Genomic DNA, 115343 nt, shown 5'->3' with positions numbered 1-115343 from the left:
GCATGCTCATCTAATTATGTTACCAGTACCTCTACCTTATATTCTATAGGAAACGCACATGAGTTTGCAATAAAACACAATTTTGATGCTTGTTTATGTAAATCTTCTGCTTGTATTTTCTGAGATGCATGGTCTATCCAAACTTTAGGCTGTAAAACCATTTTTGTAAATGCACCACTTCCATCAGGATTTAAAGTTAAACTGCCTTCAACCTTATCTTCATATTTTAAAAGCGTAATACCTGCTTGTTGACAGACATACATATACGACATAAAATGACAAGACGAAAAGGCTGCCATTAATAATTCTTCCGGATTGTATTTTGTTGCATCACCTTTAAAAGGCTTAGCTGCCGAAACTTGAATCTCTTTTCCATGTTCTAAAAAGACTTGGTGCGTTTTTAAAGAACCGCCTGATTGCTTTTCAGTTTGAGCAGATTCTAAATCCCAATGGTTTTGTATTTTAAATTGAAAGGGTGTAGGCATAGTAATTTGGTTTTGTAACAGTGCAATGATGAAACTCACAGACGTGTTTTAGTGAGAAATTAATGGCATTTTTAATACTTGTTTTATCTCAGTACTTAAATGTGGGTCGTTTATTTCGGTTTATACGTTTCTCAAACCCATTTATGTATCCATCTTTTTCAATGAATTTATCGATTTTACAATTATAATGAATCATAGTGCCTTTTTGTAAGTTTATTCAATCATCGATCATAGGCATTTGAAATGTATCGTCATTGAAGCAATTTCTCAATAGCTCCATTGTGCTCCTAATCGTTGCATACTATTATTACTATGTTCTGTTCTCTTTCCTCTTCTTCCAATTTACTAGAACAGACAAAGCACTATCGACCAATTCTCCTTTATAACTTACTTAAAACAACTACTAATATAGCCATGCACCTAGCCGTGTATGGTTTCGCTTTTTCCGTAGCTTTTAATTAATTCGCCTTCAAAAGCGACTAATTCTTGCCAGCGTTTATCCACATCAATGCCTTCTCCGTATTGTCTAGCAAATGTGATAAATGTAGTGTAATGTCCAGCTTCACTAATCATTAAATCGTGGTAGAATTTAGATAATTCTTCGTCCTTAATGCGTTGAGATAGTAATTTAAAGCGTTCGCAGCTTCGGGCTTCTATCATTGCCGAAAACAATAAGCGGTCCACAAAACTTTGTTGCCTATTTCCGCCTTTATTCATAAACTTATAGAGTTGGTTTACATAATGATCTTTACGCTCGCTCCCTAAAGTATAGCCTCGTTTTTTAATGATATTGTGTACCATTTGAAAGTGCTCTAGCTCTTCTTTAGCTAATTCTAATAGTGCAGTAACTAGGTCTTCATGCTCACTATTATAAGTGATAATTGTAATGGCATTTGTGGCCGCTTTTTGCTCACACCAAGCATGATCTGTAAGTATTTCTTCAATATTACTTTCTACAATGGTAACCCAACGCGGATCGGTTTCTAGTTTTAGGTGAAGCATGCTCATGGATTACTGTTTTTTTTGTAAAGTTAATTATAATAGGTGTAATTGTAATTACAACAGCGTTATTAATCGTAGCATGGCGATGCGTGGTATACTGATACAACGCAATCTTAAAGCTGTGATTTTTATTTGGTTTCTTACCGTAGTACTTTGTTAGTGGTAGGCATTAATCCGATTTCTATCCATAAATCGATACGAATTCCATTTCCGCATTTTCAAATTGTTCTTTAAGTGCTTTTTCCGATTCAGGTTGTATTTCCGATTCGTTATTCAACGCATTGACTAAATTCCGTTTTCCACTTTTTAGCGATTGCGTAAATTCAGTCAGTATTTTATTCCGTAAAATTTTTCAACTCCGATTTATTAAGCAATTCAGCAACTTGTTAAATTTCGTATTCAGTTTAGTTTTTGATTATTTATTCTTTTCTTCACTTTCACGAACTATTACAAAATAGATAACATAAAGCCAACCCAAAATTCCGTGTAATATTGCATAAAGAATGGATTTATTTCTGTCCCAAGAAACTACAATAGCAATTGCGCTTCCAATTCCAATTCCATTTTTAACAGCAGTTCTTGTTATTCCGTTATTTCCGGTTTGTTGGCTAAAACATTCTAAAGAAAATAATAGTATAAAAATTAAAGTCAGTTTTATTTTATTCATTCGATTTTTGTTGCATTTTTGAGTGAGCCACAATGAATGGCAACTCCTTTATACCAAATAAACCTTGATTTATCCCAGCAAAGAAGCCTATTAAAGTTAATACCTCTAAAAATAGTACAATTCTTCCAAATTTAGGGTAATTGCTATCATGTGTTTAAAAGTAGACGAATGCACTTGCGCTTTGTTTTAGTTTCAAAAACACTTTTTATAAAGCTATGAATACACCTGTAAGTCCTTGTAAATTACCTAAAATTTAAGTGTATAAAAACAAAAACCGCCTTTACAGACGGTTTTTTAATTAAAGGTGAACTATTTATTTTGGGCTTGTGCAACGATTACCGGTGTTACCCACAGTTATTTTTCTATTATCCAATTAATAATCATATTGAGCGGTTCTTTATCCATATCGTAAAGTGATGAGCCAACTTTACCATTTCTATTGGTTAAATAATGATTCAGACTATCAAATTCTCTTATTTCAATATTAGGATTTCTAAAAGATTTTACTAAATCAACTTCTTGCTTGTGATTAATAATTTTATCCTTTGTTCCTGTAAGGTATAACGTTTTTATAGATAGATCCTTAACGGTATCTTCGAAATTAGTTCTAGCCATTTCTACTAAAAAAGTGTCATGTAACAATACTATAAATCTTTTATTAAATCCTTTTTCTCTGATATATTTCTTTATTTCCTTTTTACTAGAATTAGGTGTGCTTTTACTTATTAAGTCTACATATCCTTTCAAAAATGACGTAAGTTCTGTTTTAGTTTTTCCCTTGCGCATTACTTCTGGAAGACTATTTTCATAATTCCTATCAAATTGGTTAATTAGAAAAGCTCCATTTTTTATAATTGGTGTTTCAATTAAAACGACAAAATCTAAATCATTATTAATAACATTAAGAGTTGCAATTCCACCAAGACTGTGTCCTATTATCCCAAATTTTTTATTGAAAAATTGTTTTTTTAACTCCTTTAATGCGTAGCTTAAATCCGTTGACAAATCTCTCGCTAACTCAGAATAATCTCCTTCAGATTTTCCAATCCCACGCTCGTCAAATCTGTAAACAGCAATATTGTTTTTTAAAAATTCTTCTGCTAACACAAAATGAGAGTGTCTTGTGTCTCGTCCACTTCCAGGTACGATAATTACTATTTTTTCAAAAACAGTTTTTGGTGTTATTAAGGTTCCAGAAAGTTTTAAATTTTCATTTGTATTTTCAAAGTCAATTTCTTTAAAATCATAGTGTTCTTTATTGCTAATTTCTTTTTCATAATCATAAATATTCTGAGAACTAACGATAGCAAAGCAAAATAATGTAATAAGCAAAAAAGTTTTTTTCATAATTGTGGGTAACGGTCTCGCGCTAAAAGAAGTTACTGATGAAAGCGAACTGCGCATTTTCGTCTAGATAATTATCCTTCGTAAAAACATTCATTCAATTACCTGAAAATGAGCAATTTTTTTTTAGCGTGTGTTATAGACAGCTTAGTTATGATATTGGAATGTAAATATTAAATTCTGTGCCAGTATTTGGGCTACCTTTAACATTAATAATTCCATTATGATTTTCAACAATTTTTTTTACTATTGCTAATCCTATACCTGTTCCGCTAAAATCAGTCTTAGTGTGCAATCTTTGAAATAGTTCAAAAATCTTCTCACTATATTTTTGATTAAAACCAATTCCGTTATCAGTAAATTTTACATGACAATATTTACCATTTGGTAAATTCTTATTTTTATTTGAATCAATGATTTCTGAATTCACTTCAATTTTTGGGACACGTTGGCTACTTGAATATTTGAGAGAATTTCCTATTATATTATAAAAAAGCTGTCGAAGTTGGAATGGAATTGCCTTTGTTGAGCACATTTTATCTGCTACTATAATTGCAGATTTTTCCAATATTTCTTCTCGAAGGTCTTCAGTTACTTCTTTTAAAATAACATTTAAATCAACCATTTCAAACTTTCTATATTTTCGCGTTGATTGCGAATACGATAAGAGATCATTTATTAATAATTGCATACGCTCAGCAGATTGTCTGACTTTATCAAAATAGTATAAACCTGTTTCTGACAATAGCTTTGCTTCGGATTCTTGAATTCGGGAAACAAAGGTTTGTATTTTTCGTAATGGTTCCTGAAGATCATGACTTGAAATATGATTGAATTCCTGTAATTCTTTATTTGACTTTTCTAAGGCTTCGTTTTTATATTGTAATTCTAATGTTCGTTCCTTAATTTTCTTTTCAAGTTCGTCATTAAAACCGAGTTGTTTTATCAAACTATTTCTGCTTGAATCTAGTTGTTCAACAACTTCAAGGTGAAAAGATATTAAATCTACAAATAAATTAAACATTCCAATTATTTCTGGTGTATTTAGCTTATTAGGGCGAGGATCTATAGCGCATAATGTTCCAAAAAAGGTATTATCTTTTCTTAAGATTGGTACCGAAATATAGCTTTGGAAACCATATTGTGCTGGAGTATGATGACATTTAAAATTCTCATCTTCACTGACATGATTAATAATTACTGCGTCACCACTTTGTCGAATTTCATTGCAAATTGTAGTTTCAATGACAAGTTCACCACCTGGTTTTAGCCCAAAGCCAATGTCGTCTTTAACAGAACAAGCAATCCATTTATCTTCAGTTACCCTAGCAACAGCCGCAAATCCCATTCCCGTTATTTGACATACAACGTCTAATAAATTTGGAATAATTGAAATCTTTGCAATATTCTCTACGTCTTGTCTAAATATTTGATCTAATTGGTCCAACTTTATATACTTTAATTTTTAATAAATATAGATTTAATTTCTGAAAAATTGAAATGACTATTTTTTTTGATAAGTTGCCTACGTTGATGTATAAGAATTGTGCGGTTTTATATGCGAGGGTTTTCCGCATGAAAATCAGACGTAACAAAATTGCATTAACCTTTGATTAAGCACTAACTACCGCATTATTTTTATACGGTGTGCCTCTTGCAAAAGTTAAGAAAAAAGGGTTAATGCGATTGTATAAAAACAAAAACCGCCTTAACAGATAGTTTTTAGTTAAAGGTGTACTATTTATTTTGAGCTAGTACAACGGTTACAGGTGTTGTAACAAGTTTTATTCTATTAAACCGTTCTGTTCTGATTTAGTAACGATATAATTAATGAAGGAACTACACATAACTAACATCAAAATAGCGTCTTCTTGTTGTAAGTTATCCTTTTCTAGCATAGCGTGTCTAATACCATCACTATCACTTGTGTAGCCATATATTTTTAGAAACCCTTGCATCAGACCATTATGAATACTAATCTTTTCATTGATTTTAGTTAAAGAAGTTTTTAGACTATCTTTTTTATTTCCTGAAATTATTTTACATAAAGCTTCCAAAGCAGATATAGATTCTTTGATAGAATTTCTGTAATCGGGTTCTTTTTTATCTGATAACTTACTTATTGCTGTTTGAATATGAATTTTAACAGTATTTAATTCACTTTTCTCACTTTCAATAATTTTATTGATTTCAGTTAATTCATTTTCATTAGTAATTCGTACTATGTTTTTACTAATTATTCTGTAACCTGATAACTCTTTTTTTAGACTATGATTGAAACTATCTATTAATAGTTCAGGATAAGCTGGGTCTGGGTTTTGAATAATAAACTCTATAAAATCATAAACCTCATACCATTCACAGTCAAAAAAATGTTTTTTGATTTTAGTTAATAAATCACGTTTGTAGTAAGGAATATTATCAATAGTAAGATTGTAAAATTCAATCCATAAGGTTTTAAAAAAATAATAATTACTTGAAGACTTAGTGTGTACTGTATTTTCTTTGTTAATTATTTGTTCAAAATAATTAACAAAGAAAATACAGTACACAAACGGTTTCTTAAATCTTTATTTATAGTTTCAACCTGAATAATTTCATTAATATTTGTTTTCCCAATTCTTTGAGAGAATTTCATTAGCAATTATTTTAATTTTTTCTTGAATTTGTTACAACTCCTCAGATACAAACAAAAGTTACCCATTTTAGGTTTCAGCCTCCGGTTAACTCCATGTTTGTATGGTGTTTATAAACCTCTAAAATATGATTTTTAAGACATCTTTAACGTCATTTCTTGCATAAAAAAAAAGATTATCCTTATACATACTAAAAACACCTAGTGTTTACACCTTGCAACTTGACTTTAAATTTTTCCTACAAAATGTATTGACACCTGCATAAAGACCAATTGGGGCATCTTTTATGGTATTTAACCCTTGAAAAGGCTCAAAAAATGGTTGAAAATGGAGTAAAACCACCCCAAATGCGAGCCTTGTTTTGCTAGGGGTTTTGTTCGAGTCTTGTTCGAGTCTTCTCCAGTACCTCTTCGCCCCTTATTTTAGTGTGTTTTTAAAAAACAGACCCATTCCCGAAGAAAACCAGAACGAAACCCGATTAACACCAAAAAAAAGAGAGTTTTACCACTAAAAAAATTATTTTATTCCTACATGCAAACAATCTATTACTTACAAAAAAATCTTGCAAAATCAGTCAAATGACAGTGTATACAAGTAAATTAAACCATTAGCAATGTGACACTTAACCAATAGACTTAATAAATCCCCAATACATAGATTTTAACAATCATAATCAGCATTCCAACGATACCACCAACAATGGCACCGTTTAAACGTATATACTGAAGATCTTCTCCAACCTTACTTTCTATTTGTTTTACCAATTCTACATTCGATAATTTCTGTAAGCTTTCGCCAACCAGCTCCCCTATTTTATGATGATGGGTATCGATAAGCTGAAGTAAAGTAGATTTTAACCACAAGTCGGTTTGTTTAATCTTTGAATCATCATTCTGAAAAGATAGCAACATGGTGTTTACCTTATCACGGATTAACTCGGTGTACTCGTTTTCGTCTTCGAACAGATGCGCTTTAACCATCACTTTTAAGCGTGTTAACCCTTGTTTTACAATGCCAGAATCCAGTAATCGTTCTAAAAATTGTTCTCCAAACTGATTCACATCGGCTTGTGCTTTTTCATCTCCAGAAGTTAAACGTTCACCATAATCGTAAAGCTGCGCATCTAAAGCAACAATAATTTTATGTTGTTCGGGGTCTTCTTGAATATCGTGTATAAGTTGAATTAATTGATCCTGAATACCTTCGGCAATGCGTTGTGGTTTTATTGCTCCGAATAATTGACCTGCTCCAACAAGCCAACCTTTAATTTGAGAACCTTCTTTTTGTTTGTTAACTAAGACTTGAACTTCGGTAACTAAAAATTCTAAAGTAGAATCTGAGGCTATTTTGTCCTTTAATACATCTAGAAATACTTGAAGAATACCGTAATGATCTTTATTCTCAACCGTCTGCTTTAATAGATTACCAAGAGGTGCTGCTAAATTATTACCTTTTAAAGCTGGTCTTATAATGCCTTCTAGCGTATGAACAACATCATCTTGATCTAATTTTAAAACCAAAGCTTCTAATTCCGGTTTTAAGGTTTTTCTTATGGCTTCCTGATTATCGTCTTCCAATAAATAATCGACTATAGGTTTTGCTAAAGATACCGTAGAGATTTTATCACGAATCATATCCTTAGACAACCATTCGTTATTCACCAAATCGACAATTCCAGCCGATAACTTCTCTCGACTTTTTACAATAATATTGGTGTGCTTTTTAACTATAGGAATAGGAATTTCCTGAAACAAGGCACGAACAGCAAACCAATCGGCAACACCACCAACAACTGCAGCTTCGAAACCAGCTAGTAAAATGTCTAACCAATCGCCTTCATAGATATGAAAATATTTTAAAACCAAACAACCCACCATGCAAATTACCGCAATGGCCAAGGAGCGATTTCCTAATCTATTTTTTTTCATTACAATTTCTATTTACAAGACAAGGTTATAAAAAAAACTGAGAATTGAGCGCTCTATTCAATTTAATACAAACTGAATAAGAATGAATTCAATTTAGTAATAAATCTATTACAGTTACACCTTAAACTTATAGGCATCGAACATGAAGGCTTCTTCAAATCGTGTTAATCGAGAATCGAAAGCATCTGCAAAAACAACATATTGGCATTTATCTACACTTTCTGCTAAACGACAAACCTCATCGTACGTTTTTTGTCTGATTAAGAACTGAGCATCTTCAATACAAATTAATTGTACATCGGCTAAATGAATACTATTTAAGAAATACAATTTATTTAATCGCTTAACAGTCGCAATTAAAATGTCTGTTCCTACATAAATTTCATCACGTTGCGCTTCTATTTTATGTTCGTCGTAAATACAATACACACGTAAATCTGTTCCCGAAGAAAACACTTCAAACTTCTCTTTTAAAGCCAAGGCTTCTGCTTTATCCTTCACTAAAACAATAGCTCGAGGCGCATCGCCAACAGCTTCTCCTTTTAATTTTTGAATAACACTTAACACAATAGCCGTAGATTTACCACTACCTTCTGCTCCTATTCCGAAAACATTTGCTCCACTTTTTATAGTAGACAATACTTTTTTCTGAAGTGGTGTTGGACCATCAAATTCTAAATGGTCAAGCGTTTCTTTAAGAACAGGAAGTATTTTTTTAAAAGACATAAATTTCAGATTAATTTGAAGCTACAAAGAACGGTCTTATACTAACTCTAGCCTAATTTGAAAGCGATTTTCATAAATATACAATATCAACTTTACTTTTTTATTCTGATGTATCCTCCTATTTTTGTCTCATGAGTAATAATACAGTTCCTAATATTTTACCGCCAGACGACGAGCAATTACAACTTCAAATTTCTATTGAAGCTGTAACGCAAGAACGTGATACTATACATCATCAAATTCAAGCTTTCGAAGATGTATTACAATTACATCTTACAGATTACATTATCGAAGCTCAAGAATTAAACACCTTATATAAGCAACAAAAACGAGCTAAGAAAGACAATCGTTTGGCCCAGAAGCAACGTGGTAAGAATTATAAAGCGCCAAAAGGATTACAACCTCAGAACCAAAAATTGTCTTCGGATTCAACTCCAGATTTAGAAACACTTCAGCTAAAAAAACGATTATATAGGGAAGCCATGTTACATGTACATCCAGATAAATTTAGTTTATCTCCTAATGAACAGGAATCGGCTACTGAAATTACAACACAACTGATACATATATATAAGCATGAAAATTTAGAAGCCTTACAAACCCTTCATGCTCAAATATTTTCTGATAGTTTAGACATAAATCTGAATATAAAATCTAAAGATATTCCAACCATAGGTAAAACAGAAGCTTTACAACTCACCTTAAAACAATTAGAAAAAGAGTTAGAAGTTTTAAAAGCCTCAGAGCTTTATGCTATAATTTCTACTTATAAAAACCCGCTACATTTTATAGACGAACTTATTATATATTATAAAGATAAAATTGAAAAATTGAAGAAGCGTACACGGACTAAAAAAAACTGATTTCTATAAAAAGCAAACTCACAATAAAAATTATATTTGTTTAAAAAAAATCAAACCATAAAAACACTACACATGAAAAAAACTTACATCAGTTTATTGCTATTCACTCTTTTTACAAGTATTGGATTAGCTCAAGATTTTAATGTGAATCTATATGGATCTTACACATTCCAAGATAGATTTGACTCATACTACGATTATGGAAGCTATTATGATGGAAAAATTGAAGATGGTTTTCAATGGGGAGCTGGTTTAGAATTTAAGACGAGCCCATATATGGGTGTTGAATTATTATACTTACGCCAAGACACTAAAGCACCTACTTACTATTTAGACGAAGGTTTTTTTGTAAATGAAAGATTTGCAGACTTCGATTTAGCTATTAATTATGTTCTTATTGGAGGTAATCGTTATTTTGGAGCTACAAATTCTCCTTTACAAGGATTTGGAGGATTAATGGCAGGTATGGTAATTGCTAATATTGAGAACCCTGATAATGGCAATACCGAAACAGCTACTAAATTTGCTTGGGGTGCAAAATTTGGAGGCGTTTACTGGATGAACTCTAAAGTAGGTATAAAAATGCAAATGCAATTATTATCGGCAGTACAAACTGTTGGAGGTGGACTGTATTTTAGTGGTTATGGGCCTTCTGCAGGATTAAGCACCTACTCTACAATCTATCAATTTAGTTTAGGTGGTGGTTTAGTATTTAAAATGAACTAAACCTGAGCACAACAAGTCAACTTACTTTATACACCATAAAAAAATCCCGAGCAGTGTTGTTCGGGATTTTTATTATATGCTAATCTGTATATCTCTTTAAGAGCATACATCTTTAGTTTTAAACTCGTTTTTTGTAAAGCAGATGAACCACTAAAATCAAAATAGAAAGTACCAATCCTAAAACAGAAACACCTATCCATTTGTAATGTTCCCAAGCCAAGGCACCTAAGGTTGTCCCGATAGCACCACCTATAAAAAAGGACACCATATAAATAGTATTAACACGGTTTCGTCCTTCCGGATTTCTAGAAAATATTATATTCTGATTGGTAATATGAAGCGCTTGCATACCTAAATCGACTAAAATCACACCCACAATTAAGCCAAAAATTGAATGTCCGGACACAAGAAAAACACCCCAAGACACAATTAAAAGTAATGTTGAAAATAGAATAATACGGTTCTTTGGTAATTTATCATTCAGTTTTCCTACCACGGTTGCACCCAATGCGCCTACCATTCCTAACAATCCGAATAATCCAGTAATGGTACTTCCGTACCCAAATTCATCTTCCATTAAGAAAACTAAAGTTGTCCAGAACACACTTAAACCCGCAAAAGACAACGCGCCTCGAAGCGATGCCAAGCGTAATTCTGGTTCGGTTTTAAAATAGAATACAATAGACTGAAACAAATCTTTATAAGTTCCTTTAAAATCAGGATTTAGTCTTGGTAACTTAAACCGAAGTAAAACAAAGAGTAAAACCATTAAGGCGGTCGCCCCAAAATACATGGTTCGCCAACCAAATTGTTCTCCTATAAAACCACTAATAACACGACTTCCTAAAATCCCGATTAATAAACCACTCATTACAATACCAATAGCTCGGCCACGGCCTTTATCGTCGCTTAACTGTGCGGCCATAGGCACAAAAAGCTGGGGCAACGAAGACGTGAAACCGATAAAAAAACTACTTACAATAAGCACCCAAAGGGAACCTGCTGTAGCGGCCACTAATAATGAAATGACCATAAGTATAAAATCGAATTGTAATATTTTATGGTTCGATAATTTATCGCCTAACGGCACAATAAAAAATAAACCAAAGGCATACCCCAACTGTGTGCTCAATGCCACATGACTGACTTGAGATTCTGTCACACCAAAATCTACGGCTATTTGATGTAGCAACGGCTGGTTGTAGTACAAATTTGCAACTACTAAACCAGCCGAAAAGCTCATTAAATATAATACTGAATTACTAAGTTTATTCATGGTATATAATATGAGACCAAATTAAGCAAAAATTGACCATTTGAATATCTCTATACCTACAGAATTATAACTTAAATACGCTTAAGACGAATTACAAATCGCATACTATTCATTCCTAGTATTAAAATCGGCATCGGTTAGTGTTTTCATAAAAGCAACTAAACTCGCCTGTTCCGATTCAGATAAATCTAAAGAATCAAAAGGTAAGGTTTGATACTCTTCTTGTATACCAATCCCTTTTCCGCCTCCACGATTATAAAAATCGACCACTTCTTCTAATGTATTATACACGCCATTATGCATATAAGGCGCCGTTTTTTCTATGTTACGTACAGTGGGTGTTTTAAAAAAGTGTTCCCGTTCCTTAGTTTTATAAAAATTATAACGCCCCAAGTCTGTACTTACAATAGCATTAATAGTATCGTTATTTTCAGGAACTCCTAATAACTCTAATTCAGTATCGGTGTAGTTTGGAGGTACCGTGCCGTTAAATAATGGTGGAAAATGGCAAGTTGCGCAAACCGCTTTACCCATAAATAAATTGAATCCGTCTTTTTCTTCTTGCGTTAGAGAATGCTCTAATCCATTAATATTTTTATCGAATTTAGAATCGAAACTATTTAATGTACGGACGTAAGATGCTATGGCATGTCTTATATTATATTCTACTCTGTCGTTATTATATAAAGTTGTTATTGAGGTTTTATACTCTGAATTATGCATTACGCGATTCACTAAAGAATCCATAGGTAAATTAAATTCGTCATGATTTTCGGCAACGCCCACAACTTGCCCTTCTAAACTACCTGCTCGCCCATCCATAAAAAAAGATTGTTGGTATGCGGCATACGTTAAGGTTGGAGAGTTTCGTGTTTGTCTGTTATCGAAAGTTTTTCTTCCATCTGTAAATGCTAAATCTGAAACATGACAACTTGCACACGCCATCGTCTTATTTTTAGACAATAATTTGTCGTTGAATAACTGCTTCCCAAATTCTGCCTTTTCTTTAAGCTTTAAAGTATCACTTTTATAATCTGTAAAATATGAAACATTTAATGTGTTCTCACCAAAAAGAGATGTCGCGTTGTTAGTTAAAGCCATTTCGAAAGGAAATGTCACCTGCCAATCATCTTGAGTTTGTACTAATAATTTTAGTTGATTATCGGTATGGTTTTTAATAAAATTGAAGCGGTCAAAACTTTCAAAATCGTGATTTAAAGTAGCTATTGCGTTTTCGAAAGACGACTTTAAGTCGTTATAAATAGCTTCCGAAGAAAATTCATCTTTAAAAACGTCTACTACATACAATAATGTCTTATAGGTATACTGACTTTCTGTTAAGGATTGCCCCAATACAGGAGAATCGAAACCTGTAATTCCTGTAGTTGCAATCCGAACTACTTGGTTTCTCAATAACCAAATAATGTGATAATCCTTTAGTGCGATTGCCGTATTTCCTTGGATTAATTTTAGTCGACTACTAGTCATTTTAACCACCTGGTGTAATGCCAAAGTATCTAAAGGTTCTTCATGAAGTAACTCTTCAATAACTTGAAATCCGAAAGGTGTTCTAATTTTAATATCTGTGGCATCTTCCTCTAGCACTTGCAAGATATTTGGTGCATTTAATGACTTATAATTGTTTTGGTCTACAAATGCCAAAATAGGCTCTAAAGCTTTAAAGTGATGTCTTGCACTTTTATAAGCTTCAATTTTATCTGATGTAGAATTTAAAGTTGAAATAGAATCTAAAGCAAGAACACTTTGCTCGATTTCAGATGTGAAAAAATTTAAAATGTGCTCGTTAGTCGTTAACTGCTGATTTACAGTGTCAGGCTGTTTTTTACACCCCATTTGCATGAAAAGCAAAAGACATATACCTATAGTATATGTCTTAGCTTTCATAAATAATATGTTATTCATGAATTTATTTTTATCTTATCTTTCTAATCCAGTTATTTTGAATAAAACAGAACCTTCGTTAGTAGCAGTCGCTCCTTCTAAAACTGAATTTGCTTTTGGGTCTGTAAAAAATGTTCCATCTGGAGCATTCCAACCATGGTTTTGAGTCATTACCATAAAAGTGTTTTCACCATTATTTACAACATCTGTAACATCAATCATTCCTGTAATTTCCCACATTGAAGATGCTGTACCGTAACCTATAGATTCTGCATAGTCTTGGTCGCATTCTAAAACAGTTTTAATTTCTCCTGTTGACAGGTTATACTGATATAATTTTGCAAAACCAGAAATTGCTGAATTTAAAGATGCATAACCGTTCGGGTCTTCTTGAATGTATGCATAGTTTTCTGTAACTAAAATGTTATCTGGCGAGTGGAAACCATCTGCTTTACCACCTACAATATCTCCATCTAAAACACAAGTGATTTTAGCAGGGCCTGTTGGGTCTTCTTCATTTAAGACTACTTTATACACACGACCTAGTAAACTTCCTTTACCTACTAAATCTGCACTGTAACGTCCTGTTACACAAAAGTAGATTTCTCTTTGGTTAGCAGCAGAACCTCTTCTCCAGTCGATATCTTCTAATCTAGAGAATCCCATAACACCTTTAGCTTTAGCTTCAGCATCTAATAAATCGATTTGAGTTTCTTCTAATTCAACAAATTCTGCTTCGTATTCTGTTCCTTCAGCCATTTGCGCTTCAAAATCGATACCTGCACTTGTTACTTTTAATCCGTATAATTTACCATTATCGAAATTTCCACGGCTTCCTACATACATTCCTAATTGACCAGAAGGTACTGAATTGTCTGAATGGTCATCGCCAATAAAAACAACTGTTTTACTTGGATACGCATCTTTACCTATTGGCACAGCATTTTCTGTAGACCATTGTCCTAACTTAGGTAACATAATTGCAGTATCTGCATCATCGGCAGATTTGTAAGGATTTGTAGCAAATACACCTTTAGATGAACCTCCCCATTCTCCTCCTGAAAGATATAATGGTCCGAAACCATGCTCTTCTTGAGTAATTAAAGTTCCTGAACATTGTGCAGTAAATGCCGTTGCGAACGCATTCACAATATAATCACCATGTATAGGTTGTAAATCGGAGTTTAATTTTATGCGTGCAATAGAATAATCGCCTTCAATATTGTTTATTAATGTAAAGCTACCATCATTTTCTGCTAATAATCCAGCACCATCTGCAAGAGAACCGTATACGAAATCTGGAGTGCTTTCTAATCTATCTTCAGAAGATAAAATAGTTGTAATGTTAATTGATGAGAATGCACTTTCTACTTTTAATAAGTTTGGCGTTTTTGATTCGGTTAAAGGAATTAAGTCTTCAAGCGTTAAATCTTCTCCGTCTTCACCATCTTCTCCGTCTACACCGTCTGCTCCATCTACGCCATTAACACCATCTTTTCCATCTTCAACATCACAGCTTACTACTAATGTGCTGGTTGCTGTTAGTACAAATGATAAAAGAAAAATTCTAATAATTTTGTTCATAATTTAAAGTTTAAGTTGATTTTTAGTTGTGAACAAATCTATTATTAGCACCGTGGAATCTTGTTACCTAAGTAAGGTAGTTTGGTTAATATATCGCTATCTAAATGTTACCTGCATTAACACAACATTACCGGATTAACGGAAAACACACGCTAATATTAATTGAAAATTAATCACGCTTTTTAAAGTGTAATGCCCCATAGAATTTCTGTACTTTTTAACACGCTTATAATAATCCAATTAACTGTTGTATAAATACTTTTTTAATAGTGGACTATGGAATTCACTTAAAGCCTCATGATTCTATTTAATAAATCGCGTTTTTAAACCTTTTAAAACACAAAAAACCTCAAATCGGATAGATTTGAGGTTTTTCACAGGATTAATTATACTTTACTATTACATGTTTCTTCGGTATTGTCCGCCCACTTCGAATAATGCTTCTGTAATTTCTCCTAAAGAACATACTTTACACACATCCATTAAGGCTTCAAAAATATTTTCGTTATGAATAGCTTTATGCTGCAGGTCCTTCAACAATTCCGCAGTATCATTTCCTTTATGAAGATTTTCTAATGTTTTAATCTGAAATTGTTTCTCTTCTTCCGTCGCACGAATCACTTCTTTTGGAATCACTGTTGGCGATCCTTTAGAACTTAAGAAGGTATTTACACCAATAATAGGGAAATCGCCATTGTGTTTCAAGGTTTCGTAATACAAACTTTCTTCTTGTATTTTACTACGCTGATACATGGTTTCCATAGCACCTAAAACGCCACCACGTTCGGTAATTCTGTCGAATTCTAACAGCACAGCTTCTTCGACTAAATCGGTTAGCTCTTCAATAATGAAAGACCCCTGAATTGGATTTTCATTTTTAGCTAATCCTAATTCTTTGTTTATAATTAACTGAATGGCCATAGCACGACGCACCGATTCTTCGGTTGGTGTGGTAATCGCTTCATCGTAAGCATTGGTGTGTAAAGAATTACAATTATCGTAAATCGCATACAATGCTTGAAGACTGGTACGAATGTCGTTAAAATCGATTTCCTGAGCATGTAAACTACGTCCAGAGGTCTGAATATGATATTTCAGCATTTGAGCTCTTGAGTTGGCGCCGTATTTTAATTTCATCGCTTTAGCCCAAATTTTACGCGCTACACGTCCGATTACCGAATATTCTGGGTCGATACCATTAGAGAAAAAGAACGATAAGTTTGGTCCGAATTTATTAATATCCATCCCACGACTTAAATAGTACTCGACATACGTAAATCCGTTAGACAATGTTAATGCCAATTGCGTGATGGGGTTGGCGCCTGCTTCGGCAATATGATAGCCAGAAATAGACACCGAATAAAAGTTACGTACATTATTATCGATAAAATACTCTTGTACATCTCCCATTAAACGCAATGCAAATTCTGTAGAAAAGATACAGGTGTTTTGCGCTTGGTCTTCTTTTAAAATATCGGCTTGCACCGTACCACGAACTTGAGCAATTGTTTTGGTTTTAATATCTAAATACACATCGGCAGATAATACTTCGTCTCCGGTTACTCCTAAAAGCATTAAACCTAATCCGTTATTTCCTTCAGGAAGTGCTCCATTATATGTTGGACGTTCTACGCCTTTAGCTTTATAAATGGCATCTATTTTAGCTTCAATATCTTCAACTAAATCATGCTCCTTAATATATAACTCACATTGCTGATCGATGGCCGCATTCATAAAAAAGCCAAGTAACATGGGCGCAGGACCATTAATCGTCATACTTACAGACGTCATGACATCGGCTAAATTAAAACCAGAATATAGTTTTTTAGCATCGTCTAAACAACAAATACTGACTCCGGCATTACCAATTTTTCCATAAATATCTGGACGTAAATCGGGATCGTTACCATATAGCGTCACACTATCGAATGCTGTAGATAAGCGTTTTGCAGGTAACCCAGCACTTACATAATGAAAACGACGGTTGGTACGTTCTGGTCCGCCCTCTCCTGCAAACATACGTGCAGGGTCTTCACCGGTACGTTTAAACGGATACAGACCTGAAGTATACGGGAATTCTCCAGGCACATTTTCTTGTAAACACCAACGTAAAATATCGCCCCAAGCTTGATACTTTGGCAAAGCGACTTTTGGGATTTGTAAATGTGAAAGTGACTCGGTATGTGTCTCTATTTTTATTTCCTTATCTCTGACTTTAAAGGCATAAATCGGATTTTTGTATGTATTGACTTTAGCATCCCAACCGGTAATAATTTCCCAGTTATACGGATCTAAATTTAATTTTACGCGATCGAATTCAGCAATAAGCATTTTAATGAAATCTGTTTTATCTTCGTGAACTTCCTTCAGGATTTCATCTTGATCAAGCCCTAGTTTTCCAATGAAAGACTTTTCGACTGCGCTCAAAGTGACATCTCCTACAGAACAGATTGTTTTATAAATCCCGTATAATTTCTGAGCCACTACAACCTGATTTTCGGCTGTTTTATCGTACCCCCGATTATTTTCAGCAATTTCAGATAGGTAACGTGTTCTTGAAGGCGGAATGACATAAATCTTCTCACTCATTTCTTTCGAAATCGAGATACTAGTTTTTAAATCGGCATCTAATTTTTCCACCAATCCATCCATCACAGCTTTGTACAGCGTGTTCATCCCTGGATCGTTAAATTGGGAAGCTATTGTTCCGAATACCGGCATGGTATCTGGATCTGCGTGCCACATATTATGGTTACGCATATATTGTTTTTTTACATCGCGAATGGCATCTAAAGCCCCACGTTTATCGAATTTATTAATCGCCACTAAATCGGCAAAATCTAACATATCGATTTTTTCTAACTGTGTCGCCGCTCCAAATTCAGGAGTCATCACGTATAACGACAAGTCGCTGTGTTCTATAATTTCTGTATCGGATTGTCCAATCCCAGAGGTTTCTAAAATGATTAAATCGTATTCGGCGGCTTTTAAAACTTCAACCGCTTCATTTACATGTTTAGACAGTGCTAAGTTAGACTGACGTGTAGCCAAACTACGCATATACACACGAGAATTGTTTATGGCATTCATTCGGATTCTATCGCCTAAAAGTGCTCCTCCAGTTTTTCGTTTTGAAGGATCTACAGAAATTAATCCGATGGTTTTCTCTGGGAAATCTATAAGAAAACGACGTACCAACTCATCGACTAAAGACGATTTACCAGCACCTCCTGTTCCTGTAATTCCCAGCACAGGAACCTCTTTTCCTGTGTTCTCCAAAGGAGAAAAGCTTGCTTCGAACAAGTCATGAGCATTTTCAGCAAAAGAAATTAACCTCGCAATGGTTGTTACATCTTTATCTTTTAAAGATTCTGATATTTCTTTCCCTTTAGGAAGGATTAAAGATGGACTTTTAAAATCTGACTGCTTAACCAAATCGTTAATCATCCCTTGTAAACCTAGTTCCCGTCCGTCGTCTGGCGAATAGATTCTGGTAATACCATAATCCATAAGTTCTTTAATCTCTGAAGGTAAAATTACACCACCTCCGCCACCGAAGATTTTAATATGTCCCGCTCCTCTTTCCTTCAAAAGGTCGAACATGTATTTAAAATATTCGTTATGTCCGCCTTGATATGAGGTTAAGCAAATGGCATTCGCATCTTCTTGAATGGCTGTATTCACCACTTCATCTACACTACGGTCGTGCCCGAGATGAATAACTTCTACTCCAGTAGACTGGATGATGCGACGCATGATGTTTATAGATGCATCGTGCCCATCAAAAAGGGACGCTGCGGTTACTATTCGTACTTTATATGTTGGCTTGTAAGGTTCTATTTGTTTCATTTTCAATAAAAACTATTTAATTGAGCGGCAATTTACGGAATATTCAAAAAAAACTAAGATTTAAGTTAATTTATCTAAAATGTTTTCAATTCGTGTGTAGATATTTTATTCTGAGTATTTTTACAGACTTTTAGAACCAAATTTAATGAATAAGATCACGCTTTTAATGCACTGCAACGACCAATCTGGGATTATTGCAGCTGTATCTAATTTTATCGCTCAGCAAGGAGGGAACATCGTATATATTGATCAACACGTAGACCGTGAACAAAATATCTTTTTTATGCGTCTAGAATGTGAGTTCGATAACAACATCCTAGATTTAGAAGATTTAAAAGATACGTTTAAAAACGGATTGGCTAAACAGTTTGTAATGAAGTGGCGCATTTACACGTCTGAAGTGCAACCTAAAATGGCCCTATTTGTATCTAAGTACGACCACTGTTTATACGATATTTTAGGGCGTTATAAGTCGGGTGAATTAAATGCTGAAATTCCTTTTATTTTAAGTAATCATCTAGATTTAAAACCTATTGCCGATAGTTTTGATATTCCGTTTTACCACGTTCCTGTTACTAAAGACACAAAACCTGAAGCTGAAGCTAGACAATTAGAGTTATTAAAAAAGCACCAGATTAATTTTATAGTGCTTGCACGTTATATGCAGATAATCTCTCCTAAATTGATAAACGAATACCCAAATAAAATTATTAATATTCACCATTCGTTTTTACCTGCTTTTGTTGGCGCAAAACCATATCATTCGGCATATAAACGCGGTGTGAAAATTATTGGTGCAACGAGTCATTATGTTACCGAAGATTTAGATGCAGGTCCAATTATAGAGCAAGACGTAACGCGAGTTACGCATAACCATGCGATAGAAGATTTAATTGCAAAAGGACGTGATTTAGAAAAAATAGTTTTAGCGACAGCAATTAAACATCATATCAACCGAAAGGTTATGGTGTTTAATAATAAGACACTTATTTTTTATTAATTACAATGTTTCTGATCTAAAGCTGCTCTTAATAAATCCTGTAATTCAGGTTTACAGGATTGTTGTATATAGGTGAGTTGTAAATTGGACAAAAATGTTCTTAGAATATAAACTTGAACATCGGTGTCGTTTAATCGTAATAATTCATCTTGCCAAATTGAGAATAGTGACTCAATTAATTTTGAATTTTCGGCATAATTTAAATTTATCTGATAACACATGCTCTTAGCATAGCTTTTAAATAAAAGCGGATGATTTATTAAGCGTTTAAAATACTGGTGACTTTTAGCACGGACTTCATCTATAGAATTTATATCTGATGTATAATAATCGGTGATTATTTTTCCGCCCTTGGCTAAAAGAATAATAAATGCATTTTCTATATGGGCTTTATTATTTTCTATACTGTTATAATATACATCTAAACCAATATTAGTGTTTATAACCAGTACATCGCACTTAATCATATTTACTAAATAGGTTCTTAGCAGTATAACTTGTTCGTACGAGACTATAAGCTCTTTTTTATATCCTTTACTTGAAAAACTAACCAATTTTAACTGTATCATTTTCGTTTCTATTTTATAAAACTGAATAGTTTCAACACTTGCACTAAATCTACTTACTTAGTCATTTAAATTACGCATATCTGTAAGAAGTCCTCATTTTTTAACATCGAATTGGTATAAATTTATGCATTTTTATAAAATTATACACATATTTTTGCACCTCAAATCTTAAAAACAAACCTTTTGAAAAGAATTATTTTCACATGTTTACTGCTATCTGCACTAAACACTTCCGCTCAATCTTTGGGTGATTTAGTCAACTCCTTTAAAAAAGCAACATCATCTTCAGAATCCTCCTCATCAGAATCCACTTCGTTAATAAACCTATCTAATACCGATATTGCCGCAGGACTGAGAGAGGCTTTAAATTTAGGTATTGAAGATCAAGTAAATAAATTAACCCAAACCGACGGATTCTATAAAAATGACTTAGTTAAAATTATGTTACCCGACGAATTACAGAAAGTTGATGCGGGCTTGCGTAAAATGGGGCTAGGAGATTTAGCCGATGAAGGCATTAAAGTTTTAAACCGCGCCGCAGAAGATGCTGTAAAAGAAGCCACACCTATTTTTGTTGATGCTGTTAAAGACATTACTTTTAACGATGCCAAAAGCATTCTATTAGGTAATGACGATGCGGCAACAACTTATCTTACGTCTAAAACTCAAACTTCGCTTTACGAGAAATTTCACCCTGTAATAAACGAATCGTTTAGTAAAGTGGGCGCCGATAAAATTTGGAGCAGTTTAATTTCTAAATACAATAGTATGCCATTTGTATCTAAGGTAAATCCTGATTTAACAGATTATGTAACTACCGAAGCCTTAGATGGTGTTTATACAATGATAGCAGTAGAAGAAAAAGAAATTAGAGGCTCTACAGCAGCACGATCTACAGAACTATTACAATCTGTATTTAAATTACAAGATTAACCCCAAACGCATTAAAGATTTAAATATATCTTGTGTGTGCAAAGCATAAAAGTATCACTAAGAAATTAGTGATACTTTTTTTTTATAAAATTTTATGATTTAGAGTATAAGCGTTTCATTTTTTTTAATGTATATTTAAAACACTAAGTACCAATAAGATGAACAGAAGTATCCTCCTTAAAAAAAACCAGAAAAAGCTCAACAAACGTTATAAACAACTAATGGAGAGGGCGTACAATTTTCGCCAAACAGATGCTGCAATCAGTGATATTTCAGAATATCAAGCGATTAAACTTCTAAACAAAATTAATCGACTTAATTATTTGTATCGTGGTGATGCCAATCAATTACCAATGCAATAGAATATTATCATTTTATTAACTAAAACACCATATTCTTTGGCACGGTTTTTACATTAATGTTATAAACAATTATAATATTATGAAAAATCAATTCAGTAAAGTAGGACAAGTAAAACCAAACTTAAAAAAGATATTAAAGGTTGAAGAATTACAAAATCTTTATAAATCTTTTGTTGAAGAAGCCTACAATGTGATGCAAACCGATGGTAGTTTAAGTGACTATTTATATTTTGAAGCTTCGAAGTTAGAACAAGAATTAATTCGTGTTAAAGCTAATAACTAACGGTACATTTCGCTGAGCGTTTTAAAATAGACGTACGCCTTTTGTAATCGAGACCCATACCAAGAGAACATTTCTCCATCTACTAAAACAACTTTGGAATTTGGAAAATACGTTTTTACTTCGTTAATATGGTTTTCTTTAAACGGATAAGGCTCACTCGACAAAAACACCAAATCTGGTGAAGTTTTCATGGTATCTAAATCAATCTCTGGATAACGGTCTCGTGTTGAAAATATGTTATCTAATTTATTTTCTATTAATAAATGATTGATAAATGTATGATTAGCAGCAACCATCCACGGTGATTTCCATATAAAGTAAGCAACAGTTTTTAAAGGTTTTATGGCTATAAAATCTTCAAATTCGGCCTTACTTTTTTTTATGCCTTGTATTATACTATTGGCTTGTATTGACGTGTTAAAAAGTTCGGCATACATATTAATTAATTCTAAGCTATCGTTTAGCGTATAAATATCTGATATATGAACAGGCGCTATGTGCTCCAATTCAGTAATCATGTCTTTCGCATTTTCCTCCTTATTACATAGAATAATATCAGGATTTAAAGCTCTAATTTTATCGTAGTTGACTTGTTTTGTACCACCAACACTTGTTTTTGAAGCTAGTAAATGTGTGGGATTCACACAAAATTTGGTCACCCCTACAATTGAATGTTCTAATCCTAAATCGCATAGTAATTCTGTCTGACTTGGCACTAAAGATACAATCCGTTTAGGCACAGCATCTAAGGAAATTGTGCGTTTTAATTGATCTTTATAGACAGGCACGTTTAACTAGTTTGCGTTTAAAATTACTTCCATATCTTGCTGTAAGCACTTTGCACTTTTAGCAGCTGCTTCTGCAAAATCGGCTCCGTTAGATGCATAAATAATGCCGCGAGATGAATTTATTAATAAGCCAATAGTATCGGTCATACCGTATTTACAGACCTCTTGTAAACTTCCACCTTGAGCACCTACACCAGGAACTAATAAAAAACTCTCTGGAATAATTTTTCTTATATCTGTTAAGAATTCTGCTTTAGTAGCACCAACAACATACATTAAGTTTTCTGAGTTCTCCCATGTTTTAGAGGTTTCTAAAACTTGTTTATACACTTCTTTCCCATCAATGGTTTTCGTTTGAAAATCGAAAGCACCTTGATTAGACGTTAATGCTAAAAGAATGGTATGTTTATCTTTAAACGCTAAAAATGGTTCTACAGAATCTTTCCCCATATAAGGTGCAACAGTAACACTGTCGAATGCTAGATCTTCAAGAAAAGCTTTAGCATACATGCTGCTTGTATTCCCAATATCGCCACGTTTTGCATCGGCAATAGTAAATATTTCCGGGTGATTTTCGTTTAAATAGGTTATCGTTTTCTCTAAAGCTTTCCACCCTTTTAAACCATAAGCTTCGTAAAAAGCAGTGTTCGGTTTATAAGCCACACATAAATGATGTGTTGCATCTATAATCGCTTTATTAAACTCGAAGATGGGATCTTCTGTTTCTAATAAATGCTTTGGAATTTTATTTAAATCGACATCTAATCCAATAGTTAAAAATGATTTTTTTAATCGGATTTGCTCTATAAGTTCTTGTGTAGTCACGTTTAAATACTTTAAATTTTGAAATGCTTAAATTGCAATTTAATATAAAAAAAGCCTCTAAAAGAAGAGGCTAAAAGTTTAGATTACATCGTCGTTAGCTTTTAACTTTTCAGTGTTTTCAGCCAATTGTAATTCATCTATTATTTTCTGAATATCTCCATTTACAATATTTCCAAGATCGTAAAGTGTTAATCCAATTCTATGATCGGTTACACGACCTTGCGAATAATTGTAGGTTCTAATTTTAGCACTTCTATCTCCAGAAGTAACCATAGTACCACGTTTTTCGGCATCGGCAGCATTCTTTTTCGCCAATTCCATTTCGTATAAACGCGAACGTAATACTTTAAATGCTTTTTCTTTATTTTTATGTTGAGACTTCTGATCTTGACATTGCGCCACTAATCCTGTTGGTATGTGTGTTAAACGCACTGCCGAATATGTTGTGTTTACCGATTGACCTCCTGGACCTGAAGAACAGAAAAAATCGACTCTTACTTCTTTCGGATTAATTTCAATATCAAACTCTTCTGCTTCTGGGAATACCATTACTGTAGCCGCACTTGTATGTACACGCCCTTGAGTTTCTGTTTGTGGTACACGCTGAACACGGTGTACACCGGCTTCAAACTTTAAAGTACCATATACATCTTCACCTGAAACTTCAAACTGAATTTCTTTAAATCCACCGTTTGTTCCTTCACTATAATCTACTGTATCTACTTTCCAACCTCTACCTTCACAGTATTTAGTATACATTCTAAATAAATCTCCAGCAAAAATACTCGCTTCATCACCACCAGTTCCGGCACGTAATTCTACTACAGCATTCTTAGTATCTTCTGGATCTTTAGGAATAAGCATTACTTTTATTTCTTCTTCCAATTCAGGTATGCGAGATTTAGCTTCATCATATTGCATTTTGGCCATATCAACCATTTCTGCATCACTCCCATCCGCAATAATTTCTTCAGATTCTTTAATGTTTTCCGTTAAGGCAATGTACTCCTCACGCTTATCCATTAATCCTCTTAAGTCTTTATATTCCTTATTTAACTGTACATAACGCTTTTGATCTGTAATAATATCTGGCTGAATGATTAAATCACTAACCTCATCAAAACGTTGTTTTACTATTTGTAACTTGTCTAACATCTACCTTATTAAATTGTGGTGCAAAAATACGATAATTTATGAATACTCCATATCAATATTAAAGACATAATTTGATGTTGAAATTTAAAAATTCTTTTTTATTGAGATTTAAAGCGCCAATTAAAACACTCCTTTTTCTGCATCTACCTAAAATTATAAGAGTTTGAATTGACATGAATTACCTATAAAGTTTAAGTTTTATCCATAAAAAAAGCGAGGACAAACCTCGCTTTTTATACTAATATTGTTTAGTTAAATTACATCTTAACCACATTTAGAAGACCCACAATCTTTACAAGTAAGACAACCTTCTTGATAAATTAAATTTTCAGAATCACAGTTACTACACGTTTGTCCTTTAGCATGTGTACCATCGGCTACGAAACGTTTTAACGCTCTTACAACACCATTTTTCCAAGTATTAATAGATTCGCTATCTAATTGTAAACTGTTAATTAAGTCTACAATTTTATCGATTGGCATACCATGACGTAATGTACTAGAAATTAATTTTGCGTAATTCCAGAACTCAGGGTTGAATTTATGAGACAAGCCTTCGATAGTGGTTTTGTACCCTCTTTTATTTTGATATTGAAAATCGTAACGTGTTGTCCCGTCTTCATTTTTATTTTTAATAATTAATCCTTCATTTACCCAACGCGGAATTAATATTCCATCTTCATCGTCTGTTAAACCTGTAAAAACTTCGTAAGGCTTATCGTCTATTAAACCAATAAAGGCAATCCATTTTTCTTTATTATTCTGAAAACGTACTACATCGGCTTCTAGTGTATGAGGTCGTTTTGTAGGAAAAGTAGTTAACATGTCAATGTTTTCTTCCTCTTTCTTCTCGTCGTTAGAAATTAAAACTCCAGCACGAGATCCATCACGATATACGGTAACACCTTTACAACCAACTTCCCAAGCTTTTAAATATAACTGACCTACTAAATCTTCAGAAACATCGTTTGGTAAATTAATAGTTACACTAATTGAATGATCTACCCATTTCTGAACAGCACCTTGCATAGACACTTTACTTAACCAATCGACATCGTTTGATGTTGCTTTGTAGTAAGGCGATTTTTTAATTAATGCATCAATTTCTTCTTGTGAATAGTTTTTAGATAAATCTAAGCCGTTTACTTCCATCCATTCTTTAAAACGGTGGTGGAATACAACATATTCTTCCCACGAATCTCCAACCTCATCTACGAAATCTACACGTACATTTTTATCGTTCGGATTTACTTTACGTCTACGTTTGTAAACCGGCATAAACACAGGCTCGATTCCAGAACTTGTTTGCGTCATTAAACTTGTTGTTCCTGTTGGCGCAATTGTTAATAAAGCAATGTTACGACGACCGTACTCTAACATGTCGTAATACAATTTACTATCGGCTTCTTTTAAGCGTTGAATAAATGGATTATTTTTTTCTAATTCTGAATCGTAGACACCAAATGCCCCACGATCTTTTGCTGTATACACAGAAGCTCTATAGGCTTCAATTGCTAATTTTTTATGAACTTCAACAGAAAAAGCATTTCCTTCCTTACTTCCATAACGAATACCTAGCGCTGCTAACATATCACCTTCAGCAGTGATACCAATACCAGTTCTTCGCCCTTCTTCTGCTTTATGTTTAATATTTTCCCAAAGTTGTTTTTCTGTTGCTTTTACAACATCTAATTCTGGATCTGCAGCAATCTTAGCTAAAATACCATCGATTTTTTCTAATTCTAAATCGATAATGTCATCCATAATACGTTGCGCAACGGCAATATGTTTACTAAACTTTTCGAAATTAAAAGACGCATCCTTTGTAAAAGGTTTATCTACGTACGAAAATAAGTTGATTGCTAGTAAACGACAAGAATCATAAGGACATAATGGAATCTCACCACAAGGGTTAGTTGAAACGGTTTTGTATCCGAAATCAGAATAACAATCTGGCACAGATTCATTAATTATAGTATCCCAAAATAATATTCCTGGTTCTGCAGATTTCCATGCATTATGGACAATTTTTTTCCAAATACCATCTGCTTGAATTGTTTTTGTGAATTTTGGATTATCGCTGAAAATTGGATATTTCTGAGTGTATTCACCGTTTAATTTAACAGCTTTCATAAACTCATCATCTATACGTACAGATACATTTGCTCCTGTTACTTTACCTTGCTCTAATTTAGCATCTATAAAATCTTCTGAATCTGGATGATTTACAGATACCGACAACATTAATGCACCACGACGTCCATCTTGAGCAACTTCTCTAGTAGAATTTGAGTAACGCTCCATAAACGGTACAATACCCGTAGATGTTAATGCTGAATTTTTTACCGGAGAACCTTTTGGACGAATATGAGATAAATCGTGACCTACACCTCCACGACGTTTCATTAATTGTACTTGTTCTTGGTCGATTTTCATGATTCCTCCATAAGAATCTGAATCACCACTATTTCCTATTACAAAACAATTTGAAAGTGATGCAATTTGAAACGGGTTACCAATTCCTGCCATTGGACTTCCTTGAGGAACGATATATTTGAAATCTTTAATTAAATCGAAAATTTCTTCTTCAGATAATGGATTTGGATAACGAACTTCTATTCTAGCAATCTCTTTCGCTATTCTACGATGCATATCGTTTGGCGTTAACTCGTATATATTCCCATCGGAATCTTTAAGAGCGTATTTGTTTAACCAAACCCTTGCCGCTAAATCGTCGCCTTTAAAGTATTTTAAAGCCGCTTCGAAAGCTTCATCTTGTGTATAGGTTTTTCGTTGAATAGGTAAAGAATCTACATTCATTGTCTTGGAGATTTTTGTGATTACTAAAATAATTTTCAGACCACAAATATAGACAAGAATTCAACACAAATTGCAAAATAAAAATTTAAAAGTTTTCAACAATAAATCTTAAAAAATTAACTATCAAGCACTTAACTTTTTATCAACAATAAAAAGTTAACAAATAAAAATAATTTTATAAATGACTTATAATCAGAAATCAACAACAAAACCAACACCTAAAAGCTGTCTCCATTGTACTTTAGCACCGCCCTGTGCGTACTCGTCGGCGTCTTCATCTATAACAACTACAGTCTTAACATCGTTATCATATTTAAGCTGAGAACCTAAAGATGCTTTTATAAAGTTATTCACTTTAAAATCGACAAGGACTTCCCAATCGACATCAATGTTTCCAAAACTATTTAAATAGTCGGTATAAAAATTGGCTGTACTTTTTAACGAGACGTTTTTAGCCACATCCAATTCGTAATAATTGGTTACCAATATCCCTAGTTCCTCTCTTACCTTTTCTCCAGGCACCAATACATTACCTTCGTCATCATAAATTGCAGGACTAACACCAAAAGCTCCGGCATTTGCCAGATTTTCATCAAGTACAAACGTAGACTTAAAAGTTAAAGGAGACACATATAGCGATAAGCGTTTAATATCCTTACCGTATTCCATACCTCCCCCAAAAAACATATAACCTGGAGCCATAAATTTAGAAATCGGGTTAGAAGTATCGGGATAAGAATATCCGTTAGCAAATTGTGTTTTAAAATTTAAACGTGCAGAATAGTACCATTTAGAATTTTTAGACCGCCTATATCCTAAAGATGAATTTAACTCGAATAAGTCGTCTGTTTTCTTTAAAGGCTGACTCTCTTGCTGGTTAATACCATAACGTGAGTTAATACTACTACTCCACACAAAATCACGATACGTATAATCTAAAGTTGATTTAACACTTAAAATAGCAGAAATAGAATTACTACCCCCAGAACTCCAATTCACGAAAGCAACTTCGTTTAAATCGATACCTCCTTTGTTCTTGTTTTCCCACTTAGGTGTAGGTTCTACTACAATATTTTTTTTCTTTATATATAAGGAATCAGGTTGTGCAATAGAAAATTGAACAATAAAGCACAACAGAAAAAAAATATTATATTTCATACTAGTCTAATCTCTAACCTAATTTCAAAAAAAACTTCTATTTATTATTCATACTCAAACAATCCAAATTCACTCTTAATAGACAGACGTTTCTTTTCGGAAGCTTCTACGCGACCAATAATTTGTGCATCTACATTAAAAGATTTAGAAATGGCAATAATATCTTGTGCTACATCTGGAGACACATAAAGTTCCATACGATGTCCGCAGTTAAAAACTTGATACATTTCCTTCCACTCTGTTTTCGATTGTTCTTGAATCAATTTAAATAACGGAGGAATTGGAAATAAATTATCTTTAATAATATGAAATTGATTTACAAAGTGCAATATTTTAGTTTGCGCGCCACCAGAACAGTGAACCATACCATGAATATTCTCTTTATTATATTTCGATAAAATGGCTTTTATAATTGGCGCATACGTACGCGTTGGTGACAACACTAACTTCCCTGCATCTAATGGAGAACCTTCTACCTTATCGGTAAGTTTCATCTGACCAGAATACACTAAATCGCTAGGCACAGCAGCATCAAAACTTTCAGGGAATTTTTCAGCTAAGTAGTTGTGAAACACATCATGTCTAGCCGATGTCAATCCGTTACTACCCATACCTCCATTATACTCCTTTTCGTAAGTTGCTTGACCAAAAGATTCTAGTCCAACAATAACGTCTCCTTCTCTAATGTTAGCATTATCTATAACATCTTCACGTTTCATACGTGCAGTTACCGTAGAGTCTACTATAATAGTTCTAACCAGATCTCCAACATCGGCAGTTTCTCCACCTGTTGAATGAATAGTAACTCCAAAAGATTTTAAATCTTCGATTAATTCTTCGGTACCATTTATTATAGCCGACAAGACCTCTCCAGTAATCACATTTTTATTACGACCAATGGTTGAAGACAGCATGATGTTATCTGTAGCTCCCACACATAACAAATCGTCTATATTCATGATAAGCGCATCTTGAGCAATACCTTTCCAAACAGAAACATCTCCAGTTTCCTTCCAATACATATAAGCCAAAGCACTTTTAGTCCCGGCACCATCGGCATGCATAATTAAGCAATACGCTTCATCTTGCGATAAGTAATCTGGAACAATTTTACAAAATGCCTTAGGAAACAATCCTTTATCAATATTCTTTATTGCGTTATGAACATCTGATTTTGAAGCTGAAACTCCTCGTTGCGCATACCGCTTACTGACTTCTTGACTCATATGATTTTTTTGTTGAGAATGATTTACAAAAGTAAGCATTGTAAATTAGTTTTTTGGGATAATTTAAAGGAAAAAAAGAGGCATAAAAAAAATCTTCAAACATCCGTTTTAAGAGGACAATTGAAGATTTATAAATTGTTTTACTTAATTTTCTACTTGCGACACTTCTTATTTATAAAGGTGTGCTAGCGAATTTTCTGGCTGGGCTGGCTGCTCAATAATAGTTTCATTTACCGCACTTTTTTCCTGCGAATCACTTTCCGCTTGAGAAAAAACCAAAGTGGCAACTAAGAGCAACAGCACACTTACAACGAGCTGTTTCATAATTAAATTGTATAGATTAATAGCGATGTAAAGATATTGATTTTATATGTAATCTACTCTTGTGTGAACCCCTAATTATCGTCCGAATAACAAGTTTTCGATTAAGCACATTTATGACAGACAAAACGCATTCTTACTTACATAACCCTACCACCAATTGTAAGATTTTACTTTCCATAAATTTTGCCAAATCATCAAAATCCACACATATCGGAACCTAAAAACGGAGGTTCACCTTTTAAATTAAGCTTCATAAGGGCCGATATACTAAAAAAGCCACCCTTAACAGGCAGCTTTTTCTATACTATATATAATGTATATACTACTTAATAAAAAGTAGTTCTCTATACTTTGTTAATGGCCACAATTCATCATCTATCAATAACTCTAATTTATCGCAATGGTAGCGTATATCTGCAAACATTGGATTTATAACATATGAATAATCTAAAGCTTTCTTTTCTATATCTTCTTCCTTATTAATAGTACGCCTAGCATCAATCATTTTAGTGACTTTAGAATTTATGGATTCTATATGACTAGAAATATCTTCGATTAGTGCCAATTGTTCTTTTGCAACTGTTTTAAACGATGTACCATAAATTTCCTTTAACCCTTTTACGTTCTCTATTAAAATATTTTGATAACGCACTGCTGTAGGTACAATATGACTTCTAGAAATATCTCCTAACACCCGACTTTCAATTTGAATACGATGTATATAATCCTCCATTTCAATTTCATATCGTGCTACAGACTCAACCTTGTTCATAACACCTAATCCATCAAACAAATCTATAGTCTTCTTAGACACTCTAACTTTTAATGCCTCTGGTGTAGATTTATTATTACTCAATCCACGTTTCTTAGCTTCAACTTCCCAGGCTTCTCCGTACCCATTACCTTCAAAAAGAATGTTCTTAGACTTTTTAATATACTCACGCAGTACATTAAATATAGCATCGTCTTTCTTCATATCTTTCTTATCGATAAGCACATCTACTTCGTCTTTAAATTCAATAAGCTGTTTTGCAACAATAGAATTTAAAACTGTCATCGGGTTTGCACAATTCGCTTTAGACCCTACAGCTCTAAACTCGAATTTATTTCCTGTAAAAGCAAAAGGCGATGTTCTATTTCGATCTGTATTATCTAACATAATTTCAGGAATCTTTCCAACAACATTAAGCTTAAGCTCTGTTTTCTCTTCTGGTGATAATTTACCACTCGTTACGTTTTTAAGCTCTGTTAAAACTTTTGTTAATTGCTCGCCTATAAAAACAGAAATAATAGCAGGAGGCGCTTCGTTAGCCCCTAATCTGTGATCATTACTTGCAGATGCAATTACAGCTCGAAGTAATTCTTCATTATCGTGAACCGCTTTAATTGTATTGATAAAAAAGGTAAGAAACTGCAAATTACTCATTGGCGTTTTCCCTGGCCCCAACAAATTGACACCTGTATCTGTACTTAAACTCCAGTTATTATGTTTTCCAGAACCATTAACACCAGCAAAAGGCTTTTCGTGAAATAATACTTTAAAATGATGACGCTCTGCCGTTTTATGCATTAAATCCATCAATAATGAATTATGGTCTACTGCTAAATTAGCCTCCTCATATATAGGAGCTAATTCAAACTGATTTGGAGCCACTTCGTTATGACGTGTTTTTACCGGAATTCCTAACAGCATACATTCGTGTTCTAAATCACGCATAAAAGACATTGCTCGATTTGGAATCGTTCCGAAATAATGATCTTCTAACTGCTGTCCTTTAGCAGAAGAATGCCCTAATAATGTACGTCCTGTAGCAACAATATCTGGTCTAGAAGCCACTAGAGCTTTATCTATTAAAAAATATTCCTGCTCCCAACCTAAAGATGCATTTACTTTTTTTACATTCTTATCGAAATACTTACACACAGCTACCGCTGCACTGTCTACAGCCTGCAATGCTCTTAAAAGCGGAGTTTTATAATCTAAAGCTTCTCCTGTATACGATACAAATACTGTTGGAATACATAAGGTTGTTCCATAAATAAATGCAGGAGATGTTGGGTCCCAAGCTGTATACCCACGAGCTTCGAACATATTCCTAATTCCTCCGTTTGGAAAACTAGAAGCATCAGGCTCTTGTTGCACTAATTCTCCCCCACCAAATCGTTCTATAGCAGCACCTCCTCCAATAGTTTCAAAAAAGGCATCATGTTTTTCTGCCGTTGCACCAGTTAGTGGCTGAAACCAATGTGTATAATGCGTAACACCTTTAGTAATTGCCCATTCTTTCATTCCTGTAGAAATATGGTCTGCGATTAAACGGTCTATTTTAGACCCCTTTAAAATTGCTCCCATAACTTCATCAAAGGCTGTTTTATTTAGATACTGACGCATTGTAGATTCATTAAATACATTTGAACCAAAAATACTCGACCGTCTCTCCTTCTCCTCTAAGTACAAAGGAGTTCTATCTAAAGTCTGTTTTAAAGCATGAAATCTAAGTATCGCCATTCCTGTTATTTTTTTTACAAATATAAAAATTATAAGTCGTGTTTTTTAGCAAAAAACAAATACCCCTAAAAAAGACAGGGTATAACTAATAATTCCGTAAAAATTAAGAATCAACCCCACTATTTAACATGGTTACTGAAAATTTAATATTATATTTGTTTCTGACATTATTAACTATTATTAAAAAAATATGGCTAAGATTAAATTAGAGTACATCTGGTTAGATGGATACTTTCCAACTCAAAACTTGAGAAGTAAAACAAAAGTAGAAGAGCATGAAGATTTTAAAGGAACTTTAGAAGAGATCGGAAACTGGTCTTTTGATGGGTCTTCAACACGACAAGCTGAAGGAGGTTCTTCTGACTGTCTATTAGTCCCAGTCGCAATTTATCCAGATCCAGACCGTATTAATGGATGGTTAATTATGACTGAAGTTATGAATGCTGATGGAACTCCACACGTATCTAACGGTAGAGCTACAATTGATGATGATGATAATGATTTCTGGTTTGGTTTTGAGCAAGAATATTTCATCATGGATAATAAAACACAAAAACCTTTAGGATTCCCTATCGGTGGTTATCCTGCTCCTCAAGGAATGTATTACTGTTCTGTAGGTGGTAAAAACACTCACGGAAGAGACTTCGTTGAAGAACATGCTGATTTATGTATCGAAGCTGGTTTAAACTTTGAAGGAATTAACCAAGAGGTTGCTTCTGGACAATGGGAATACCAATTATTCGCTAAAGGTGCTAAGAAAGCTGGAGATGAAATTTGGATTTCTAGATACTTATTAGACCGTTTAACAGAAAAGTACGGATACTACATAGAATACCACCCAAAACCATTAGGTAAGGATATGGACTGGAATGGTTCAGGTATGCACGCTAACTTCTCTAACAGTATTTTAAGAACATGTGGAGATAAAGAAGTTTACGCAGCAATCTGTGAAGCTTTCAGACCAAGAGTAAAAGAACATATTGAAGTTTACGGTGAGTTTAACGACCAACGTTTAACAGGTTTACACGAAACAGCAGCTATTACAGATTTCTCTTGGGGAATTTCAGATAGAGGAGCTTCAATTCGTATTCCATTAATTGTAGTCGAAAAAGGCTGGAAAGGATGGTTAGAAGATAGACGTCCTGCTTCAAACGCAGATCCATACAAAATTGCAGCGGAAATTGTTACAACAGTTAAAGGTGCTAAATTATAATTTTTAAGTTAATTATTTCCTTTAAAAAGCCATCTGAATATGTTTCAGATGGCTTTTTTTTATACTCAATCTAAAGCAACTCCATGCTTAATTACACTTCAAAATGGAGTTGTCATTCTAAAATTTAAGTAAACGACGTCGTATTAAAAGGACTATGTTACAAAATATTTAAAGCACACAACTGTAAATAAGTACTCATAAAAAGCTATTAAACAGTTTAATAAATGAAGAAAAACAGACCTTAGAATAGTTTTTTTAATTGATACATGTTCAGCCTCTCAAGGTCTTCCTAACAGACCTAAGAACTCAATACAGCTTGTTATTACCTAAACAAGCCTTCTTACAATGAACTGTATTAAATATTGTTAATAGATAAAAATATCACTGTTATTTGGCAAAAGTTGAAAACAAAAAGACTACATAGGCTACAAATATTAAACCTCCTTTTAACCGGCCTAATTCAAACTTCTTTGGTAAGAATACTAAAGGAATAAGTACTGCAGAGAATCCTAGCATCCAGAAAATATCGTTAGTTAAAATTTCTGGGCTATTCACATTTATTGGCTGAATCATAGATGTTAACCCTAATACACAAGCAATATTAAAAATATTAGAACCAATTAGGTTTCCTAACGAAATGGCTTTTTCTTTCTTAAGCGCAGCAATAACAGATGCTGCTAATTCTGGCACACTAGTACCAATAGCAACCATAGTAACAGAAATTACACGTTCGCTAACACCTAAAGATGTCGCCATATCTATGGCACCTCTTACTAGCCATTCACTTCCAAAATAAAGTGCTGCACCACCTATTAATAACCAAATAACTATTTTAAAATTAGAAGTTTGCTGTAAGCTATCATCAACTTCATCTACAGCAGAATTATCTTTAGCAGAACTTCTTATTAGTACAATTAAGAAAATAATTAGCGAAGCAAAAAGAGCCGCACCTTCCCAAAATTCTAAAACTAAACCACTTTGCAGAAAGAAATAAAGCACTATAGACAATAACATCATTACAGGCCAATTTAGTTTATAAAATCCGTGGTCTATAGCTAAAGGAGAAATCATAGCCGTGATTCCTAATACTAATCCAATATTAGCAATATTAGAGCCAATAACATTTCCTAAAGCAATATCTGGAGCTCCGTCTAAAGCAGCCTGTAAACTTACTAAAAGCTCTGGTGCAGATGTCGCAAAAGACACCACCGTCATACCTATTACTATTTTAGAGATATTTAGTTTAAAAGATAAAGCTACCGAAGAGCGTACTAAAAACTCACCTCCTACTACTAATAATATCAAACCTAAAATAACCCAAACTATACTCATTGCTTCCTAATTTTATGCGAATATAGTACAGAAATACGAATTAGATTAATGCTTCTACCGATTCAGTTAAAAATTATAGCAATACCTGTAAAACGAACAAAATAGTTATATAACTACTATTTTAGTTTTGAAACTACAAAAATAGTTATATATTTGATTCAGTTAAAACTTAAACATTGAATCCATGCAAAAACTAACAAACAAAGAAGAAGAAATTATGCATATTTTATGGAGGTTAGAAAAAGCTTTTGTGAAAGATGTTTTAAAAGAAATTACAGACGAAAAACCACATTACAACACTTTATCTACCATAATTAGAAATTTAGAGGAAAAGGGATATGTAGGTTACACAGCATACGGAAAAACACATCAATATTTTCCAGTGGTTACCAAAGAAGCCTACAGAAAACGTTTTATGAACTCTGCTATAGAGCACTATTTTAATAATTCGTATAAAAATATGGTTTCCTTTTTTGCTAAAGAAGAAAAAATTAGCGTTGAAGAACTGAAAGAGATTATAAACGTAATCGAAAAAAATCAATAAAGATGGACTATTTAATAAAAGCTTCAGCTGTTCTTGCCATATTCTATTTAGTCTATATTGTATGGCTACAAAAAGAAACCTTCTTTATAGGCAACCGTTGGTATTTACTAATCGGACTTATAATTTCAGCACTTACACCACTTGTGGTAATCCCTATCTACATTAACCAAGTGCCACAAACCTTAGATTTAAGTCAGTTTACAACTGTAGAGTCGACTTCAAAAACCTCTAGCTTATCTTGGACAACAATCGCAAGTGTAATCTATTTTACAGGTGTTGTGTTTTTTCTAATTCGATTTATAATTGAAAGCCTCTCACTTAAAACGTTTTTAAAATCTCAAAATATAAAATTAAAAGATGGTTTTAATATGTCTGAAACCATTCAAGACATTTCTCCGTTTTCATTCTTTAAAACCATTGTGTATAATCCGAATCAGTTTACAGACACAGAACTCACACATATTTTAAATCACGAAAAGGTACATGCTCGAGACTATCATTCTATAGATATATTAATTTCAAAATTAGCAACTATTGTGTTTTGGTGCAATCCATTTATTTGGTTGTACAAAAAGGCACTCATTCAGAATTTAGAATTTATAGCCGATTATAAATCAATACAGCAAACGCATTCAACAAAAACATATCAAAACGTATTACTAAAAACATCGGTGCTTACTCATCAAATGCCACTGACAACTAATTTTTATAATTCATTAATCAAAAAACGAATCCTTATGTTAAACACTTCAAAATCGAAATCTATTTACACATTAAAGTATGTACTTATAATACCTGCTTTAGTTATTTTTATGATAAATTTTAATACTAAAACGATATATGCACAAAGTGGCAGTACAGCTTCTGATGCTGCCCCATTTAAATCAACAATTAGTATTCTTATTACCAAAGACCATAGCGATGAAATGTTAGAATCTTTAGAAAATGTCTTATCAAGTAATAATATAGATTTAAAATTTAAAAAAATTAAGAGAAATTCTTCTAACGAAATCATTGCCATTTCAATTACAGCAAAATCTGATACGGAAGAGACAAACTACAAGACTGATTCTAACAGTACTATTTCTCCCATAAAAATAACTTATAGCGATACAGAGAAATCTATCCTTATACAGGTGGTAGCAGAAGATGATTCACAAGTTATGTTTACATCGTCTAAGAATGCATCTAAAGTTAAAGCAAATAACAAAAATTCATTTATAATCCCAACAAGTGACGGCTCGAGTATTGTTATAAAATCATCTGGAGCAGAATTTAACGACAATGATGTTATGTATATAAGTGATGATGTTAAAACCACTCAAAAGACTACAGAAAAATCTAAGTGGGACTTCCAGATTTCAGAAGTAGAATTCTCAGAAAATTTAGACAGCATAAAAGACGAAAAGACATTTAATATTCCAGAAAATTCATCGGTACAATTAAAATCTAATTTACAAGAAGAACCTCTGATACTTGTTGATGGTAAAGAAATTTCAAAAACAGACATGGATAACATAGATCCAAATTCTATAGAACAAGTAAATGTGATAAAGGATGAAAAATTAACCGAAAAATTTGGAGAAAAAGGGAAAAATGGTGTTGTAGAAATCAGTACCAAGTCTAGTAAAAGCAATTCAAATCCTTGGAAAATTAGTCCTGAAGTAACAGAATTAAGTACTACAGGACCTCAAGCAAATGTAATCTATATTATTGACGGCAAAGAATCCACTCAAAAAGAAGTGGACGAAATAAATCCTGATACTATTGAAAGTATAAATGTTATAAAGGACAATAATGCTACTGCAAAATATGGCGACAAAGCCAAAGATGGTATTATTGAAATCACACTTAAAAAAAATTAATTATAGGATATTTAAACCTGTAATGAATAATGAAAATAGACCTCACATGTATTTAAAACGGTGAGGTCTATTTAATTTACACCTATAAAAATTATAGGGGAATTGACATGAATTTCATAAAACCCATTTTCTAATTTAAGATATCCTATTATCTTTGAAGCATGAAAATATACAATCCCAAAGAATGGTTTAAGGCCGTATTTTATGTCACCCAATCCGATACATTAAAAAAGCTATATCCATATCTGTTATTAACGTCCGTATTTTCGGGAGCTGTAGCTTATCTAGAACTTGAATTTTTAAATCTATCTGCAAAAAGTTGGGTCAACAACATTACTATCGTTCATAGTTTATTAGGTTTTGCGCTGTCTCTTTTATTAGTTTTTAGAACAAACACCGCTTACGACAGGTGGTGGGAAGCTAGAAAACAATGGGGTTCGCTTACCAATGTAAGTCGAAATTTAGCCTTAAAACTTAATGCGCTTTTAGAAGACGATGACATTGCTCTACGTCATTTCTACAGAAAAACTATACCTATGTATTCGCAAAGTTTATTTGCTTTTTTAAGGTCAGATTACACCACCTTTATGTTAGACGAAAATGAACACCCCGAACTTGGAGATGCCTTTAGCAGAAAAAAACATGGTCCTAATCAAGTTGCTGCTTTAATTTTTAAAAAGACAAATGAGCTTTATAAAAACAACAAAATTTCTGGAGAACAATTTCTTTTGCTAAATAACGAATTAGAAGGTTTAACAAACATTTGCGGTGCCTGCGAACGCATTAAAAACACACCCATTCCACATTCTTACAGCACGTTTATTAAAAAATTCATTGCACTATACGTAGCAACTCTTCCTATTGGTTATGTGTTTTCTTTAGGTTATTTTGTAATACTGGCTGTACCTTTTATTCTGTATGTATTAGCATCGCTAGAATTAATTGCCGAAGCTATTGAAGATCCTTTTGGAAATGATTTCGATGATTTACCAATAGAAAAAATGGCAGAAAACATAAAGAAACACACGCAAGAAGTGTTACACCCTTAGTATGAAAATTGTTCAATTTGAAAATGTGCTCATCTGAAGATTTGAAAATTAGAAATAAGAATTGAGAGTCAAAAGTATAGATGGTTTCAATTCAACAGTCTGACCGACTAACAACTAATACCTACCAACTATTAACTAAAACCTCATTTCGATACACTGTAATTCCGCTCCGCTCCATTACAGCACTCAATGAACGTCACAACATAATAATCATACAATTGACACTAAAAACTAACAACTACCCACTAATAACTATTAACTAAAACCTATTTTTAGAAATTGTAGGATTTAGCCATTTCGATTTTACATCTTTAGTTTGACTCGCTTCTGGTTTTAATTTCAAGTGATTTAAATACGCTGTTCTCGCCGAGACCAATCCTTTCTTAAAGGCTGAAGCATTATAGCTCGATTTACCATCCTGCAACATACGTCTTTCTAACTGATTGTATTGAAGTAACAAATCATCGTTACCATAGCGCTTAATAAAACCGTCCATACTTGGTATCTCCGGATTCAGTTTAAGTAACCAAACTTTTAAGGCGTTTAAAACAGCAAATTGATGATTGTGGTTAATCTCACGTTTTAATTTTTTAAAGGCATAAGCTTCAGACGCTCTATAAGCTTTATAGCGCTTCGTTCCGAATCTAATTGCCCAACGTATAAATTTGTACACCAAAAACAAACCAATAAGTCCGAAAATAAGATATTTTATAAAAGTCTTTACTGGCAATCCTAAAATTAAAAACGGTTGGTCTTCTTCAGGAACTGCAGCAGTTTCTGCTTCTAATTCACGTTTAGCACTAGCCAACATGCTCAAATCTGGGTTTGGCGCAACATCTATGGTAACAGAGTCTATATATTTTTTATAGAACCTATTGTTGTTGTAATTCCAATACATAAACTCGATACGAGGTAAGGTAACTTTCCCTTCTTTTTCGAACAAGTAATTAGCGGCTTCAGTTTGACTCGCCGATACGTAAGTTTTAGTTTTATTGGTATTTACAGAAGGACGTTTAGGGTAAATACTAACGCCAGAAACACTATCCCAAACTACAGCTGGAATAAACTCTCCCAAAGTCCCCGAAGCCGTTCTGCTAATACTACGTTGTAAAACATCGCCGACTTTAACTTGTTTAACATTTGGGTTCCAGTTTTCATGAATCGTTAAATTACTAGACACTAACCAATTATTAGGGTTGTAGCCCATAGGCACACCTTTTACCGAAATGGTTTTAGGTTTAGTGTGTAACACGTGCTTAATCCCTTGGTAACCACCTTCTTTAGGCGATTCGACATGGATTTCTAATTCTGGAATACTAATTGAGCCTTCCTCGGTTGGAAACACATTATAAATAAAATCTACTCCTGCAAATTTCTTGTTATTTATAGTTCTAGAATTGGTAACCGATCTAAAAAACACGGTTAAAGCGCCTTCAACCTGAATATTTCCAACATCTATCCCAGAGGTAAACCAAGTACTAGAATATACCGAAACCGTCATTTGAATAGGCTGCCCAATATAAGCTTCATCATGATTGGTCTGAACATAACTCAATAACTGCTGACTGAAACCAAAGTAACAATTCAGCAAGAACAAAAGGCATGTTATTTTATATTTCATTACCATGAGGTCTGAGTTTTTTCAACGTCCACCTGTTGTTTTTTTACTTGATATTTAAATTTTCGAGTTAAAAACAATGCAGGATCATCATCAACTTTACGCATTAATATATTCTTTGGAATTGCACCTTTTCCAGATTTAAAATCGTCTGGAAGCTCATCTAATTCTTTTCCTTTTCGTTTACCTGTTGCCGCTTCTTCTTCAGCACGCTCCTTTTCCATGTCCTTTTTGGTCGCTTTTTGTCCACCACCACTTAAGTCTTCCATAGAATCGTTTTTCTTATTCTTGGCATTAGGTTTGTCTTCTTCAACCTCACTTTCATCAACAGACATTCCAGATTGTTTTGCCATAGCTTCCTCTAAACTCGTAAGATTCTGCTGCGCTTGTGCCATCTCTGGATTATTTTTTACAACACTTTCAAAAACAGCATGAGCTTGTTCTAAATCGCCTAACTTCACATATGTTAAGCCTAAATTATATTGTCCACTGGCAGTTGAATCTTGTTGAAACGCTTGCTTTGCTTTAACGTAATTACCGCCTTTATAATACGACACCCCTTTTCGCATCGGGTCTTTAAAACCTTCCGCAGCAGCGAGATAATCTTTAGTATCGTATTCTTGTTGCGCTTGATAAGCTTTAGTATACCATAAATCTTTATACTGAAAAGCTTCAGTGTTATCTTTATCTTTAGATTCCGGATTGTCTGACGTACACGAAGACAAACTAACGAGTAAAACGACACCTAATAAACTCCATCCCTTTCTGAAACAAAACAAGAATAAAACCATTAAAGGAATCACTAACAAATACCCTTTGTCTTCCCAATCTTCGTCTTCATTTTTAGGCTTTTCTTCAAAAATAAGATGGTCACTAATATCTTCTGCCAATAACGTAACATCACTTTTATCCAACGTCATATCTACAACCGTAATACCTTCTATACCGCGTAATGCGTTTACTTTATCTGCTTGTAAAGCAGAATTCACCACCTTTCCGTTATCTTTTAATGCCACTTTATGATTATAAAACGATGGCACGTGCCCACCCGTTGGTGTAGCCATAGGATAAATATTTAAAGCAACATTATGTTCTTGTACTAGTGCACTTAGCGCAGGAGGATCTATACCGTCTAAATCATCTGTAAATAATAAAATTTTACCAGGCGCTTTATTATTAACAAAAAGGGTATCTAGTTTTTGAAGCAACATTCTAAACCCTGTACCACGTTGTGGCATCATATGCGGTTGTAATCCATCTAAATTATCTGAAATAATTTTATAATCTGTTGTAAATGGAATTACGGTATGTGTGGATGCAGCAAACACAATTAAAGCGGTTTCTGCTCTAGGATTAGCATCTAAGAAATCGTTTATTTTAAATTTAGCACGCTCTAATCGGTTTGGAGATACATCTGTAGTTAACATACTCTGCGATAAATCTAGTGCGATAACTAATTTAGAAGCAACCTTTTTTGCTGGCGCCTTTTTTTCACTCCAAGTTGGTCCTAAAAATCCAATAAATCCAATTGCAAAAAGCAGTAGAATAAACAGGTATACAAGGCGAGATTTCCAAGTTGTTCCTTTCTGAATAACATAAGGCTGTAAATGCTTTGCAATGTGTTTTTTCCAGGCATTACTTTCGCCATACAAAAAGATACACAACAAGATAATTATGGCCACAGGAAGTCCGTACCAAAGATACTCGGCTCGTAAAAAATGGAATTTTTCCCAATCTATGTCCTTCCAAATCTCCATATTATTTAGGTCGATTTAAATCGTTTTATAATTAGAATAATAAAGCTGATTGCTATAGCCAAAGCACTCAATACTAATGCCACGCCTAACGGAATGTAATACAGTAAGGTTTTTGGTGTATAGCTTTCTTCTTCGTATTCTATAGGTTCAAGTGTATCTAGTTCTTTGTAAATATTTTGAAGCGCTTCGGTATCTTTTGCTCTAAAATATTTACCGTTTGTCATTTCTGCAATGTCTTGTAAGGTACGTTCATCTAAATCCGAATCACGTGAGGTTGGATCACCAATACCAATGGTATAAATAACAGTAGAATCTTTTTTAGCCAAATTTGCGGCATCTAAAGGTAAAATTTCCATGCCAGAATCTACACCATCTGTTAAGATTAACATGACTTTATGCGGAATCGTATCACGCTGAAACATGTCCATTCCCTTAACAATTGCTTTCCCAATGTTTGTCATTTGCCCAGCCATACCAACATCGGCTTCGTCTAACATGGTGCTAACAGTATTTAAGTCTGATGTAAATGGGGCTTGCACATAAGCATTAGATGCAAAAAACAGCAACCCTAAACGGTCACTTTTTCGTTCTTTCACAAAGTCTTTCATAATATCTTTAACTGCTGCCCAACGCGTAGTTTGCTTACCGTCTATAGCCCAGTCAGTGTTAGCCATACTAAACGAAATGTCTGCTGCAATTAAAAAATTACGTGATGTTTTTATTTTCTTCTCTGGCTTACCAACTAATTCTGGCGATGCCAAAGCTAGCAATAATAGACTCCAAATCCCGTACATTACCAACCAAGCCAAAGCACTACGTTTTTTTACGAATGATGCCTTTTTAGGTTTTTGGTCGGACACCTCAGCTGCTCTATTAAAATACGGAAATCGTAAGGCGCTACTTCGGTTTTTTATAGCCGGCAACAACCAATATACCAATAATGGTAAAGGCAGTAAAAATATAACCCACGGATATTCGAAATGGAAGTTATCTGGCATGTTGTTTAATCCAATTAATGCTTTTATTACTAAATTTCTCTTTATTAAACGCTGTAGATTCTGAAACCTCTTGCTTATAAACAGCTTCTAGAATTACAGCTTCATCATCTTTAAAATTAGAACCATTTACTTTACTATCTAAAAACTGTAACCACGCTGTACCGTATAAACGCGCTACTTCTAACCTGCCAAAGGTGTGCAAAGCAGTTTGTTTTAACTGAAACATAACAGCATTTATATAGGCCGCAGCATCTAAATCTGTTTGCTTTTGTAAATCTTGAATGTAGGCCACAGCTTCACGTAAATACTGCTTCTTTTTATAATTTTTATACAACCTATATGCTATATAAATAAGTAAAATAGCTACTAATGCAAATACAATTTTCCAACCAATCGTTTCGTAAGTAAACGGCACTGGAGTCGGTTCAATAATATCTCCAAGAACTAAATCGGAGGCATCTTGTAACACGGTTAATGTATGTAGTTTTAATGCGAACATTACTTACTTGGGTTTGTATTGCGTAAACACATTAATTAATTGCTCTTCAATCGGGTCGACTGTATTCACTTTAAATAATGTGATATTATATTTTTCTATTTCTTGTTTAAAACCGTCATAATTCGTTTTAAAATCATCTTTTAAATCTTCTGAAACGCGTTTTTGTTTTTTAGAAATACTGATTTGTTTTTCGTTGTTTGTCAGTGTAATTTTATCTTTCGGGAGCGACTCTTCCATAGGGTCGAAAACCTTTACTAAAACCACATCATTATGTTGCGACAGTAAACTTAGATATTGAATGGTTTCTGAATTATAGCGATAAAAATCACTGATAATTACAACTAAGTAATCGTGGGTAATAATATTCTGAAGCTTAGAAATCACCCCCTTTAACGCTTCAGAGAAATCAAATTTCTGTTGGTTGTAAATGTTGTTATTGGCATCTACAATATGTTGGAAAAATTGAAGCATATTACGCTGATCTCGCTTTGGTGTAGCCAAATCGTAACCATCGCCTTTAAAAACTAAACCGCCTACACGATCACCACCTTTCATAATTTTATAGGCAGCAATAGCTGCAATTTCGCCTGCGATTACAGATTTGGTTTTGTCTACAGATCCAAAGCCCATAGTAGGTGATTGATCCACAAATATAAACGCTGGTTTTTCCTTTTCTTCAGTAAAGACTTTAGTATGTGTAACACCTGTTTTTGCTGTTACTTTCCAATCGATATTACGAATGTCGTCGCCAATAACATAAGGTCTAGCTTCTTCGAAATCTAATCCTCTTCCGCGTAAGCGTGATGCAAATCTTCCCGACAGCACACTGTTCGATTTTTGCGACCCCACTTTAAAATTAAGCACGGTGTTAAGCCACTCGAATTTTAATAAATGTTCGAGCGTTAAAAAAACAGAGTCTGTATTCGATTTTGAAGCCATGTACGTTTAGTTTTAACTATTATGCAACAACAGCTACAACTTCTAAAATCTTCTCTATAACTTGATTTACAGTGATACCTTCGGCACGGGCTTTATAGCTTAGTGCTACACGATGTCTTAACACATCTTTTATTACCGCTTGAATATTATCTGGAGACACAAAATCTTTTCCGCTCATCCATGCGTTTACACGACTACAGCGATCTAGAGCAATAGTTCCACGCGGACTAGCACCAAAGTCGATCCAATCTGCTAAAGCTTCATCAAAACGTTCTGGATAACGTGTAGCAGCAATTAAGCTCACCATATATTTTTCAAGCTCTTCGCTCACTTTTACCGTATTTATTTCATTTCTGGCATCAAAAATATGTTGCTGAGAAATGGTTTCTGGTTGTGTTTTATTTGCTTTTGAAGCTACTGATTGCTCTTGTTTATTTAAACGAAGAATTCCTAATTCTGAAGCATCGTCTGGATAATCGATAACCACGTGCATGATAAAACGGTCCATTTGTGCTTCTGGTAACGGATAGGTTCCCTCCTGCTCAATTGGGTTTTGTGTGGCCATAACCATAAAAAGAGGCTCCATTGGATATGTACTTCCAGCAACTGTAACTTGACGCTCTTCCATGGCTTCTAATAATGCCGATTGCACTTTTGCAGGCGCACGGTTAATCTCATCAGCCAAAATAAGGTTACTAAAAATAGGTCCTTTTTGAAATATAAACTTTTCTGCTTCGTCTGGTTGATAGATTTCAGTACCGGTAATATCTGTTGGTAATAAATCTGGTGTAAATTGTATTCTGCTTAAATCGCAATCTAAATGTTTAGATAAGGTTTTAATAGCACGTGTTTTTGCTAAACCCGGTAAACCTTCTAACAGCATATTACCATCGGCCAACAAAACCAATACAATACGGTCTATTAAATTATCTTGCCCAATAATTGAGGCTGACATTTCTTTTTTTAAAGTGTTGATGGCTTCTAATGCTGTCATGCTTTTTGTATTAAATTTCTTATAAAGTTAAGAAAGTTGATGTGAATAAAATAACACTTCAACTTTTAATGTACTAGTAAAAATACAAATTAGTCTTTAATAAATCTTATTAAAAAAGAGACAAAAAGTAGACAGTAAAAAAAAAAAAAACCGATATACTTCTAAGAAGTATATCGGTTTTAAATTAATCTATAAATATTTTAATGAAGTAAAAAAATAGTTTATTTCTTACCTGCTTCTGTTAAAGCATCCATAGTATCTCCTAAATTAAAACTTGCAGCTTTCATACGTGGTGGGTATTGCTCGAACGTAGAAATAAATTTACCTACATATTCTGATGCTGGTAATAATAAGAATACGTGATCTAAATACCAGTCCCAATACGTATTAGACGTTGTGGTAGCAAATTCGTAAGGATCTCTTCTTAAATTATAAATCCAAGGAATTCTTGTTGTAACCATTGGCTTAGACCAAGTATCTAAAGTTCCTTCAGAATCTTGATGCATAAATGTTACTTTCCAATCGTGGAAACGCAATGCCATTAATTCACCATCATCAGAGAAATAGAACAATTCTTCACGCGGACCATTTTCTACTTCACCAGTTAAATATGGTAAGAAGTTATATCCATCTAAATGTACTTTAAATGTTTTTCCGTTTGCTTTATGTCCTGTTAATAATTTTTCTTTCACTTTTGGATCTCCTGCAGCTGCCACATAAGTTGGCATCCAATCTAAACCAGACATGATTTCGTTAGACACAGAACCTGCTTTAATTTTACCAGGCCAACGCACCATTGCAGGGGTTCTCCAACCACCTTCCCAGTTGGTGTTTTTCTCTCCTCTAAACGGATTAACTCCAGCATCTGGCCAAGTGTTTTTATGAGGTCCATTATCTGTACCATAGTGTACAATTGTATTATCTGCAATACCTAGTTCGTCTATAACTTTCAAGAATTTCCCGATATGCATGTCGTGTTCTACCATTCCGTCTCCGTATTCATTTTGTCCAGAAATACCTGTTAATTCTGGTTTCACATGCGTTCTAAAATGCATACGCGTACCATTCCACCATACAAAAAATGGTTTTCCAGAAGCTACAGATTTTTTAATGAATGCTATAGCTGCATCAGATGACTCATCATCTATAGTTTCCATACGCTTTTTAGTTAAGGGTCCTGTATCTTCAATTTTACCATCGGCAGTAGAATGTATTACACCTCTTGGTCCGAACTTCTTAGCGAAATTAGGGAACTTTTTAGGGTCTGGATAATCTCTTAATTCTGGTTCTTCTTCAGCATTTAAGTGATATAAGTTTCCAAAAAACTCATCAAAACCATGGTTGGTTGGTAACATTTCGTCACGGTCTCCTAAATGGTTTTTACCAAATTGTCCAGTAACATAGCCCATAGGTTTTAACAACTCGGCAATAGTAGGGTCCTTTTCTGAAATCCCTTGAGCAGCACCTGGCATACCCACTTTACTTAATCCTGTTCGCAAAACACTTTGCCCCAAGATAAATGTTGAACGTCCAGCAGTACAGCTTTGCTCTGAATAATAATCGGTAAAAATCATTCCTTCATCTGCAATACGGTCGATGTTTGGTGTACGATACCCTACTAACCCCATAGTATAGGCGCTAATGTTAGATTGCCCAATATCATCGCCCCATAAGACTAAGATGTTTGGCTTTTTCTGTGCAAATGCGGAAGAGGCTATCCCCGCAGCAAGCAACAGTGTAAATAGTTTACTTTTTTTCATAAAAAAAATTATTTGGTTAAACATAAAATAACGTCAAGATGTAATAGACATTATTTAAAAAAAATATTGATTAGATAAATATAATTAAATTATAATTTTTTAAAAGCCTATTGTGCTATTTTTTAAATCATAATAGTCTGATAATATTATTTTTACACTTTTCGAATCATACATATCAGTGTAAATAAAAAATCTCCGAAAGCAAAAGCTTTCGGAGATTTTAGATAATCAGTAATATATAAAAAGTAGTATAAGTCTTTTTATATTACAAACTACGTATTATTAGTTATTACCTGCCTTAGGATTTTCTAACATAGTCATTGCTCTTTTAATAGATTTTTCCATACTAAGAGATTCTCCACCTTGAGATGGTGGGAAATCAGCAAGCGACTTTAAATGTGCTTTTAAATATGGTACAGCAGCTGTTGGTGCCCATAATTTTTGAGCAACAAATTTACGCCCTGCATAACCCCATTCTTCAGAATCTGGAGTCATTTTCTCCATAGGGTCCATTAATAAGTTTATAATATATGGTATACTAGGATACGATTTTTCGTCAAACCAATTTCCTCCATGTTTCACACCAATATGCATTTTCCATCCATCTACACGAACGGCCATAAGATCTGATTCGTCGTAGTAAAACATTTCACGTCTCGCAGATTTATCAGTTTCTCCTGTCCATAATGCTAAGTTGTTGTAACCATCTAAGTGTGTTTTAACTGAAATATTCCCTACTTTTTTACCTTTTAAGAAATCTTCTTTTAAGTTAGGTAATCCAGCAGCCGCAGCTAAAGTAACATAAAGGTCTTCATGACTTTGAATACCATTGGAAGATGACCCCGCAGGAATATGTCCTGGCCATTTTACTAACATTGGTACTCTAAGTCCACCTTCCCAAGTGGTTCCTTTTTCTCCACGGAATGGCGCATAGCCACCATCAGGCCAGTACATCAATTCGTTTCCATTATCTGTACTGTATATAACAATTGTATTATCAGCAACACCTAAATCATCAAGTTTAGTTAAGATTTTACCTACTAACTCATCATGTTCAATCATTCTTGCACGCACTAAATCTTCTTCTGCACGACCTTCATCTACAGCAGCTTGAATGTATTTATTAGTACTATGAGACCAAATATGAATCGCCGTTGTATTGTACCACATAAAGAATGGCTTATCCCCCTTACCAACACGATCTAAATATTCTAAAGCATAATCTGTAACTTCAGAATCAATAGTTTCCATTCTCTTTTTAGTTAATGGCCCTGTATCTTCTATACGTTGTTTCCCTACTTTACCAAATTTAGGATCTACAGTTGGATCGTCCTTATCTGTTGCCCAAGTGTGTAACACTCCTCTTGGCCCATATTTTTCTTTATAACTTGGATCTTTTTGCCCTGGATAATCTAATTCTTCTGGCTCTTCTTCTGCATTTAAGTGATATAGGTTACCGAACCACTCATCGAAACCATGATTTGTTGGTAAAAATTCATTTCTATCTCCTAAATGGTTTTTACCAAATTGAGCAGTTGAATAGCCTTGCGTTTTTAAAACTTCGGCTAATGTTGGGTCTACTTTCTGAATTCCTTGTGCAGAACCAGGAATACCAATGGTTGTCATTCCTGTACGAATTGGCATTTTCCCCATAATAAATGCAGCTCGACCAGCTGTACAACTTGGTTGCCCATAATGGTCTGTAAATAGCATACCTTCTTTTGCTATCCCATCAATGTTTGGCGTTCTTCCCATCATACCGTGGGTGTAGGCACCTACATTCCACATTCCGATGTCATCTCCCCAAATCACGACAATGTTGGGTTTTTTCTGCGCAGATGCTACGGATACTACAGCAAGTAATAACACCGCGAAAAGATTAATTTTTTTCATAAAAATTTAAATGTTAGTTAATAATTAATATAGGGTGTAACCTAAATATTACACCATACCGAATGGAAGTTACAATTTTTTTATAAAAATTTTATTACAATTTCGAAAAAAACACTGTTACAACCCTATGGGTAATACAAAATTCACTTTAAATTAAAGTCCATTTTATCCAATACGTAAACAAAAAAAAACTGATACAATTTTTCAATTGTATCAGTTTAATATATTTAAAAAAAATAAATCTAATTTCTAGAAGGCGTTTTTAACGTTTCTAAAACTTGATCTACACTTAAAGAGCTACCTTTTCTTGATGGGAATTCTTTAAATGTGCTTAAGAATTTACCAACATAGTTTTGCGCTGGTACCATCATCCACATTTGGTCTGCATAATTTCTTATGTATAACGCTGCGTCCATAGATACTTCAAACGGATCGTTTCTTAAGTTTAAGATAATTGGCCAAGATGGAGATTTTCTGTATGCTTCGTTAATAGACCCTTCCATAATAGAGAAGTGTAATTTCCAATCGTCGTAACGTAATGCGTTTAAGTTACCTGCAGCATCAAAATAAAAGATCTCATGTCTTAAACCTTCACCTTTTTTAAGTTCACCTGTTAATAATGGTAATTGGTTGTAACCATCTAAGTGCGCTTTAAACGTTTTACCAGAGTAAGATTTACCTTTTAATAATTCTTCTTTTACATTAGGGTTTCCTGCTGCTGCTAATAACGTAGGCATCCAGTCTTCCTGAGAAAAGATATCGTTAATAACAGTTCCTGGCTTAATGTGACCTGGCCATTTTACCATAGCAGGTACTCTAAATCCACCTTCCCAAGTTGTTCCTTTTTCTCCTCTAAATGGAATGGTTCCACCGTCAGGGAATGTAAACTTCTCAGCACCGTTATCTGTAGAGAATACAACAATAGTGTTGTCTTCTATACCTAATTCGTCTAATTTATCTAATACCATACCTACACCATCATCTAATTCCATCATAGCATCAGCATATAAACCGTAACCAGATTTGTGTAAATATTTGTCAGATAAATGTGTCCATACGTGTGTACGTGTAGAGTTAATCCATGCAAAGAACGGCTTATTAGCTTTTGCATTCTTTTCGATGAATTTTAAAGCAGCTCCAATAAACTCAGAATCTGCAGTTTCCATACGCTTAACCGTTAATGGCCCCGTATCTTCTACTTTACCATCGGCAGTAGATTTAAGTACTCCTCTTGGTCCGTATTTTTTACGGAATTCAGGATCTTTCGGATAGAATTCTGTTTCTGGCTCTTCTTCAGCATTTAAGTGATAAAGGTTACCAAAAAATTCATCAAAACCATGGTTAGTAGGTAAGTGCTTGTCTTGATCCCCTAAGTGATTCTTTCCAAACTGCCCACTTGAGTATCCTAGTGGCTTTAATAACTCAGCAATAGTTGGATCTGCTGCATTAATACCATGATCAGAACCTGGCATACCAATAGTAAGTAATCCTGTTCTAAACGGGTGTTGTCCTAAAATAAAAGACGCACGACCAGCCGTACAAGATTGTTGCGCGTAATGATCGGTGAATAATGCACCTTCATTTGCAATACGATCAATGTTAGGTGTTGTTCCACCCATCATTCCGTTGTGATATGCGCTAATATTCCACATACCTACATCGTCACCCCAAAATACTACAATATTGGGTTTCTTTTGTGCAAAAGCACTTAATGAAATACCGCACGCTAGTAGTACGGATAAAATTCCAATTTTTTTCATGTAAAAGTTTTTTAGTTAAAAAAAGATTTAATCATAATAGACGAAAATGATTTTCACTTAATACCGTAAAGCTAATATATTATAAGATAAAATAAATGGACATTTAGTGGACATTAAAATTTTCCGATGTAACATTCTAATCGTAAGGCTTTATCTAAATTCATTTTTTGCTTTAGGCGATATTTTTTCTTCTTCAATCCTTCCTTAGATATGTTTAACGTTGTACATATTTGCTCTGTACTCATTTTTAATTTAATTAGTCCACAATAATTTTGTTCAGATTTGGTAAGATCTGGATGCTTTCCTAACAAATTTTCATAAAATGTTTCATGAAGATTATTGAATAAAAACTCGAATTTTTGCCAATTGTCTTCAGAGAATATGAAGGTACTATTAATTTCTTCAGACAACTTTGAAACAGCTTTTAGCACGTCTTTATCTTTCGCGTTTTGTTTTAAAGCATCTAATTTTTTAGAAATTGAAGTCAAGACAGCTTCTTTTTGTTTGTCTTTTAAAGTTAATGTTAGTAATTCTTTTTCTTTTCGTCCACGCTCTAAACGTTCTCTTTTTAAATCTTCGTGCGCTTTAGATAAATCGCTAATATCTGTCCCTAAGCCCATAAAATACATTTCAGATTTGTATTCAAAACGATAGCCTTCAAACACGTGTGGTATAACATCTCCTTCTTTTGTAACGATACTGCCATAGACTTGTTTAACATGGTTACGAATCTGAATAAATTCTAATGCTTCTGTAATAGCCTCATGGTCTTTATCTTGAACAAAAAAGTAAGGTTCTTTATTGAGAGCCTCTTCGGCATCGAATCCTGTTATCTTTTCATGTTGTTTATTAAAAGCAAATAACAAAAACTTTTGCCCCACTTGTTTATAGACATAAAAAATACCAGGAATATTGTCTATTAACTTTTTACTAAAAAAATCATGTTTAACAAATAAATCCATGTTATTCACTAAAACGTCATTCATTATGCTTTACTTTTTATGTAATTACTAAACGGCTTAAAGGGAGGGAGATTGTACTTTAAACACCTATATTTCTAATTATCTAAACATTTATTTTAGAAGACACTCAATAGCGATATCACTAAAATAATCTCTTTTAAGTTCTAAAACTCTAATGTATCTATAATTATTAAAACTTATACTTCATATTCTAAATATATAAACAGCTATAAAACCAACAAAAAAAAAGATGATATAAATTTAATTATATCATCTTCTTGTGTACAATATAGTATTGAATGTAACTATCTTGGATAGATTGCACTCCAATCTGTTTTCATACTTACTACAGTCCATTTCTTAGCTATAGCTTCGTCTAAACCTTTATCAAATTTACCAATAGAAGATGTTCTGTCGTAAGCCCATTCGCGAGCTGCATCGGTATGGTGAATATATAACTGAAATGACTTATAGGTATTAGAATCGGTGTATTGCAACATTGCTAAATCACCATCAGAATTTCCTGCAGCAAACACTGGTTTTTTACCAATATATTTATTGATACTTTCTGGCTTCCCTCCTTTATCGTCGTTATGATCTAATTCTGCTAAACGGTTTATAACAGGTACGCCATCTACAATTTCAAATTTAGTTTTAACAGTACTTCCTATAATTTGCTCTGTAGGAATACCATAAACATCGGTTAAGAAAGCACGCATAAATTCGATACCTCCACCAGATACTATATAAGTTTTAAACTCATTAGCTCTTAAGTAAGTTAACAACTCTAACATGGGTTGAAAAATCATATCTGTAAAAGGCACTTTTTTAGTAGGATGCACTGCTGTTTTACTCCATTCTTTAACCATTTTTTCGAAGTCTGTACTAGTCATTCCTGCATGAGTAGTCATTACAAGTTTTATAAGACCTTCCATTCCAGAAGCTTTTAAGGCTTCCATATCATTTTCTAAAACAGCTTTAAATGGCTGTTCTGTTTTCCATTCTGGATGATCTTTAGCCATTTTTTTAACACGATCTATAGCAAAGAAAAACTGAAAATAAGCAGGCTGTTCACTCCATAATGTTCCATCATTATCGAATGTAGCAATACGATCTGCAACGGGTATAAAATTTGAACTTTTAGGATTGGTAACATCACTAACATAAGCAATAATTGCTTGTTTATTAGCTGTATTATTCCAAGACTTTAAAATCTCTGAAGTTGAAGTATTCGACGCCGACTGCGCAAATACGGGGCTCACTTTAATAAAAAACACAAAAAAGCAAAGCACAAATAACGTGTTAATATTTGTTTTCATAACGTATGGTTTATTGATTAATAATTTAATAGTTGGTTGTAAAAATAGTGTTTTTTAATATTTCAAATAGATTGAAAATTCACTTTTAAGGAAAGAAATCACAGTGGCAACCTAATTTTTCTTAAATATTCTAAGCGCAATACACTGTATTATGCTGAAAATAAATTAAGAAAACGCTATTAAACCCTGAATAAAAAAACTCTTAGTATTTTAAAACGGAAGCCACATGGTTAGGTTTTAACTTTTCGGATCCCCTTAAAAATTCTAATTCCATAATAAAGTTACATTGTACAATTTTACCACCTAAACGTTCTACCAGTTTACAAACCGCAGCAGCTGTGCCACCGGTTGCCAAGACATCGTCGTGAATTAACACACGGTCTCCAGGTGAAATAGCATCTTCATGAATTTCTAAAACATCGCTACCATATTCTAAGGCATAGGTTTCAGAAATGGTGTTATAAGGTAATTTTCCAGGTTTTCTTACAGGAATAAATCCAACACCTAAAGCTTTTGCTATTAAGGTCCCAAAGAAAAAACCTCGTGCTTCCATGCCCACAACTTTATCTACTTTAGCACCATCAATTTGCTTCAACAATTCTTGCAAACACAAATCTGTACCTTCTGGACTATTTAATAAAGGCGTTAAATCTTTAAAAACGATTCCTGGTTTCGGAAAATCGTTAATATCTCTTATAAAAGGTTCTATTGATTTCATTTTACTAAGATAAAAAAAGAGATGGATTTTTAATACAGAACAGTAATCCGATTCTTATAAATAGAAATTGTTCCTTACTTTTGTGTTATCCTACTGCAAAAATCATGAGAACTAACTACCACATTATAACCCTATTACTAAGCGCTTTACTTTTTTACAATTGCGACAGTACACCAGAATTCGAACTATTAGAAGGCGATTTTTTATTTCAAGATGTAGATTGCGGTCCGTTTTGCGAGGCTATTGAAGCGGTAACAGAAGGCGTTGATCATTACAATTTTTCGCATGTGGGTTTAGTTATGAAAAACGAAGCGGGGGAACTTCAGGTTATGGAAGCGGTTTCTGAAGGTGTAATTTTAACGCCGTTAAAATCATTTTTAAAGCGTAGCCTCAATAAAGATCATAATCCGAAAGTAGCCGTTGGACGTTTAAAACATGAATTCAATCACTTAACACCAGACGCAATTACTTTTATAAAATCTAAGATGGATGCCAAATACGATGCAGTCTTCGATTTTGAAAACGACAGTTATTATTGCTCTGAACTGATTTACTTTGCCTATAAAGCCGCTAATAATGGCACTTCGATTTTTGAAGTTGCCCCAATGACATATATTGCTCCAGATACCAATGAAACCTTCGCCATATGGGATACGTATTTTTACAACTTAAATACACCCGTACCAGAAGGCAAGCCTGGTATTAATCCTGGAGGCATGTCTCAATCTCCTTACCTAGATATTGTTCATCTCTATGGTCAACCTAGTAAAAGAGAACCTTAATTTAGTAGGTGTTCTAAAACGTTATAACAGTCAACTTTAATTTAAAAATTATGCAAACTGAAATTGTACCGTGTTTATGGTTTAATACAAATGCAAAAGCTGCGGCTACATTTTATTGCTCCGTTTTTAACGATTCAGAAATTTGTTCTGAAAACGACATGCTCCTACATTTTAAAATTAACGGGAAACGTTTTACAGCATTAAATGGCGGACCTGAATTTACTATAAACGAAGCGACTTCTTTTTTTGTGTATTGCGGATGTAACGCCGAAATTGAACGTATTTACACCGCATTGGTAGAAGGCGGCACCATTTTAATGCCTTTACAGGAATACCCTTGGTGTAAAAAATATGCTTGGGTTAAAGATAAATTTGGTGTGTCTTGGCAATTAGATATCGACCCCATAAATGCGCCACAAACCATAGTGCCATCTTTATTATTTACAGAAGATAAGTATGACAAGTTAGACGAAGCCTCTACGTTCTACCAATCTCTATTTCCTAAATCCATGGCTTTGCTAAAAATGCCTTATGGCAACTCCACGCCAAATGTTAAAGCAGACACCACACGTTTTACCCAGTTTAAATTAAACACCAATATATTTAACATAATGAGTAGTCCTATTCCACACGAATTTAATTTAAATGAAGGCGTGTCTTTTACAATGTATTGCGACTCTCAAGAAGAAATTAACACACTTTGGGAACAGCTTACGAGCGACGGCGGACAAGAAAGCCAATGTGGTTGGGTAAAAGATAAATATGGTGTGTCTTGGCAAATTGTTCCAACCGTATTAGAATCACTACTATCTGATGCTAATCGTGCACCAAAAGTTATGGAGGCGTTTTTAAAGATGAAAAAGTTAGACATTGAAACCCTTTTAAAGGCTTAGTGTTACACCAATACATCAATCTTAAACTGACATTCCTTACTTCTTACTGATTGCAACGTAATTTAAACAGACCTCCTAATTATTAATATGACGTTCGGCTCAACTCATAATTGAATCCGTTTTCCAGAACTTAAGAAAGACTGATTCCATAATACATACACTTAAAACGTCTAAGACTTTTCCTCATGAATAGCACAATGTCCATTCCTTCTTTTTAGAACTAAAAATACAGGCTAATAATACATTTAATTCAGGAAATAGTTTCAGAACCCTTTTGTTCGTTGTATTTTTACTAGACACAACTCTAAATACAATGAACATGGATATTGCAAAATATATAGACCACACCCTTTTAAAATCTTCGGCTACAGATCAAGACATTAAAACACTATGTGAGGACGCTTTAACCTATAAGTTTTATGCTGTTTGTGTGAATAGTTTTTATGTGTCATTTGTAAAACAATTATTAAAAGGAACCGATATAAAAGTGTGTGCAACCATAGGTTTTCCTTTAGGTGCAGTTACCACCCAAACCAAAGTTTTTGAAACTAAAATGGCTGTAGAACAAGGCGCTGAAGAAATTGATATGGTGCTAAATATTGGTATGCTAAAAAGCAATGATTTCGATTTGGTTTTTGAAGACATTAAACAAGTAAAAGCAGCTTGTGGCGATACAGCCAGTTTAAAAGTGATATTTGAAATTAGCGAGTTAACCGATGCCCAAATTATAAAAGCGTGTACACTGAGCATAGCTGCCAATGCAGATTTCATAAAAACCTCGACAGGATTTTCGTCTAGCGGTGCCACGCTTGAAGCTGTTGCACTAATGAAAAAAACCGCCGCAGGCAAAGCCAAAGTAAAAGCTTCTGGAGGTATTCGCGATTTAGAAACGGCTTTACAGTTTATTGAAGCTGGTGCCGATCGTATTGGGACATCTTCTGGAGTTGCTATTGTTGAAGCCTATAACGCACAATAATTCTCCTCTAAAGCGATTTCTTAATTAAATTTTATTACCATGAGTTTACATATTGAAGCAGAAAAAGGAGCTATTGCCGAAACCATTCTATTACCAGGAGATCCACTACGTGCCAAATGGATTTCGGAACATTACTTAAAAGATGCAGTCTGTTTTAACACGGTTAGAAATATGTTTGGATACACCGGAACGTATAACGGCAAACGTATTTCGGTAATGGGCACAGGCATGGGAATTCCAAGCATCTCTATTTATGCAACCGAACTCATTACAGATTTTGGTGTTCAAAATTTAATTCGTGTGGGTAGTGCTGGCTCGTATCAGGAAGATGTTAAGATTCGTGATACCGTTATTGCCATGGCAGCCTCGTCTTCTGGAATCAACAAAACCCGATTTAATGGCGCCGATTATGCCCCTACGGCAAGCTTCGAGTTGTTTCAGAAAGCAGTAACCACTGCCAACGCCAAACACATTGCAATTAAAGCAGGAAATGTATTCTCTAGCGACGAGTTTTATGCAGACGACTTCGAATCGTATAAAAAATGGGCAGACTTTGGTGTGTTATGCGTAGAAATGGAAGCCGCAGGCCTATACACCGTAGCCGCAAAACATAACGTTAACGCTTTAGCCATACTTACCATTTCAGATTCTTTAGTTACTGGCGAGCGTACCACAGCTAAAGAACGCGAAACCACATTTAAAGAGATGATAGAGATTGCTTTAGGCTTGGCTTAAAACAGCCTAACCCAGTGCTTTTGTGTAATTAACTATAAGTCCGCTTATCTTAAAATTTTCTTCACACCTTAACCATTAAGTCTGTAATTATCCGATTGCAATCAGCCTACACACTGTTTTTAAATAATTCTCACGATTATGGTTATCCGTAAAGGGATTTGGTTGATTTTTGGTATTTTAGGTGGATTAATTTTAATAAGCGCTTCTTTACTGGGATAGACTTAGGTTTGTTTGGAGTAATAGGAGTTGGCAGTAATTTGAGCAACAAACTAAAAAATAAAAAATGTTAACAACAGCAATAATCATATATATAATTTTCGTTTTATAAGAGTTCCCTTATGGCCTTTAGAACTTTTAGGAGGTAAAGCAGGAGGTCTAGGTTGGATACTTTTAATAGTTTGGTTATTTCTCCTGATTAAAGAAATTATTAATAGCTAATAAATATTTATATGAAAAAAAATATATGAAAATTCTTGCTTTTTACTTTTAGAAAATCAAAACTTATTAGGAGCTGTTATAAGCAAAGACAACAGTAGAAATATTGAATTTAAAGATGGACGTTATAGATTTGAATACATCATTGGACAGTTTTACATTGATAGTGGTCAAAAAGTACTTTATGACTATCAAACTTTTTATAAGAAAAGCTGTGAAATTAGAAAATTATATATTGACGCTGTTCCGAGTTTGGAACTAACTATGAATGAACTTTCTCAATTATTTAACACTTATTTAAGCGGTAAAACAACTGAAAAGATAATGACTGGCAAATAACTACTACCAACAATGTACTGTGGTAAAAAGCAGGTACAACCCCGATTGTAGTCTTGCCTACACCCTATTTAAATTTCTTAACCAAAGCACAATTAAATCTGAATTTAGACATATAGTAACGAGAGACTTATAACGAACAAGACAAAAACAACTGTATTTTATTCGATTTATTAAAAACCACTCCTTTCACTTTTATAATTATTTTGTAAATTAGTGTGTATAAAAGTAGAGTCTGTGGTTACTAAACTAAATAAATGGATAAAAGCCCCCACTAAAAAGCAAGTCATATTATTTACTTTAATTTGGCTATTTGGAGTATTACTACTTGTGTTTTCTGTTACCGGTAATTTTAAAGAAAATATCATTCAAAAGGAGAATATTGCAATCTTATTTTTAATTATATTATCGTTTTCAAAATTATTTCAAGTCTATAAAAATTATTTTAAACATTCTAAATAATTACTAATTCAAGACCAAATGATTATAATAAACAATAAAAAAAAGCGACCAAACAGAAACTTAATTATGGCGATTATTTGGGCACTTTTCGTGATAGCTAAACTCCTGTTTTCAGAAACGAACTCCTTAGACTTACTTGACTACGGCTGGCTCTTTTTATCTGTTTTATATTTTACACTGTACTATTTTGAGCGTTTTAAACCTTATATAACAATCGATAACGACGTTATATGCCAATACACTCCGTTTCCAAAACGTATAGCTTTTAAAGATATCATTAAAATAAAACATTCTGGAGGAATATACACTATTGATTCGCCTTCAAAAAAAATGACAATTGACTTAGAGTTAATTACCGAATCCGACTTCTCTAAACTAAAGTCTGTTATAGAAGAACTTCACCCTCAAACGAACCTAGCTTAAAATCATGAAACGCATACACTTTATTCGCATAGATAAAAATCCATTACAAATTATATTACTTATAGTTCTTATTATAGCTATGGTTATTAGCATATTTAAACCTTTCCATCTAGAAAATCCTAAAATTTATAAATACATCTATATAACAGGAATGTTTCTAATGATTGTAGTAAATGGCCAGTTATTTTGGTTTAAAAACGCCGTACAATGGAACAAAAAAGGAATTGTTATAAAACTAAATGCTTTCTTTAAGAGTACGAGTATTTCTTTTAACCACATAAGTGATGTCGAGCTAACAGACAATACATTAAAAATTTCAAGACATAATAAAAAAGACTCTACATTCGATTTAAAAGATATTGAACCTTCAGATTCGAAAAAAATATTCGATATTATAAATACAAATCGCATAGTAGAAAACAGCACTTTCTATTAAGAAACCTACTAATGCTAGTAAAGAAAACAATAGAAAGAGACAGAATAATAGCTGTAATTAAAATCATATAAAAAAGTTGCTTTTAATATCTGAATCTACAGATTATTGTGGACCGTATTAATCGCAGTAATATTCGATAGAATTCAGAAAAATTTAAAGTGAGTGAATTTATAATAAAAAAAGTCTAAACAAGGAATACTATTCTAAATTATTAAAAAAAGGAAATACACCTAAGTAGTGAACCTCAAAGCAAACACCTTAACTGTTCTTACTATATTGGATGCTTGGGTTAATAGTGCGCAACCATAGCTAAGAATGAAAAATGACTTTTAAATATATGGTAGAAATTACTTTAAGATAAGCGTAAATCTTCAATTTAAATCATAGAAAGCATAAAATATCTCATTATTTAGACTCACTTATTATTAATGGATAGAATAATGTAAATTGTGCATTATAAAACTTAATACTATGTTTTCTAAATTATATACTTGGGTAAAATATCCAACCCAAAAACAAGTTATTCTTCTTACTGCTGTTTGGCTCGTTGGTTCGCTACTTCTTATAATTTCTCTTACAGATGTTTTCAAAGTCAGTTTATTTCAAAAATCCAATGCTGTAATCACATTTTTAAATTTGTATTTATTTTTAAATTTATGTCGTGTATACAGAAACTATTACATTATAAACAAACAATCTAAACTCAAAAAATCATAAAATGATTCAAAAAATTTACAAGAAAAAGAAACATTATAGAAATCTTATTTATGGTTTTGTTTGGCTGTTATTACCCTTATCAAACTTCATATTTAATGAAAATTACAATTTAAGATGGAGTGACTATGCTTGGTTTATACTAGCTATACTGCAAATAGGACTTTATTTTTTAGAACATAAACTGACCTATATAACCATTACAGAACAGGTTATTTCTAGATACGCACCATTTCCAAAACACATGGATATTAGCGACATCATAGAAGTTAAAAAGCTCCCAACTAACTACATTTTAAAATCAAAAGACAAGGAACTTAAAATAAACCCTGAATATATTAACGACAACGACCTTGCTATGTTGAATTTGTTTTTAGACGGATTGCAGCTGAAATCGGCTTAAAATTTAGCGACACACGGTTTACCTAAACCTATCTGGTAGACCGTGTGCTCTTTTCGCTTTAATTATAGGTTATACTATTTGCTTCTCTAACATTATTCAGGAATGTCTTCACCTTCAATTCCTAAGTGTTTTACTAAATCAGACGGATTTGTAATTACTAATCGATTTTTTCCATTAATAACAATACATCCTTTTAAAACTTCTGGTTGATGTTGTAGTATCTTAATCCAATCTTCGGAGCTAAGCATCGCACCTTTATCTCCAAAATTCTTAACAAAATTCGGATGATCTTCATCGACTAAATCTCCAATGTTCACTCCTAAATTAGAAGCAATTTCTGCCCATTGTGTTCCCGTAACCTTAGTTTTAGAAATATCTATAGACAGTAACTTCTTGTCTGATGCATTAGCATAAGCCAAGGTTTGTTTCCCTACAGACGTTTCTGAATTATATATTAAGGTCAACTGTTTATTATCTTCTGCTAAAACTCCCATAATATCCATAATTTTTGTTTTTTTATATTTTTATATTCTTTTTCAATTTCTATAGACGGCATCTCGTCCATCTTATTTTTTTAAGGTCAGTAATGTAATTTCAGGCCGCATTCCTAATCGTCCAGGAAACCCTAACCAGCCCAATCCGCGATTTACATATAAATACTGATTGGTTTCTTTATACAATCCAGCCCAATGTTTATATTTATATTTTATAGGACTCCAGGTTTTATTTTTAATTCGAAGTCCTGCTTGCATGCCGTGTGTATGTCCTGCAAGTGTTAGCGCTATATTGGTATCTGCCACAACTTCTTCACTCCAATGGGTGGGATCGTGAGACATTAAAATTTTAAAATCTGATGCCTGTAAACCGTCTATACTCTGTTTTAAATCGCCATATTGTTTAAATGGTGGAATGCCCCAATTCTCGACACCTACGACATGTAATTTCTCATTGTTTTTAATAATTACATCCCATTCATTCATCAGTAATTTAAACTGGATTTTATCGTAAAACTGCTTCAACGTTTCGAAGTTCTTTTGTTTATCTTCTTCAGAATGCCAAGAACTATAATCGCCATAATCGTGATTTCCTAAAACCGCATATTTTTTAATGTCTGGAGACAACTTCAAAAAACAATTCTCCCAACCGTTTAATTCCCATGCGTAATTATTAACTAAATCGCCAGTAAAGCAAACCACATCGGGTTTTAAGTTATTAATAATTTGTATGGCGCGGTCTAATACTTTATAGCGATAATTAAGACTTCCTAAATGCAAATCTGAAATATGTACAACACGTAATCCGTCAAAAGCGTTTGGTAAATCGTCATGATGTACAGTAATGTGATACGTTTTAAAATAATACACCGCTTTAAAAACGGCATACACTATAGCTAGAAACGGCAAAATACCAGCAACAACTCCAAAAACGGGAATTATCCACAACGATTCGGTTACAGAAAACATCTTATTTGTTAAACTCAGTATCGTTATAAAAACCACAAAAATAAATTTAGGAATAAACGATGACACTGTCAATCCGTATAACGATGAGATAAGCACCTGTTTGCGTTTTACATCGATATGATCTAAACGTACTTTTAAAACCAAAATGGCGGTTACCAATCCGATTGAAAAAAACACAAACAAACCGTTAATGAGATGCTTATAAAAATCTACAGTCACCCATTGTAACACCGATTGCAACCAATAAAATGAAACAGCATCTACAAGTAAAATAGCCAAACAAAGCAAAATAATTACCGACAACGGATACGATTTCATAAATCAAACTTTAAAAGATTAAAAGTATAGGCTCGAGTGCTAACAAGTTAACTCATTCCAATCTTATTGTAATTCGAAAACACGTTTTTTATTAAAATGCCCACTTCATTAAATTATCGTCAGAAAAAAGACCGAAAAACAAAAACTACGTAAAAATACTTAGTTTTTGTTTTTTAAGCATTTTATTTCGTTATATTCGTCAGGACATAACGCTTTAATTTATGATATCGGTTCAACAAGCATTACACATTATAGACACGACTAAAATCGTACACCATATTAAAAAGGTGAAGATTTCTAAAAGTCTAGGTTTTATATTAGCAGAAGACATTTTGGCTCCTATTAATATGCCATCGTTTAGACAATCGGCTATGGATGGTTATGCAATTATTTGGAGCGACAACACCGACTATAAAGTTACAGAAGAATCTAAAGCCGGAGATGCGAAACACATTACGCTACAACCTTTAGAAGCCGTACGTATTTTTACTGGAGCTAAAGTTCCTGATACTGCAGATACTGTAGTTATGCAAGAACATGTTAGCAAACATGCAGACGGTATACGTATTATAAAAATGCCACGACAAGGTGCTAATGTTAGACCTGTAGGCGAACAAGTTCATGCGGGAGATAAAGTATTAACAGAAGGCACGCGATTAAACGAAGCTGCCATTGGATTTTTAGCTGGATTAGGCATCTCAAAAATTGCAGTATATAACACTCCAAAGGTATCGGTATTAGTTACAGGTAACGAATTACAAACACATGGAAAACCTTTAAAAGACGGTGCTATTTACGAAAGCAATTCGGTAATGCTTAAAATGGCATTACAGCGTTTTGGCATAAAAAAAATTAAAATATTTAAAGCCAAAGATACTTTAAAAGCGACTAACAAAGCTATAAAAAAAGCTCTAGATTACGGAGATATACTATTAATCTCTGGAGGAATTTCTGTTGGCGATTACGATTTTGTAAAAGAAGCGTTAGATTATAATCATGTAAACGAATTGTTTTATAAAATCAATCAGAAACCAGGAAAACCCCTTTGGTTTGGTAAAAAAGACCAGCAATTTGTATTTGCACTTCCTGGAAATCCTGCTTCAGCATTAACCGCTTTCTACGTCTACGTATTACCTATTTTAAAAAAATATTCTGGATTTAGCGATTATCATTTACCAAGATTACAGGCAAAGCTAAATTCAGCATTTAAAAACACAACAGGAAAAACACTATTTCTTAAGGGCTATTGTAAAGATGGGAACGTAGGTATTTTACCAAGTCAGCAATCGTCTATGTTAAACACCTTTGCCACTAGTAATGTTTTGGTAACAATTCCTGAAGATGTAGAAAATTTAGAAGCTCAAGAACACGTAACCTGTATAAATTTAGATGGCTATGGAAATTAAAAGTAGAATTTGGATTGAAAAAGATGGCAAGCCTTTTATAGGGTACGGAAAAATAAAACTGCTAAAGAAGGTAGATAGCGAACATTCTATTACCGCAGCAGCAAAAGCACTAAACATGTCTTATAAAAAGGCTTGGAATTTATTGAATGATATGGAACAGTTGGCAGACGCCCCTTTATTAGTTAAATCTATTGGAGGAAAATCTGGAGGCAGCTCGACATTAACCGCTTACGGAAAACAACTTATTGCAGAATTTGAAGACTTAAATGACAAATGCGAAACTTTTTTAAACAACGAATTTAAGCCCGTTACTAATGGAATTTCTTAGCACCAACGTATTCATCATATTTGCTGTTATTCTGGTATGCATTTCATTTTTGTATGCATCGGTTGGGCATGGTGGTGCGAGCGGCTATTTGGCGTTAATGGCTTTATTTTCATTCCCTATTGTAATTATAAAACCAACAGCATTACTCTTAAATATTTTTGTTAGTGGGATTTCGTTTTGGTATTTCAAAAAGAACAAACACTTTAATTGGAAACTCTTTTATCCGTTTGCCATAACTTCAATTCCCGCCGCTTTTATTGGCGGGTATCTTACTATAAACACGACTTTATACAAACAAATTTTAGGTGTGTTTTTAATTATTGCTGTTTTGCGTATTCTAGGCATTTTCAAAAAAGAGCAAGACACTCAAAAATCTGTAAATCTACCGCTTGCTTTATTAATAGGCTGTGGTATTGGGTTATTTTCTGGTATGATTGGTATTGGTGGCGGCATCATTTTAAGTCCGATAATATTACTACTAGCTTGGGGAACTACCAAAGAATCGGCTGCTGTTTCGGCCTTATTTATTTTTGTAAATTCTGTGTCTGGAATTATAGGGTTTTTATTAAAAAACGACAGTTTCCCAACCGAATCTTTTTACCTGATTCCGTTTGCATTAATTGGCGGAACATTAGGCGCTAAATATGGGAGTCAAAAATTTTCGAATATAAAACTAACGTATATGTTGTCGTTCGTTTTGTTATTGGCATCAATTAAATTATTTATGTTTTAATGAATACACAAAAACACATATCGGTTTATATTCTTTGTGGCGGAAAAAGTTCTCGCATGCAGACAGAGAAAGGCCTAGTGGTGTTTAATAAGAAACCGTTTATAGAATGGATTTTAGATGCTGTAAAACCCATTTCAAATCATATATTTCTTATTACAGAAAACACAGATTATAGTATTTATAAGTATCCACTAGTTGCAGATATTCACAAAGATAAAGGTCCTGTTGGCGGTATTCACACCGCATTAACGCATACAAATACTCAACAAAATTTAATATTAAGTTGCGATATACCAATGATATCGACACATATTTTAAATCGGTATTTAATCAATTCAAAAGTTATCAATTCAAACATTGCTTTTGTGTCAGACAGTACCAGAGATTACCCATTAATTGGCATGTATAGCACTAATAATCTTGAAAAATTTGAAACAGCTATTCAGCAAAATCATTTAAAATTGATGAGCTTAATTCAGTCATCAACTTATCATCGCATACAAGTGGCATCTCGAGATTTTGATGCCCTTTATAATATTAATACCCAAGACGAATTACAAACTTTAATACAGCGTAAATTATGAAGAAAGCAGATGTTCAACCTAAAGTAACCTTAGTTGGCGCAGGGCCAGGCGACCCAGATTTACTAACATTAAAAGCTGTAAAGGCATTAAAAAAAGCTAAAGCGGTGTTATACGATGCTTTAGTGAATGAAGATATTTTAGAGCATGCTCCAGACGCGGTAAAACTATATATTGGAAAACGAAAAGGCAACCACAGCTATACACAAGATCAGATAAATGATTTGTTAGTAACTTACGCCCAGAAATACGGCAAAGTAGTTCGCCTAAAAGGTGGTGATCCGTTTGTATTTGGTCGCGGTAAAGAAGAAACCGACTACCTTGAACGTTACGGCATTAAAACGGCAATAATCCCTGGAATTACCTCAGCAATCGCCGTTCCTGCTTCGGTTGGAATACCTGTAACACAACGCAGAGTTTCTGAAAGTTTTTGGGTAATTACCGGAACAACATCTAGTCGCTCACTCTCTAACGATGTCAAATTAGCGGCACAATCTAGCGCAACGGTTATAGTTTTAATGGGCATGTCTAAACTTTCGGAAATTGCAGACATTTACAAAGCTAACGACCGTGCAGATATGCCAATAGCAATTATACAAAATGGCACAAAAAAAGAAGCGAAACAGGCTGTTGGAACTATTGAAACTATTGTAGATTTAGTAGAACAACAACAACTCTCGTCTCCCGCAATCATTATTATTGGTGAAGTTGTAAACGGACATAAAAGTTTACTAACCTATTTTAATGAACAGTTTATGGAGGACGATTTTATATATCAAAATTTAAACATAGAACCAATAATAAAATAACATGGAACGTAACGAATTATACCCAATGTTTTTAAAAGTAAATCAGCTAGACGTCCTTATTGTTGGCGGTGGAAATGTTGGTTTAGAAAAATTAAGCTTTTTATTAAAATCGAGTCCAAATGCGAATGTAGATGTAATATCTATAGACTTTTTAGACGAATTAAAAACCTTAGCAAATCAGCATCCTCATGTAAATTTAATTCAGAAAGCTTACGATATTTCAGATTTAGAACAACGTCATTTTGTAATTGGTTGCACCGATAATTTAGATGTTAATCTTCAAATTAATCAAGATGCTAAAGCCAAACATTTACTTGTAAATATTGCTGATACACCAGACCAATGCGATTTCTATTTAGGTGGAATTGTTACCAAAGGTCATGTAAAAATAGCCATTTCAACTAACGGAAAATCGCCAACAACCGCTAAACGTTTACGTCAACTTTTCGAAGAAGTGATTCCTGAAAATATCACAGAATTGGTATCCAATTTAAATCTGTACAGAAAAACATTAAAAGGTGATTTTCAAAACAAAGTAGATGAAATGAACAAAATCACAGAAGGATTCGTCTCTAAAAAAAAATAAGCAAATGATTACTATTAAATATTTTGGTATGCTTGCAGAGCAGACCCAATGTAGTGAAGAACAACTGGAATTTAAGCCGTTAACGCTTTCAGAATTGGTTCAAGATTTAAAAGTTAAATACCAATTTAACTCGGCGTCTTTCCATGTGGCATTAAACCATAAACTGATTCAGGGTTCTGAGGAGATTACACTTCAGTTTCAAGATGAAATCGCTTTATTGCCTCCTTTTGCAGGCGGATGATTTTAGATGATTTAGAATAAAGTACTAAATATTCGTTACCCTGAATATGTTTCAAGGTCTCACATAAAATGCTTTATTTCTTAATACTTATGGAGTGCTGAAACACCTTCAGCATGACATATAATTAACTATTTTAATACGGACTATTTATAAAAGTAAAACTCATGAAAAAGAAAACTGTATTTATTGAAGGTGCCATTTCTCCTAGCTTTATTTCAGATTCTATAGCAAAGCACCAAAGTAAGCATACAATTGGCGGACACAATATTTTTTTAGGTCAAGTGCGTGCCGACGAGATTGAAGGCAAAACCGTAGCCGCCATAGATTTTACTGCTTACGAAGATATGGCGTTAGAGCAAATTGCAGAAATTCGTGAAAAAGCATTTAAAACCTTCGATTTAACCTGCATGCATATTTATCACAGTTTAGGAAAAATTAAAGCTGGAGAGATTTGTTTTTTTGTATTCGTATCGGCTAAACACAGTAAAGAAGTGTATGCTGCAACAGAATATTTAGTGAATATTATAAAAAAGAAAGTGCCCATTTTTGGAAAAGAAATCTTTGAAGACGACACCCACCAATGGAAAACTAACATTAAGTAACATAACATGGTAGACATTACCCACAAAATAAAAACATTACGTACCGCAACCGCTACGGCTATTGTAAAAGTAAGTAAACCTGAAACGATTGAAACTTTACAGAACAATTTGGTTCCAAAAGGAAACGTGTTCGAAATGGCTAAAACGGCTGGTCTTTTTGCTGTTAAAAACACACATACCGTTATTCCAGATTGCCACCCCTTGCCTATCGAATTCACATCTGTCGCCTACACTATTGAAGGTTTAGAAGTTCATATTATTTTCAATGTTAAAACCATATATAAGACTGGTGTTGAAGTAGAAGCCATGCACGGGGCATCTGTAGTTGCACTTACCATGTACGACATGCTGAAGCCAATAGACAAGCAGATTGAAATAGGGACCATTAAATTAGTTGAGAAAAAAGGAGGAAAGAGCAGTTTCAATAACAAACAAATTTCAACTTTAAATGCGAGTGTTATCGTGTGTTCAGACTCAATTTCTGATGGAAAAAAGGAAGATTTTGCAGGAAAGGCAATTATAGAAAAACTAGAGGCTAATGACGTTTCTATTCAGAATTACGATATTATTCCAGATGAAATTGAATTGATTAGAAATAAAGCCATCGCATTATCTGAGACTAATAACCTCATCATTTTCACTGGTGGCACAGGGTTATCGTATCGCGATGTTACACCCGAAGCTTTAGAACCTATTTTAGAGCGCCGTATTCCAGGTATTGAAGAAGCCATTAGAAGTTATGGTCAAGACCGTATGCCTTACGCCATGCTATCTCGTAGTGTTGCAGGAACTATTGGAAATTGTCTTGTTTTAGCTTTACCAGGCTCTACAAATGGTGCTAAAGAATCTATGGACGCCGTATTTCCTCACGTGCTTCATATTTTTAAAATATTAAGAGGCCAGCAGCATTAATATGAAAAGCGAAACCAACATATTAACCGACAATTTTGGACGCCATCATTCGTATTTACGTATTTCGCTAACCGAAAAATGTAATTTGCGTTGTACGTATTGTATGCCAGAAAACGGTGTGCCATTAACTCCTAAATCTAATATAATGACAGCAGATGAGATTTTTAAAATCGCAACTGTTTTCGTAAAACATGGTGTAACTAAAATTAGATTAACGGGTGGTGAACCTTTGGTAAGAAAAGATTTTTCTAAAATTCTAGAACGTCTATCCACCTTAAACATAAAACTTTCTATCACGACAAATGCGGTTATTGTAGACCGATTTATTGATAACTTTAAAGCCTCTGGACTGCAAGATATTAATGTAAGTTTAGACAGTTTACAAGCCGATAAATTTACATTTATAACCCGAAGAAATCAGTTTAAAGCTGCTTACAACAATATTATTCTGTTGTTAGAACAAGGCTTCAATGTAAAAATGAATGTGGTTTTAATTAAAGGATTTAATGATGATGAAATTATAGATTTTATTGCATTCACAAAACACCTTCCTATTGCAATTCGTTTTATAGAATTCATGCCTTTTGATGGTAATAATTGGAATAAAGAAAAGCTTGTTACCCAAGCTGAAATTTTAGAACAAACACATGCACACTTTGGTAGACAGGATGTGATTTCACTTGAAAACGAAGCCAATTTCACCTCTCGAAATTATCAGATAAAAGGATATAAAGGTACTTTTGGAATCATCAGTTCGGTGAGTAATCCGTTTTGCGATAGTTGTAACCGCATTCGATTAACCGCTAACGGAAATATAAAAAACTGTTTATTCTCGAACCAAGAAACAAATCTTTTAGAAGCCTACAGACAAGATAAAAATATAGAACCGCTTATCTCTAATTTAATTAAAAAGAAATATGCAGTTCGTGCAGGGATGACCGATTTTGAAACACTAAACAATCCAGAAAACCATACTAATAATAGAAGTATGATTACCATTGGTGGCTAATCTTGCCACACACGTTGCGTAATTTTATTAAAATTTGATTTTGGAGCTTCGCATAGTGAACATTCATAAGTTTCTGGCAGAGCTGAGAATGGTGTATTAGGAGCAATGTGTTGCGTTTCATCGCCATACATTTCGTTGTAAACGGTAAAACAATCTTGACATTGATACACCTCAACATCTTCACACTCGTTGTCTACTTTAGCTAATTTTTCTTCGTCGCGTTCGGTTCCTAATTGCTCAAAATACAACTGACTTAATTCCATAAGCAAGCCTGGTAATTCCACTTGATCAATATCTTGCACATGCGTGATATATTCTCTAGAATTAGGGTCGAAATTCTTAGCGTATAATAAATTATAAGTATCTCTTATTTTAAAATCAGGCAAACTTGGTTGCTCATTTTTTTCGATAACTATAGATGTGAAGTAATAAGCTTTTTTAGTATATTCTGTAATCGCGAATGTTAAACCATAAGTACTAATATCGTTCTGATCGAAATTAGTTACCAAATACTTCTTCAATTTTAAAGCTTCCTCTTTACCAACTGGCAAATGCCAATTTAATTCTAACATGGAGTGACGCACATTGATTCCGAATTTCCCTAAGAATTTTTCCCAAATCAATTTAGATTCATTCGGAATGTCTTTCACGATAAACGACTTCCAAGGTGTTATAGAAATTTTTCCAATTTTACAATCCGAACACAAATCGCACATTGCTTTCAGAAACTCTAAATCGTATTTATTATTCCTCCAATACAATCCTAACCAATACTTATCGTTTCCAATTCTATTCATCCCTTCATAATACGGAAACGGATAAAACGGTACTTTTAAAGGCTTGTCTATAGTTCTGTTATTGGTATCGATTGCATCATTTACTAAATCGAAAATCATTTCGACACTTTCTGGTTCTTCTTGTAAAAGTCCTTCAATTGTGGTTTGAATTTTAGCCATATCCCAACTGTAAATTAAAGCCGGATATACTTCTGCTTCTTCCCATTCTGGCAAACGTACATACAAGTACCAATAATCTTCATGTTCTGAGGCTATAAAATTTAAATGTCCCGTAAACAATGGCACCAAACGCTGTCTAGGATCTGTAATATTAACTTTTAATTGCGGGTGCGTTCTAAATTGTTCTAAAACATATAAATACTTATCGCCTGTTAACCATGATGTACTTGAAAAAATTCCAGCACTAACATAAGACGATACAATATTTACAGAACCTTCGCCGTGAGCGGGTACAACTTGCAGGTTTTCTATAGATTCTAAAGCCTGCGTTTCAATGTTTTCTGAAATTAAAATATCTTGTCTAGACCCAAAAGAAATCGTGTCTAATCCTAAACCTTCTGCTGTTAAACAAATCGATTTTAATTCTCCTGGCGATAACACGCCTCCTTTTACAATTAATCTAGATAACGTTTTCATCATGCTAAAACTTTATGATTATTTAATATCTCTTTCACTTCCGTTTTACAACTTCCGCATCCTAATCCTGCTCCCGTTTGGTTACATAATTCCGTGAAATTTGTACACCCATTAGTAATGGCTTCTGTTATATTTCCTTCTCCAACTTGACTACAAGAACACACTAATTTACCCAGCATTGGTTTGTCGTTAGATGCGCCTCGCAACAATTTATCACGTTTATCAGACAGTTCTACTTTACTTTCTATAAGGGTTTTAAATTCTGCAAATTCGTTCTTATCGCCCATCAATACTGCACCTACTAATAAGTCGTCTTTTACAATACATTTTTTATAGTAGCGTTTAGACATGTCCATAAAAATGATTTCTTCGTAACTGTTATCATTTTCTGGTACAGACAAATTTCCTAAACTACAAAGATCAAGGTCGCTAAACTTTAAAATATTCATAGAAACAGAACCTTTATAAACACTACTTATATCACCTGCTAAATAATTTGCAAGAATAGCGGCTTGCTCTTCTGCCGCAGAGGTAATTCCTAAAATATTATTATTGAATTCGGCAATTTCTCCAATGGCAAAAATATTTGGATCCGACGATTGTAAATGCTGATTTACTTTTATACCACGACCACAAGCCACACCGCTAGACTTTGCTATTTCTATATTCGGACGTGTCCCAATGGCATAAACAATAGCATTAGACTTAAATGTTTTTCCACTTTTTAAAGTGATATTTAATGCGTTTTTAGTGTCGTCGTCATCAAAAACAGTACTTACTTCATTGGAAAAGTAAATCTGAATTCCTAACTCTTGCACATGTTTGGCTAACAATTTACAAGAAATGGCATCTAATTGGCGTTCCATTAAATTAGACGCTCGCTGTATAATGGTTGTATTTACATTTCTATGTTTTAAAGCGGCCGCAAGTTCTAAACCTAAAAGTCCACCTCCAACAATAGTAACATGCTGATCTTCGGCTTTTAAATTTGTTCCGTCTAAATATGCTTTAAAACGATCGGCATCATCTTTAGACCGCAATGTAAATCGGCCAGGAAGATTTAGTTGTACATTATTAGGTACAAAGGAACGACTTCCTGTAGCCATAATTAACTTATCGTAAGCATGATGATTTCCATGATTATCTGTCGCTAATTTATTGTCGCGATCTATTTCTACAATATAGGTATCTGAATATAATTCGATTTGAAGTTTCTTCAGTTCTTTTTCTTTTATTTTTTGAAGTTGTTCCCAAGTAAGTTCTTCGGTCACATATTCAGGAAGTAAAACCCGATTATAAAACGGATTTTTTTCTTTTGAAAATACAACAATTGCATCCTCTTCGCTATGTTCTCTATAATTTTGAATAAAACGAAAAGCCGCAGCTCCTGCACCAACAACAAGTATTTTCTCCTTGTTTTTCTTATATTTTGAAACTGAAACTCGAGTATATTTAAAGTCAGGTTCCTTAGACACCGGATCTACAATGGTATGTGTTAAATTGTTTGCACGGTTTAAATCGCTTTGCAATTGTTTCCCCCAGTGCATTGGTAAAAATACCACACCATTTTTAACGCTATCGGTAACTTTTGCACGAACCCGAACAACACCTTTTCCACTTTTTACGTCTACAACGTCACCATCTTTTATTTTATTTATAAAAGCATCTACAGGACTAATCTCTAAAACTGGTGTAGAATAATGCGTTTTTAAACGCGATACTTTTCCAGTTTTGGTCATGGTGTGCCATTGATCTCGCACTCGTCCTGTTGTTAAAATTAACGGATAAGTTTCGTTTGGCAAATCGGATGTATTATTTACAAAGTCAGGCACATTAAACACCGCATTTTGCGACGGTGTATAGAATTTTTTATCTTGAAACAAACGCGGTGTCCCACCTTGTTCTGATTCTGAAACTGGCCACTGAAAAGTACCTTCGGTTTTTAATCTATCGTAATTTAATTCTGAAACATCAATGTTAGAGCCTTTAGTCATCTCTGCATATTCCTGATAGATTTCAGCAGTAGAATTATAATTAAAACCATCGAATCCCATTTTCTGAGCGAATTCACATAGAATTTCAACATCAGGTTTTGCTTCACCAGGCGCCTCAATACCTTTAGGTAAATACGAAATACGACGTTCCGAATTTGTCATTGTCCCTTCCTTTTCTAACCAAGCAGCTGCTGGCAATACCAAATCTGCATGCTCTAAAGTATCCGATCGGTTCGAAATATCTTGAACCACAACAAACTTAGCTTTCTTTAAAGCCTTTTCTATTTGATGAGCATTTGGCATACTCACCATAGGATTTGTACATACAATCCACACCGCTTTCATTTTACCAGATTCTAATGCATCAAACATTTCGGTAGCAGTATATCCTGCTTTGTCTGAAATTTTATCAACCTTCCAAAAATCGGCAACTTCTTGACGGTGTTTTTCATTAAATAAATCTTTATGTACCGCTAATAAATTAGCCATACCTCCTACTTCTCGTCCCCCCATAGCATTAGGCTGACCTGTTAACGAAAACGGACCAGAACCAGGTTTACCGACTTGCCCAGTAATTAAAGATAAATTTAAAAGTGAATAATTCTTATGCGTCCCAATCGCGCTTTGATTAAGCCCCATGGCCCACATACTAATAAACGCTTTAGACGTTCCAATAATTTGAGCTGCTTTCTTAATTTCATCTACAGTAATCCCACAAATTTTCGCCGCTTCTTTTAAGGACGTAGAAAGCACTTGCTTTTTATATTTTTCAAAATTATCTGTATGATTTTTAATGAAGTTTTTATCAATCATACGACGCTCAATTAAACGTCTTCCAATAGCATTATATAAAATAACATCTGTACCTGGTAAGATTTGAAGGTGAACATCTGCAAAATTAGCAGAATCGGTTTTCCGAGGGTCTACAACCAGAATTTTTACATTTGGGTTTTTCTCTTTATGTTGCTCAATGCGTCTAAACAATATAGGATGACACCAAGCTGGATTTGCTCCAGTAATTAAAAAACAATCGGCTAATTCGATATCTGCATAAGAAATTGGCACAGAATCTTCACCAAATGTTTTCTTATACCCAACAACTGCCGAGCTCATACATAATCGCGAATTGGTATCGATGTTATTTGTTCCTAAAAACCCTTTAGTTAATTTATTAGCAATATAATATTCCTCGGTTAAGCACTGCCCAGACACATAAAACCCAACACTATCTGGACCGTACTTTTGAATAACCGATTTAAAAACTTTTGCTGCACGATCCAAAGCAGTATCCCAACTTACGCGTTCTAAAGGATGCGACTTACTCCATCGCATTTGCGGATGTAATAATCTGTCGGACACATCGTTTGCTACATAGTGCAAATTCATGCCTTTAGAGCATAACATCCCTCGGTTTACCGGATGGTCTTTATCGCCTTCCACATAAACTTTGTTGTTTTCATCCTTCTTAACAATGATACCACAGCCTACACCACAGTACGAACACGTTGTTTTAATATCTTTTTGAGGCATCATATGTACTTAATACATTTGTCTATTCATTTTAAATGTAATAAAACTATTATTACATCACTGTATTTTTTAATCGTATTTTATATGGACTGTGTTGTCATTTGAGTGTCATATTCCTCATCATATTCTTCTTCAGTAACGTTGTCTGTTGCTGTAGCAAATTTAATAGCTAATGTTCCTACCGCAACTACTATTACAATACCACCAATTAATAAAAACCCACTAGATACTGCTGCCGAAGCTGCTGCTGCCTGAGCTGCCTGAACTGCTTCTGCGCCCATACCTTCACTTGCTGTTATTGCTGCTTTTTCTGCCACAGCCGATTTAGATTTTAATAATATAGCGGCTAAAAAGGCTCCAACATTCCCTCCTGCTCCAACAATTCCTGAGATAGAACCTATTGCTTTTGAGTTTACAAATGGTACAACCGAGAACGTAGCTCCTTCTGCCATTTGTACTGACAAACTAAATAAGATTAAAAGCGAGATTCCCACTACTATTCCAGTAGCTGTAGAGAATAAGGCTAACATAACACCTTCTATAGCTAATATTGCGGCAAGGAATAAAACACGCCCGCGAACGCCTTTTAGTTTTCCGAATAAGTCTCCGAAGAAACCTCCTAATGTTCTAGCAAAAATATTCATTAAGGCAAAAGATAACACGATGTTTCCAGCTGTTACACGCTCTAATTGAAACGTATTCTGAAGATAATCGTCCATAGTTCCATAGACCGTTAATTCAATTCCGAAACAAGCTGCATAGACAAAGAATAATATCCAAACACGGTAATCTTTAACCGCTTCCATAAAACCAACATCATCTTTCTTGGTTTGAGGCATATTACCCGATGCCTTTAAATCTTTATAATTCCCATCTAAAGTGTCCTGCGTAAAATTATAATATACAAGTCCCATTAAAAAGCAAACCACTCCAGCTATAATCATTGAGTATCTCCAAGCTTCAGATTCTGCTGCTCCAAAAGCTACAACTGCTGCTGCAATTAAAGGCATCCCTAAACGGTTAGCACCACCACCTAAGTTTCCCCAACCTGCAGAAGTCGCATTCGCTGTTCCTACAATATTAGGTGCAAACATAATTGATGTATGAAATTGTGTAATAACAAATGATGCTCCAATAAACCCAATAAAGAATCTACAGATTAAAAATTGAAGAGGTGTTTGTACAAACCCCAATATAATTACAGGTATTGCTCCTAAAACAAGTAACCAAGAATAACATAAACGGGGTCCATATTTATCGCAAAGCTTACCGATTAATAAACGAGCGAAAACAGTACCCGATACGGCAAGAATAATGGAATTCCATTTTTGAGACGGCGTTAGCCCTAAATCTTTTACAACATCTGGCATGAATGGTACGATACCAAACCAAGCAAAGAAGCATAAGAAAAAGGCAATTGATGTAATCCAAAACGTGCGAATTGGAAGGCTTTTAAAATTTAAAAGATCTAATTTTGTAGCTTTTGTAGAACTCATAATAATTGAATTTATACGTTAGTGTGATAAAATTAAGTATTAATACTTAATTACTACGTATTAAATTACGTATATTTTCAATTATTACGTACCTAATAAAATTTTAGGTTTAAATTATTAATCTTTCAAAAAGAGGGCTTAAAAAGCTAAAATATAATGATATATAGTTCTAAGTATTACACTAATTGATACTTAGATGCTACTCGTGTAAGCTCTATAAGGTTTTTAACATCTAATTTTTTCATTAAATTAAATCGGTGTACTTCTGCTGTTCTTTTGCTAACATCCAATTCTTCAGCTATTTCCTTATTACTCTTTCCGTCTAACACCAAAGCTAAGATTTGCTTTTCGCGTTTAGTAAGTTTAAAAATAGATTCTGGTTTTTCTACAGTTTCGGATGGAATCCCTCTATTCTTGGTCATACTATTCACAATTATAGAAGACACGTCTCCACTAAAATACTTACCTCCAGAGGCAATCATTTGAAGTGCTTTCATAAATTCTTCTTTACTTGACCCTTTTAACAAATAGCCATCTGCGCCTGCATTTATAGCATTTAACACGTATTCTTCTGAGTCGTGCATAGAAAGCACCAAGGTTTTTACGGTATTATTACTTTTCTTTAAAGCAGCCACAACTTCGATACCGTTCATTTCTGGCATACGTATATCTACAATTAAAACATCTGGATTACTTGCATTTACAACTTCTAAAGCTTCCTTACCATCGGATGCTTCATCTATAACACAAACACCGTCTTGATCTTCTAATAAAGACTTAATACCATCACGCACCAAAATATGGTCGTCTGCCAACACTACATTTATCATCTACTTATAACTTCAAAAAATTAATACGTAGCAAAATAATCAAAAATTAAGTAAATACCGTGAATTATATCGGGATATTTAAGGTGATTCGTGTCCCTGTTTCTTCAGAAGAATGTAAAAACAGGCGACCATTAATATAGTTAATACGCTCATTCATAAAAGTCATCCCCATACCACCAATACCCGTTCTAATGTTTTTTGGTCTGTTAACATCAAACCCTTTACCATCGTCGTCTATAGTAATACTTAGCATATGTTCGCTATGAGAAATCGACACTAATATATACGTAGAATCTGCATATTTTATAGCGTTATTTATGGCTTCTTGAGTTATTCTATACATGTTAATTTCTAACAAAGAATCTAAACGTCTATTAAAATTTGTACGATTGTAAAGCTCGATATTCTTCCCTGTAAGTCTAGACAATTCTTGAGTAAGCTTAGATAATGCCGGCACAATACCATAATCGCTTAATTCTGGAGGCGTTAAATTAAAGGTTGCGGCACGCACACCTTGAATGATATCTCCCGTTAAACTTTTAAGATGTTCTATTTTGGAAGCTGCCTTTTCGAGGTCGTTTAAATTTACACTTTCTAAATTATACTTAAGCCCCGTTAACATTTGTCCTATACCATCGTGAATATCTTTTGCTATTCGGTTTTGTTCCTGCTCTTGATTTTCAATAATCTTTGATGAGATTATTTTTTGCTGATTCATTTTCTCTTCATAACTCGACTTAGTTAGAGATTCTAAATCTAATTGCGTTTGTTTCTTTTCTGTTATATCTGAAGCGATGATGAGAATCTCAGATTTTTCGATTTGGGAATGAATCGGGATTAAATACATTTCTAGCCAAATGACTTCTCCTTCTGTTTTAGATGCTTTAATTTCTCCTTGCCAACCTGTTTTTTTATATGTTTTCAATATATGTTCAATATATTGTTGATCGTTTTTCCCTGTAGATATTAACTCTGAAAAATTAAGGTTGATATTGAATTTAGTCTGATTGAATAATTTTGAAAACTTATCGCCAATATGAATAATTTCTCCCTCTGAAGTCACACGAGCAAACAACAGCGTTTTATCCATAGCCTGATTTAGAATACGAAGTTCTTTAACCGATTTTTCGTTTTCTTCGCGCAACACATCGGCTTCATGTGCCGTTTTTATAGCATGAGATTCCGATCGTAATAATTTAGAAATGGTTTGTCTTACCATTCTAGCTGTCGGTTTAAAAATAAATAAGAATTCTAAAAACAAGAGTAGAAGCGTAAAAATCATTAAAAGTAATTCCCAATGGCGTAAGAGATTTACTTTATCGTTTGCCTCAGAATCGTATTGATTCACGATAGTATCCATAATCGTTAAAAACTGATACTCGTTAGCTGTAACCTGTTTTTCGTAAGGTTTTAAGGTTTCAAAATCTATATTCGGATTATTTTCTAAAGCGGTAACAATATGCTGAGATGCTTCGAATATGACAGAAAATGGAGTTTGAAGGCGATTAAATAGCGTTACATTTTTTTCGCTATTCGTTCCAGAAAGTTTTAAGCTGTCACTACCTTCTTGCAGCGCCAAATGAGAAATTTTCCAACGGTTAATCGTTTCTTTTAATGTGTCTTTTAAAACTAAACGCTCTTGAAAATTGGTAGCATTTGCTATTAAAAGCACTTCTTTACTTAGTTTCTGACTAAGCATACGTTGCCGCCCAGCAACATTTATAATGGTAGAATCTTCTTGCTGATTACTTAAGAAATCTCGAATTATAATTTGGCTTATAATAACCGAGCAAGCAATAGCACCTAAGGCAAAAATATATAACCGACGGAGTCTATTAAACGTACTAATATCTAACGAATTCCTCCCGCGATCATTCATTTAATAACGATGTTTATGATAAAGCTTTTTCAATAAGTTTAAAGCTATCTTCAGAATACGTTAATGTCATTGCTTTCTTATGTGCTGCATCAGACATTTTATTCCATGTTTTTTGTACGATGTCTATTAGTTTTTCGTCGTCGTGTTTACTTGCAAATGCTTCAAAATAATGTTGTAAAAACACCAAGCACACAACATCTTCTAATGTTTGTGAATCTGGATCTTTTTTAAATGATTTTTTACTCATTAAAAACTGAACACGTTCCACAAAATCGGCTTCATAACCTACAGATTCTAAAATTTCACCTGCAATAGTTCCGTGTAATTTTTTAAGATCGTTACGCCAGTTCATGTATCCAGCTTTTGTCATTGGATAGTCGTTTCTTGGAATTTCCCAACGACAAATGTGCTGTGCACGCGCTGCAATTTGTAAAGCCTCGGAAGCTGTAGGCATATAATCTAACAAACACTCTGTCATGCGTTGTGAATACAACAATTCTTTTGGAATTGATTCGCCATTACTGATTTCACGATTTAAATCTTGAGCATTTTTCTCATCAATTAATGCTATAGCCTGTTCGAATTTTGTATTCACAATTTTAAAGTTTTTTGATATCTACCAAATCTATTCAGAAAATCCGATATACACAAAGTTGTCTTCTATTTTTACAGGATAAATTGCTATAGGATTTAAATCGCCATTTAAATTTTCGCCAGTCTCTAATGAAAATGTTTTTTTATGCAACGGACAAGCAATCTTAGGCGTTCCTTTTTGATCTCCTAACATCCCTCGAGACAACACCATTTCTTGTTTTTCTGGTGATAAATTCTGACAAGCATACCAGGTATTCAATCTCGAAAAGTTAAATACAGCAATTTGTAAATCTTTATATTTTACGCATGCACCACCATCGTTTGGAAATGCTTCTGTTGAAGCTGCTTTAAACCAAACCTTAACATCTTCTTGAGTCGTTGTTTTGTACTTAGATATTACTTTTTCCATAATTATGTGTTTTAAAACGTTAACGTTATTTAGTTATAGGACGACTTCTTTGGTGTCCTTTTCCCAATGTTTTGGCATTTTTTGATCACGTAAAGGCACAAAAACTAAGTTATCATCTCGCTCATCTGAATTTACGAAATGACTAAAGCGTTTTTTCATGTCTTCGTTTTCTATGGCTTGTTTCCACTCACATTCGTAAGCATCAACTAAAAACTGCATATCTTTCTCTAATTCATCAACAATATTTAAACTATCGTCGATTACAATTTTCTTAAGTTGCTCTATACCGCCTTCTAATTTATCTAACCACGCTGCTGTTCGCATTAACGGTGCTGCGGTTTGTATATAATACATTAAATAGCGGTCTATATATTTTATTACCGTGTCGTTATCTATTTTTTCGGCTAATAATTCGGCATGTCTTGGTGTTGCTCCACCATTACCACCTACATATAAATTCCATCCACCTTCTACAGCAATGACTCCGAAATCTTTTCCACGCGCTTCGGCACATTCTCTGATACAGCCAGAAACACCACCTTTTATTTTATGAGGCGAACGCAATCCTTTATATCTATTTTCTAAAGCGATAGCGAAAGAGACACTTTCGTCTAATCCGTAGCGACACCATGTAGATCCTACACAACTTTTTACAGTACGTAACGATTTTCCGTAAGCATGTCCACTTTCAAAACCATTATCTATTAATTCTTTCCAGATTGCAGGTAAATCGTTTAGCTGCGCACCAAAGAAATCGATACGAGCACCACCTGTAATTTTTGTATATAAATTATATTTCGATCCAATTTGACCTAAAACAATTAAACCTTCTGGAGTAATTTCACCTCCTGCAATTCTCGGCACCACGGAATAGGTTCCGTTACGCTGAATGTTTGCTAAAAATTTATCGTTTGTATCTTGAGTAACATCTTCTTTATTTGGCGTTATGTTATATAAACTCGCAAAGATTGAAGACACTAAAGGCTTACACGTTTCGCATCCATGCCCTGTACCACATGTGTCTAGCACCTCGTTAAACGAGGTTAGTTTTTTCACTTTTATAATACCGTATAATTCTTGCCTGCTATATTCAAAGTGTTCGCAAATCACATTTTTAACCGTCTTACCAAGCGACTTCAACGTTTCATTAACTAAATCTGTAACCATGGGTTTACAACCACCACAGCTTGTACTCGCTTTAGTTGCTAAAACCACGCCTGCTAAATCTTCGCAAGAACCATCTTTAATAGCACCACAAATCTGGCCCTTACTTACATTCTCACAAGAACAAATCTGAGCTTCGTCTGGCAAGTCTAATGCGCTACCAAACGCACCACCTTCTGTGGCTGGCAAAATTAGTTGTGCAGCATCTTCGGGAATTGCCATTCCATTTAAAAACACTTGATGTAGCATATTATAATCTGATGCATCTCCTACAAGGATTCCTCCTAGCAAAGATTTACCATCTAAACTCACATTAATTCGCTTATATAAATGTTGCGTTTTGTTTTCGAAAATCACTGAATGTCCTTTAGACGCCGGCATAAACGGTTCTCCAAAACTGGCGACATCTACACCAATTAACTTTAACTTGGTAGACATATCGATTTCTGCTGGCATTAAAGCCTCTTCGTTACCCATAATCTGACTTGCTGCAATTTCTGCCATATCGTAGCCAGGAGCCACTAATCCGTATATCATCTGGTTGTATAAAGCAACTTCTCCAATAGCAAAAATATCGGGATCAGATGTTTGCATTTTGTTATTCACAACAATTCCGCCACGAACTCCCATTTGTAAATCACAGGTTTTTCCTAACTCATCTCTTGGGCGGATTCCAGCAGAAATAATTAACATTTCTACATCTAGCTTATCATCTTCTCCAAACTCCAATCCTGTAATATACTCATCACCTAAAATCTGATTGGTCGCTTTACTTAAATGAATATTTAACCCAATAGACTCTAACTTTAGCTGCAACACTTGGCTACTTCTAGAATCTAATTGTCTTGGCATTAATTTGGGCGCAAACTCTACAATATGAGGTTCTAACCCCATATCCATCACCGCTTTACCAGCTTCTAACCCTAACAAACCACCACCCAAAACGGCGGCTTTAGCATTTGGATTACTTGCTTTTAATTTAGCAGCATAGGCCAGCATACCTTCTAAATCTTCGATGGTTCTATATACAAATACACCTTCTTTTTCCACTCCTTTAATAGGAGGTACAAATGCTGAAGATCCTGTTGCCAATACTAAGTAGTCGTAGGTATACTCTTTATCATCAACACATGTAATCGTTTTCTTATTTCTATGAATATCTGTAATACGTACATCTGTAACTAACTCTATGTTATGTTCTTCATACCAAGATCTTGGAGCCATCTCTAAGGCTTCTGCATCCTGATTTTCGAAAAACTCACTTAAATGAACACGATCATATGCAGGTCTTGGCTCTTCCCCAAACACAGTTATATTAAATGCTTCACTTCCTTCTTTGGCTACAAATTTTTCACAAAACTTATATCCTACCATGCCGTTTCCTACAACTATTACTTTTTTCATATACGTAGTTATTATTCGATTACTTATTTCAAAAGTAAGTATTAATACTTAATTATTTTACTGAAAGTTTAAGATTTTTCAAATTAATACGTATTTTTACCAAAAACTAAAACAAAGGGCATCTAAATTATTAATAATGAAATTCTAATTAATAATAATAGAAATCGTTATTTTTAAGATACACAAAACCCCTTGCCATTCTTTAGATTTTTGAGCATCGCACACTAGAATTAATCCATATTATTACAAGGATTTTAAACCTGATTATTAATCTATTTTACTATATATTATGACTAAAATTACCCTTCTAACAGTTTTACTTTTAACACTATCAGGAAGCTGTTTCTCTCAGTTTTCTATTGATGGTGAATTGAGACCACGTGCAGAGTACAGACATGGTTACGGCACTCTAATAGCAGACGATGCAGACCCAGGATTTGGAATATCGACAAGGGCACGTGTTAATTTAGGATATAAAAAAGAAACATACGAAATCTATATTGGGGTTCAGGATGTGTTTGTATGGGGAGAAAACAGACAGCTTTTAATAGAAGATGCAAACAATTCATTCTCTATTTTTCAAGCTTGGGCTAACCTTAAATTTAACGAAAATTGGTCTACTAAATTAGGTCGTCAAGTTATTTCTTACGACGATCAGCGTATTTTAGGAGGCGTAGATTGGACACAACAAGCAAGAAATCACGATGCAGTTCTAATTCAATTAGGAAAAGAATCTTTAGTCTTTGATGCTGGATTTGCTTACAACCAGGATTACGATAGCGCATCAGGATTTCAAAACTCAGATAACACCTATTACACAACAGGATTTTTCTCATACAAAACCATGCAATACGGGTATGTAAAAAACACTTGGGATGCTTTTTCTGCTAGCTTCTTATTTATGAATAATGGATTTCAGGAATTTGACATTGACAACAAAGCTGATGGTGTAAGCAACCTACAAACGTTTGGTACGCACCTAACCTACTCAAAAAACAAATTTGATGTAGCTAGTAATATCTACTTACAAACAGGACACAGACAAGGCGATATTAAAGTGAATACAGGATTATTAGCTAGCATTGACGCACATTATAAAATCACACCTAAATTTAAATTGGGTGCTGGATTTGAATATATAAGCGGAAAATCTCAAGATGAAGATGCTAATGAAACAGGCGCATTCTTTCCACTATACGGAACAAACCATAAGTTTAACGGATACATGGATTATTTCTACGTAGGTAATCATGCCAATTCTGTTGGTTTAGTAGATATACATATAAACGCGAACATCTCACTAGGAGTAAAGTCGACTTTAACTGCAAGTATTTTAAACTTTTCTGGTGCTGAAGAATTAGCAAGTGGTGAAAAAAGTTTAGGAACAGAATTAGATTTAGCTTTTAGCCATAAGTTTAAAGAATTCTCTATTGCTGCGGGATATTCACAAATGTTTGCTGCAGATGGCATGTACGAACTTAAAGGCGTATCTGAAGACTTAGCAGCAGATTCTCAAAATTGGATTTGGGCAATGCTTGTCTTAAAACCTAAGTTTTTATAATATTCAATTTCACACATAGTTTCAGTATCGATACATGTATTTATACACTCTAATTCGATTGTTACATCGTTAATTAAATATATTGTTCATACACGCTAAAACATGAAAAAGCCTTCTAAACTTACGTTTAGAAGGCTTTTCTATAATCATTAAGATGATACTACTTATGCAGCAACGCCTTCACCTTCCGTTAACTTTCTCTTCTTTTCAGAAGCAGCTAATGTATCGTACATGATTGGTGTTGCAATAAATAATGAAGAGTAAGTACCAACTACAACTCCAACTATTAATGCGAACATAAATCCACGTATTGAATCTCCACCAAATGTAAAGATTGCTAATAACACGACTAAAGTAGTTAACGATGTATTTAACGTTCTACTTAGCGTACTACTTAAAGATACGTTTACAACTTTGTTTAAGTTCCATCCAGTATGTTCTTGGAAATATTCACGAATTCTATCGAAAACAACCACGGTATCATTCAGCGAGTAACCAATTACAGTTAAGATGGCTGCGATAAATGCTTGGTCGATTTCCATGTTGAAAGGCATAAACTTATAAGTTAAAGAGAATACACCTAATACAATAATAACATCGTGGAATACAGCAGCTACTGCTCCTAATGAATATTGCCATTTTTTGAAACGTAATAAGATATATAAAAATACTACAATTAAAGATCCTAATACAGCCCAGAATGATTCTTTCTTAATATCATCTGCAATGGTTGGGCTAACTTTGTAAGATTTCATTAATCCAACTGTTTTATGCTCGTTGTCGCTAATAAAGTCTTCGTAAGAAATACCTGTTAAATGAGGCTCTAAAGCAGTATATAAATCTTTTCTAATTTGCTCATCAACCTCAGCACTTGTTTCGTCTACTTTGTATTTTGTAGTAATTTTAACTTGGTTAGCGCTACCAAAAGTTTTAGCATCTGCACTACCGAAAGCATTATCTAAAGTTGGAACTAATTCAGAAGGACTAACAGCTTCGTTAAAACGTACTTGAAAGTTTCTACCTCCAACAAAATCTACACCTTGATCTAAACCGTTTGTAAATAAAGATCCTAAACTAATAACGATTAAAGTTCCTGATAAAATATAAGCAAGCTTACGTTTTTTAAGGAATTCAATATTAATGTTTCTAAATAAGTTTTTAGTAATTCCTGTAGAGAAATCTAAGTTTCCACCACGGTTTACGTACCAGTCAATTAATAATCTAGTAATAAAGATAGCTGTAAATAAAGACGTTACAATACCAATTAATAATGTAGTTGCAAATCCTTTAATTGGACCTGTACCGAAGATAAATAAGATTAGAGCAGTTAAACCTGTTGTAATGTTTGCATCTAAAATAGAAGATAATGCATTACTAAATCCGTCTTGAATAGCTTCTCTTTGGCCTTTACCATTCGATATCTCTTCTCTAATACGCTCAAAAATTAACACATTTGCATCTACCGACATACCAATAGTTAATACAATACCGGCAATACCAGGTAATGTTAACACAGCTCCTAAACCAGATAATACACCAAAGATTAATAAGATATTTAATGCCATTGCAATATCTGCAAATCCACCAGCTTTACCGTAGTAAAACAACATCCAAACTAATACTAATACTAACGCAATAACGAAAGAAATTTCTCCACTATCAATTGCTTCTTGACCTAAAGATGGTCCTACAACTTCACTCTGGATAATATCTGCAGAAGCAGGTAATTTACCAGCACGTAATACGTTTGCTAAATCGACAGCTTCGTTTAATGTAAAGTTTCCTGAAATTTCTGAATTTCCTCCTGCAATAGCTCCAGTTGTAACACCAGGTGCAGAGTATACAATATTATCTAAAACAATTGCAATTTGACTTTGTTGAGCAAATGCTTTTCCTGTTAATTCTTCCCAAACCTTAGCTCCTTTTGCATTCATTTGCATAGAAACAGATGGCTTACCTAATTGGTCGTATTGTTGTGTTGCATTTGTAACAACAGCTCCACTCATAGGTGGTACATTTTCTCTATTACCAATTAAAGCGTATAAACTTACAGCATCACTATTTTTTTCTGGCATTCCAAAAGCAAATTTTGCATAGCGTTGCTCTGCTGGAAGTAAAGCTCTAACATCTGGTCTGTTTAAGTAATCTAAAACAGTTTGCTTGTCTTTAATATCAAATTGAGCAATAACTGGTCCACCTTGGTAACCTTGTCCAATAATTAAATCTAATAATGGGTTTGTTGCCGCACTTGTAGAATCTGTAACAGCTTCTCCTAATAAGTCATCAATTTGTGAATCGCTTTCAGAAGTTTCTGTAGCTGCATCTTCTGTAGTTTTTGTGTTTTCAGCAACTTCAGATACTAATATATTGTTTGCTTCAATAATAAAAGGAATAAATTGTTCTCCTTTATAAGCATCCCAAAATTCTAATTGAGCCGTACTTTGTAATAATTTCTTAGCACGCTCTACATCTTTAACACCTGGTAATTCTACCAAGATACGTCCAGATTCACCTAAACGTTGAATATTTGGAGATGTTACCCCAAATTCGTCGATACGCTTACGTAGTACTTCGAACGCAGATGTAATAGATTCGTCAATTTTTCTATCAATAATTGGCTTCACTTGGTCGTCTGTCATATCGAAAGTAATTTCTTCACTTAACGATCTGTTTGCAAAAATATCTGGAGACGCTAATTTTGTATCACCTTTAATTTTATCGAACGCGATGTAGAAATCCTCTAAATATGTATTCTGACTGTTTTTCTGAAGTTCTGAAGCATCATCTAACGCTTTGTTAAATGCTGGTTCGCTAGTATGATTAGCTAAACCTTTTAAGATATCTTTTACAGACACCTGAAGAATAACATTTATTCCCCCTTTAAGATCAAGTCCAAGGTTCATGGCCTTGTCTTTTACCTCATCGTAAGTGTAATCTGCAATACCGAGATTAAACACTTTTTCTGTTGATAATGAATCCAAATACCTAGCCTCTTTTGCTGAGTCTCCATTTGAATACGCTTTTGCCGCGTCGTCGATACTGTTTGCCTTAAACGTGAACGATAATTGGTAAATACTTACCAAACCGAACAAGACTGCAAACAACTTTACTAATCCTTTATTCTGCATTATTTAATTATTTATTAATACTATTGTGACTATTGAGAACTGTACCTAAGACAGCTCAATATGTAATTTTTGTTTGATATAAGTGAATCGAAGCTACAGCCTGAATAGCCTAGCTAACTGTTGAAATGATTGTAGAAATCTTAACTTTATTTTTTTAAGGTAATTAAAGCACATCATGAACACTTAATTATGACGACACTTTGAACTAAGAAAATTCGAACCTTCCTAAACAAAAGGGCCAGCCCGAACTTCTGGAATCTTTTTAGAAGTATTATCTATTGCAAGTGCAATATCTTTGTAAAACTTATACGCGACTTTAATTGAAGGCACGTCGATAAAATCTGTAGTATATACTATACCATGACCATCGTTTAACTGACTAAAATGATGACTACTCGCTTTTAATTCAACTGCAACTTTACCCGCATGATGAAATGCCATATCGAATCCGTTGTGGATCTCGAAAACATCAAAATTATAAGTTGGATTGTGTTCTTCTGAAGGAGACTCTTTTTGTTGCGAAGTAGAATTTTTAAAAGCTAATGCTTCATCTTCAGATAGTATTTTTTTAATACTATCGATATCTGAATCACAATAATACGTGATTTTTAAGACACCATCTTCATCTTCGCTAACTTGAATATTTTCAGCACCAATGTTTTGTAATTGTTGCTTAACTAACGAAATGGCACGCTGTGCATTGTCTTGCAATGCAACATTACCAGAAAGTTGCAGAACAATTTCCTGATTAGGCACAGTGCTTTGTTGTTGACTAGCAACACCAAAAAACAAGGCTACAGTTATAAGTAAAGTACTAAAGTACCATTTCAAATTCATGCGCCAAATATATGAAAATTTTAAGATTACGTTCTATGCTTGCACATTTATTATTAACAGCGCCTTAGCACAGAATAATAGCGCAAAAAGCGACGTAAATACAATACCGAAAACTGAGCTGTTTTTTTTATTTAACAGGAATAGACAACAACGGAATATTTAAACCAGATGCCATAACTCGTGTTTTACTTTTATGAATTAAAGATTCCCAAAATCCATATGCTTTTGGAATCATAACCAGTAATTCTGAATCTGATTCTTGAATTTGAGAGTGTATTTCTTCAATAATCGCATCAGATTTTACATTCTTATATAAATAAGTAACATCATTAAGTTCATTATCGATATTACTAATGGTTTTCGCATTAAGTTTTAATTCATCAATTTTCTCATCAACATAAAACACAGTGACTTTAGAATCTAATCCATTTGCAATCTGACGTAATCTTGCTAATGTTTTCAATGGCACATCTTTCATTAAATCGCAAGCAAAAAGAATTTTCCTTATTCCTTTAAATTTAGCATGAATTGGAACAGCTAGAACTGGAAATTTTTTCATACTAATTAAAGTCGTTGTAGGATTGCCTATTAAATTTTGCTCTAAAGATTTATCTGACATTCCCATAACTAATAACGACGCATTATACTTTTTCATTAGCACATCTACTTTATTCTCTAACTCGAAATATCCACATTCATAGTCTACCTCTATTTCGAATTCTTCTTTTAAAGACTTAGCTAACTTTTCTAATGTAGCGACACTATTTTGCATCATATTATTTATCGATTTAATCGACAACAAGGTGTTAGATGCATGAAGCGGAATTTGAAACGCATTAAACATAATTAGCTTTCTATTAAAATGTTTAGCTAAGGATGCTGCATATAAGACTGCATTATCTGATAATTTAGAGAAGTTTGTTGTAACTATAATTGGTTCCATAACAAAGAGAATTTTCTCTTACTAAGATACGGAATTAATCCTTTTTTCTGAAATTATCCAAGCTCCTAATACCTGCAAAAAACCGAGAATAACAGTCCTAATAATAAAAAAAATTATAACTTTAAGAACCTTAAAACCAACATTATGACAATTAACACTAAGAAAATTTACAAAATTTCATTGCTATTCCTCGCTATTGTAGCTCTAATTTATTTTACAGATTTTGCTTTAGGCGCATTTATGGAAGGATGGAATAATCCGAAATAAGGGAAAAACATAACATATATTGCTATGCTTTAAAACACATAAAAAAAGGACTATCTTTTCAGACAGTCCTTTTAAAAATTTATGTTGGAATAGAGATTAAACCTCTAATAATCCATTTGTTTTTCTAACACCTTCAGCACTTGCTGCTAAATGCGCTTTTTCTTCGTCGTTTAATGTAATATCTACTATTTTTTCGATACCATCTTTACCTAATACAACTGGTACACCTAAACAAATATCTGTTAAGCCATATTCACCATCTAATAATGTTGAACAAGGGAAAATCTTTTTAGTATCGCAAGCAATAGCTTGTACCATTCCTGACACAGCTGCACCTGGCGCGTACCAAGCAGAAGTTCCTAATAATTTAGTTAATGTTGCTCCACCAACTTTAGTATCTTCTTTAACTTGATTTAAACGTTCTTCAGATAAAAATTCTGAAACTGGCACACTATTTCTAGTCGCTAAACGTGTTAGTGGGAACATTCCAGTATCACTGTGTCCACCAATTACCATTCCGTCTACATCGCTAATAGGCGCTCCTAAAGCTTCTGCTAATCTGTATTTAAAACGTGCAGAATCTAAAGCTCCACCCATTCCGATAATTCTGTTTTTTGGTAAACCTGTAGCTTTATGAGCTAAATACGTCATGGTATCCATTGGGTTACTAACTACAATAAGAATCATGTTTGGAGAGTGCTCAAGTAAACTTGTAGATACATTCTTAACGATTCCTGCATTAATACCAATAAGTTCTTCTCTTGTCATTCCTGGTTTTCTAGGAATTCCACTAGTAATCACACAAACATCACTACCTGCAGTCTTGCTATAGTCTCCAGTTACACCTGTGATTTTTGTATCGAATCCATTTAAAGAAGCCGTTTGCATTAAATCCATTGCTTTACCTTCTGCAAAACCTTCTTTAATGTCTAACAAAACAACTTCTGAAGCGAAGTTTTTAATAGCGATATATTCTGCACAACTTGCACCTACTGCTCCTGCTCCAACTACTGTTACTTTCATTATAATATATTTTTAGATTGAGATTATTTTTATGCACGTAAAATTAACGATTTTAATACAATTCACATACATAAGTCTGCGAATTATAATAAGATTATGAATTACACCTGCCTGATTTTAAATTTACTGTATTTTGCCACTTTCAACATGTTTCCATGTCTATTGTGTATTATAAAAAAGCACCTTAAAAATAAATTTAAGGTGCTTCTAAGTATTATTTACGCATCAATTTTAGCGTATACTGCATTCTTTTCTATGAATTCACGACGAGGTGGTACCTCATCTCCCATTAACATAGAGAAAATACGATCGGCTTCTCCACCGTTATCAATATTTACTTGTCTTAATGTTCTGAAGTTAGGATTCATTGTAGTATCCCAAAGTTGCTCGGCATTCATCTCTCCAAGACCTTTGTAACGCTGAATCGATGCACCTCCAAATTGTTCTACTAAACCATCACGTTCACTATCACTCCAAGCATATTCTTTTTTAGCTCCTTTTTTAACTAAATATAAAGGAGGCGTTGCAATGTAAATATGTCCGTTTTCAATAAGCTCCTTCATATATCTAAAGAAGAATGTTAAAATTAAAGTAGCAATGTGACTACCATCGATATCGGCATCACACATAATAACTACTTTATGGTAACGTAATTTTGAAAGGTTTAAGGCTTTACTATCTTCTTCGGTACCTATGGTAACCCCTAAAGCTGTAAAGATATTCTTGATTTCTTCGTTTTCGAAAACCTTGTGTTGCATAGCTTTTTCAACGTTAAGAATTTTACCACGTAAAGGTAAAATAGCTTGGAACGCACGGTCACGACCTTGCTTAGCCGTTCCACCCGCCGAATCTCCCTCGACAAGGAATACTTCGCATTTTGATGGGTCTTGCTCAGAACAGTCACTTAATTTCCCAGGTAAACCACCAATACTCATTACGGTTTTACGCTGTACCATTTCACGTGCTTTTTGTGCCGCGTGACGTGCTTGTGCTGCTAATATTACTTTTTGAACAATAGTCTTAGCATCTTCTGGATGCTCTTCTAAGTAGTCCGTTAACATTTCTGAAACCGCCTGACTTACAGAAGCAGAAACTTCTCTGTTCCCTAACTTGGTTTTTGTTTGCCCTTCGAACTGAGGTTCTTGAACTTTTACAGAGATAATAGCTGTTAATCCTTCACGGAAATCGTCTCCAGAAATTTCAAACTTTAATTTATCTGTTAACCCAGAGCTATCGGCGTATTTCTTTAACGTATGTGTTAAACCACGTCTAAAACCAGAAAGGTGCGTTCCACCTTCATGCGTATTAATGTTGTTTACGTACGAGTGTAAATTTTCTGAATACGACGTATTATAAATCATTGCTACTTCTACAGGAATATCGTTCTTTTCCCCTTCAAAAGCAATAACTTCTGTAATAATAGGCTCGCGGTTTCCATCTAAAAACTTAACAAATTCCTTTAAACCTTCGTCAGAGTGAAAAGTTTCAACATCGTGCTCTCCTTCTTCATTCTTCACTCTTTTATCGATAAGAGTAATCGTAATTCCTTTATTTAGGTATGCTAATTCACGTAATCTACTCGCTAAGGTATCGTAGCTATATTCTAAAGTTTGTTTAAATATGGTTGGGTCTGGTTTAAAAGTTACAACTGTACCTCTTAAATCTGTTTCTCCAATTGCTTTTACAGGATATAGTGACTTACCACGCTCGTATTCTTGTTGCCAAATCGTTCCATCTCTATATACTGTTGCTGTTAAATGCTCAGAAAGTGCATTAACACAACTTACACCAACACCGTGAAGTCCTCCAGATACTTTATAAGAATCTTTATCGAATTTACCACCGGCACCAATTTTAGTCATTACAACTTCTAGCGCAGATATTCCTTCTTTTTTATGTAAATCTACAGGGATACCACGACCATTATCTTCTGTCGTAATAGAGTTATCTTCATTGATTATAACTTTAATAATGTCGCAATGACCTGCTAAGGCTTCATCAATAGAGTTATCTACAACTTCATAAACTAAGTGGTGAAGACCTCTTACTCCAACATCACCAATATACATGGATGGACGCATTCTTACATGCTCCATACCCTCTAATGCCTGTATACTATCGGCCGAGTAATTATGTTTTTTAGCTTCTTCGCTCATAAAATATTATATGTTATATTTTTGATTTATAATCATAAAAAAATGCTGCATCCGCAACATTTTGAATACTAGCAAATATACGACTTTTAAGGCAGTTTAAAAAGAATTTAACGTAGGAAGGCTTAAAATTATCAACATTTGTTAATTAACCCAAGTGTGCTAAAAATGGCTTAAAACAGCCTTAAATTAAATATTCGTGTTTTTTAACACGGTGTTAAAATGACAAAAACCTCAAAATCTCTAATACATGAGATTTTGAGGTTTTTTATACACTAAAATTATAATAAAAACGTTTGTCTTAAGATTTACTTATACGCTTCTGTATGCACATTTGCTACTGCTCTACCACTTGGGTCGTTCATGTTTTTAAATGCTTCATCCCACTCTAATGCTATTTTGGTACTACAAGCAACACTTGCTTCTTGAGGCACACATAATGCAGCAGCATCGCTAGGGAAATGTTCTGCAAAAATTGAACGGTAGTAGAATTCCTCTTTACTTGTTGGCGTTTGTAACGGGAACTTATATTTCGCATTTGCTAATTGTTCGTCTGATACTTCTGTAGCAACAACTTCTTTTAAAGTATCAATCCAGCTGTAACCAACACCATCACTAAATTGCTCTTTTTGTCTCCAAGCAACACTTTCAGGAATCATATCTTCGAATGCCTTACGAACCACCCATTTTTCCATGCGCTCTCCGTTAATCATTTTATCTTGTGGGTTAATTCTCATAGCCACATCCATAAATTCTTTATCTAAGAATGGCACACGACCTTCAATTCCCCAAGCTGCTAAACTTTTGTTCGCACGTAAACAATCGTACATATGAAGTTTACTTAATTTACGAACTGTTTCTTCGTGAAATTCTTGAGCATTTGGTGCTTTATGGAAGTATAAATAGCCTCCAAATAATTCGTCTGCACCTTCTCCAGACAATACCATTTTAATTCCCATAGACTTAATAACACGAGCCATTAAGTACATAGGTGTACTGGCACGAATTGTTGTTACATCGTAAGTTTCTAGGTTATATACTACATCGCGAATGGCATCTAAACCTTCTTGAATGGTAAATTTAATTTCGTGGTGAATGGTTTTAATATGATCGGCTACTTTTCTAGCTGCAGCTAAATCTGGAGACCCTTCTAACCCTACAGAAAAACTGTGTAATTGTGGGTACCAAGCATCAGACTCATCGTCGCTTTCAATTCGTTTTTGAGCATATTTTTTAGCAATTGCAGATGTTACAGAAGAATCTAATCCTCCAGACAGTAATACACCATAAGGCACATCAGACATTAACTGTCTGTGTACAGCAGCTTCTAAAGCTTCTTTAATGTCTTTAATACTTGTTTCGTTATCTTTTACAGCATCGTATTCACTCCATTCTCTATTGTACCATTTTACAAATTTTCCATCTTTACTAGACATATAATGTCCTGGAGGAAATAATTCTATTTTAGTACATTGTCCTTCTAAAGCTTTTAATTCTGAAGCTACATAAAATGTTCCGTTTTGATCCCATCCTATATATAAAGGAATAATTCCCATGTGATCGCGAGCTACAAAGTATTCATCTTTTTCAACATCATAAATTGCAAACCCAAAGATTCCGTTCATTTCATCTACAAAATCAGCGCCCTTTTCTTTGTATAAAGCTAAGATAACTTCGCAATCAGATTCTGTTTGAAAATCGTATTTCCCAGCAAATTGCTTACGTAGTTCACGGTGATTGTATATTTCTCCGTTAGCTGCTAGCACTAATGTTCCATCAGGGCTAAATAAAGGTTGTTTTCCAGAAGCTGGATCTACAATAGCTAAACGTTCGTGCGCCATAATAGCTTTGTCATTACTAAAAATCCCACTCCAGTCTGGACCACGGTGACGAATTTTTTTTGACATTTCTAAAATCTGAGGTCTTAAATCATCCGCCTTTTGTTTCAAATCGAATGCACATACAATTCCACACATAATCTATATATTTTTAATTCTTTATATTTTAATTCTGAAGCAAATATGAGTATATCATTCACATTATAAAACAATAAAACCATAATTGATTACAATTTGAAACAAATAAACAAATTTTACATTAAAAACGAAAGCACTTAAACAAATCTTCCTTTCAAAATTTAAAAATTGTAAACTTTACTTAAAAGTATCGACCAATACCTTATCAAATTTTATATTTACCAAATAAAAACAACTTTAAAGATGAAATTACTTAGCGTATCAGCAATCTGTTTATTAGTAGCATTTAGCTTCAACACAGAAATGACAGCCCAAAACTTTAGCAAATTAGACAAAAGCCCAATGGATGCTGCGGCATTTCCAACAAGCTACAAAGACCCTAACAAAAAAATTAAGGTAGTTTACAGTAGACCTCAACTTAATAATCGTGAGTTATACGATTTAGTGCCTTTAGGAAAAGTATGGAGATTAGGAGCTAATGAATCGGCTGAAATTACATTCTACGAAGATTCTCACTTTGGGGATACTCCTGTAAAAGCTGGAACATATTCTTTATTCGCTATTAGAGGTGAAAAAACGTGGACTATGATTTTAAATAAAGATCTTAATGCTTGGGGAGCTTACTCGTACAACCCTAACCAAGATGTAGCGCGTTACAATGCTATTGCGTCTATAGATGCAGAATCTATTGAAGCATTCTCTATTGCTTTCGACGATCAAGAAACTATGTATTTAGCATGGGGAACAACTCGTGTTGCTGTACCGTTTAAGAGAAACTAAAACGTATACAAATATTAAAAAGCGGTTACCTATATAATATAGATAACCGCTTTTTTTATGTCTTACTTTTTTATTCTCTTTTAATGTCTCTATACATTCTTAAGGAATATTCAAATACTTATGTGTTTGCAACGACACTTTCCATTTCGGATTTGCCATAACATATTCTACAATTTCAGGAATCATTTTATCACGCTTACTCCATTCTGGTTGCATATATAAAATACAATCCTCGTTTACTAATGCAGCTTGTTCTTCGGCAAATTTAAAATCATCTCTATTAAAAATTATAACTTTTAATTCGTGTGCTTTTGCTGACACTTCTGCTGTAGGCAATTTCATTTTTTTAGGAGACAAACAAATCCAATCCCAAACTCCAGTTAATGGATAAGCTCCCGAAGTTTCGATATGAACGTTCAATCCTTTTGCTTTTAATTGCGTGGTTAACGCCGTCATATCCCAAGTTAAAGGTTCTCCACCAGTAACCACAATAGTATTACTATGTAAAGCAGCCTTTTCAACAATTTTAGACGTCTCTGTTGGCGGATGCAATTCTGCATCCCAGCTCTCTTTTACATCACACCAATGGCAACCCACATCGCAACCACCTACTCGAATAAAGTATGCAGCAGTTCCTTTGTAAAAGCCTTCACCTTGTATGGTGTAAAACTCTTCCATTAAAGGCAACATTTCACCTTTATTCACCAACTCTTGAATCTCTTTCTTCATAAGGCACAAAGATAGTTTACATAATTTTGTTTGGGTATAAAATGTTGAAAAGATTTAAAGCCTATTCCTTCAAGATTAGTATTTTTATAAAAAAATTAAGAATCATGACTGAAAACGACACGTTTTTAAAAGAGATAACCGAGGGAAATACATTTAAAGGAGACTATATAACTATGGGTTCTGCCATATTAAATGAGCAACCAATAAAAAATGCATTTGTAAACATCCCTCTTAAAACGTTAAACAGACATGGATTAATTGCAGGAGCAACAGGCACGGGAAAAACAAAAACGCTACAAGTTATGGCAGAGAACTTGTCGGAACAAGGTATTCCTGTTTTACTCATGGATATTAAAGGTGATTTAAGTGGATTGGCTAAACCCGGAGACGATAATCCTGCAATTAATAACCGTCACGAAAAAATTGGCCTACCCTATTCATCTAAAGGTTTTCCGGTAGATGTACTTACACTTTCCGACCAAGATGGTGTACGATTACGTGCTACAGTTAGTGAATTTGGCCCCATTTTATTATCTCGAATTTTAGATTTAACCGACACACAATCTGGAATTGTTTCTGTAATTTTTAAATATTGCGACGATAATAAATTACCCCTTTTAGATTTAAAAGATTTTAAAAAAATATTACAATACGCCACTCAAGAAGGTCGTGACGAGTTCCAAGAAGCTTACGGACGAATTTCTGCAGCTTCTACTGGAGCCATATTAAGAAAGGTAGTAGAATTAGAACAACAAGGAGCCGATTTATTTTTTGGCGAAACATCTTTCGATGTTCAAGACTTATTACGTATAGATGATGAAGGTCGTGGTTACATTAATATTCTACGATTAACAGATATTCAAGATCGGCCTAAACTGTTCTCAACTTTTATGTTGAGTTTACTTGCCGAGATTTACACAACTTTTCCAGAACAAGGCGACAGCGGAAGACCAGAATTAATCATATTTATAGACGAAGCACACCTTATATTTAATGAAGCATCAAAAGCGCTTTTAAATCAGATTGAAAGTATTGTAAAATTAATACGAAGTAAAGGTGTCGGACTCTATTTTGTAACTCAAAATCCAACCGATGTTCCTGAAGCCGTTTTAAGTCAGTTGGGATTAAAAATTCAACATGCCTTACGTGCCTTTACAGCAAAAGACAGAAAAGCAATTAAGTTAACTGCACAAAATTATCCAGATTCAGAATACTACGATACAGAAAGTATACTTACTAATTTAGGAACAGGTGAAGCATTAGTATCTGCTTTAGATGAAAAAGGAAGACCAACACCATTGGCAGCAACCATGATGCGTGCACCAATGAGTCGGATGGATGTGTTAACAGACAATGAATTATCTGAATTAATTTCAAAATCAAAATTAGTAAAAAAATACAACGAGACTATTGATAGAGAAAGTGCTTACGAATTATTAAATGAAAAGATAGCGCACGCTGAAGCGGAAGCAGAACACCAAAAACAAGTTGCAAAAAAAGCACCTGCACAGCGTAAAAGTAATGCCATGAATCCAATAATTAAGGTTCTAACAAGCGCTACATTTATTAGAAGTGTATTCGGAATTTTAAACAAAGTGATAAAAAAATAATTACTTTCGCAGCTTCACAATTTTACACAAAACAAGATAATCTTAAAAATGAAAAAAAACATATTAAGCCTAGCTATTCTAGCCATTACATGCTTTAGTTGTTCAACAAAAACTGACACTTTTGCTATTTCAAAAAACAGTATTGGGAACTTAACCTCAACAACTCAAATTAAAGATTTAGAAACCGTATTTAAAAACGACTCTATTGTTAAATTCAATCCTGGAGGAGAATTTACAACAAGCTTTAACGAAATAGAAATCTTTGAAAAAGGTGGACAAAAATTATTAACGCTTACGCCTAAAACACTAAACGACTCAACCTCTTTAGTAAGTAGCGTTCAGGTTTTCGATTCTCGTTTTAAAACAGATAAAAATCTTTCGTCAATAAGTACTTTTAAAGACATTCAGACTAATTATAAAATTTCAAGCATCGACAATTTAATTAATTCTGTTGTAGTTTCTGTAAACGAATTAAATGCATCTTTTACTATCGATAAAAAAGAACTACCTTCAAATTTAAGATTCGACATGAAATTAAATATTGAAGCGTCACAAATTCCTGACACAGCTAAAATCAAATACTTTTTCTTAAACTGGTAAGCCTAATAACTATATATGAATTCAATTGTCTCTAGGCTTCTAGTTTATATTGCTCGAAAAAAACTCGGGACAAATGAAACTGTTACCCCCACAAGTTTAAAAAAAGTAGTTCCTATTGTTAGGACACTACAGGTCGAACTACGCCATGCGATTAAAGAATATATCTTTATTGCAATTGGTGTAGTATCTGCTGGATTTGGATTAAAAGGTTTTTTACTTCCAAACCGATTTATAGATGGTGGAGCCACTGGAATTTCTTTACTTTTAGAACACCTAACAGGACTATCTTTAGGAGTTTTATTACTATTAGTCAATCTACCATTCATCATTTTAGGTGCAAAAACATTCAACTTAAAGTTTGCTTTAAAAAGCATAGTAGCCATAACATTTCTAGCCTTCGTGGTTCATAATGTAGACTACCCAACTATTACAGACGACAAATTATTAATCTCTGTTTTTGGAGGGTTTTTCTTAGGTTTTGGTATTGGAATGTCTATGAGAGGAGGCGCAGTAATTGACGGAACCGAAGTGCTAGCGCTCTTTGTTGGTAGAAAATTCTCTATGACTGTTGGTGACGTTTTACTTTTAATTAATATTGTTATTTTCTCTTTCGGAGCTTATATCTTATCTATTGAAACAGCATTATACGCTATCTTAACGTATATGTCGGCCGCAAAAACAGTCGATTTTGTGGTAGATGGTGTAGAAGAATATGTAGGGGTCACCATTATCTCAGAAAAGCATGAAGCCATTCGCATTATGGTAACCGAAGAGTTAAGACGTGCGTGTACTATTTACATAGGAAAAGGTGGATATCATTTAGAAGGTGGTGCGCAAGAAAAAGAAATTATTTATACCATTGTAACACGATTGGAGCTTGCTAAAATGGAAACAGAAATCGATAAAATTGATAAAAATGCATTCATAATCATGGGCGTTGTTAAAGATATAAAAGGTGGTATGATTAAGAAAAAACCTCTAAAATAGAACCTCATGAAATCTTACAAAATCATTACAAATCCGTTTATCGTACCGACAACAGATGGTAAAATTATAAAAGAACATTTTGGAAATGCAACTACTGGCGATTCAGACATTAGTATTGCACACATGACTGCACCTGCAGGATGGAGCGAACCTTTTCAAACTCCAGAATTCGATGAATTCACTTTTATAATAAAAGGCAAAAAGCAATTTATATTTGAAGATGAAATTATAGTCTTAGAAGCTGGTCAATCTATTAAAATTGATAAAAACACCCGAGTACAATATTCTAATCCGTTTGATACTCCCTGCGAATACATTGCCATTTGTACACCTGCTTTTTCGCCAGACCATGTTAATAGAGAAGATTTATGAAAACCCTTTTAATTAAAACGGTTGGAAATTATCTTAATCTATTAAGTTATATCTCTAAACCTTATGCCGCTAATAAGGCCTTAAACTTATTCGTCACGCCAAGAAAAGGTCGTGTTTTAGAACGTCATGTCGATTTTTTAAACACCGCGTTTAACGAAGAGCTTACTTACAACAATCATACTATTATGACCTATCGTTGGTTAGGTAAAAAAGGAACCATTCTATTAGCTCATGGCTGGGAAAGTAACTCGTACAGATGGAAACCTTTAGTTACCGAATTAAATAAAAAAGGCTATTCTGTAGTTGCTTTAGACGCACCTGCACACGGACGTTCTGGAAGTAAAGAATTTAATGCCTTATTATATGCCGAATATATTAATGTTGTTGCTCAACGTTTTAAACCGCATACCATTATAGCGCATTCTGCAGGAGGAATGGCAGCAACAGCTTTTCAGAATAAATATCAATATCCAGCTTTAGAAAAATTAATTCTTTTAGGGGCGCCTTCAGAATTTAAAGATATTATTAGCCGGTATGTAAAAATGCTAGGCTATAACAAACGTATTACTCATCAGTTAAACAAAACCATAATTAAACGTTTTGGTGTGGCTCCAGATTCATTTTCTACTGCCGAAATTTTAAATAACATCAAAACAAAAGGATTAATTATTCACGATAAAAGTGATACTATTATACCTTACAACGATGCTTTACTTATAAATAAAGGATTTAAAAACAGCACATTAATCACTACAGAAGGTTTAGGACACTCCTTAAACGACGCTTCTGTAAGAGACCATATTTACAACTTCTTAGAAGCCTAAACTTATCGTATCTTTACCACATGGAAACGGAATTAAAACGAATCAATAAATATTTAAGCGAAGTAGGCTACTGCTCTCGTCGCGCGGCCGATAAACTTATTGAAGCTGGACGTGTAACTATTAACGGTGTTGTGCCAGAAATGGGTACAAAAGTAGCACCCAGCGATGTTGTTGCAGTAGACGGTGAACCTGTAGTAAATACCAAAACAGAATCTGTGTATTTAGCTTTTAATAAACCAGTAGGTATTGTTTGTACTACAGATACACGTGTTGAAAAAGACAATATTATTGATTATATAAATTATCCGAAACGTATTTTTCCTATAGGAAGATTAGACAAACCTAGTGAAGGTTTAATTCTACTTACAGACGATGGCGATATTGTAAATAAAATTTTACGTGCGAGTAATAATCACGAGAAAGAATATATTGTAACTGTGGATAAACCCATTTCGCAAACGTTTATAGAACGCATGTCTAATGGAGTGCCAATTTTAGATCGGGTTACAAAAAAATGTAAAGTTGAAAAATTAGGGACTTACGAGTTTAAAATTATTCTTACTCAAGGTTTAAACAGGCAGATTCGTAGAATGTGTGAATACTTAACTTACGAAGTTGAAACCTTAAAACGTGTTCGAATTATGAACATAAAATTAGATATTCCAGTAGGTGAATATCGTGATATTACTAAAGCAGAAATGGAAGAATTACAAACATTAATAGGTGATTCGACCAAGACATATTCTCCTGCACACAAAAGCAGAAGACGTGAATAGTTACGATTGAAACACATGATCTAGATTGGTTGTCATTGTAAAATTAACTAGTTCGCCAATCGTTCTTAATTTGGCAGTATCTCATAAACTGTGTAAGTTTTAAAATCTCAGGTTAAATATTAATCTGAGATTTTTTTATTCATTAATTTTAACTTTTACACACTTATGAAACCAGAAGATTTATTAAACGAAGACTTTTTAAAACAATTCAAGAATGCACCAGAGCTAACATCCTTTTTAGAACAGTTGCACAAACGTGGTATTGAGAAGTTACTAGAAGGGGAACTAGATGCCCATTTAGACTACGATAAGCACAAAAAAAGTAAAGCAGCCAACCTTCGAAATGGTTACACTAAAAAGAAATTAAAATCCGTTTTAGGAGAAACAGAGATTCAAGTTCCTCGAGACCGTGATAGTTCTTTTAATCCTTTAATTGTAAAGAAAAGAGAAAGTACAACAGAAGGCATCGAAAATATTATTATATCGCTTTATGCCAAAGGCATGAGTAACAGTGATATTGAAGAACAAATACGTGAGCTGTACGATTTTAATATTTCTACATCCACTATTTCAAGGATTACAGATAAGATTACAGAAGATGTTATTGCTTGGCGGAACAGGCCTTTGGAGGCCACTTACCTAATTGTTTGGATGGATGGCATCGTATTTAAAGTTAGGGAAAACTCTAAAGTCATAAACAAGACTATTTATATTGCAGTAGGCCTGAGAACAGATGGCAAAAAGGAAGTCCTAGGATTATGGTTAGGTAAAAATGAATCTTCAGCCTTTTGGATGAGTGTTTTAACCGATATTAAAGCTCGAGGAACTCAAGATATACTTATCACAGCTACCGATAATTTAAATGGATTTACGGATACTATTAAAACTATTTTTCCGAAATCAACGACTCAAATTTGTGTTGTGCATCAAATAAGAAATTCGTGTCGTTACGTGGTCTGGAAGGACAAAAAGGAATTTACTCGTGACATGAAGCAAATCTATACTGCTCCTACAAAAGAAGCTGCCAAAGCTGCTTTAAATGACTTCAAAACTAAATGGGATTCTAAATATTCTTACGCCATTAAAAGTTGGGAAAATAATTGGGATGAGCTTACAGTATTCTTTGATTTTCCTATTGAAATAAGAACCATAATCTACACCACAAATCTTATAGAAAACCTAAATGGAAAGATACGGAAATACACAAAAAACAAACTCTCGTTTCCAACCGATGAAGCAGTTATGAAATCCGTGTTTTTAGCTTTGAGAGAAAGCACTAAAAAATGGACCATGCCAATCAGAAATTGGGGAGTGATACTAAATCAATTTTTAGCTATATTTGAAAACAGGATTAAGTTATAAATAACCTAACCCTGAAATTTTGAACTTACACACTTTTTAGGATAGTATCCTTAATTTAAGTTTTTTCTTAATATTCTTTTTATGTTGGTCTACAGTATGCTGAGAAATATTTAAGCTTTCACCAATTTCTTTACTTGTTTTTCCTGTAGCTACGACTAGCAGCACCTCCTTTTCACGTTTTGTAAGGTCTTCTAGTTTACTAAGATTTTCTTCGAGAGCAATAAAACCTTCTTCCTTTTTTCTGAAATTTAAATCGGCTAAATCTATAGTCATTTTTAACTGCATTTCGTTAAATGGTTTTAGTAAGTATGCATAAGGCACGGTTTCTTTTGCTCTAGTTAATATTTCAGTATTATCGTATGCTGTTAAATACACGACTGGAACTTCTTTAATTAGCATTAATTCCTCTATAATTTCAATGCCATCTTTAACATCATTTAAATTAATATCACAAATTATAATATTGAAATCTGTTTCAAGAAAGGCCTGTTTGGCTTGCTTATAATTTCGAGCAGAAACTACGACATTTTCACTTTCTTTTTCCAAGGATTTCTTAATATCCATTGCAACAATCAGTTCGTCTTCAATTAATAATATATGTCTCATATTAATTCTATTTAATTAACAGGGTAATTGTATCACATTTTCTACGCCATTATTAGTAGACACTTTTATTGTACCATCTAACTGCTGCACCATTGTATTTACTAAGTCTAAACCCAACGTATTAGTTCTAATAGCGTATACTGAATACCCTACACCATTATCGGCCACAGTAATTTTTAGTCCTTCTTTAGAATGCGTACAACTTATTTTTAAAATATGATTAGGGCTAACTGTTTTAAAGGCATATTTATAAGTGTTCGTTATTAATTCATTTAAAATTAACCCCAATAAAGTGGTATTTATATCGCAAATACAATCAGGTTCTAATTGAAAAATCAGTTTAAACTTTTGCGTTTCTTGATCGGATAATAGATTAATTATTTTCTTAGAGAAATTCTTCAGAAAAACTCCAACGTTTACAGCATCATCATTTGAAACCAAATCATTCTGAATATACGAAATGGTTAAGATTCTATTTTTGGCAATATTTAAAACGTCTTTCACCTCTTGCTCTTCAACATTTTTAGCTTGCATATTTAACAAACTAGAAATTATTTGAAGATTATTTTTAACCCGATGGTTTAGCTCTTTCATCAAGAATTCTATATTATTTTTTTGCTCTAACATCACCGAATGCGATGTATTTAACTCTATATTTTTCTGAATTAAATCTTGTGTTCGTGAATCTACAAGAGCTGCTAACTTTACTTTATCTCTTTTTAAGAGAGAGGTTTTCACCTTATAATACACAATTCCAGACAATAAAAAGAGTCCAATAACAAGCCCTTTAAACCAAGTATCAAGATACCAAGGCGGAATAATTATTAACTGAACAGTTTTAAATTTCGAATTCCATTGCCCCACATCGTTAGATACTTTTATTTTTAAGGTATACCGTCCTGGATTTAAATTTGTATAGGTTACATTTTTCTTTTTTGTAACTGGACTCCAATCCTCATCAAAATTTTCAAGTTTATATTGATACGAACATTTATTTGGGTTTAAATAATTTATTGCCGAAAAGTTAAAAGTGAGTACATTTTCTGCACTTTTAAACTGTAACGTATCTTTAAACATTTCGTTTCTTTCTATTGGCTGATTAAATAGTTCTACAGATTCTAGATAGACATCTGGTACATAAGGATTATCGACCACTTGGTTCGGATTTATAATATTAAACCCATTTATACCTCCAAAATACAATAGATCATTATTATCTTTAAAGAACGATTTCCCATTGAATTCATTATCCTGTAAACCATCTTCTTTTGTATAGTTTTTAAAGGTTTTGTCTTCAGGATTAAATACAGACAAACCAAAATTGGTACTCATCCAAACCCTATTATTGCTATCTATTATAAGGCCGTAAACAAAATCGTTTAAAAACTCTTTCTGTTTAAAATACAAATCTGATTTTTGAGTTTCTGTATTAATATGTGTTAATCCAGAGCTTGTGCCAACCCATATATGTCCTTGCTCATCTTCAGAAATAGCAAACACTCTATTATTCGTAATTCTTAAACTATCGTTCTTATTATCTGTATAATGATTTAGAATGTTATTAGACTCTATTTCGTAAAGACCGTTATCTGTACCCAACCAAATATGATTTTTAGAGTCGATTATAGCTGATCTTGCACGATCAATTTGTAAACCATCTAGCAAGACGGGTTTAAATGTTTCGGTAATAATATCAAATTCGTTAATACCTCCAGACCACGTACAAATCCAAAGTTTATCTTTAGATATTGGAATAATTTTAAGCACCTCGTTATCTTTTAAACTCGTTTCAGAATCTTCATGCAACCACTGTTTAAAAGTATCGTTAACAGCATCATATTTCATTAAACCAGCTGTAATACTACCCACCCAAAGGGTACCATATTCATCTTTGAAAAAATCGTAGGTAATGTCTCCTTTTCCCGTGTCGTACAAAAGAGATTCTTGAGTTTTAAGATTATATTTAACAGTACCAGCATACGTTCCTAACCACAATGTGGAGTCGTTTTCTTTTTGAATTGGAAATACACTTATACGCTGATTTTCATACAACTCAGGCAATTCAACTCTAAAACTTTCAAATTTATTTTGAAACCTATTGTGATGAAGCAATCCTTCGCCTTGCGTACCAAACCAAATATTACCTTTGTTATCGCCTAAAACTTGCGTAAAACTTACTGAGGTATATTGTTTGTTTTCTTTTAAATTTTGAAAAACAACCGACTTAAAACGATCTGTTATTGAATTGTATTTAAGAATTCCATTTTCTGAATTCACATAATATTCAAAATCGTTTATTTTATAAAAGCCATCAACACCTGTTTCTATTGTGGTTTTATTTAGGGTTCCTAAAGTTTTATTATAAACCTCAACACCTTGTTCTGACCCTATATAAATTACATCTTTACTATCTATAAAACATGATACAGATTTGCTATTAAATATTGGTAACGGTGAAATGGTATTATCTCTTAAACTCAAAACTAAAACCCCAGATTCCTTAGTAGCCAACCAAACATTATTTTGATTTACAACATGAATATCTTCTACTTTATTTTCAATAGATTCGTTTGGAAGACGTATAATTTCATGTGTTTTGAGCTTTCTATCGAATAGTATAAAATTATTTTTTACTGAAAATAATAACAATTCATTATTAAGCTCAAATACTTTATATGCGTTATTTAAATCGGGTGTATTGGAATTACTAAAGAGTGAAAAAAACTTGTTTTCAGACCGTTGATACCCTTGTATTCCTTTAGAATTTGTGGCGACCCACAGAGTATCATTAATGGTTACTAAACCACGAATATGGTCGTCTGAAATGGTAGTACTATCATTTGGATTTGAGATGTAGCTTTTAAACTCGTAGCCATTAAACCGATGTAAACCATCTTCTGTTCCTACCCATAAATAGCCCATGTCGTCTAAAGCAAGAGTTTTTGTGTTTAACTGTAAAAGTCCTTGTTCTTGCCCTAAATAATTAACTTGTAATGTTTCAGAATTTTGTCCATTTATATAACTAACCCATAAAAGTATTATACATACGACGTGTTTTTTTCTCAATGAATTGACTGTAATTTAGTTTCTTAGCAAACTAAAGCTAGTTAAAAAAACGTTACAGTTGAAATTATAACAAAAAAATAAGCATAACTACGTAGTTCGTAATTATGCTTATTAAGCTATTTATTTACAGTAATTTTATGCTTTAGAACGATGTCTTTCACAAGCTAACAATGTGTTTTTTAAAAGCATAGCAATCGTCATAGGACCAACTCCTCCAGGAACTGGTGTAATAAAACTTGCTTTCTTACTCACATTAACAAAATCTACATCTCCAGTAATTCTATAACCTTTTTCTGTCGAATCGTCTGCAACACGCGTAATTCCTACATCTATAATTACAGCATCATCTTTTACCATTTCTGCTTTTAAGAAATTAGGAACTCCTAAAGCCGAAATAATTATATCTGCTTGCGAAGTAATTTGTGTAATGTTTTTTGTGTGACTATGTGTTAGTGTTACGGTAGAATTTCCTGGAAATCCTTTTCTCCCCATTAATATACTCATAGGGCGACCTACTATATGAGAACGTCCAATAACCACTGTATGTTTCCCGCTAGTTTCAACACCGTAACGCTCTAATAATTCTAAAATTCCAAAAGGAGTAGCAGGAATAAAAGTTGTCATATCTAACGCCATTTTACCAAAATTTGCAGGATGAAAACCATCTACATCTTTATCTGGATTTACGGCTAATAACACTTTTTGAGTATCGATTTGTTCTGGTAAAGGTAACTGAACGATATACCCATCAATCTCTGGGTTTTCGTTTAATTCATTAATTTTATCTAACAATTCTACTTCGCTAGTAGTACTAGACATTTTAACTAAAGTAGATTCGAAACCTACACGTTCGCAAGCACGAACTTTACTACCTACATAGGTTAGACTCGCACCATCATTACCAACTATTATCGCTGCTAAATGAGGAACTTTTTCACCTTTGGCTTTCATTTTTTTTACTTGCTCGGTGATTTCGTCTTTAATATCGTTACTAACCTTTTTTCCGTCTAAAATTGTCATGTAATAGGGTATATTATTTATTAATTAGATTTTAAATCTTAACGCATATTCTTCATGGCCTGCATCATGCGCTTTCCGCCACCACCTTGCATCATCTTCATCATTTTGCTCATTTGGTCAAACTGTTTTAACAACTGATTTACTTGTTGTACAGATGTTCCAGACCCTTTACCAATACGTTTTTTTCTACTCGCATTAATAATTGAAGGGTTAGTGCGTTCTTCAACCGTCATGGAATGAATGATAGCTTCTATATGTTTAAATGCATCGTCATCGATATCGATATCTTTCATCATTTTTCCAGCACCAGGAATCATTCCAACAAGGTCTTTCATGTTCCCCATTTTCTTGATTTGCTGAATCTGACTTAAGAAATCATCGAATCCGAATTGATTCTTTGCAATTTTCTTTTGAAGTTTTCTAGCTTCCTCTTCGTCAAACTGCTCTTGAGCACGTTCAACTAAAGACACAACATCCCCCATTCCAAGAATACGGTCTGCCATACGTGATGGATAGAACACATCAATAGCTTCCATTTTCTCACCTGTACCAATAAACTTAATTGGTTTATCGACTACAGATTTAATAGAAATTGCAGCTCCTCCACGTGTATCCCCATCTAATTTGGTAAGGATAACTCCGTCGAAGTTTAAAACATCATTAAAGGCTTTTGCTGTATTTACTGCATCTTGCCCTGTCATAGAATCTACAACAAATAAGGTTTCTTGTGGCTGAATAGCTTTATGAATTTCCGAAATCTCGTTCATCATCGCCTCATCTACAGCTAAACGCCCCGCGGTATCAATAATTACAACATTATGTCCGTTAGCTTTTGCAAAAGCAATACCTGCTTCGGCAATAGCAACAGGATTACTATTTCCCTTATCGCTAAATACATCTACATTTATTTGTCCACCAACTACATGTAATTGATCTATCGCCGCTGGACGATATACATCACAGGCAACCAATAAAGGCTTCTTAGTTTTTTTAGTTTTAAGGTAGTTTGCTAATTTTCCTGAGAATGTAGTTTTACCCGATCCTTGTAAACCAGACATTAAAATAATGCTTGGTGTACCAGACAAATTAATACCTTCTGCATCACCTCCCATTAACTCGGTTAATTCGTCTTTAACGATTTTAACCATTAATTGTCCTGGCTGTAATGCTGTTAATACATCTTGCCCTAGTGCTTTTTCTTTTACTCTAGTGGTAAAATCTTTAGCAATTTTAAAGTTAACATCGGCATCTAATAAAGCACGACGTACTTCCTTCAAGGTTTCTGCAACATTAACTTCCGTTATACTTCCATGTCCTTTAAGAACGTGTAACGCTTTATCTAACTTCTCACTTAAATTATTAAACATAAACTTTCATCAAATTTTAAGAAAGGCAAATTTAATGATTTGATGTGTATTAATAAAGAATTGATTCATAAAAAACAAAATCTTACTTTTTAAAATAAAATCAGTTATTTATGTCCGAAAATCAGTGAGATAGAACACCTTAATTGGCTGTAAAATCTATCACTCTAATAATAAATCAAGAATTTAATTATCATAAAACCAATAATTTATTGATTTTTTGTTTGATATGACAGATAAATTCTTACTTTTGGTAAACCAATCTGGTTTTCCACTTTGGTTTTCCAGAAAACTAACTATTTATATAGTATAAACAAAGAAATAACTAAACGAGAATTACACGTTTTATAATTTGAATTAGTCTTTAAAAAAAATTACGGTATTGCAATACTCGAAAATCGAAAGTATTGAAATTAGTATTAGTTTGTTTGATTTGTTTGTAAAATGGCATACCGCCAACAGCTCTATTAGCAGCGCCGGAGGGCGCTGTTAAAGAGACTGTGTTAATACATCTCCCTTCCAATTCAAAGCTATGTTCTCTAGGAACTTCTTTTTGTTCTACTTTTAATGGTATACCATATGATTTTAAATGTTTTCTAAAAAAATATTCTGGTCCATTCTTACTGTTTCCTCCAGTAAACAAAAGTGTATCTATTTTAGGATAGTATTTTAAATAACTCACCACATCTCTTAACACTATATTTTTCATTCCAAGATCTGAGGCGTCTATTTTTTCACGTTCAGCGCTTTCAACTATATCACAAATTCCAATGTTTCTTGATTTTAAAAATACCTTACGTTGTAAAATTGCTGCTTCGGTAGTTTCAAAATCTAAGTTTAGATTGAAAATAGTATTTAAAATTGGCCATAATAAACCATCAATACTCCCGTAACAAAAATCTACATCTCCGGGTTTTAAAATACCTTTTGAAAATCGAGGGGGCGGCAAAGTGCCAACAATAAGTTTTGTTGTAGAATCTGGTATAAATGGAGCATAAGGATGCCGATGTTTGAACATTATCTTTGTAGTTTTGATTAAAATTAGTATTTTAAAATAAAAACTATGGGCAGAGGAGATAAAAAAACCAAACGCGGAAAAATAAGTAGAGGTACCTACGGAGTAAATAGACCGAGAATTAAGAAAAAAGTTAGACCTGAGGAAAAAATTAATATTGATAAAGACCCTACAGTAAAGCGGTAATTACTGCTTTACTTGTTCGCCAAAACGCTTACCAAATAAATATGCAACAAATACCGTAAGTCCTATAATTGTTATGGTACTAAACACATAGGCAGCATATAAAAACACATCGTCTTTAGAATTAAAGCAGAATTCTGAAAACAAACAAGCTTCTAACTTTTTTTTAGACCATACCGTTAAAGATAAGCTCACTAAAAAAGCAATCGAAATTACCGCCAAAACATATTTGAGGTTCGATTGCTTTTTTACTTTCCCAGTGGGCTTAAACGCTTCACGTTCTTTTTGGGTACGTTTATTATCTTGTAAAGACCAACTCGGTTTCTGTTGAGAATTGCTCATGGTATCTATAGTTTTCGTAGTTAAAGCCTTTTAAATCATCGACAGTTTTCGCATCAGTATCGATAATGTATCGGGCCATATATCCTCTTGCTAACTTTGCATAAGTTGCAATAATTTTATATTCTCCGTTTTTCAAGTCTTTAAATGTTGCAGTTATTACTGGCACTTTTAATGCCTTAACATCTACAGCTTTAAAATATTCGTTACTAGCTAAATTTAAAAATAATTCGTCGTCTTCCAAGTCTTCGTTTAAAGCCTTCACGATAGACGCTTTCCAAAACTCATATAAGTTCTTTTTAGAGCCAACAGGTAATTTTGTTCCCATCTCTAACCGATACGCTTGTATTAAATCGAAAGGTTTTAAAACCCCATATAGTCCAGAGAGTATTCTAACTGTATTTTGTAATTTACCTAACTTATCTTCAGCTATTGTAAATGCATCAAAACCACGATAAACATCTCCGCTAAAAGTATAAATAGCTTGTCTGGCATTGTCTTTTGTAAACGGTAATTCCCAGTCCTGGTTTCTTTCGTAATTTAATTGTCCAAGAGCATCAGATATTTTCATTAACTCGGACAAATTTTTTGCCGATTTATTTTTCAACACCTTATTTAAACGCTCTGCTTCCTTTAAAAAAACCGCTTCAGTGGAAACTTCTGTTGGCAATTGACGTTCAAAATCTAATGATTTCGCTGGAGATATAACTAATTTCATTTATATGGGAATTATATAATTCTACGTTCTAATTGATTTCAATTTTAAAATCATTCAAATTTACTATTGAAACGACTTACAAACCATAGACGATTACTGTTATTTCTTATTTTATCATAACATTTACTTATACATTATCTGTTTCTTGATGCTTTACGTAGTGTTTCCATTTTTCAATACACTGCTCCATATCTTCTGGAATTTCTGTGTTAAAACGCATAAACTCTTTCGTTCTTGGATGTTTGAATCCTAAAGTTTTCGCATGCAGGGCTTGTCTCGGTAAAATTTTAAAACAATTATCTACAAACTGTTTATATTTAGTAAATGTAGTTCCCTTTAAAATCTTCTCTCCACCATAACGTTCATCGTTAAATAAGGTATGACCAATATGTTTCATATGCACACGAATTTGGTGTGTACGTCCCGTTTCTAGTTTACATGACACCAAAGTCACATAACCTAAACGCTCGATAACCTTATAGTGCGTCACAGCTGGTTTCCCTTTATCTTCATCTTCACCAAAAAAAACAGTGTTTTGAAGTCTATTTTTAGGATGACGCCCAATATTACCTTCAACAGTTCCTTCTTCTTCCTCTACATTACCCCAAACAATAGCAACATATTCACGTTCGGATGTCTTCTCTGCAAACTGTAAAGATAAGTGTGCCATGGCTTCTTCTGTCTTTGCAACCACCAACAATCCGCTAGTATCTTTATCTATTCTATGTACTAAACCTGGACGTCCAGAAGAATTTTCTGGAAGGTTTTCAAAATGATAAATTAATGCATTTATTAAGGTTCCAGAATAATTACCGTGACCTGGATGCACAACCATTCCGGCAGGTTTATTCACAACTAATAAATCGTCGTCTTCGTAAACAATATCAATTGGAATATTTTCCCCTACAAGTAAATTCTCGTATGGTGGATGCGCAAAAAGTACTTTAATAACATCGTTACCTTTAACCTTATAATTGGATTTAACGGCAACGCCATTAACAAAAATATTTCCAGATTTTGCAGCCGCCTGAATTTTACTTCGGGTAGCATTTTCTACAAAATTCATTAAATATTTATCAATTCGAAGTGGCGATTGCCCCTTTTCTGCTGTAAAAGCATAATGCTCGTAAAGCTCGTCTTCAGCCTCTTCGTTTTGTGGTGTATAATCACTCATAATTTAATTTGGTCTATTACCGTTTCCTAATACTAAATCGATTTTAGATGTTTTAGGTAACATATCGCCTTTCTTTATATCTTGTCCTTTATGAGATACGTGTAAAACCATATCTTTTCCAATATTGTCTTCGTATCTAATAGTTCCTACTTGAAAACCTAAAGCCTCAAGCGTTGGTTTTGCTTGTCGAAATGTACGATCTGTTAATTCTGGCACCAACACTTTTCTATATCCCGAAGGATTAAGTGTAATGTATATTTTTCTATCTCTTTTAACTTTAAAACCTGCTTTAGGATCTTGTTCTATAACCGAAAATTTAGGATAATCTGGGTTAAAATTTGCTGAATCCTGAATTTGCATCACTAATTGGTTTTTCTCTAATTCGGCCTTTGCCACAGATATTGAAGTTCCGGTTAAATCTGGAACCGTTTCAAACTCACCATGATTTGTGGTGCTGTTTAACCATTTTAACATTAAATAACTAATCGCAAAAATAGCTACTATTGCTAACAGTAAATTCAGAAAAAATGTTTTACTCGTAAGGAATTTTATAAGGCTCATGAAATAGAATTTGAAAGGCAAAGATATAAAAACCGTTCTGTTTTTACTTTTGATTAATAAATGATATTTTAGCTAAACGATTATTTCCTTTAATTGTTATTCATATGAAAAAAAACATTGCCATCATTATGGGTGGTTATTCTAGCGAGTTCGAAATTTCTCTAAACAGCGGAAACGTTGTATACCAATCACTTAACCCTTCAAAATTCAATGCTTTCAGAATCCATATTTTTAAAAACAAATGGGTGTATGTTAACAAAAATGATGAAGAGTTTCCGATTGACAAAAATGACTTTTCGACAACTATTGATGGTGAAAAAACCAAATTCGACTGTGTTTTTAATGCCATTCATGGAGCACCAGGTGAAGATGGCTTCTTACAAGGTTATTTTAAGCTTATAAATATGCCACAAACAAGTTGCGATATGTACCAAGCAGCTGTAACTTATAACAAGCGCGATTGCCTAAGTGTTTTGAAACCATATGGTATAAAAACAGCCGAAGCCTTCTATTTAAATTTAGGCGATGTTATAAACGAAGACGCTATTATAGAAAAAGTAGGTTTACCATGTTTTGTAAAGGCAAACAAAGCAGGAAGTAGTTTTGGAGTTTCTAAAGCGTATAAAAAAGAAGATTTAAAAGCAGCCATTGATGTGGCCTTTAAAGAAGATGATGAAATAATTATTGAATCATTTTTAGATGGAATCGAAGTTTCTGTAGGCGTGATTACTTATAAAGGTGAAACCAAAGTGTTACCAATTACTGAAATTGTAAGTGAGAATGATTTTTTCGATTACAAAGCCAAATACTTGGGGCAATCGCAAGAAATTACACCTGCTAGATTAACGGCCGAACAAGAAGACAAAGTAAACACTCTAGCAAAGAAAGTCTACGAAATTTTAAAAATGAAAGGTTTCTCGAGAAGTGAATTTATTTTTAAAGATGGAGAACCTCATTTGTTAGAGATTAATACCGTTCCGGGAATGACTAAAGAAAGCATCTTACCTCAGCAAGCGGCTGTGGCAGGGATCTCACTATCAGATTTATTTGGAAGTGCCATTGAGGATGCTTTAAAATAAAAAATCGTAAATTCACACAAACACCTATATTATAACCTATGAAACGTGCCATCTTCCCAGGATCTTTTGACCCTCTAACCTTAGGCCATTACGACATTATTACACGTGGCGTAAAAGTGTTTGATGAAATTATAATAGCCATCGGAATTAATTCTGATAAAAAATATATGTTCTCTTTAGAAGAACGTCTTCAATTTATTAAAGACACGTTTAAAGACGAACCTAAAGTAAAAGTAACAACCTACTCAGGTCTTACAGTAGATTTTTGTAAAAAAATGGATGTCGAATTTATTTTACGCGGACTAAGAAATCCAGCCGATTTTGAATTCGAGAAAGCCATTGCACAAACCAATAGAAAACTTTCGGAAATAGAAACAGTATTCCTCCTAACCTCATCTAAAACCTCTTTTATTAGTTCTAGCATTGTTAGAGATGTAATACGGCATAACGGAGATTATACACTCCTTGTACCGGATAGTGTAAGAGTAAAAAAAGCGCCATAATTGGCGCTTTTTTTATTAAAATTTATATTCCGAAAGTGGTTTAGGAAAATCCTCTGGATTCGCCGCCAAGTGATATCTCGGATCGTGAACATCTTCAATTATCACATCCTTAAATTTAGGATTGGCTTTGCACATTAGAATTTTACAATCTTCACTTAAATGTTTTAATTTAATAGATTTTCCTGCAGCTTCATATTTATTAACAATAACAGTAATAGCTTCTACAGCAGAATGATCACTAATTCTAGACTCTACAAAATCGATATACACTTCGTCTGGGTCGTTTTTAATATCAAACTTCTCGTTAAAGGCTGTTATAGAACCAAAAAATAGTGGGCCCCAGATTTCGTATGTTTTAATTTTTCCGTCTTCAGTAAAACGTTTTCTAGCTCTAATCTTTTTCGCATTTTCCCATGCAAAAGCAAGTGCAGAAATTATGACCCCAACAAACACCGCTATTGCTAAATCGAAAAATACGGTTACCACAGAAACGATAACAAGTACAACGGCATCAGAAACTGGAATCTTTTTCATAATTCGTAAACTAGACCAAGCAAAAGTTTCAATAACCATCATAAACATTACACCCACTAGAGCTGCAATGGGTACTTGCTCGATATATTTATCTGCAAATAAAATAAAGGTAAGTAGTGTGATGGCCATCATTACACCAGACAAGCGTCCTCTACCTCCAGCATTAATATTAATTACAGTTTGTCCAATCATACCACAACCTCCGGTTCCTCCAAGTATTCCACTTAGCATGTTTCCGGCTCCTTGTGCTACACACTCTCTGTTTCCATCACCTCTAGAATCGGTTAATTCGTCTACAAGATTCATCGTCATTAACGTTTCTATTAATCCTACAGAAGCCGCTAAGAATGCATAAGGCGCAATAAATTTTAAAGTATCTAAATTAAATGGTAAATGACTCCAAAGTTCTCCGAGGTTTAGTTTACTAGACAATTCATCGAAACCATTTAATCCAGCGCCTCCTCCATCTCTAATAAAGTCTCCTACATTAATAGAATTAAGTCCTCCGAAAATAGAAATTAAAGTCACGATTAAAATAGCTGTTAAAGCGGCAGGTACCTTTTTGGTTAACTTAGGTAATCCCCAAATAATAAACATGGTTAATAAAACAAGGCCAATCATAATATAAAGCTTATTGCCTTCCATAGTCGATTTTACAACCCCGTTATCCTTTACAGAATAAAAACCATTGTCCTGAACATTAAATACAACTTTCTTGGTATTAACATCGAAAACCTGATTATCGGACATGATAAACACTTCTTCTCCGGTGGCAAT

The 115343-nt window shown here is 33.7% G+C and carries 101 protein-coding genes (1 of these 101 cut by a window edge); 40 read left to right on the top strand and 61 right to left on the bottom strand.

Annotated elements, in window-relative coordinates; all coding sequences use genetic code 11:
• Positions 1-14 precede the first annotated feature (14 nt).
• From BN863_RS03605 to BN863_RS03570, 8 genes are all read right to left on the bottom strand, one after another.
• On the bottom strand, positions 15-485 hold the full coding sequence (locus tag BN863_RS03605; protein WP_038527645.1) for an OsmC family protein: 471 nt from the start codon (positions 483-485) through the stop codon (positions 15-17).
• A gap of 420 nt (positions 486-905) precedes the next feature.
• A complete protein-coding gene (miaE, locus tag BN863_RS03600; protein WP_038527643.1) occupies positions 906-1487 on the bottom strand; it encodes a tRNA-(ms[2]io[6]A)-hydroxylase in 582 nt (193 codons plus the stop codon).
• 415 nt (positions 1488-1902) lie between these two features.
• Complete coding sequence (locus BN863_RS03595; RefSeq protein ID WP_038527641.1) at positions 1903-2154, bottom strand: hypothetical protein; 252 nt, start codon at positions 2152-2154, stop codon at positions 1903-1905.
• 354 nt (positions 2155-2508) lie between these two features.
• A complete protein-coding gene (locus BN863_RS03590; RefSeq protein ID WP_038527639.1) occupies positions 2509-3501 on the bottom strand; it encodes an alpha/beta fold hydrolase in 993 nt (330 codons plus the stop codon).
• Positions 3502-3649: 148 nt separating this feature from the next.
• Positions 3650-4945, bottom strand: coding sequence for an ATP-binding protein (locus BN863_RS03585; protein ID WP_038527637.1), 1296 nt, complete (start codon positions 4943-4945; stop codon positions 3650-3652).
• 337 nt (positions 4946-5282) lie between these two features.
• A complete protein-coding gene (locus BN863_RS03580) occupies positions 5283-6050 on the bottom strand; it encodes an AbiJ-NTD4 domain-containing protein (protein WP_051774467.1) in 768 nt (255 codons plus the stop codon).
• 719 nt (positions 6051-6769) lie between these two features.
• Positions 6770-8062 carry a DUF445 domain-containing protein gene (locus BN863_RS03575; protein ID WP_038527634.1) on the bottom strand — a complete coding sequence of 431 codons (1293 nt, stop codon included), beginning with the start codon at positions 8060-8062 and terminating at the stop codon, positions 6770-6772.
• A gap of 114 nt (positions 8063-8176) precedes the next feature.
• Positions 8177-8788: a DEAD/DEAH box helicase gene (locus BN863_RS03570; protein WP_038527633.1), complete on the bottom strand. Its 612-nt coding sequence runs from the start codon at positions 8786-8788 to the stop codon at positions 8177-8179.
• Positions 8789-8919: 131 nt separating this feature from the next.
• Here BN863_RS03570 and BN863_RS03565 point away from each other — a divergent pair, with 131 nt between their 5' ends.
• Together BN863_RS03565 and BN863_RS03560 are read left to right on the top strand one after the other, a co-directional pair.
• Positions 8920-9651, top strand: a complete 732-nt coding sequence (locus tag BN863_RS03565) for a hypothetical protein (protein WP_038527631.1) — start codon at positions 8920-8922, stop codon at positions 9649-9651.
• Between the two features lie 72 nt (positions 9652-9723).
• On the top strand, positions 9724-10377 hold the full coding sequence (locus BN863_RS03560) for a hypothetical protein (RefSeq protein WP_038527629.1): 654 nt from the start codon (positions 9724-9726) through the stop codon (positions 10375-10377).
• Positions 10378-10495: 118 nt separating this feature from the next.
• Here the strand turns inward: BN863_RS03560 and BN863_RS03555 are convergent, their stop codons facing one another.
• The 4 genes from BN863_RS03555 to BN863_RS03540 form a co-directional block, all read right to left on the bottom strand.
• Entirely contained in the window at positions 10496-11653 is a 1158-nt protein-coding gene (locus BN863_RS03555; RefSeq protein WP_038527627.1) for an MFS transporter, read from the bottom strand.
• Between the two features lie 105 nt (positions 11654-11758).
• Entirely contained in the window at positions 11759-13576 is a 1818-nt protein-coding gene (locus BN863_RS03550; RefSeq protein ID WP_038527625.1) for a cytochrome-c peroxidase, read from the bottom strand.
• A 15-nt stretch (positions 13577-13591) separates the two neighbouring features.
• Complete coding sequence (locus BN863_RS03545; RefSeq protein WP_038527623.1) at positions 13592-15139, bottom strand: PhoX family protein; 1548 nt, start codon at positions 15137-15139, stop codon at positions 13592-13594.
• Between the two features lie 399 nt (positions 15140-15538).
• Positions 15539-18988 (bottom strand): methylmalonyl-CoA mutase family protein, encoded by a 3450-nt coding sequence (locus BN863_RS03540; protein WP_038527621.1) that lies wholly within the window; start codon positions 18986-18988, stop codon positions 15539-15541.
• 145 nt (positions 18989-19133) lie between these two features.
• On the opposite strand from BN863_RS03540, the gene purU reads away from it, so the two are divergent.
• Positions 19134-19988 (top strand): formyltetrahydrofolate deformylase, encoded by an 855-nt coding sequence (gene purU / locus BN863_RS03535; RefSeq protein ID WP_038527618.1) that lies wholly within the window; start codon positions 19134-19136, stop codon positions 19986-19988.
• Here purU and BN863_RS03530 read toward each other — a convergent pair.
• Positions 19985-20557 (bottom strand): hypothetical protein, encoded by a 573-nt coding sequence (locus BN863_RS03530; protein WP_038527616.1) that lies wholly within the window; start codon positions 20555-20557, stop codon positions 19985-19987. The two genes, purU and BN863_RS03530, sit on opposite strands and share 4 nt — an antisense overlap.
• Positions 20558-20740: 183 nt before the next feature.
• On the opposite strand from BN863_RS03530, the gene BN863_RS03525 reads away from it, so the two are divergent.
• The 3 genes from BN863_RS03525 (at position 20741) to BN863_RS03515 (ending at position 22135) form a co-directional block, all read left to right on the top strand.
• On the top strand, positions 20741-21490 hold the full coding sequence (locus BN863_RS03525; protein ID WP_084817455.1) for a DUF4197 domain-containing protein: 750 nt from the start codon (positions 20741-20743) through the stop codon (positions 21488-21490).
• 158 nt (positions 21491-21648) lie between these two features.
• Complete coding sequence (locus BN863_RS03520; protein WP_038527611.1) at positions 21649-21852, top strand: Lacal_2735 family protein; 204 nt, start codon at positions 21649-21651, stop codon at positions 21850-21852.
• A gap of 79 nt (positions 21853-21931) precedes the next feature.
• Positions 21932-22135, top strand: a complete 204-nt coding sequence (locus BN863_RS03515; RefSeq protein ID WP_038527609.1) for a Lacal_2735 family protein — start codon at positions 21932-21934, stop codon at positions 22133-22135.
• On the opposite strand, the gene BN863_RS03510 is transcribed toward BN863_RS03515, so the two are convergent.
• The 8 genes from BN863_RS03510 to BN863_RS03480 all read right to left on the bottom strand — a co-directional run bounded on the left by BN863_RS03510 (position 22132) and on the right by BN863_RS03480 (position 32940).
• The gene (locus BN863_RS03510) at positions 22132-22923 is read right to left on the bottom strand and encodes an ABC transporter substrate-binding protein (RefSeq protein ID WP_038527607.1); all 792 of its coding nucleotides are present in this window, start codon (positions 22921-22923) and stop codon (positions 22132-22134) included. The two genes, BN863_RS03515 and BN863_RS03510, sit on opposite strands and share 4 nt — an antisense overlap.
• Before the next feature lie 6 nt (positions 22924-22929).
• Entirely contained in the window at positions 22930-23748 is an 819-nt protein-coding gene (gene pyrF / locus BN863_RS03505; RefSeq protein ID WP_038527605.1) for an orotidine-5'-phosphate decarboxylase, read from the bottom strand.
• A gap of 78 nt (positions 23749-23826) precedes the next feature.
• A complete protein-coding gene (gene prfA / locus BN863_RS03500) occupies positions 23827-24903 on the bottom strand; it encodes a peptide chain release factor 1 (RefSeq protein WP_038527603.1) in 1077 nt (358 codons plus the stop codon).
• Positions 24904-25167: 264 nt separating this feature from the next.
• Entirely contained in the window at positions 25168-27723 is a 2556-nt protein-coding gene (locus BN863_RS03495) for an adenosylcobalamin-dependent ribonucleoside-diphosphate reductase (protein ID WP_038527602.1), read from the bottom strand.
• Between the two features lie 192 nt (positions 27724-27915).
• Entirely contained in the window at positions 27916-28881 is a 966-nt protein-coding gene (locus BN863_RS03490) for a DUF3078 domain-containing protein (protein ID WP_038527599.1), read from the bottom strand.
• Between the two features lie 44 nt (positions 28882-28925).
• Positions 28926-30107, bottom strand: coding sequence for an AIR synthase related protein (locus BN863_RS03485; protein WP_038533080.1), 1182 nt, complete (start codon positions 30105-30107; stop codon positions 28926-28928).
• A gap of 168 nt (positions 30108-30275) precedes the next feature.
• On the bottom strand, positions 30276-30431 hold the full coding sequence (locus BN863_RS18440; protein ID WP_158408962.1) for a hypothetical protein: 156 nt from the start codon (positions 30429-30431) through the stop codon (positions 30276-30278).
• 322 nt (positions 30432-30753) lie between these two features.
• Complete coding sequence (locus tag BN863_RS03480; protein ID WP_038527597.1) at positions 30754-32940, bottom strand: glutamine synthetase III family protein; 2187 nt, start codon at positions 32938-32940, stop codon at positions 30754-30756.
• A 190-nt stretch (positions 32941-33130) separates the two neighbouring features.
• Here BN863_RS03480 and BN863_RS03475 point away from each other — a divergent pair, with 190 nt between their 5' ends.
• A complete protein-coding gene (locus tag BN863_RS03475; protein ID WP_038527595.1) occupies positions 33131-34153 on the top strand; it encodes a glutamine synthetase beta-grasp domain-containing protein in 1023 nt (340 codons plus the stop codon).
• 387 nt (positions 34154-34540) lie between these two features.
• Here the strand turns inward: BN863_RS03475 and BN863_RS03470 are convergent, their stop codons facing one another.
• On the bottom strand, positions 34541-35485 hold the full coding sequence (locus BN863_RS03470; protein ID WP_038527593.1) for a calcium/sodium antiporter: 945 nt from the start codon (positions 35483-35485) through the stop codon (positions 34541-34543).
• A gap of 184 nt (positions 35486-35669) precedes the next feature.
• Between BN863_RS03470 and BN863_RS03465 the strand changes: the two genes are divergently transcribed.
• The 3 genes from BN863_RS03465 to BN863_RS03455 all read left to right on the top strand — a co-directional run bounded on the left by BN863_RS03465 (position 35670) and on the right by BN863_RS03455 (position 38943).
• Entirely contained in the window at positions 35670-36029 is a 360-nt protein-coding gene (locus BN863_RS03465) for a BlaI/MecI/CopY family transcriptional regulator (RefSeq protein ID WP_038527591.1), read from the top strand.
• A gap of 2 nt (positions 36030-36031) precedes the next feature.
• The gene (locus tag BN863_RS03460) at positions 36032-37894 is read left to right on the top strand and encodes a M56 family metallopeptidase (RefSeq protein ID WP_038527589.1); all 1863 of its coding nucleotides are present in this window, start codon (positions 36032-36034) and stop codon (positions 37892-37894) included.
• A gap of 161 nt (positions 37895-38055) precedes the next feature.
• Complete coding sequence (locus BN863_RS03455; protein ID WP_038527587.1) at positions 38056-38943, top strand: bestrophin family protein; 888 nt, start codon at positions 38056-38058, stop codon at positions 38941-38943.
• A gap of 259 nt (positions 38944-39202) precedes the next feature.
• Here BN863_RS03455 and BN863_RS03450 read toward each other — a convergent pair whose 3' ends face one another.
• The 12 genes from BN863_RS03450 to BN863_RS03395 form a co-directional block, all read right to left on the bottom strand.
• On the bottom strand, positions 39203-40564 hold the full coding sequence (locus BN863_RS03450; protein ID WP_158408961.1) for a BatD family protein: 1362 nt from the start codon (positions 40562-40564) through the stop codon (positions 39203-39205).
• The gene (locus tag BN863_RS03445) at positions 40564-42318 is read right to left on the bottom strand and encodes a vWA domain-containing protein (RefSeq protein ID WP_051774461.1); all 1755 of its coding nucleotides are present in this window, start codon (positions 42316-42318) and stop codon (positions 40564-40566) included. The genes BN863_RS03450 and BN863_RS03445 overlap by 1 nt, the downstream gene beginning before the upstream one ends.
• Positions 42319-42323: 5 nt before the next feature.
• A complete protein-coding gene (locus BN863_RS03440; protein WP_038527585.1) occupies positions 42324-43316 on the bottom strand; it encodes a vWA domain-containing protein in 993 nt (330 codons plus the stop codon).
• On the bottom strand, positions 43306-43815 hold the full coding sequence (locus tag BN863_RS03435; RefSeq protein ID WP_038527583.1) for a DUF4381 domain-containing protein: 510 nt from the start codon (positions 43813-43815) through the stop codon (positions 43306-43308). Before BN863_RS03435 ends, BN863_RS03440 begins: the two co-directional genes overlap by 11 nt.
• 3 nt (positions 43816-43818) lie before the next feature.
• Positions 43819-44754, bottom strand: a complete 936-nt coding sequence (locus tag BN863_RS03430) for a DUF58 domain-containing protein (RefSeq protein ID WP_038527580.1) — start codon at positions 44752-44754, stop codon at positions 43819-43821.
• 19 nt (positions 44755-44773) lie between these two features.
• Entirely contained in the window at positions 44774-45748 is a 975-nt protein-coding gene (locus BN863_RS03425; RefSeq protein WP_038527578.1) for an AAA family ATPase, read from the bottom strand.
• A 221-nt stretch (positions 45749-45969) separates the two neighbouring features.
• Positions 45970-47508 (bottom strand): arylsulfatase, encoded by a 1539-nt coding sequence (locus BN863_RS03420; protein ID WP_051774929.1) that lies wholly within the window; start codon positions 47506-47508, stop codon positions 45970-45972.
• A gap of 282 nt (positions 47509-47790) precedes the next feature.
• Positions 47791-49401, bottom strand: a complete 1611-nt coding sequence (locus BN863_RS03415; protein ID WP_038527574.1) for an arylsulfatase — start codon at positions 49399-49401, stop codon at positions 47791-47793.
• A 242-nt stretch (positions 49402-49643) separates the two neighbouring features.
• The gene (locus tag BN863_RS03410) at positions 49644-51161 is read right to left on the bottom strand and encodes an arylsulfatase (protein WP_038527572.1); all 1518 of its coding nucleotides are present in this window, start codon (positions 51159-51161) and stop codon (positions 49644-49646) included.
• Positions 51162-51274: 113 nt separating this feature from the next.
• On the bottom strand, positions 51275-52147 hold the full coding sequence (locus BN863_RS03405) for a PAS domain S-box protein (RefSeq protein ID WP_038527570.1): 873 nt from the start codon (positions 52145-52147) through the stop codon (positions 51275-51277).
• A gap of 281 nt (positions 52148-52428) precedes the next feature.
• Positions 52429-53442 carry an HAD family hydrolase gene (locus BN863_RS03400; protein ID WP_038527568.1) on the bottom strand — a complete coding sequence of 338 codons (1014 nt, stop codon included), beginning with the start codon at positions 53440-53442 and terminating at the stop codon, positions 52429-52431.
• Positions 53443-53644: 202 nt separating this feature from the next.
• On the bottom strand, positions 53645-54160 hold the full coding sequence (locus BN863_RS03395) for an adenine phosphoribosyltransferase (RefSeq protein WP_038527566.1): 516 nt from the start codon (positions 54158-54160) through the stop codon (positions 53645-53647).
• Positions 54161-54264: 104 nt separating this feature from the next.
• On the opposite strand from BN863_RS03395, the gene BN863_RS03390 reads away from it, so the two are divergent.
• The 7 genes from BN863_RS03390 to BN863_RS03355 all read left to right on the top strand — a co-directional run bounded on the left by BN863_RS03390 (position 54265) and on the right by BN863_RS03355 (position 60755).
• On the top strand, positions 54265-54942 hold the full coding sequence (locus BN863_RS03390) for a YiiX/YebB-like N1pC/P60 family cysteine hydrolase (protein ID WP_038527564.1): 678 nt from the start codon (positions 54265-54267) through the stop codon (positions 54940-54942).
• A 50-nt stretch (positions 54943-54992) separates the two neighbouring features.
• The gene (locus tag BN863_RS03385) at positions 54993-55835 is read left to right on the top strand and encodes a VOC family protein (RefSeq protein WP_038527562.1); all 843 of its coding nucleotides are present in this window, start codon (positions 54993-54995) and stop codon (positions 55833-55835) included.
• A gap of 319 nt (positions 55836-56154) precedes the next feature.
• Entirely contained in the window at positions 56155-56811 is a 657-nt protein-coding gene (deoC, locus tag BN863_RS03380; protein WP_038533073.1) for a deoxyribose-phosphate aldolase, read from the top strand.
• A gap of 39 nt (positions 56812-56850) precedes the next feature.
• Positions 56851-57546 (top strand): purine-nucleoside phosphorylase, encoded by a 696-nt coding sequence (deoD, locus tag BN863_RS03375; RefSeq protein ID WP_038527560.1) that lies wholly within the window; start codon positions 56851-56853, stop codon positions 57544-57546.
• 1251 nt (positions 57547-58797) lie between these two features.
• Positions 58798-59202, top strand: coding sequence for a hypothetical protein (locus BN863_RS03365; protein ID WP_038527556.1), 405 nt, complete (start codon positions 58798-58800; stop codon positions 59200-59202).
• Between the two features lie 4 nt (positions 59203-59206).
• Entirely contained in the window at positions 59207-59638 is a 432-nt protein-coding gene (locus tag BN863_RS18360; RefSeq protein WP_038527554.1) for a hypothetical protein, read from the top strand.
• A gap of 718 nt (positions 59639-60356) precedes the next feature.
• On the top strand, positions 60357-60755 hold the full coding sequence (locus BN863_RS03355) for a hypothetical protein (protein WP_038527552.1): 399 nt from the start codon (positions 60357-60359) through the stop codon (positions 60753-60755).
• Between the two features lie 92 nt (positions 60756-60847).
• Here BN863_RS03355 and BN863_RS03350 read toward each other — a convergent pair whose 3' ends face one another.
• Positions 60848-61249, bottom strand: a complete 402-nt coding sequence (locus BN863_RS03350; protein ID WP_038533071.1) for an arsenate reductase — start codon at positions 61247-61249, stop codon at positions 60848-60850.
• A gap of 72 nt (positions 61250-61321) precedes the next feature.
• A complete protein-coding gene (locus BN863_RS03345) occupies positions 61322-62536 on the bottom strand; it encodes a metallophosphoesterase (protein WP_038527550.1) in 1215 nt (404 codons plus the stop codon).
• 221 nt (positions 62537-62757) lie between these two features.
• Between BN863_RS03345 and BN863_RS03340 the strand changes: the two genes are divergently transcribed.
• The 10 genes from BN863_RS03340 to moaA all read left to right on the top strand — a co-directional run bounded on the left by BN863_RS03340 (position 62758) and on the right by moaA (position 69743).
• Entirely contained in the window at positions 62758-63942 is a 1185-nt protein-coding gene (locus tag BN863_RS03340) for a molybdopterin molybdotransferase MoeA (RefSeq protein ID WP_038527548.1), read from the top strand.
• Positions 63932-64270, top strand: coding sequence for a winged helix-turn-helix domain-containing protein (locus tag BN863_RS03335; RefSeq protein WP_038533069.1), 339 nt, complete (start codon positions 63932-63934; stop codon positions 64268-64270). Before BN863_RS03340 ends, BN863_RS03335 begins: the two co-directional genes overlap by 11 nt.
• Positions 64257-65003, top strand: a complete 747-nt coding sequence (locus tag BN863_RS03330; protein WP_038527546.1) for a sulfite exporter TauE/SafE family protein — start codon at positions 64257-64259, stop codon at positions 65001-65003. Before BN863_RS03335 ends, BN863_RS03330 begins: the two co-directional genes overlap by 14 nt.
• On the top strand, positions 65003-65587 hold the full coding sequence (locus BN863_RS03325) for a molybdenum cofactor guanylyltransferase (protein ID WP_038527544.1): 585 nt from the start codon (positions 65003-65005) through the stop codon (positions 65585-65587). Before BN863_RS03330 ends, BN863_RS03325 begins: the two co-directional genes overlap by 1 nt.
• Positions 65584-66393: a uroporphyrinogen-III C-methyltransferase gene (cobA, locus tag BN863_RS03320; RefSeq protein ID WP_038527543.1), complete on the top strand. Its 810-nt coding sequence runs from the start codon at positions 65584-65586 to the stop codon at positions 66391-66393. Before BN863_RS03325 ends, cobA begins: the two co-directional genes overlap by 4 nt.
• Position 66394: 1 nt before the next feature.
• Positions 66395-66979, top strand: a complete 585-nt coding sequence (locus BN863_RS03315) for a precorrin-2 dehydrogenase/sirohydrochlorin ferrochelatase family protein (protein WP_038527541.1) — start codon at positions 66395-66397, stop codon at positions 66977-66979.
• 4 nt (positions 66980-66983) lie between these two features.
• Positions 66984-67220 carry a MoaD/ThiS family protein gene (locus tag BN863_RS03310; protein WP_038527539.1) on the top strand — a complete coding sequence of 79 codons (237 nt, stop codon included), beginning with the start codon at positions 66984-66986 and terminating at the stop codon, positions 67218-67220.
• A 164-nt stretch (positions 67221-67384) separates the two neighbouring features.
• Complete coding sequence (locus tag BN863_RS03305; protein WP_038527536.1) at positions 67385-67822, top strand: molybdenum cofactor biosynthesis protein MoaE; 438 nt, start codon at positions 67385-67387, stop codon at positions 67820-67822.
• A 6-nt stretch (positions 67823-67828) separates the two neighbouring features.
• Positions 67829-68734 (top strand): bifunctional molybdenum cofactor biosynthesis protein MoaC/MoaB, encoded by a 906-nt coding sequence (gene moaCB / locus BN863_RS03300; protein ID WP_038527533.1) that lies wholly within the window; start codon positions 67829-67831, stop codon positions 68732-68734.
• Position 68735: 1 nt separating this feature from the next.
• A complete protein-coding gene (gene moaA, locus BN863_RS03295; protein WP_038527530.1) occupies positions 68736-69743 on the top strand; it encodes a GTP 3',8-cyclase MoaA in 1008 nt (335 codons plus the stop codon).
• On the opposite strand, the gene BN863_RS03290 is transcribed toward moaA, so the two are convergent.
• From BN863_RS03290 to nirB, 8 genes are all read right to left on the bottom strand, one after another.
• Positions 69740-71179, bottom strand: coding sequence for a rubredoxin (locus tag BN863_RS03290; RefSeq protein ID WP_038527527.1), 1440 nt, complete (start codon positions 71177-71179; stop codon positions 69740-69742). The genes moaA and BN863_RS03290 overlap by 4 nt on opposite strands.
• Complete coding sequence (locus BN863_RS03285; protein ID WP_038527524.1) at positions 71176-74700, bottom strand: nitrate reductase; 3525 nt, start codon at positions 74698-74700, stop codon at positions 71176-71178. The genes BN863_RS03290 and BN863_RS03285 overlap by 4 nt, the downstream gene beginning before the upstream one ends.
• A gap of 80 nt (positions 74701-74780) precedes the next feature.
• Positions 74781-76196, bottom strand: coding sequence for an MFS transporter (locus BN863_RS03280; RefSeq protein WP_038527522.1), 1416 nt, complete (start codon positions 76194-76196; stop codon positions 74781-74783).
• 176 nt (positions 76197-76372) lie between these two features.
• Positions 76373-77026 carry a response regulator gene (locus BN863_RS03275; protein WP_038527519.1) on the bottom strand — a complete coding sequence of 218 codons (654 nt, stop codon included), beginning with the start codon at positions 77024-77026 and terminating at the stop codon, positions 76373-76375.
• A 64-nt stretch (positions 77027-77090) separates the two neighbouring features.
• The gene (locus BN863_RS03270) at positions 77091-78905 is read right to left on the bottom strand and encodes a sensor histidine kinase (protein ID WP_038527516.1); all 1815 of its coding nucleotides are present in this window, start codon (positions 78903-78905) and stop codon (positions 77091-77093) included.
• 13 nt (positions 78906-78918) lie between these two features.
• Positions 78919-79500 carry a DUF4202 domain-containing protein gene (locus BN863_RS03265; protein ID WP_038527513.1) on the bottom strand — a complete coding sequence of 194 codons (582 nt, stop codon included), beginning with the start codon at positions 79498-79500 and terminating at the stop codon, positions 78919-78921.
• A 30-nt stretch (positions 79501-79530) separates the two neighbouring features.
• Entirely contained in the window at positions 79531-79908 is a 378-nt protein-coding gene (gene nirD, locus BN863_RS03260; RefSeq protein WP_038527511.1) for a nitrite reductase small subunit NirD, read from the bottom strand.
• A gap of 33 nt (positions 79909-79941) precedes the next feature.
• Complete coding sequence (nirB, locus tag BN863_RS03255) at positions 79942-82476, bottom strand: nitrite reductase large subunit NirB (protein WP_038527508.1); 2535 nt, start codon at positions 82474-82476, stop codon at positions 79942-79944.
• Between the two features lie 289 nt (positions 82477-82765).
• Here nirB and BN863_RS03250 point away from each other — a divergent pair, with 289 nt between their 5' ends.
• Positions 82766-84037 (top strand): alginate export family protein, encoded by a 1272-nt coding sequence (locus tag BN863_RS03250; protein ID WP_038527505.1) that lies wholly within the window; start codon positions 82766-82768, stop codon positions 84035-84037.
• Between the two features lie 164 nt (positions 84038-84201).
• Here the strand turns inward: BN863_RS03250 and secDF are convergent, their stop codons facing one another.
• From secDF to BN863_RS03235, 3 genes are all read right to left on the bottom strand, one after another.
• On the bottom strand, positions 84202-87165 hold the full coding sequence (gene secDF, locus BN863_RS03245) for a protein translocase subunit SecDF (RefSeq protein ID WP_038527502.1): 2964 nt from the start codon (positions 87163-87165) through the stop codon (positions 84202-84204).
• A 225-nt stretch (positions 87166-87390) separates the two neighbouring features.
• Complete coding sequence (locus BN863_RS03240; protein WP_038527499.1) at positions 87391-88002, bottom strand: hypothetical protein; 612 nt, start codon at positions 88000-88002, stop codon at positions 87391-87393.
• A 127-nt stretch (positions 88003-88129) separates the two neighbouring features.
• Entirely contained in the window at positions 88130-88945 is an 816-nt protein-coding gene (locus BN863_RS03235; protein WP_038527496.1) for a universal stress protein, read from the bottom strand.
• Positions 88946-89089: 144 nt separating this feature from the next.
• On the opposite strand from BN863_RS03235, the gene BN863_RS18885 reads away from it, so the two are divergent.
• Positions 89090-89212: a hypothetical protein gene (locus tag BN863_RS18885; protein WP_262486715.1), complete on the top strand. Its 123-nt coding sequence runs from the start codon at positions 89090-89092 to the stop codon at positions 89210-89212.
• Between the two features lie 96 nt (positions 89213-89308).
• Here BN863_RS18885 and mdh read toward each other — a convergent pair whose 3' ends face one another.
• The 3 genes from mdh to asnB form a co-directional block, all read right to left on the bottom strand.
• A complete protein-coding gene (gene mdh / locus BN863_RS03230; protein WP_038527493.1) occupies positions 89309-90235 on the bottom strand; it encodes a malate dehydrogenase in 927 nt (308 codons plus the stop codon).
• Between the two features lie 218 nt (positions 90236-90453).
• Positions 90454-92391, bottom strand: coding sequence for a DNA topoisomerase (ATP-hydrolyzing) subunit B (gene gyrB, locus BN863_RS03225; RefSeq protein WP_038527490.1), 1938 nt, complete (start codon positions 92389-92391; stop codon positions 90454-90456).
• A gap of 305 nt (positions 92392-92696) precedes the next feature.
• The gene (gene asnB / locus BN863_RS03220; RefSeq protein WP_038527486.1) at positions 92697-94364 is read right to left on the bottom strand and encodes an asparagine synthase B; all 1668 of its coding nucleotides are present in this window, start codon (positions 94362-94364) and stop codon (positions 92697-92699) included.
• 243 nt (positions 94365-94607) lie between these two features.
• Between asnB and BN863_RS03215 the strand changes: the two genes are divergently transcribed.
• Entirely contained in the window at positions 94608-95144 is a 537-nt protein-coding gene (locus tag BN863_RS03215) for a DUF2911 domain-containing protein (RefSeq protein WP_038527483.1), read from the top strand.
• A 99-nt stretch (positions 95145-95243) separates the two neighbouring features.
• On the opposite strand, the gene BN863_RS03210 is transcribed toward BN863_RS03215, so the two are convergent.
• Positions 95244-95873 (bottom strand): 7-carboxy-7-deazaguanine synthase QueE, encoded by a 630-nt coding sequence (locus BN863_RS03210; RefSeq protein ID WP_038527480.1) that lies wholly within the window; start codon positions 95871-95873, stop codon positions 95244-95246.
• Between the two features lie 104 nt (positions 95874-95977).
• On the opposite strand from BN863_RS03210, the gene BN863_RS03205 reads away from it, so the two are divergent.
• The 7 genes from BN863_RS03205 to BN863_RS03175 all read left to right on the top strand — a co-directional run bounded on the left by BN863_RS03205 (position 95978) and on the right by BN863_RS03175 (position 102404).
• The gene (locus tag BN863_RS03205; RefSeq protein WP_038527477.1) at positions 95978-97483 is read left to right on the top strand and encodes a helicase HerA-like domain-containing protein; all 1506 of its coding nucleotides are present in this window, start codon (positions 95978-95980) and stop codon (positions 97481-97483) included.
• Between the two features lie 48 nt (positions 97484-97531).
• On the top strand, positions 97532-98083 hold the full coding sequence (locus BN863_RS03200) for a hypothetical protein (RefSeq protein ID WP_038527474.1): 552 nt from the start codon (positions 97532-97534) through the stop codon (positions 98081-98083).
• A gap of 15 nt (positions 98084-98098) precedes the next feature.
• The gene (locus tag BN863_RS03195; RefSeq protein ID WP_038527470.1) at positions 98099-99070 is read left to right on the top strand and encodes a YitT family protein; all 972 of its coding nucleotides are present in this window, start codon (positions 98099-98101) and stop codon (positions 99068-99070) included.
• A gap of 6 nt (positions 99071-99076) precedes the next feature.
• A complete protein-coding gene (locus BN863_RS03190; protein ID WP_038527467.1) occupies positions 99077-99442 on the top strand; it encodes a cupin domain-containing protein in 366 nt (121 codons plus the stop codon).
• Positions 99439-100266, top strand: a complete 828-nt coding sequence (locus tag BN863_RS03185) for an alpha/beta hydrolase (RefSeq protein ID WP_038527464.1) — start codon at positions 99439-99441, stop codon at positions 100264-100266. The genes BN863_RS03190 and BN863_RS03185 overlap by 4 nt, the downstream gene beginning before the upstream one ends.
• 20 nt (positions 100267-100286) lie before the next feature.
• Positions 100287-101042, top strand: coding sequence for a 23S rRNA pseudouridine(2604) synthase RluF (gene rluF / locus BN863_RS03180; RefSeq protein WP_038527461.1), 756 nt, complete (start codon positions 100287-100289; stop codon positions 101040-101042).
• Positions 101043-101207: 165 nt separating this feature from the next.
• Positions 101208-102404, top strand: coding sequence for an IS256 family transposase (locus BN863_RS03175; protein WP_038527458.1), 1197 nt, complete (start codon positions 101208-101210; stop codon positions 102402-102404).
• A 36-nt stretch (positions 102405-102440) separates the two neighbouring features.
• On the opposite strand, the gene BN863_RS03170 is transcribed toward BN863_RS03175, so the two are convergent.
• From BN863_RS03170 to BN863_RS03150, 5 genes are all read right to left on the bottom strand, one after another.
• Positions 102441-103010: a response regulator transcription factor gene (locus BN863_RS03170; RefSeq protein ID WP_038527452.1), complete on the bottom strand. Its 570-nt coding sequence runs from the start codon at positions 103008-103010 to the stop codon at positions 102441-102443.
• Positions 103011-103025: 15 nt separating this feature from the next.
• Positions 103026-106076 (bottom strand): ligand-binding sensor domain-containing protein, encoded by a 3051-nt coding sequence (locus tag BN863_RS03165; protein WP_038527449.1) that lies wholly within the window; start codon positions 106074-106076, stop codon positions 103026-103028.
• A 135-nt stretch (positions 106077-106211) separates the two neighbouring features.
• A complete protein-coding gene (locus BN863_RS03160; protein WP_038527446.1) occupies positions 106212-107096 on the bottom strand; it encodes a bifunctional 5,10-methylenetetrahydrofolate dehydrogenase/5,10-methenyltetrahydrofolate cyclohydrolase in 885 nt (294 codons plus the stop codon).
• A gap of 38 nt (positions 107097-107134) precedes the next feature.
• Positions 107135-108463 carry a signal recognition particle protein gene (ffh, locus tag BN863_RS03155; RefSeq protein WP_038527443.1) on the bottom strand — a complete coding sequence of 443 codons (1329 nt, stop codon included), beginning with the start codon at positions 108461-108463 and terminating at the stop codon, positions 107135-107137.
• 361 nt (positions 108464-108824) lie between these two features.
• Positions 108825-109478 carry a uracil-DNA glycosylase family protein gene (locus tag BN863_RS03150; RefSeq protein WP_038527440.1) on the bottom strand — a complete coding sequence of 218 codons (654 nt, stop codon included), beginning with the start codon at positions 109476-109478 and terminating at the stop codon, positions 108825-108827.
• 45 nt (positions 109479-109523) lie between these two features.
• On the opposite strand from BN863_RS03150, the gene BN863_RS18205 reads away from it, so the two are divergent.
• A complete protein-coding gene (locus BN863_RS18205) occupies positions 109524-109661 on the top strand; it encodes a 30S ribosomal protein THX (protein WP_084817453.1) in 138 nt (45 codons plus the stop codon).
• On the opposite strand, the gene BN863_RS03145 is transcribed toward BN863_RS18205, so the two are convergent.
• The 4 genes from BN863_RS03145 to BN863_RS03130 form a co-directional block, all read right to left on the bottom strand.
• Positions 109662-110000 carry a hypothetical protein gene (locus BN863_RS03145; RefSeq protein WP_038527437.1) on the bottom strand — a complete coding sequence of 113 codons (339 nt, stop codon included), beginning with the start codon at positions 109998-110000 and terminating at the stop codon, positions 109662-109664.
• Entirely contained in the window at positions 109957-110715 is a 759-nt protein-coding gene (yaaA, locus tag BN863_RS03140) for a peroxide stress protein YaaA (protein ID WP_038527434.1), read from the bottom strand. Before yaaA ends, BN863_RS03145 begins: the two co-directional genes overlap by 44 nt.
• 127 nt (positions 110716-110842) lie before the next feature.
• Complete coding sequence (locus BN863_RS03135; protein ID WP_038527431.1) at positions 110843-111889, bottom strand: RluA family pseudouridine synthase; 1047 nt, start codon at positions 111887-111889, stop codon at positions 110843-110845.
• Between the two features lie 3 nt (positions 111890-111892).
• Complete coding sequence (locus BN863_RS03130) at positions 111893-112450, bottom strand: PASTA domain-containing protein (protein WP_038527428.1); 558 nt, start codon at positions 112448-112450, stop codon at positions 111893-111895.
• A 104-nt stretch (positions 112451-112554) separates the two neighbouring features.
• Here BN863_RS03130 and BN863_RS03125 point away from each other — a divergent pair, with 104 nt between their 5' ends.
• On the top strand, positions 112555-113529 hold the full coding sequence (locus tag BN863_RS03125) for a D-alanine--D-alanine ligase (protein ID WP_038527425.1): 975 nt from the start codon (positions 112555-112557) through the stop codon (positions 113527-113529).
• A gap of 38 nt (positions 113530-113567) precedes the next feature.
• The gene (coaD, locus tag BN863_RS03120; protein ID WP_038527422.1) at positions 113568-114032 is read left to right on the top strand and encodes a pantetheine-phosphate adenylyltransferase; all 465 of its coding nucleotides are present in this window, start codon (positions 113568-113570) and stop codon (positions 114030-114032) included.
• A 15-nt stretch (positions 114033-114047) separates the two neighbouring features.
• Here the strand turns inward: coaD and BN863_RS03115 are convergent, their stop codons facing one another.
• Positions 114048-115343: the 3' portion of a SulP family inorganic anion transporter gene (locus tag BN863_RS03115; protein ID WP_038533067.1), read on the bottom strand. 600 nt of this gene lie beyond the right edge of the window; the window shows 1296 of its 1896 coding nt (coding positions 601-1896); its start codon lies off the right edge, out of view; the stop codon is at positions 114048-114050.

The organism is Formosa agariphila KMM 3901 (genome assembly GCF_000723205.1).
Lineage (GTDB): Bacteria > Bacteroidota > Bacteroidia > Flavobacteriales > Flavobacteriaceae > Formosa > Formosa agariphila.
This window is presented reverse-complemented; position numbering and strand designations above follow the sequence as displayed.

Bases quoted from the DNA above. Each gene is read 5' to 3' on its own strand.
- BN863_RS03475 (WP_038527595.1), top strand. From the start codon at position 33,131: ATGGCTAAGATTAAATTAGAGTACATCTGGTTAGATGGATACTTTCCA.
- yaaA (WP_038527434.1), bottom strand. From the start codon at position 110,715: ATGAAATTAGTTATATCTCCAGCGAAATCATTAGATTTTGAACGTCAA.
- BN863_RS03480 (WP_038527597.1), bottom strand. From the start codon at position 32,940: ATGGCGATACTTAGATTTCATGCTTTAAAACAGACTTTAGATAGAACT.
- coaD (WP_038527422.1), top strand. From the start codon at position 113,568: ATGAAACGTGCCATCTTCCCAGGATCTTTTGACCCTCTAACCTTAGGC.
- prfA (WP_038527603.1), bottom strand. From the start codon at position 24,903: ATGTTAGACAAGTTACAAATAGTAAAACAACGTTTTGATGAGGTTAGT.
- BN863_RS03385 (WP_038527562.1), top strand. From the start codon at position 54,993: ATGCAAACTGAAATTGTACCGTGTTTATGGTTTAATACAAATGCAAAA.
- BN863_RS03235 (WP_038527496.1), bottom strand. From the start codon at position 88,945: ATGGAACCAATTATAGTTACAACAAACTTCTCTAAATTATCAGATAAT.
- BN863_RS03430 (WP_038527580.1), bottom strand. From the start codon at position 44,754: ATGGCTTCAAAATCGAATACAGACTCTGTTTTTTTAACGCTCGAACAT.
- BN863_RS03200 (WP_038527474.1), top strand. From the start codon at position 97,532: ATGAAAAAAAACATATTAAGCCTAGCTATTCTAGCCATTACATGCTTT.
- BN863_RS03570 (WP_038527633.1), bottom strand. From the start codon at position 8,788: ATGTCTTTTAAAAAAATACTTCCTGTTCTTAAAGAAACGCTTGACCAT.
- BN863_RS03280 (WP_038527522.1), bottom strand. From the start codon at position 76,196: ATGAGTTCTACAAAAGCTACAAAATTAGATCTTTTAAATTTTAAAAGC.
- BN863_RS03425 (WP_038527578.1), bottom strand. From the start codon at position 45,748: ATGACAGCATTAGAAGCCATCAACACTTTAAAAAAAGAAATGTCAGCC.
- BN863_RS03395 (WP_038527566.1), bottom strand. From the start codon at position 54,160: ATGAAATCAATAGAACCTTTTATAAGAGATATTAACGATTTTCCGAAA.
- secDF (WP_038527502.1), bottom strand. From the start codon at position 87,165: ATGCAGAATAAAGGATTAGTAAAGTTGTTTGCAGTCTTGTTCGGTTTG.
- BN863_RS03135 (WP_038527431.1), bottom strand. From the start codon at position 111,889: ATGAGTGATTATACACCACAAAACGAAGAGGCTGAAGACGAGCTTTAC.
- mdh (WP_038527493.1), bottom strand. From the start codon at position 90,235: ATGAAAGTAACAGTAGTTGGAGCAGGAGCAGTAGGTGCAAGTTGTGCA.
- BN863_RS03545 (WP_038527623.1), bottom strand. From the start codon at position 15,139: ATGAACAAAATTATTAGAATTTTTCTTTTATCATTTGTACTAACAGCA.
- BN863_RS18440 (WP_158408962.1), bottom strand. From the start codon at position 30,431: ATGAAACAGCTCGTTGTAAGTGTGCTGTTGCTCTTAGTTGCCACTTTG.
- BN863_RS03565 (WP_038527631.1), top strand. From the start codon at position 8,920: ATGAGTAATAATACAGTTCCTAATATTTTACCGCCAGACGACGAGCAA.
- BN863_RS03130 (WP_038527428.1), bottom strand. From the start codon at position 112,450: ATGAGCCTTATAAAATTCCTTACGAGTAAAACATTTTTTCTGAATTTA.
- BN863_RS03415 (WP_038527574.1), bottom strand. From the start codon at position 49,401: ATGAAAAAAATTAATCTTTTCGCGGTGTTATTACTTGCTGTAGTATCC.
- BN863_RS03455 (WP_038527587.1), top strand. From the start codon at position 38,056: ATGAAAATATACAATCCCAAAGAATGGTTTAAGGCCGTATTTTATGTC.
- BN863_RS03465 (WP_038527591.1), top strand. From the start codon at position 35,670: ATGCAAAAACTAACAAACAAAGAAGAAGAAATTATGCATATTTTATGG.
- BN863_RS03205 (WP_038527477.1), top strand. From the start codon at position 95,978: ATGACTGAAAACGACACGTTTTTAAAAGAGATAACCGAGGGAAATACA.
- BN863_RS03530 (WP_038527616.1), bottom strand. From the start codon at position 20,557: ATGATACAGTTAAAATTGGTTAGTTTTTCAAGTAAAGGATATAAAAAA.
- BN863_RS03185 (WP_038527464.1), top strand. From the start codon at position 99,439: ATGAAAACCCTTTTAATTAAAACGGTTGGAAATTATCTTAATCTATTA.
- BN863_RS03595 (WP_038527641.1), bottom strand. From the start codon at position 2,154: ATGAATAAAATAAAACTGACTTTAATTTTTATACTATTATTTTCTTTA.
- BN863_RS03405 (WP_038527570.1), bottom strand. From the start codon at position 52,147: ATGAATGACGTTTTAGTGAATAACATGGATTTATTTGTTAAACATGAT.
- BN863_RS03520 (WP_038527611.1), top strand. From the start codon at position 21,649: ATGAACAGAAGTATCCTCCTTAAAAAAAACCAGAAAAAGCTCAACAAA.
- BN863_RS03590 (WP_038527639.1), bottom strand. From the start codon at position 3,501: ATGAAAAAAACTTTTTTGCTTATTACATTATTTTGCTTTGCTATCGTT.
- BN863_RS03305 (WP_038527536.1), top strand. From the start codon at position 67,385: ATGAAAAAGAAAACTGTATTTATTGAAGGTGCCATTTCTCCTAGCTTT.
- BN863_RS03470 (WP_038527593.1), bottom strand. From the start codon at position 35,485: ATGAGTATAGTTTGGGTTATTTTAGGTTTGATATTATTAGTAGTAGGA.
- BN863_RS03495 (WP_038527602.1), bottom strand. From the start codon at position 27,723: ATGAATGTAGATTCTTTACCTATTCAACGAAAAACCTATACACAAGAT.
- BN863_RS03315 (WP_038527541.1), top strand. From the start codon at position 66,395: ATGGAACGTAACGAATTATACCCAATGTTTTTAAAAGTAAATCAGCTA.
- asnB (WP_038527486.1), bottom strand. From the start codon at position 94,364: ATGTGTGGAATTGTATGTGCATTCGATTTGAAACAAAAGGCGGATGAT.
- BN863_RS03560 (WP_038527629.1), top strand. From the start codon at position 9,724: ATGAAAAAAACTTACATCAGTTTATTGCTATTCACTCTTTTTACAAGT.
- BN863_RS03195 (WP_038527470.1), top strand. From the start codon at position 98,099: ATGAATTCAATTGTCTCTAGGCTTCTAGTTTATATTGCTCGAAAAAAA.
- BN863_RS03285 (WP_038527524.1), bottom strand. From the start codon at position 74,700: ATGCCTCAAAAAGATATTAAAACAACGTGTTCGTACTGTGGTGTAGGC.
- BN863_RS03170 (WP_038527452.1), bottom strand. From the start codon at position 103,010: ATGAGACATATATTATTAATTGAAGACGAACTGATTGTTGCAATGGAT.
- BN863_RS03325 (WP_038527544.1), top strand. From the start codon at position 65,003: ATGAATACACAAAAACACATATCGGTTTATATTCTTTGTGGCGGAAAA.
- deoD (WP_038527560.1), top strand. From the start codon at position 56,851: ATGAGTTTACATATTGAAGCAGAAAAAGGAGCTATTGCCGAAACCATT.
- nirB (WP_038527508.1), bottom strand. From the start codon at position 82,476: ATGAAAAAAGTAATAGTTGTAGGAAACGGCATGGTAGGATATAAGTTT.
- BN863_RS03150 (WP_038527440.1), bottom strand. From the start codon at position 109,478: ATGTTCAAACATCGGCATCCTTATGCTCCATTTATACCAGATTCTACA.
- BN863_RS03290 (WP_038527527.1), bottom strand. From the start codon at position 71,179: ATGATGAAAACGTTATCTAGATTAATTGTAAAAGGAGGCGTGTTATCG.
- BN863_RS03190 (WP_038527467.1), top strand. From the start codon at position 99,077: ATGAAATCTTACAAAATCATTACAAATCCGTTTATCGTACCGACAACA.
- BN863_RS03175 (WP_038527458.1), top strand. From the start codon at position 101,208: ATGAAACCAGAAGATTTATTAAACGAAGACTTTTTAAAACAATTCAAG.
- BN863_RS03490 (WP_038527599.1), bottom strand. From the start codon at position 28,881: ATGAAATATAATATTTTTTTTCTGTTGTGCTTTATTGTTCAATTTTCT.
- BN863_RS03485 (WP_038533080.1), bottom strand. From the start codon at position 30,107: ATGAGTCAAGAAGTCAGTAAGCGGTATGCGCAACGAGGAGTTTCAGCT.
- BN863_RS03355 (WP_038527552.1), top strand. From the start codon at position 60,357: ATGATTCAAAAAATTTACAAGAAAAAGAAACATTATAGAAATCTTATT.
- BN863_RS03445 (WP_051774461.1), bottom strand. From the start codon at position 42,318: ATGGAGATTTGGAAGGACATAGATTGGGAAAAATTCCATTTTTTACGA.
- rluF (WP_038527461.1), top strand. From the start codon at position 100,287: ATGGAAACGGAATTAAAACGAATCAATAAATATTTAAGCGAAGTAGGC.
- BN863_RS03335 (WP_038533069.1), top strand. From the start codon at position 63,932: ATGGAAATTAAAAGTAGAATTTGGATTGAAAAAGATGGCAAGCCTTTT.
- BN863_RS03550 (WP_038527625.1), bottom strand. From the start codon at position 13,576: ATGAATAACATATTATTTATGAAAGCTAAGACATATACTATAGGTATA.
- moaA (WP_038527530.1), top strand. From the start codon at position 68,736: ATGAAAAGCGAAACCAACATATTAACCGACAATTTTGGACGCCATCAT.
- BN863_RS03270 (WP_038527516.1), bottom strand. From the start codon at position 78,905: ATGAATGATCGCGGGAGGAATTCGTTAGATATTAGTACGTTTAATAGA.
- BN863_RS03400 (WP_038527568.1), bottom strand. From the start codon at position 53,442: ATGAAAACAAATATTAACACGTTATTTGTGCTTTGCTTTTTTGTGTTT.
- BN863_RS03345 (WP_038527550.1), bottom strand. From the start codon at position 62,536: ATGAAATCGTATCCGTTGTCGGTAATTATTTTGCTTTGTTTGGCTATT.
- BN863_RS03330 (WP_038527546.1), top strand. From the start codon at position 64,257: ATGGAATTTCTTAGCACCAACGTATTCATCATATTTGCTGTTATTCTG.
- BN863_RS03240 (WP_038527499.1), bottom strand. From the start codon at position 88,002: ATGAATTTGAAATGGTACTTTAGTACTTTACTTATAACTGTAGCCTTG.
- BN863_RS03125 (WP_038527425.1), top strand. From the start codon at position 112,555: ATGAAAAAAAACATTGCCATCATTATGGGTGGTTATTCTAGCGAGTTC.
- BN863_RS03160 (WP_038527446.1), bottom strand. From the start codon at position 107,096: ATGACAATTTTAGACGGAAAAAAGGTTAGTAACGATATTAAAGACGAA.
- gyrB (WP_038527490.1), bottom strand. From the start codon at position 92,391: ATGAGCGAAGAAGCTAAAAAACATAATTACTCGGCCGATAGTATACAG.
- BN863_RS03410 (WP_038527572.1), bottom strand. From the start codon at position 51,161: ATGAAAAAAATTGGAATTTTATCCGTACTACTAGCGTGCGGTATTTCA.
- BN863_RS03145 (WP_038527437.1), bottom strand. From the start codon at position 110,000: ATGAGCAATTCTCAACAGAAACCGAGTTGGTCTTTACAAGATAATAAA.
- purU (WP_038527618.1), top strand. From the start codon at position 19,134: ATGAATAAGATCACGCTTTTAATGCACTGCAACGACCAATCTGGGATT.
- BN863_RS03440 (WP_038527585.1), bottom strand. From the start codon at position 43,316: ATGCCAGATAACTTCCATTTCGAATATCCGTGGGTTATATTTTTACTG.
- BN863_RS03515 (WP_038527609.1), top strand. From the start codon at position 21,932: ATGAAAAATCAATTCAGTAAAGTAGGACAAGTAAAACCAAACTTAAAA.
- BN863_RS18205 (WP_084817453.1), top strand. From the start codon at position 109,524: ATGGGCAGAGGAGATAAAAAAACCAAACGCGGAAAAATAAGTAGAGGT.
- nirD (WP_038527511.1), bottom strand. From the start codon at position 79,908: ATGGAAAAAGTAATATCTAAGTACAAAACAACGACTCAAGAAGATGTT.
- BN863_RS03435 (WP_038527583.1), bottom strand. From the start codon at position 43,815: ATGTTCGCATTAAAACTACATACATTAACCGTGTTACAAGATGCCTCC.
- BN863_RS03275 (WP_038527519.1), bottom strand. From the start codon at position 77,026: ATGATAAATGTAGTGTTGGCAGACGACCATATTTTGGTGCGTGATGGT.
- BN863_RS03365 (WP_038527556.1), top strand. From the start codon at position 58,798: ATGATTATAATAAACAATAAAAAAAAGCGACCAAACAGAAACTTAATT.
- ffh (WP_038527443.1), bottom strand. From the start codon at position 108,463: ATGTTTAATAATTTAAGTGAGAAGTTAGATAAAGCGTTACACGTTCTT.
- BN863_RS03210 (WP_038527480.1), bottom strand. From the start codon at position 95,873: ATGAAGAAAGAGATTCAAGAGTTGGTGAATAAAGGTGAAATGTTGCCT.
- deoC (WP_038533073.1), top strand. From the start codon at position 56,155: ATGGATATTGCAAAATATATAGACCACACCCTTTTAAAATCTTCGGCT.
- BN863_RS03605 (WP_038527645.1), bottom strand. From the start codon at position 485: ATGCCTACACCCTTTCAATTTAAAATACAAAACCATTGGGATTTAGAA.
- BN863_RS03540 (WP_038527621.1), bottom strand. From the start codon at position 18,988: ATGAAACAAATAGAACCTTACAAGCCAACATATAAAGTACGAATAGTA.
- BN863_RS03420 (WP_051774929.1), bottom strand. From the start codon at position 47,508: ATGAAAAAAAGTAAACTATTTACACTGTTGCTTGCTGCGGGGATAGCC.
- BN863_RS03350 (WP_038533071.1), bottom strand. From the start codon at position 61,249: ATGGGAGTTTTAGCAGAAGATAATAAACAGTTGACCTTAATATATAAT.
- BN863_RS03340 (WP_038527548.1), top strand. From the start codon at position 62,758: ATGATATCGGTTCAACAAGCATTACACATTATAGACACGACTAAAATC.
- miaE (WP_038527643.1), bottom strand. From the start codon at position 1,487: ATGCTTCACCTAAAACTAGAAACCGATCCGCGTTGGGTTACCATTGTA.
- BN863_RS03555 (WP_038527627.1), bottom strand. From the start codon at position 11,653: ATGAATAAACTTAGTAATTCAGTATTATATTTAATGAGCTTTTCGGCT.
- cobA (WP_038527543.1), top strand. From the start codon at position 65,584: ATGAAGAAAGCAGATGTTCAACCTAAAGTAACCTTAGTTGGCGCAGGG.
- BN863_RS03215 (WP_038527483.1), top strand. From the start codon at position 94,608: ATGAAATTACTTAGCGTATCAGCAATCTGTTTATTAGTAGCATTTAGC.
- BN863_RS03575 (WP_038527634.1), bottom strand. From the start codon at position 8,062: ATGAAAAAAAATAGATTAGGAAATCGCTCCTTGGCCATTGCGGTAATT.
- BN863_RS18360 (WP_038527554.1), top strand. From the start codon at position 59,207: ATGAAACGCATACACTTTATTCGCATAGATAAAAATCCATTACAAATT.
- BN863_RS03250 (WP_038527505.1), top strand. From the start codon at position 82,766: ATGACTAAAATTACCCTTCTAACAGTTTTACTTTTAACACTATCAGGA.
- BN863_RS18885 (WP_262486715.1), top strand. From the start codon at position 89,090: ATGACAATTAACACTAAGAAAATTTACAAAATTTCATTGCTATTCCTC.
- BN863_RS03310 (WP_038527539.1), top strand. From the start codon at position 66,984: ATGATTACTATTAAATATTTTGGTATGCTTGCAGAGCAGACCCAATGT.
- BN863_RS03460 (WP_038527589.1), top strand. From the start codon at position 36,032: ATGGACTATTTAATAAAAGCTTCAGCTGTTCTTGCCATATTCTATTTA.
- BN863_RS03390 (WP_038527564.1), top strand. From the start codon at position 54,265: ATGAGAACTAACTACCACATTATAACCCTATTACTAAGCGCTTTACTT.
- moaCB (WP_038527533.1), top strand. From the start codon at position 67,829: ATGGTAGACATTACCCACAAAATAAAAACATTACGTACCGCAACCGCT.
- BN863_RS03450 (WP_158408961.1), bottom strand. From the start codon at position 40,564: ATGAAATATAAAATAACATGCCTTTTGTTCTTGCTGAATTGTTACTTT.